Here is a 113112-nt window from a genome sequence, read left to right on the forward strand (position 1 = left end):
CACAACCCCAAGGGGTCGATGTCAGTATCGTTCGATCCAAGCTTGCGCTTGGCTGTGAAGTCCAGTGGACTTCACTCATATGTGGAACCCCGTAGGATTCCTTCTCCGGATCTGGAGCCGCTCTCGGGGAGAGAGAAGCCGCCCGGTTCGTCCTGTCGGACGATCCTGCTCTCGCACTTGCTTCACCTGTCATGCATCCCGCCTCCGTGGAGGCTCAGAAACAATACTCGCGAGCCTCTCGCCTGTCAACCCCCTCCAGTGGACTCCGGCCCAAGCCTCCTGACCTCCAGCCTCAGCGCCGTCTCTCAACACCTGGCGTGGAGTATCTGCGTGGCCTCATTGCAGAAAGAATGTCCTGCTGCTGATCCCGAGCGGACGGTCGCTATACTTGATCATTGGCACATGCCCGCGCTCCCGCTCAACGGAACCGCGCGGAAGGGAGGCACGCCCATGCAGGAACTACTCGAAAAACTGGCGTCGCTCCGGGAGTACCTTTGACATTCCCGGCAAAACGCGCCGCCTGAACGAACTCGATCGCGAACTCAGCGACCCGGAGCTGTGGAACAACGCCAGCCGTGCCCGGCAGGTCACGCAGGAAGCTGGCACGGTGCGCCGTATCGTGGATGGCTACCGGACGCTGGACTCGGATGCCCAGGGCCTGAACGAAATGCTGGCCATGGCCGATGCCGACGAACGCGAAATGTTGGCCGAGGAACAGGAGAGCATCCAGAAACGGGTCGATGACCTGTACCGGGAAACCCTGTTCACCATGAAGCACGCCGACACGGCCGCCATCGTGCGCGTTAAGAGCGGCGCGGGTGGCACCGAGTCTCAGGACTGGGCAGGCATGCTCTCGCGGATGTTCATGCGCTGGGCCGAACGCCGGGGGTTCAAGGTCGAACTGGTCGACCAGCAGGACGGCGAGCAGGCCGGGGTACTCAGTTCGGAATTCATCATCCGGGGCGAGAAGGCCTACGGCATGATGGCGCCCGAGCACGGCGTGCACCGGCTGGTGCGGGTCTCACCCTTCGACTCCAACAACCGCCGCCACACGTCGTTCGCCTCGGTGGACGTGGTGGCCGAGGTGCCGGAGGAGGAGATCAACATCCACATCCCGGACAGCGACCTGCGCCGGGACGTGTTCCGCTCGCAGGGCGCGGGCGGCCAGGGAGTGAACACCACCGACTCCGCCGTGCGCTTGACCCACATCCCCACCGGGATCGCGGTGGCCTCGCAGGTGACCCGCTCGCAGATCAAGAACCACGACATCGCCCTGCAGATCCTCAAGCAGCGGCTGTACGACATCGAGATCAAGAAACGCGAGGCCGAGGAGGCCAAGGCGCGGGGCGAGCAGAAGAAGATCGAGTGGGGCTCACAGATCCGCTCGTATGTACTCGACAAGCAGTACATCAAGGATCACCGCACCGGACTGATGAAGCACAACCCGGACGATGTCCTCGATGGCGATCTCGACGACCTGATGTGGGCCGGACTGGAATGGATGGCCGGAAAACGCGTCGCTGAGGAAAGCGGGGACGAGGAGTAACAGGAAGACTTCCCGCTCGGCTGTCTGTCTGTATGGGCTGAAAGAGCGGTGAAAGAGCCTATGCGCTCCACTCCCCACTATCCAGATGCAGATCTCACGGCTTGACCCATGAGAAGGCACATCCAGTCCGCCCCCGGAGGCATAGAGTTGTATATGGCGTTCCTTCCTGTCAGTCCATCATGAGCAGCGACCGCGACCGCGTCATTCCCGGCTTTGCCATGCACCGCGTCCTGGGGCGGGGCAACACTTCGGCCGTGCACCTCGCGATTGACCCGGAAGGCCGCAAGGTCGCCCTGAAGATCCCGCACGAGGAGACCCTGCGCGTGCAGGATGCAGCGGAACGCTTCGCGAACGAAGTGCGCCTGACCCTCAAGTTCAAGCACCCGCGCCTGGTGCGCGGATGGGCGGGCACGCCCCACGGGCAGCTGGCGTTCCTGTCGCTGGAGTACTACCCACAGGGCTCGCTCAGCGATCACCTGGATCAGTTGCTGGTGCGGCGGCTGGAGCTGGATCACGCGCTGCGGATCCTGGCGGACGTGGCGTCTGCCCTTGCCTACCTTCACAAGCAGGGCGCGGTGCATCAGGACGTGAAGACCCACAACGTGTACCTGGACGACCAAGGCCGCGCCGCGCTGGGCGACATGGGCAGCACGTACTTCGTGGCACAGGGAGGCAAGGTCAGCGGCAGTCCGTACTACATGGCCCCGGAGATCTACCACGGCGAGAGCAGCAGCAGTGCCAGCGACGTGTACAGTCTCGGCATCCTGATGTACGAGTTGCTGGGTGGCGACCGGCCCTTCAACGGCAGCAGCTACGAGGAACTGATGGTCTCCCACCTGACGCGCTTTCCGGCGTCCCTGAGCCACATCAACCCGGGCGTGGCGCGCAACGTCTCGAAGATGGCGGAACTGGCCCTGGCCAAACGCCCAAACGACCGGCCCACCGCCGAGGCCATCCGCCGGGAGATCCTGCTGTCGATGGGAGAACTGCCCAGCGAGGAGCGCGGCGATGACGAGGTCAAAAAGGCCATCGCCGAACCGGTCAAGAATGTAGGCCGTCACGGCCTGACTCCCCAGCGCCCGGTGCCCCGACCCGTGGAACCCGTCGCCTCTGCGCCCGGTGTGGAAAAAGTGGAGGAGAAGCGCGGCTGGAATCCGTTCAAGCGCCGGAAATAGCGCTTCGATCCATCCCACCCTGGTGCACGGGAGAAACTTCCTCCCTGCACCTTCACATTCTTCCCTCGCACCGGCAGATGGCTTCAGCTCACGATCTTGACCATCTGCAGGATCGCGCCGAGGTGATACGCCACATGCGCGACCGCGCCGGCCAGACCGCCCGTCACGTCGCCATCCACTGGGGCTGCCCGTCGGCTCTGGGCAAAGGCCACTACTCCCTCGTACGCGGCCTGCACGCGCGTTCGCAGGGCGCCCCACTCGTCGGGTGTGACCTGCGGAGGCAGAAAGCTGCCCTTCCAGTCGAAGGGGCCCCGGTCACCGTCGCGTTCCCAGCGGACGATGACCTCCATGTGGAACGCGGCGTGCCGCGCTTGACCGGCGATGCTGGTGCCGTTCACATCGTGGCTGGCCTGCACGGCGTCGATGCTGTCCAGCGTGGCGAGGAGACCGTGGTTGCCGCTGCCGTCCGCCTTCGTGCCGTCCAGGAAGGCAGTCCCCTGGCCGGGCGTGCCACCTTCCACCGCTTCTTTCAGGATGTCGAGAATGCCATCAATCGGATGCTGAGGTTCCTGGGCAGGGGATTCCTGGGTCATGCCACAGCGTATCCAGGACTGCGAGCAAAGGGATGCGCCGCGTGGCTCTGGTCAGCGCCCGTCCAGTCTGGTATGGTTGTCAATTGCGCTGCGTCGGCGAGGACGAGCCTTGCACCGGACGCCCGCATTGGAGGTGAATCATGAACACATACGACCTGAATTTGATCCTCAACCCGAACCTGAGCGCCGAGCAGGTGCAGATCGAGAAGGACTTCATCGAGAGCACCATGAAGAACGCCGGGGCCGAACTGAGCAACCTCGATGACCTGGGCAACCGCCGCCTGGCCTACCAGGTGGGCAAGGATCGCGAGGGCTACTACCTGATGTACACCATCAAGGCCGGTGGCAACCCCGAGAAGGACATCGCGTCGACGCTACGCCTGCGCGATCACGTGCGCCGCGTCCTGGTGGTGAAAGACCGCCCGGAGTGGAAGACCAAGAAGGCCTGAGCATCCCAGGAGCACTACGCTCTTGACAGAATGCCCAGGGCTTGTTACAGTTCGGTCAACCTGCAAAGGCCGCACCGCCAGCAACGTTAAAGCCCCCAGTACGGGAATCCCACCGGAAACCCAGCCAGCCACAAAGGAGCAACCAGTATGGCCAGAGGCATGAACCACGTCTACCTGATCGGCGCCCTCGCCCGTGACCCCGAACTGCGGTACACCCCCAGCGGCACCGCCGTATTCGAGGCCACCGTCGCCGGAGAAGACCACATCATCGGCACGGACGGACGCGAGCGCAAACTCCCCTGGTACCACCGGGTCAGCATTCTCGGGAAGCCCGCCGAATGGCAGGCCGAACGTAACCTCAAGGGCGGCGACGCCGTGATGGTGGAAGGCAACCTGGAGTATTCCCAGTGGGAAGCGCCGGAAGGCGGCAAACGCAGCATGGTGCGCGTGAAGGCCCTGCGCATGGAACAGCTCGGCTACCAGCCGGAGCTCGTTCAGGACGCCGGAGGCGGCGTTCGCATGGGCAGCGGCATGAACGAAGTCATGATGATCGGCAACGTCACCCGTGACCCCGACCTGAGGTACACCCCCGCCGGCGACGCCGTGCTCGGACTCGGCCTGGCCGTGAACGAGACCTGGACGGATCGACAGGGGCAGAAACAGGAAAAGACCCACTGGATCGACGTGACGCTGTGGCGTGAGCTGGCCGAGAGCCTGAAGGATCTGAAAAAAGGCGACCCCGTCGTCGTTCAGGGCCGACTGGTGAACGAGGCTTGGACGGACAAGGACGGCAACAAGCGCAACAGCACCAAAGTAGAAGCGACGAGGGTCGAAGCCCTGTCCCGAGGCGCCGCCACCGGCCAAGCCGGTTACGCTGCCTCCCCCGCGACGCCTCGCACGCAGACCGCGAGCAGCGCCGCGCGCCCCCAGGCCAACCGGGCACCCGCCACGGCCAGTCGGGGAGCGACCACGGGGAACCGTTCGGGCGGCTTGGATATTGATCAAGGTCTCGACGACTTCCCACCCGAGGAAGAAGACCTGCCCTTCTGACCCCAGGCTTCTGGGACAGACCGCTGCAGGCATGAGGAACACACATGACGCAACGCGACAACAGCGACCGCAAGCCGCGCGGCAAGGGCCCCAAACGCCCCCGCAAGCCCAAGGTTGATCCGTTCTCCATCGGGGAACTGGAAATCACCGATTACAAAGACGTGAAAATGCTCCGCCGCTTTGTCAGCGACACGGGCAAGATCCTTCCCCGCCGCCGCACCGGCCTCTCGGCCAAGCACCAGCGCCGCATCGCGCAGACGATCAAGATCGCGCGCCAGCTGGCCCTGCTGCCCTACACCGAGAAACTGGTTCGGAAGTAAGGAGCGGACATGCAGATCATCCTTCTGGAACCCAGCAAGCTCGGTAAGACCGGCGACGTCGTGGAAGTCAAGAACGGGTACGCCCGCAACTGGCTGATCCCGCAGGGCATCGCCGCGCCCGCCACCAGCAGCAACATGAAGAGCCTCGAAGCGCGCATCCGCTCGCGCCAGAAGATCCTGGCCGCCGAGAAGAAGACCGCCGAGGACCTCGCCAGCCGCCTGAACGGCGTCGCCGTGGAACTGTCCGTGCGCGCCGGCGAAGGCAAAATCTATGGAGCCGTCACCCACCAGGACGTGGCGAACTCCCTGGACAAGCTCGGCTTCGACGTGGACAAGCGCAAGATCGACATGCCGAAGACCGTCAAGGAAATCGGCGAGTACGACATCGCGTACCGCGCCCACCCCGAAGTCACCATTCCCATGAAGCTCGTCGTTCACGCCAGCAAGTAAACGCGAGAACGCACTGAACAGCCCCCGCCCGAGTGGTGGGGGCTGTTCCTATCCATGCAGGAACTGCGGCAGTTCGCTTCCAGACCTCCGGTGAACTACCCCAGGGTCTTGTACGTCCGCTTCCTGCGCGCATTGACCCGCGTAGCCATCCTGAACGCCCTTTCACACCTTTGGGGCTACACTGCCCTTGGACGTTTCATTCCTTGTGACGTTCATCTCAACCACTTACTGGAGTCGGGGCCGCTCGCGGGCGCGTCCCATTTGAACCGAAAAAGGAGGCAGCATGACGACCATCTGGGTCATTGTGGCGCTCCTGGTCGGGCTGGTCGGGGGATTCCTGGGAGGGCAGTCACGCGGTCTGGGTCAACGGGCCGAGTTGGACGACCGCCTGCAACGGGAAGCCCGTGGGGAAGCGGAACGCATTCGGGCAGGGGCGGAAGCGGAGGCGCGACAGCTACGGGAACAGGCCGACCAGGCCAGACAGGACGCCGCACGGCGGATTCAGGAAGCAGGAGACCGCGAGGCGCAGCTCACGGCCCTGGGGCCACAACTGGACGCGCAACGCGAGCAACTCACCACCCTGCGGGCTCAGGTGGAGACCGAGCGGGCGCAGGCCAAGCAGGACATGGCCCGTGACCGCGAGGCGCTGGCCGGGGACCGTCAGGAAACCCGGCGCGAACGCGACGAGCTCAAACGGGAGATCGAGCGCCTGAACCGCCGCGCCGAGCAGCTGGACGCCCGCGGGGAGAAACTCGACACGCTGGAGGAGCGCCTGGAAGAGCGCGGCCGCACACTGGCCGAGCACGAGGCGGAGCTGGACGGGCGGGGCAAGCAGATCGACCTGAAGCTCTACGAGGTCGCGAACCTCTCGCCGGAGGCGGCACGGGACGAGATCATGTCCAGGCTGGACGCGGAACTGGAAGAGGAAAAGGCCATCCGTGTGAAGGCCATGCACGAGCGGGCGACGGCCGAGGCGCGGCGCACGGCCCGGCACGTGATCGCGCAGGCCATCCAGCGCAGCGCCTCGGAGACGAGCGCCGCGCTGAGCGTGTCCGTGGTGCCCATTCCGAACGACGCCATGAAGGGTCGCCTGATCGGGCGTGAGGGCCGCAACATCCGCGCCTTCGAGGCTCTGACGGGCGTGGATCTGATCATTGACGACACGCCGGAAGCCGTGATCCTCAGTTCCTTCAACCCGGTGCGGCGCGAGGTGGCCAAGCACGTGCTGGACGCCCTGGTCGCGGACGGCCGCATTCACCCCACGCGCATCGAGGAGATGGTGCACAAGGCGCAGGACGAGATGAAGACCTTCATCCACGCGCAGGGGGAGGAGGCCGGGATCGAGGCGGGTGTGGTGGGCATCAAACCGGGACTGGTGCAGTTGCTGGGCCGCATGTACTTCCGCACCAGTTACGGGCAGAACGTCCTGAAGCACTCGATCCAGGTGGCACACCTGACCGGCATCATGGCCGACGAGCTGGGCCTGGACGCCGGCATGGCCCGCCGCGCCGGGCTGATGCACGACGTGGGCAAGAGCATCGATCGCGAGATCGACGGCACGCACGTCGAGATCGGGATCAACCTCGCCAAACGCTTCGGCGAGCCGCACGAGGTCATCGACGCCATCGCGCACCACCACGATCCGGAGAACGGCGAGACACTCTACTCTGTCCTGGTGGCCGCCGCCGATGCCATCAGTGCGGCCCGGCCCGGCGCGCGGCGCGAGGAGCTGGAATCCTACGTGCGCCGCCTGGAGCAACTGGAGCAGATCGCTGTGTCGTTCCCCGGCGTGCAGCAGGCCTACGCCATCCAGGCGGGCCGTGAGGTGCGCGTGATCGTGCAGCCGGACAAGGTCACGGACGCGCAGGCCACGCTGCTCGCCCGGGAGATCGCCGGGCGGGTCGAGCAGGACATGGAGTACCCGGGGCAGGTGCAGGTCACGGTCGTGCGGGAAAGCCGCGCGGTCGAGGTCGCCCGCTAGGTCGAGCGCCTGGGTGGGGCGGCCACGGGCGACCGGGCCGCTCCCTTTTTATGCATACATCCTCGGTATGCCCCGCCATCGGGGCTCTCCAGCACACCGATTTCCGCAGGCCGTGGATCGGCTTGACGGCCGGTGCATACCGCGCTATAGTTCTTCCATCACCGCCGAGAAGGCGGTTTTTTTATTGGATGGCGTCGGAGATCCAGGTCAGGGCCTCGTGGGCAACTCCCAGATCCGCCCACGCTGGCCGACCCGGCAGGGCCACCCGCGCGAGTCGTTGTACGTCGGCCCGCACCTGTGCCAGAAGCAGCGGATCGGCGGTGCGCAGCAGGTGCGGACCGTACCTCATGGCTGCGCTGCTGGGCAGACCGTCGTACGCTGGGTCGATCCCTCCTTGGCGCTCGAAGCGCAGCACTGGGTAGGTCCAGAAGCCGGGGGCCAGGCACTCGGCGCGCAGGTGAAAGCCCTGGCCCAGGGCCCACTCGCGCAGCAGATGGGGAGCGTCGTTCGGCTGGAGAATCAGGGCGGGCGGCAGGGTCTCCCCTGCCCTGTCCAGGATGCCCAGCATGGTGCGGGCGCCCAGACCAGTCAGGCTGACGCTGTCGACCTCACCGGGACGCAGGGGGGCCAGCCCGTTCCCGGCGCGCACCTCGATCCGGTCTTCCAGCCCAGCACGGATCACGGCCTGCCGGGCGACCTCCAGCGGGCCGGCGCTAAGCTCCACGATGATCGCCTGCCGCACGTGACCGCGCCGGACGAGTTCGATGGGCAGGGCAGCGTGGTCGCTGCCGATATCGGCATGGACAGGCGCGCGGATCAGGGTGCAGGCGGCCTCCAGCCGGTCGTCAAGGACGGGCATCGTCACCGGGCACGTCGCTGTGCGCTCCATCCCGCGACGTGCCCTGGCGGCTGAGGATCACGGAGTACGTGCCCACGGCGATGATCACCGCCGAGATGGCCGCGCCGTACACCAGGATGTCCGACCCGGCCTTCCACTCCAGCGCCACGCTGAAGAAATTCACGGCCAGGGCCACGATCACGATGCCGATCAGCTTCTGTTTCAGGTCGTCGAAGGAGTCGATGTGCAGCCACGCGGGCACATTCTGGAGACGGCCCACGAACAGAGCTTGCAGGCCGAAGGAGATGATCAGCAGGGCCATGCCGACCAGCAGGGTGTCGGCCTGCTCGACCGCCGCGATGATCAGGGTCTTGGTGGTGTGCGGGTCGCCCAGGTGGCCGAGCGCCTGGCGGATCGTCTCGTAGGCCTGCACGATGGCCGCGATGAACAGGGCGAGGCTGAACGCGAAGGAACTCAGGACGCCGAGTTCCACGATCAGGCGCGTAAACCCGAACGCTCCGGCGAGTGTGACCGAGCGGGTGCGGCCCAGGTGGGTCTTGGGGTCGGGATCGCGGGCCATGCCGGTCAGGATAGCGGGCGGTCAGTCCAGGGGAACCAGATCGTCACCCACACGGATCACGCCACCCCGGATCACGCGGGCGGTCAGGCCGCCGTGCCCGCGCACGGCGTTGTAGCCCCCCTCGCCGAATTCCTCCTCCATGCGCGAGCAGGGGTGACATTCGCCGGTACCTTCCAGCACAACCTCACCGATTTGGAAGCGGCGATCCTTGAGGGCCAGCAGCGGCAGGCCGCTCACGACGATGTTGCGTCGCAACTGGCCGGGCTGCACGGCGTCCACTCCGGCCAGGGTGGCAATCACGGGCAGGTGTTCGGCCTGGATCAGCGTCACCTGCCGTTTGCCCCGGCCTCCCGGCATGGGGGGAGCGTGCACCTCGGGCTCTGTCTCGCCCGGCGTTCCGGTCAGGGCCGTTAGACGTCCAGGGGCCGTCTTGCCGTGGTCGCCGATCAGGCCGACCAGTGGGTGCACCTGAACCTCCTCAACGCTCTGCACGGGAGCGCGACGGGCACTCCGGAGGCCGATCCACTCGACCCGGCCGGGGCGTGGGAGCGTGGCGCGGAGTTCCTGCATGGTCTTCACGCGCGCATGCTAGCGACTCAGCCGAGGTTCAGGCCCACGTCGAAGGTGGCGTGCAGGCCGCTGGCGACCGTCCCCGTGGTGGTTAGGAGCATCTGGCTGCCGCCGTTCTTATAGATCTGATCCGTGGCGTTGAGCGTGTCCCGCTTGCCCTTCGACTTGTAGGGCGCCGTGGCGTGCACCTGATCGATCAGGGTCTCGGGGAAGAACAGCTGGGAGGCGAAGTCCGACGTGACTTTGCCGCTGCCGTCCAGCGTGCGCAGGCGGTAATGGATGTGGACGGCCCGGCCCGCGTACCAGCCGGGGAAGATGGTGCTGAAGCTGACCTTGCCCCCGGCATCGGTGCGCTGGTATCCGCGCAGGAAATTCTGGCCCTTGGTGGAGTAGCCGGGATCGGTCGCGTCGGAGTACACGCCGAGCGCGTCGCAGTGCCAGATGTCCACCATGACGTCCGCGCGAGGCTGGCAGCCGCTGGTCGAGACGCGCGAGACCACGAAGTCCAGCGTGAGGGGCACCCCAGCCTTCACCGCGCCGGTCTTGCCGTCCGCGCGGATGTCACGCCGGTTCAGTTTCTCGTCGACCCAGTACGGTCCCTGCGTCTGCTCGGGACGCACCACACAGCCGGGCAGGCCGGTCACGCCGGTCGTACCGGCACTGGTGCCCATGGGGTTCATCGGGCCCGCCCCGCCGGGGCCGCCGCCCCCGGCCAGCGCCGCACCCCCCGCCAGGAGGGTGCCGATTCCGAAGAGTTTCAGGGCGCGGCGGCGGGAGTAGATGCTGCCGATCTGGGCGTCGTCGTCATCCGGAGGGAGCTGGGCGGGGAGGGTGTTCATGATCCAGAAATAGCATCCGGATGTTCAAAACCCGAGTAGAGCGCTGGGCGTGTCCGGGGAGCCGCTGCTACGCTGCCCCCATGAGCGATCCCGCTGCCGGGGGCGGCCCGCAGGTGCTGTGCGTGGAGGACAATCCGGGCATGGCGGAGTTGCTGCGCGAGTACCTGGACGCGCACGGCCTGCGCGTCACGGGCGTCCGAGACGGACACAGGGGCCTGCATGCCGCGCTGCACCACAAACCCGACCTGGTGCTGCTGGACGTCATGCTGCCCGGTCTGGGCGGCCTGGAGGTGCTCCGGCGGCTGCGGCTGGAGTCCGACGTGCCGGTGCTGATGCTGACCGCCCGCGACGGCGAGGCCGACAAGGTGCTGGCCCTGGAACTCGGCGCGGACGATTACCTGACCAAGCCCTTCTCGATGGCGGAACTGCTCGCGCGCGTGCGCGCCCTGCTGCGGCGCGCGAACCCAGGGACGCCTCGCGGGCCGCTGCGCGGCGGTGACCTGACCCTCGATCCGCACACGCGGGACGTGACGGTGCACGGTGAGGCGGTGAAGCTCACGCGGGTGGAATTCGAGCTGCTGCACGTGCTGATGCTCAATCCGCGCCGGGTGTTCACGCGCTCCGAGCTGCTGGGGCAGGTGCAGGAGGACGCCGGCGGCAGTGAACGCACCATCGACGTACACGTACGGAACCTGCGCGCGAAACTGGAACGCGATCCGACCAGTCCGCAGCTGATCGAGACGGTGTACGGCGTTGGCTACCGCCTCGGTCACCCACCATGAGCGGCCGGGTCATGCCGGGGTCGCCCACGGGCCTTCCCCGCCCGCTCCGTCGGCCCCTGACCCTGCGCACGCGGCTGGTGCTGGCCTTCGCGCTGGTGAGCGTACCGGCGCTGCTGCTGCTGGCCGCCCTGACGTACGCCTACGCCCGCAGCGCCTACCTGAACCTGAAAGAGGATCAGGTGGTCGACGAGGTCATGAACAACGTGCAGAGCCACTACCGGCTGACCGGCCGCCTGGCGGGCCTGCACCCGCAGGAGACGCCGCTCGGCCCACCGGGAGCGGCTGCCACAGCCGGGCCCCCGCCACCGTACTTGGTGCTGGACACGCAGCGGCGCGTGCTGGTCGGCGTGCCCGGCTATCCCGCCGGGGCCGTCCTGAGCGGAACCGTGCTTCCCATCCAGGTCGATACACGAACCATCGCCTACCTGTACGCCACCGGCACACCCCCCACCCTGGACGCGCAGAGCCGCGCCCTGCTGGCCCGCAGCGGCTGGCTGCTGCTGCTGCTCGTGGTCGCGGTGGCCCTGCTGGCGGTGCTGAGCGGGATGATCCTGGCCCGGGCCTTCCTGGCTCCCCTGCGTACCCTCCAGGGCGGCGTTCACCGCCTGACGCTCGGGCAGGCCCCCCGCCTGAACGGCCCACTGCCGGAGGGCGAGTGGGGTGAACTGTTCGGCGCGTTCAACACCATGACGGCCGAACTGGAGCGCCGCCGCATCGCCGACAGGCAGTTCGGGGCGGACATCGCGCACGAGCTGGGCACGCCCCTGGCGGTGTTGCGCGGTACGGTGGAGGCCATGCAGGACGGCACGCTGCCGGTCTCTGCAGAGCGCCTGGGACGACTCCAGACCCAGCTCTCGCACCTGCTGCACCTGAGCGGCGACCTCCGGCTGCTGTGGCTCGCCGATGCCGGCGACCTGACCCTGCAACGCAGGGAGGTGCACGTCCCCACCCTGCTGGCCGACGTGCAGGAGGCCTTCCGCAGCGTGGCGGCCGAGCACGGCATTTCCCTGGACGTGGTCGAGGGCGGCCCCCAGGCGGCCGTCCTCGACCCGGTACGGATCACACAGATCCTGCACAACCTCGTGCAGAACGCGCTGAACCACACGCCCGCAGGCGGGCAGGTGACCTTAACCGCCGACCAACCCACGCCGGGCACACTGCGCCTCACGGTGCGGGATACCGGGCGCGGCATGGCGCCGGAGCAACTGCCACGCGTGTTCGACCGCCTGTACCGCGCCGACGACTCCCGCGCTGCGCCTGGGAGCGGCCTGGGCCTGAGTATCGCTCGCAGCCTGACCGAGGCGCACGGCGGCACCCTGACCCTGAGCAGCGCGCCCGGATTGGGCACCGAAGCCGTCCTCACCCTGCCCCTCACCCCAACCGGAGGCCCCACATGACCCTGACCGCCGAACTGGCCCGGGACGTGACGTACTGCATCGAGGCCACCGAGCACCTCGATGTCCTGCACGTCACCTTCGCGCCGGAGGCCGCCGTGCGCGCCCTGCTCGACTCCGGCCTCGACGACCTGAGCTTCGACGACCAGGCGGCTGCCCTCGCCCAGCACCTCGATGCGGCGGAGGCCACGCGGCTGAACCTCCGTGATCCGGCCATCGACATCAGCGGCCGGTACGGCGACGCGCTGGACGAGGTACACCCCCGCCCGGACAACGCCGAGGAGATGTACCAGCGCCTCGACCGCGAGTACGTGACCACGCCCGGATGACATGAAACACTGGGCGAAATGTCGCCTCAGACCACGGATCCGGACACGGTACTGGCCGTCGAACAGCAGCGCACCGAGCAGGAACAGGAACGCACCGAACGCCAGCGCGAGAAGGAGAAGACCGGCCGCCTCAGGGCGTTCTTGGACGTCGTGCCGATCCTGGCAACCATGGTCACGGTGTTGATCGCACTGTTCAGCGCCCTGCAATCCCAGGCGCAGTACCGGGACACGCAGGCCGCCAACCGCTTCCAGAGCGCCGTAGAAATGCTCGCCGGAACAGACCTGACCACCCGCGTGGGCGGGATCGCCCTGCTGGGGCAGGTGGCGCAGAGCAGCGCCGAGCGGCGCGAGGTGGCCGTCCGCCTCCTCGCGGCCTACATGCGGGTGAATAGCCCGGTCACGCAGGCAGGGCGCAAGCTGGCCGTGAGCGAGGAACCGGCGGCCGAGGAGGCCCGCGCCGTGTTTGCCGCGCTGGCGTACCGGGAGGATCTGACGGGCATCGACATGGGCCGCATCAGCGCCCGGAATCTGATGTTCAGCCAGACGGACTTCCGGGGCCTGATCTTCTCGCGCAGCGACCTGAGCGGCAGCCTGTTCGAGGGCTCGAACTTCACGAACGACTCGTTCCGGGGTGCGACCCTGAAAAGCGTGACGTTCCGGGGTGCAAACCTCACGGGGGCGGACTTCCAGACGGCAGACGTGACCGGCTCGACCTTCCACAACGCCAACCTCAGCAGCGCAGATCTGAGGACGGCGACCGGCCTGACCTCCGCGGGACTGGCAGGCGCAACCACCAACGAGAAGACGAAGCTGCCCAGCGGTATCACGGTACCGGCGGCGGACACCAGTACGGTGCCCACGCCGCCCTGAGCAGCGTGCTAGCCTGGGGGTATGAGGCGCCTGACCCGACGTGCATATCCCCGCTGCCGCTGAGGTGGACGGGTGAACTGTTGAGGAAATGAACGCCTGAAATCCAACCCCGAGCGGCGCACCTGCGAGTAGCAAGTGCGCCCTTTTTTTGTGGAGTGACCATGACCCCAGTGAGCAACGATATTCGACGGAACCTGCCCATCGACGAGCAGATTGAGATCCTGAAACGCGGGGTGGTCGATCTCGTCAGCGAGGACGACCTGCGCCGCAAACTGTCCAAAGGCCAGCCCCTGCGCGTGAAGCTGGGCGCCGACCCCACCCGCCCAGACCTCCACTTGGGCCACGCGGTGATCCTGCGCAAGATGCGGCAGTTCCAGGATCTGGGCCACAAGGTCATCATGCTGATCGGTGATTTCACCGCCATGATCGGCGACCCCAGCGGAAAGTCCAAGACCCGCCCGCCCCTGACGCTGGAGCAGACGCGCGCGAACGCGCAGAGCTACCTGGAGCAGTGCCGGCTGGTCCTGCGCGAGGAGCCCGAGGTGCTGGAGGTGCGCTTCAACGGCGAGTGGCTGGAACCGATGGGCTACGCCGACGTGATCCGCCTCGCCAGCCGCTACACGGTCGCCCGGATCATGGAACGCGACGATTTCAGGAAGCGCTTCGAGGGCGGCGTGCCCATCGCCGTGCACGAACTGCTCTACCCGCTCACGCAGGGCTACGACTCGGTGGCGCTGGAAGCGGATGTGGAACTGGGCGGCACCGATCAGCTGTTCAACAATCTGGTCGGCCGCGCCCTGCAACGCGACTACGGGCAGGAATCGCAGGTGGTCATGACCCTGCCGCTACTGGTCGGCCTGGACGGCACCGAGAAGATGTCCAAGAGTCTGGACAACTACATCGGCCTGACCGACGCGCCGCACGCGATGTTCGCGGGCCTGATGAAGGTACCGGATCCGCTGCTGGACAACTACTTCACGCTGCTGACCGACCTGCCGCGCGCCCGCATCGAGGAACTGCTGGCAGGGCATCCGGTCGCTGCGCACCGCGAGCTGGCCCGCGAGGTCGTGGCGTGGTTCCACCCGGACGCCGATCTGGATGCCGCCGAGGAACGCTTCCGCTCGGTGGCGAAGGGCGGCATCCCGGAGAACATTCCCACCGCCATCGTGCCTGCGGCGGAACTGGGCGAGGGGGGGCAGATCAGCATGGCAAAGCTGGTCGTACTGGCCGGGCTGGAGCCCAGCAACGGCGCAGCCCGCAAGCTGATCCAGAACCGGGGCCTGAAGCTGGGCGGCGAGGTCTACACGGACGCCCAGGGCACCCTGACGCGGGATGACCTGAGCCGTGAGGGCGGCGTGGTTCTTCAGAAGGGCAAGGACAAATTCGCGCGGCTGACCCTGGGGGCCTGATCTTCAGAAAGCCTTTAAGTACCGTCGGGACGTCATGACATCACGAGACCGGCAACGAAGTTATGCACAGGGGCCTGTGGATAACTCGGCATGCCTTGTAGACAGTCCAGGACAGCATTCATGCCAGATAGGCCTCCAGGGTTATCCACAGGCTGGGTGTGGATAATTCACGTGCCTGTGGATAAAAAGACTGACGTTCACTTGACAGTGCCGCCACATCGTCGTCAGGTGCGCTGAAACAACCAGACAAGAAGGGGAAGCCACGCGCTTCCCCTTCTTGTCTGGTTTCGCTGGTCAGCGACGACCGGTCAGATCATTTTCGCGCAGCCGCTCCACGCGCAACATGTTCGTGGTACCGCGCACGCCGAAGGGCACACCTGCCGTGATCACGTAGCGGTCGCCCACATCTGCAAAGCCGGACTTCCGCAGTTCCTCGTTGGCAATGCGCACCATATCGTCCGTGTCGCGCGGATCCTCGCTGAGCATGGGGTGGATCCCCCAGGACAGCGCCAGCTGGTTGCGGGTGACCTCGTTGGGCGTCAGGGCCAGCACAGCCATCGAGGGCCGGTACTTGGCAATGCGGGTGGCCGCGCCGCCGGTGCTGGTGAAGGTCACGATGGCCGGCGCTTCCAGCTTCTCGCCGATCGAGCAGGCTGCGAAGGCAATCGAGTCCTGCGCGAGTTCCGTGTCGATCACCATCTGTTGCTGCATCAGCTGGTAGTGCTCGCTGGCCTCGGCCTCGCGGGCGATCCGATCCATCATGGCGACCGACTCGACCGGGTACAGGCCCGCCGCCGACTCGGCCGACAGCATCACGGCGTCCGTGCCGTCGTAGATGGCGTTCGCCACGTCGGAGGCCTCCGCGCGGGTGGGGCGCGGCAGATTGATCATGCTCTCTAGCATCTGCGTGGCCGTGATCACGGGTTTGCCCTGCTCGCGGCACATGCGGATGATGCGCTTCTGGATGGTCGGCACCTGCTCGGCGCGCATCTCGACGCCCAGGTCACCGCGCGCCACCATGATGCCGTCCACTTCCTTGAGGATGTCCTCGAAGCGGTCTACAGCCTGCGGTTTCTCGATCTTGGCCATCAGCTTGGCGCGGCTGCCGAAGCGCGACAGGTAATGCCGGGCCAGGAGCAGGTCATCGCGTGAGCGCACGAAGCTCAGCGCCACCCAGTCCACGCCCAGTTCCGCGCCGAACTCCATGTCCTGCACGTCCTTGTCGGACAGCGCGGGCACGCTCAGGTCGGCCTCGGGCACGTTGATGCCCTTGTTGTTCTTCAGCACCCCGCCGACGACCACGCGGGTGGTGACCTCGTTGCCGCGCACGCCCTCGACGGTCAGGGCCATGTTGCCGTCGTCGAGCAGCAGTGCCATGCCCGGATGGACGTCGGCCGCCAGTCCCTTGTAGGTGGAGCTGACACGCTCGGCATTGCCCTCAACGTCGTCCATGGTGATGATGAACTTGTCGCCGGGCGCGAGGGTCACGCTGCCCTCCGCAAAGCGGCCCACGCGGATCTTGGGGCCCTGGAGATCCTGCAGGATGCCGATCACGGTGCCACGCTGCGCGGCGAGTTCACGCACCATGGTGTAGGTCTGGCGGTGGTCTTCGGGGTTGCCGTGGCTGAAGTTCATGCGCACGACGTTCAGGCCAGCGTCCAGCATTCTGCCCAGCACTTCCGGGCTGCGGCTGGCGGGGCCGATGGTGGCGACAATCTTGGTGGCGCGGTCAAAGTGTTTCATGGTTGGGGACTCCGTGGGGGGTGGAAGCAATTCCAAGAGGAGGTGAGCTCCGGGTTTCAGGCTGTGGACACAGTAGAGGTGCCCACAGCCTATCGCTCAGAGCCCACTGTCCTTCAGCGCAGCGCCTTGCGGCCGGGATACACGGCGCGGTCGCCCAGCGCGTGCTCGATGCGCAGCAGCTGGTTGTACTTGGCGATGCGGTCGGAGCGGCTGGCACTGCCGGTCTTGATCTGTCCGGCATTCGTGGCGACCGCAAGATCCGCGATGAAGGCGTCCTCGGACTCCCCGCTGCGGTGGCTGATGATCGTGCCGTAGTGGTGGCGCTTGGCGAGTTCGATGGCGTCCATGCTCTCGGTCAGAGACCCGATCTGGTTGACCTTCACCAGAATGGCATTCCCGACCTTGGAGTCGATGCCGCGCTGAAGCCGCTCGGGGTTCGTGACGAACAGGTCGTCGCCAACGAGTTGCACCTTATCGCCGATCTTGGCGGTCAGGGCGGCCCAGCCGTCCCAGTCGTCCTCGGCCAGACCATCCTCGATGCTCACGATGGGGTACCGGCTGGCCCAGTCCGCCCAGAAGTCCACCATCTCGGCGGTGCTCAGCACCCGGCCCTCGCTTTCCAGGTGGTACTTGCCATCTTTGAACAGCTCGGTCACGGCTGGGTCGAGGGCGATGGCGATGTCCTTGCCGGGCTCGTAGCCGGCCTTCTCGATCGCCTCCAGCAGGACGCTCAGCGCCTCCTCGTTGCTCTTCAGATCCGGCGCGAACCCGCCCTCGTCGCCGACGTTGGTGTTGTAGCCCTTGCCGGACAGCACCTTCTTGAGGGTGTGGAAGACCTCCGCACCGTAGCGCAGCGCCTCGCGGAAGGTGGGCGCGCCGACCGGCATGACCATGAATTCCTGGAAGTCCACGGAGTTGTCGGCGTGTGCGCCGCCGTTGATGACGTTCATCATCGGCACGGGCAGGGTCTTGGCGTTGCTGCCGCCCAGGTAGCGGTACAGCGGCATGCCCAGCTCGTCGGCCGCAGCCCGGGCGGTCGCCAGGCTCACGGCCAGGATCGCGTTGCCGCCCAGCTTGCCCTTGTTCGGCGTACCGTCGGTGTCCATCAACGCCGCGTCGATTCCCGACTGGTTGCTGGCGTCCAGACCGACGATGGCCTTGCCGAGCACGTCGTTCACGTTCGCCACGGCCTTCTGCACGCCCTTACCCAGGTACCGGCCCTTGTCGCCGTCACGGAGTTCCAGCGCCTCGTGCGTGCCGGTACTGGCCCCCGACGGCACGATCGCGCGGCCCATCGCGCCGCTGTTGAGGTGGACTTCCGCCTCCACGGTCGGATTTCCGCGCGAATCCAGCACTTCACGAGCGATCACTTTGTCGATGTTCATGGTGTTCCTCCGGGTGTCAACCCTGCGCCCTCGAATCCTGCCGGGTGGGGCGAGTGGGTGTATCCCTGACACTATAAGCGCCGAACGTCAGCCCACGATCCAGGCCGTCTAAGTCAGGTGAGCGTGGCCTAAATTCCGGCTGAATCGAAAGTTATCCCCATTTTTTATCCACAGGCACGAAAACTGTGGATAACTTTCAGGGGCTGCCATTGGGGTCATCGCGCGAAGTCGAGCGCCGAGGTGCTGCTTGAACCTGTCACTGCTCCGAGCCACCGGCCCATGCAGGCGCTGGCTGGCCCCTCAGACGCGCAGCGTGACCATCACAGCCATGTAGCCACCCCCGCCACTGGCGCGGAAGATGGCGGGGCTCGTGGAGCCCGAGAAGAGGAGCTCGGCTTCCCCTTCGATCGGCCCCAGAGCATCCAGCACGTGTCGGGCATTGAAAGCGAGGCTCATGGCCGGTTCCAGGCCGCCCTGCGTGACGTCCAGCGTGTCCTGCGCGCGCCCGTAATCGCCCTCGGCCGCCAGACGCAGCTTGCCCTCAGACACCAGGAACTCGACCCGGTTGTTCGCGTTCTTGTCGGCCAGCACGGCCACGCGGTTCACAGCCTCCTTCAGGGCGGTGGCCGGCAGCGTGACCTGGAGCTTAATGTCCTTGGGGATCACGCGCTCGTAATCGGGGAAATCCCCATCAAGGAGTTTGAGATTCATGCGCACACGGTCCGTCGTGACGCTGAGCAGGCCATCGCCGTAGGTGAAGCGCGCCTCGCCATCCTTGAGCACCCGGATCAACTCATCGACCGAGCGCGCTGGAATGATCAGGCTGCGGCCATCTCCGTTGGCCGGGAAATCCCGGATGGCGACCCGGTAACCGTCCGAAGCCACGACCCGTGCTCCTTCCGGCCGGTGTTCGAGCTTGATGCCTCGGAACACCGCCTGGAACGCCTCGTTGCTGGCGGCGTAGCGCACGCTGGAGAACGCTTTCGCGAGTTCCTCGGCGTCCAGGCTTACGTCCGCATGCTCGGGGAAGGTCAGGGGTGGGTAGGCGTCAATGTCGCCCGTCTGGAGCTTGAAGTCCGAGCCACCGGAGCGCACGGCCAGTTCGTTGCCGGTGATTTCCAGTTCGACGAGTTCGCCGCCCAGGTTGCGCACGATCTGCGAGAACAGGTGGGCGGGCACGACGAAGTTCTGCGGCGCCTGCACCTCGGCGGGCACGAAGCACGACAGGTCGATTTCCAGGTTTGTGCCGCTGACGGTCAGTCCGGCCTCGCTCGCCTCGACCTTCAGGGACGTGAGCAGGGGGTTGGAACTGCGGCTGGGGATCACGCGTTCCAGCAGACCGAGTCCTTCGCTCAGGGTTTTCTTGGTGACGTTCGCTTTCATGCCTCGCCTCTCTGGTTGGATTCCCTATCTTTTATCTGTTCTATTAACTAAAAAAAGATAGTAGTAGTAGTAATAGGGCCTGTGGAAACTGTGGAAAAGTGGTCTGAAGCCGCACTCAGTGCAGGTTTGTCCTGTGGATGAAATTGTGGATAAGTCGGGAAAAGCTGTGGAAAAGCTGTGGACAAAAGAGGGGGTTATCCACAGGGCTTCGGGCAGGCGGAGTTGTCCACACAGTTATCCACAGAAAAAACGGAGTTATCCACAGCTTATCCACAGGGTTATCCACAGCTTGTGAAACTGTGCACACCATTTTGGAACGGGTTTTGGAACTTATTCTGAACTGAGAAGAATCCAGCATAGTCATTATGCGTCCAGACCCTCATCTTCGAGGCCCTGCATCTTGCGCCGGAGGATATTCACGGACGTGGTCATCTCGACATCCTTGCCCAGCATCTCCGTGACCTTGCTGATGGCGTGCATGACGGTCGAGTGATCCCGACCAAAAAACTGTCCGATCTCCGGCAGAGAATGGTCGGTCAGCTCGCGGATCAGGTACTGCGCGACCTGCCTGGGCACCACGACCTCGCGCACCCGGCCGCTTCCCCGAATCACATCCGGCGGCATGTTGTAGTGCGAGGCGACCTGACGCAGCACATCGATCATCTCGACCTTCACTTCCTGTGGTGCGAAGACGTTCGAGAGAGCCTTGGCGGCCACAGCGCGAGAGAACGGAACGTTGTTCAGGCTGGCAAAGGCCACCACGCGCATCAGCGCGCCCTCCAGCTCACGGATGTTCGCCGTGACCTGCCGCGCGATCAGCTCCAGCACATCCTGCGGAATGTCGATACGGTTGTGCTCGGCGTTCATCTTCAGGATGGCCACGCGCGTCTCGAATTCCGGCGACTGGATATCCGTGATCAGGCCCCACTCAAAGCGGCTTCTGAGGCGGGATTCCAGGGTCTGGATGTCCTTCGGCGGCCGGTCAGAACTCAGGATGATCTGTTTGTGGTTCTCGTAGAGCGCATTGAAAGTGTGGAAGAACTCTTCCTGCGTGCGCTCCTTGCCCGCCAGGAACTGGATATCGTCGACCAGCAGCAGATCCACCGAGCGGTAACGGTTGCGAAACTGCGTCATCTTGTCGTCGCGGATCGCGTTGATCAGGTCGTTGGTAAACGACTCGGTCGAGACGTACTCGATGCGTTTCTCTGGGAAGCGCTCGGCCATGTAGTGCCCGACCGCGTGCATCAGGTGGGTCTTGCCCAGGCCCACGTCCCCGTAGATGAACAGCGGGTTGTACGCCTTGCCAGGCGACTCCGCGACCGCCAGGGCCGCCGCGTGCGCGAGGTTGTTGTTGGGGCCGACCACAAAGTTCTCGAAGGTGTACTTCGGGTTCAGGCTCTTGCGGTTGTCCACCGGGGGCGCCGCCTGCGACCGTTCTGACTGCATCCGGCCAGGTGGTGGCGGTGGCGGATCGCTGGGCAGCAGCATGGCTTCCTGCTGTGCGGGCAGCACCTGAAAACTTACCTGCGGATGCTCAGCTCCGAGGCTCCGCAGGGCGTCCTCCAGCAGTTCGAGGTAGTGCTTGCGGAACCACTCCTGTGCGAAGGAATTCCGCACGCCCAGCACCAGCGAGCCTTCCTGCACTCCCAGGTTCTTCACCGGTGCGAACCAGGTGTGGTATTCGACTTCTGAAATGTTCCTGCGGACGTACCCCAGCACGTCCGCCCAGATTTCGCCCTGCGAGATAGCGTGCACCTCCCTTCCAGCATGCTGACCTGAGTCTTTGCGCGGTCAGCATACCACCCCTCTCCTCTCTCTCCAGGAGAGAAAAGGAGCGTGAGAAAGCGCTCTCCTACTCTCTTCGGACAGAGGCCAACGCCTCGGCCTCGCGCTCCGGCGTCAGGGCGTAAGAGAGGCCGGCATCTGCACTCCAGGCGCGCGTATCGCGGGCGGTCGCCGCCGGATCGGTCAGGGTCAGACCGGCGGCCACGGCCCGGGCATTGTCCACATCCATCAGGCCACCCTGCGCGTCGTGCTCCGGGATGAACAGCGGCAGCTCGGAAAAGCCGAGATTGTGTGTCTTCAGATCGTGTGTCCTGACCCATACAGGAGACGTCACACCCAGCACGGCCACGAACGCCGCCCAGCTCAGGCGCGGCCCGGCCAGGTTGAAGATCCCGCCGATGCCCTCCTCCACGACCTTCACCGTGAAGCGCGCCAGATCGCGAGCATCGATGACCTGCACGTGATCCGACCCGTCACCAGGGGCCAGCACGGTGCCTCCACGCGCGGCCCGGTCGACCCAGTACGGGTAACGGGCCGTGTGGTCGTAGGGCCCCGCCACGATCTGCGGGCGCAGGATGGTCGCCCGATCCCCGAACACTTTTTGCACGATCTGCTCGCAGGTGACCTTCAGCGGCCCGTAGGTCTCGCCCGTGACCTCCGTGACGTCCTCGGCGGCGGCAGGTGACAGCGGATCGTCCTCGCGCACCGGATGGCGTTCGGGGTGGGCATACACGCTGGCGGTGCTGATGAAGACGTACCGGTCGACGTGATCCCGGAGCCGTTCGGCGCTGGCCCGTACGGCCTGTGGAAGGTACCCGCTCACGTCCACGCAGGCGTCCCACGAGCGGCTGGCGAGGGCTTCCAGGCCAGTCGCCTGAGCGCGGTCGCCACGCAGCCGCTCCACGGTGGCGGGCAGGTCGTCCCTCGACTGGCCGCGCGTCAGGATGCTGACCGTGTGCCCAGCCGCCAGGAACGCTTCCACGATGTGCCGGCCCACGAACTGGGTGCCTCCCAGGATCAGGATGTTCATGCCCGTATTCTGCGCCCATGCCTCAGATCCCGTCTCAGCCTGGAATCCTGCACACCTGGCGTGCCCGGTGAAAGTCCGCTTCACCGACGGCCGTATCCGCGTCCGGATCGATGATCTGGAACTCGCCGCCCTCGGTCAGGGCCATGTGCTACGGGTGCAGGTGCCGTGGTCGGGCGGAGGGTGGAGCCTCACACTCGACCCACTTCTGGATCGGGTCATCGGGGATGAAGGACGGCTTCGTGTGGGCGTGAAGGACGTGCTTGAAGTCCTGGACGCCCCGGAACGTGAGGGCGTGACCATCAGCGGGCCGCCGAAGATCAGCGTGGAGAAGGACTACGGGCCGCAGCACGCCTGAGCACGCCCCGGTGCTAGGTCAGCGCCGCGCCCAGCGGCCTCCGGTCTCCTCGGCCAGCCCCTGCAACTGGAGCATCAGCAGGGCCGTCTGGAGGGCTGGCAGGGCCAGCCCGGTTGCCAGTTGCAGGTCGTCCAGCGTCCGGGGCGTGGTCAGGGCGGCGTAAACCCTCGCCTGTTCCGGTGGCAGTTCCGGTAGGAGCTGAACCGGCGCTGTGCCCCAGTGGAATTCGTCCAGAATGTCCTGCGCGGACTCGGTGAGCACCGCTCCCTCACGGATCAGGCGGTGCGGCCCGGCCGCTCTGGGATCGCCAGCCCGTCCGGGCACCGCAAACACGGTGCGCCCGCACTCCAGGGCGTGGGTGGCCGTGATCATCGAGCCCGACTTGAGTTCGCCCTCGACCACCAGCGAACCGGCCGAGAGCGCGGCGATGAGCCGGTTCCGTGTGGGGAAATGATGCTGCGCGGGCGGTGTGCCCAGCGGGTACTCGCTGATCACGGTCATGCGCCGCGCCAGGGGGACGTTCTCGCTGGGGTAGATGTGGTTCACGCCGCTGCCCAGCACGCCCACGGTCACGCCGCCCGCTTCCACGGCGGCCGTATGTGCGGCCGTGTCGATGCCACGGGCCAGCCCGCTCACGATGACCACGTCGGCGCGAGCGAGGTCGGCGGCGAGATGCCGGGTCAGGGTGAGCGCATGGGGGCTGGCCGCGCGGGTGCCCACGATGCCGAGGGCGCGCGGCACCGTCGGAAATTCCGGCAGTGGCCCCAGCGCCCACAGCACCGGCGGGGGGTCGCCCAGCGCCTCCAGCGCGTCCGGGTAGCCGTCCAGCCCCCGGCCCAGCAGGGTCACGCCCGCCTCCTGAACCTCCTTCAGCTCGGTCTGCGCCTGCTCGGCAGCCTTCACCGATCCGATGGCCGCCACACTCTTCACGTCCAGCCCGGGTACCTCGCGGAGTTCCCCCAGCGTGGCCTGCAGCGCCTGTCGGGCCGACCCGAAGTGCGCCCGCAGGGACTCTATTCGGCGCGGCCCAAGTTGCGGCGTGAAGCGCAGCGTCAGCAGGGCCAGCAGTTCGTCGGCGGTCTCAGCGGACACCTGGGCGGGAACGGTCACCCGGTCAGGATAGGGGGATGGACGGGCTCAGAAGGCCTCATCCTCGTCGGTCAGGGCCGCGTTCGGGAGGGTCAGGACGAACTGCGCGCCGCCCTGGGGGTGATTTGCGCCCCGGAGGCTGCCGCCGTGCATGGCCGCGATCTGCCGGCTGACGCTCAGTCCCAGGCCCGAGGAGCCGGAGCCGCTCACGAAGGGATCGAAGATGCGCTCGCCCAGTTCGGTCGGCAGGCCAGGGCCGGAGTCCCGCACGGTGAAGGTCAGGGACTCCGGCGTGTCCTTCAGGTCGAGCGTCACGGTGCCCTCCGGCCCGGCGGCGCGGCGGGCGTTCGCCAGCAGGTTGCGCAGCGCCTGTGTCAGCCGGTCCGGGTCGCACAGGATGCCCACTGTCCAGTTCCCGCTGAAGGTGGTGCCCGGCACCAGCCGGTCCAGGCGGTCGCGGAGCGTCGTGGCCGGAATATAGTGCCACGCCAGCTTGATCTCCAGTTGCCCACGCGCAAGCTGCATCAGATCCTGCGTGGTGAAGGTCAGCTCGTCGGCGACCAGCGCGGCCCGCATGACCTCAGCATCCCCGGTGCGTTCTCCGGCCCGCGCCAGGCTGGCCCTCAACACCGTGAGCGGCGCGCCCAGCTCATGCACGATCTGGCCGAGCAGCTGCTTCTCACGGGCCTGCCCGGCCTCGATTCTCACCAGCAGGCGGTTCAGGGCACTCAGTAGGCGGTGCACCTCGTCCTCGCGAACGGGCAGCGGCAGGGTCTCCAGGCTGTGGGTCGGGTCGATCCGGTCGGCGAGCGTGGCCGCCCGCTCCAGGCCGCTCAGCGACCGCTGCCCCACCCACCACCCCACCAGCAGCAGCAGCAGCGGCGTGAACACCAGCGCCACCAGCAGCGCGCTCAGGGCGCTCTCGCGGGCCGCGATCAGGTCGTCCTCCGGCAGGCCCACCCACAGGGTTCCGAAGTCCCCGGCCTGCCGTTTCACGGCGCGCACGGTCGTGTCCTGGATGTTCACGCGGCTCTGTTCACCAAACGGGAACGGCGAGCGGTCGAACTCCCGCAGGATCGGGCTGGCGTAGATCACGGTGCCGTCCTTGACCAGCATGGTGTACGAGGTCGGGCCGCCCGCCGTCTTGCCTAAGCCCTGCCCGGTGCCAGTGAAGGCTTCAGCCAGCGTGTCCGCGCGTTCGTTCAGGCGGGCATTGAACTGCTGATCCATGCGCGAGAGCAGCAGCGCCACCACGCTCGCGCTGACCAGCATGATCATCAGCAGCGCCAGCGCGGAGTAGGTCAGGGCCAGCCGGAAGCGCAGCGAGTGCCGCCACGCGCCCGCCGCCGAGGGCAGGCCAGCCGCCCGAACCGCGCCCCCTGCTCCCGGCCGAACCTCAAGGGGCCGGGCGGGGGGCAGGGGGCGCGGCTGCGGCGTCATGGACTAGCGCTGAACCGCTGACAAGGACACGTCAGGCCTGGAGCACATACCCGACGTTGCGGATGGTGCGGATCCGCAGGTCGCTGTTCGCCGTTTCCAGCTTCTTGCGCAGCTGTGAGATGCGCACCTCGACCGAGTTGCTGTTCGGCGTTTCCCAGCCGTACAGGTGCGATTCGATGTCCGCGCGTGAGAATACCCGCTCGGGCGTGCGCATCATGAGTTCCAGGATGCGGGCCTCGTGCTCGGTAAGGTTCACGGTCTTGTCGTCCACGGTGAGCAGCAGGCTGCTGGTCGAGAGGCTGGTGTTGCCCAGGTTCACGCCCGTGCCGGCCGCCGTGCGCCGCAGCAGCGCCGTGATGCGCGCGTCGAGTTCCGGCATGGCGAAGGGCTTGGTGAGGTAATCGTCGGCGCCGGCGTTCAGGCCCTGCACGCGTTCCTGCACGCCGCTGCGGGCAGAGAGCACCAGCACCGGCGTGCTGGAGTACTGCCGCAGCGCCTGCACGAGGTCCAGGCCGTCGCCGTCCGGGAGGTTCAGGTCGAGCAGGATCAGCTGCGCGGTGTGCGTGCCCAGCCAGCCCTGCGCATCTTTGAGCGTGGCCGCGTGGTGCACCAGGTAATCGGCCGACAGGTATTCCTTCAGCAGGGGCCCCAGGTGGGGATCGTCTTCTACAACCAGGATCTGGGCCAGCATGGACGTCTCCTTCTGTCGAGTGGTGGGGAGGTGGCCGAAGCCGGCCTATTTCTGCCGGGCCGGAGCCTGGGTGGGGGTGGGCGTGCCCGAGGTCTTCAGTCCGGGCAGGCTCAGCGACTCACCGGCGGGCTGCAGATTCAACTTGAGCCTGTACAACGTAAGGAATTTGGCGAGGGTCATGGCGGCGTTCGCGCCGGGTTGCACGCTCAGCTGCCCACCTTCCAGCACGCCGTCGTAGCGGGTCTTCAGGGTCGGGTAGGTGCCCTTGGCCTTCTCGTCGTCGCTCAACGCGAACAGGATCACGACCGGTCCCTGGTAATCCTCGACCAGCTGCGCAGTGAACATCCCGCCAGTGCTCTCGCCGTCGCCCAGTTTGGTCTGCAGTTCCCGATCCCACACGCTCATCTTGAGCGCCTGGGCCGGGGTGGCCAGGGCGCTCAGAGCGAGGATCAGAAGGGCGGGGCGGATCATCATGGCAGTGTACCTGCTTCACTCGCGAGGAGCGTGTCCGGGGAGCGGCCGGGAGCGCACGTGAGCCCCATCCGGGTCACGCACCGATCACGCTAACGTGTCAAGCTGACGCGCCCGTGACCGGGGGCAGGGTGGCCCTTAGGTGCCCTTCACCTCTCCCCTCCCCTGCCGACCCGTTTACAGCGCCTCGAGCATCAGCCGATCCGGTTCCTCCAGCAGCCGGATCACTTCCTTGCAGAAGCGCGCGGCCTCCGCGCCGTCCACCAGGCGGTGATCGAAGGACAGCGACAGGTACATCATGTCCGCCGCGACGATCTCGCCCGCCGCGTTCACGATGGGCCGCTTCTGGATGGAGTGGATGCCCAGGATCGCGGCGTCCGGCACGTTGATGATCGGGAAGGAGAACAGCGCTCCGATCGATCCGATGTTCGTGACGCTGAAGGTGCTGCCCGCCAGTTCCTCGGCCTGGAGTTTCCCGGCCTGCGCGCGGGCGGCCAGATCCGTGACCTCGCGCGCCAGATCGAAGAGGCTCTTGTGGTTCACGTCCCGCAGCACCGGCACCGTGAGGCCAGCGTCGGTGGCGACGGCCATGCCGATGTTGAAGTAGCGTTTCATGACGATCTCGCCCGTGGCCTCGTCGAAGGACGAATTCAGGCTCGGGTACTTGCGCAGCGCCACGGCCACCGCCCGGAAGATGAACGGCAGGTACGACAGTTTCACGCCGGCCGCCGTCGCCTCGTGCTTCACGCGGGCGCGGAAGGCCACGAGCTTCGAGAGGTTCACCTCGTCCACCGTCAGGGTTCGCACGGTGTACAGGTGACTGGCCTGCATCTGCGTGCTGATCGCGCGGCGCATGCCACGGAGCGGCACGCGGTCTTCCAGATGCTCGTACCCCTTCGGCGTGCGGTACTGGACGGGCGGTACCGGGAGGCCGCCACCACTTCTGGGCGCGGCCGGGGCGGGAGCAGCTGGAGCAGCATTTGGTGGGATGGCCGCTGCCGGAGCGGATGGAGCCGTCGCCGCAGGCTGGGAGTGACTTCCTGCTCCGTGCGCTTCGACGTCCTGCACGCGAATCCGGCCGTTCGGGCCGCTGCCCTGCACCTGGGCCAGATCGATCCCCCGTTCGCGGGCGAGTTGCCGCGCGGCGGGGACGGCCAGTACCCGGCCATCCGTGCGGGCCGTGACGGGCTCGCGTTCCAGCACCCCGGTTCCGGCCGTGAGGCTGCCGGCTGCGCCGCTGCCGCTGCGACTGCCGAGGCCCTGCACCTTCACCGTCTCGTCGGATGTGAAAGCGCGGAACAGGCTGCTGGAATCGTCGTCGGCCTTCGCGGCTGAGTGCCCGGCCTCCACGATGCTGCCGCCCGCATCGGCCACCGCTTCCCGCTCCTCCTGCGCCTGCACGGGCAGGGTGGCCGGCGTGGCGTTCCCGGCACTGTCCTGGATGGCCTGCATGGCTCCCGGAGCACTGGCCGTTCCGCCGCTTTCGTCGATCAGGGCGATGGCTGCGTGGACGGCGACCACGTCGCCCTCGTTCGCCAGGCGGCGGCTCAGGATGCCCGCCACGGGACTCGGGAGTTCCACCGTGACCTTGTCGGTCATGACCTCGCACAGGGGTTGTTCCAGGGCCACCGCATCACCCTCGGCGACCAGCCACTTGAGGATCTCGCCCTCGACCACACTTTCTGCCAGTTCTGGCAACAGCACTTCTTTCACGTCAGTTCCCCCGTTGTTTGATGGCCTCGATGGTCGGCATGTTCAGCGCAGCACGGTGGCGCGCAGCAAGCCGTACACCAGCAGCACGGCTCCTAGGCCCTGAATCCAGCGTTCTCCACGGGCGTACAGCAGCGCGGCACCCCCCAGCAGCGCGAACATCGCGCCGACCAGTACACTCCGCCACGGTTCCTGGAGCCGATCCGCACCGGCGTACAGGGCGAAGCCGATGGCCAGCCCCACCGGCCCCAAGACCATGCGGGCCAGGTCGAGTTTCAGGGGCGATTTCTCCCCGGCCCGACCTTTGCCGACCGGTGGGCGCATCAGTAGTTCAGCGCCTTCACGCAGGCGGCCAGGATGCGGTTCGGGCCGGGCAGGTACACCTTGTCCTGCACGTACGGGTACGGCGTGTCGAAGCCCGCCACCTGCCCCACCGGGGCGCGCAGCGTGTCGAAGGCCTGCTCCTGGATCACGTAGGCGACCTCACCCATGAAGTTGCTGGTGCGCGGGGCTTCGCTGACCAGCACGGCCCGGCCCGTCTTCTGCACGGAGCGCACCACCGTGCCCTGATCCCACGGCAGCAGCGAGCGCAGGTCGATGACCTCGGCGCTCACCCCCTCGGCGGCCAGGGCGGCGGCGGCGCGTTCTACATCCGGCATGACGCCCCCGTACCCGATTAGACTCAGATCCGTGCCTTCACGGCGCACGGCGGCCTCCCCGATCCGGACGGTGTAATCGTGGTCGGGAACCTCGCCCTTTGCCGCCCGGTAGAGGCGCTTTGGTTCGAAGAAGATCACGGGATCGTCGCCCCGGATGGCGGCCTTCAGCAGGCCCTTGGCGTCGTAGGGGGTGCTGGGCATCACGACCTTCAGGCCCGGTGTGTGGGTGTAGTAGCTTTCCGGGCTCTGGCTGTGGTGGTGCCCGCCCTTGACCCCGCCCCCGCTGGGCGTGCGGATCACCAGGGGGCAGGTGAACTGCCCGCCGCTGCGGTAGCGCAGTTTGGCCGCCTGGCTGATGATCTGGTCGAAGCCCGGCCCCATGTAATCCGCGAACTGGATTTCCGCGACAGGACGCAGCCCCCGCGCGGCCATCCCGACCGCCGCGCCCACGATGCTCGCCTCCGAGAGTGGCGTGTCGAAGACCCGCTCCTTCCCGAAACGCGCCTGCAAACCGGCGGTGGCCATGAACACGCCCCCCCGCGCGCCGACATCCTCGCCGAACAGCACGACCCGCCGGTCGCGTTCGAGTTCCTCGGCGAGGGCCTCGGTCACCGCCTGGATCAGGTTGATGGTGCGGGTCTCCCCGTTCCCAGTCTCGGCCGTGTCCCGTTTCTCCTGCGTGGCCGTCATGCGCGGACGCCTTCCTGTTCGGCCCGCAGCGCGGCGGCCTGCTCCCGCAGGTGCGAGGGCAGATCGGCGTACACGTCCTCGAACATGATCCGCCAGTCCGGCTGCCCACTGGCTTCCGCGCGGATGACGTCCTGATCGACCTCTCGGTGGGTCTGAGTGATGATCTCCGAGCGTTCCTCGGTGCTGACCGGGTGACCCAGGTGTTCCAGCAGCTTCTCGACCCGCAGGATCGGATCGCGCGCCAGCCAGAGGTTCACCTCGTCCCGCGTGCGGTACTGCTTCTCGGCGTCCGCGTCCGCGTTGCTATGCGATCCCACGCGGTACGTCAGGCATTCCACCAGGGCGGGGCCGTCTCCGGCACGTACCCCGGCGGCGGCGTGTGCACACACTTCCATGACAGCCACGATGTCGTTGCCATCCACATAGTAGCCGGGCATGCCGTAGGCCCTGGCCTTCACATGGATGGTCTCGCTGGCCGTCTGCTGCTGCACGCCCGTGCTGATGGCCCACTGGTTGTTCTCGCAGACGAACAGGCAGGGAGCCTTCGCCGTGCCGGCCATGTTCATGCCTGCGTGCCAGTCGCCTTCACTGGTGGCTCCGTCCCCGAAGGTGCAGACCGTGATCTCGTCGCTGCCCAGATACTTCTGCGCCATGGCGCTCCCGGCAGCGGGCGGCACCTGCGAGGCGATGCTCGAGCTGATCGACACGAATTTCAGCGCCGCCGAGGCGAAATGGTGCGGCATCTGGCGGCCCCGACAGGAATCGGAATTGGTTCCCAGGCACTGGCTGAGCAGGTCGAACATGGGCATGCCCATGGACAGCGCCAGCGTGTGGTCGCGGTAGTAGGGCCACACCCAGTCGTGTCCCGCCTGAAGCGAGCGGGCCAGACCGACCTGGGTGGCCTCCATGCCGCTCGACTGGGCGTAGAACGTCGTCCGGCCCTGCCTGAGCAGCGTGATGAGCTTGCGGTCGAATTCGCGGGCGCGCAGCATATCGTGGTGCAGGCCACGCAGGAGGTCAGGGGTGAACCGTTCCGGGAGCGCCTGAACGGGTTGACCGTCCTCGGCGATGTACTGGATGGGTTCAGGGGTATGTGGGTGAATCATGGGCGGAAGCCTCCTCGCTCGGATACCGCGCCGGTCGTCCAGCGGCGGTTCACGACGATCTGTCTAGAAAACACTTGTTAGGCATTCTAGCGGCACTGCGCGCCGGAACTTCACTGTTGGTGTGTCCTGCATGAACGGACAAAGCCGTGATAAAGCCTGTCTGAGACGCGTTTCACTGCTTTGTGAATACACGGTGGTTCGAATCTGTATTGTCGGTCATTCTTTAGGGCCGACCGCATCACCGTTCCACCTGCATCATCCGGCTACACTGCTCGGTTGAGATGAGCGACTGGGACGTGGTGGTGATTGGAGGTGGGCACGCTGGAATCGAGGCGGCCTGGGCCTCGGCGAAGCTGTGCCGGACGGCCCTGTTGATCGGCAACCCTGCGACGATCGGCCGGATGCCCTGCAACCCGGCCGTGGGAGGACCGGGCAAGAGCCAGCTCGTATTTGAACTTCAGGCGCTCGGAGGTCTGATGGGCCGACTGGCCGACGCCACTGCCATTCATACCCGAGTCCTGAATGCCAGCAAGGGCCCGGCAGTCCAGTCGCTGCGGGTTCAAAACGAGCGCGACGCCTACGCTGAATACGCCCAGGACGTCATTCTTGGTCATCCGTCCCTAGTGATCCTCCGTGGCGAGGCGGCCGATCTGGAGTCGGACGGCCAGGGTGGTTGGGGCATCGTGACCTCGGACGGCCGCCATTTCACGGCCCGCAGCGTGGTCATCGCAGCCGGAACCTTCATGCGTGGCGTCACGTGGTATGGCCGTCACTCCAGACCTGAAGGTCGTCAGGGAGAGCCGCCTGCCCGCTACCTCTCCTCTCCTCTGTCCCGCGCGGGGCATGTCCTCAAGCGGTACAAGACCGGTACGCCGCCCCGCGTCCGCGCCGATTCGGTGGACTTCAATGCGCTCCTAGAGATTCCCCCCGATCCGGTACCGCAGGGCTTCACCGGTCGGCCCGGTTCCAGAGCGTCCGAGTCCCCGACGTGGCAGACGCATACGACGCCCCGAACCCATGCGCTGATCCAAGCCAATCTGCACGAGTCCCCCATGTACGCAGGCGACATCCAGGGCCGTGGCCCCCGCTACTGCCCGAGTATCGAGGACAAGGTCGTGCGGTTCGCCCACCACGACCGGCACCTCCTGTTCGTCGAGCCGGACGGCATTCAGACCAGCGAGGTGTACCTCCAGGGGTTCAGCTCCTCCCTGCCGCCACACCTGCAGGATCAGCTGGTGCGCACCCTGCCTGGCTTCGAAGAGGCTGTGATCCAGCGGTATGCCTACGCCGTCGAGTACGACGTGGTGGATTCCACGGAATTGACCCTTCAGCTGGAGTCTCGGGTGATGCCCGGCGTGTTTACGGCCGGGCAGATCAATGGCACCAGCGGCTACGAGGAGGCGGCCGCTCAGGGACTCGTGGCCGGACTGTCTGCCGCCCGGAGATATATGGGGCTGGAGTCCTACGCCTTCGAGCGGGATTCTGGATACCTGGGCGTCATGCTCGATGACTTGGTGTTCAAGGGCAGCGATGAGCCGTACCGGATGATGACCAGCCGCGTGGAACATCGCCTGCTATGCCGCCAGGACAACGCCGATGAGCGGTTGAGCGCTGTTGGGCATCGGCTTGGGCTTGTTGACGCGGCCGAGCATCAGGCGGTTCGGGAGAAGTACCAGCGTATCGCGGCAGCCAGAAGCGATCTCGCGCAGCAGCGGTTCAACGGCCAGACCGGTGAGGCGTGGCTGCGTCGTCCGGAGTTCTCGCTGGCAGACGTCGAGGCCCTTGGGGTCAAGCTGTCAACCCTGTCTCAGGTCGAGCGTGAGGCGGTCGAAATCCGTGTGAAATACGAGGGGTATATCCGCCGGGCGGAATCCCAGCTGGCCTCCGAACAGCGGGCCCACGAGGTGGCGTTGACTGGCCTTGAATACCAAAGTATTGCTGGCCTGTCCCTTGAGGCCCGCGAGAAGCTTGCCCGTCATCGGCCTCCGACACTTGCCCAGGCGTCACGGATTCCCGGAGTTCGGCACGCGGATGTCAGCGCCCTGTTGGTGCATCTGAAACGCAACACTGTTTCACGGGAAACTTGACGGTGAAACAAGATTAGCTGGGATTGACGGTCAGGGTGTTTCACGGGAAACTTGACGGTGAAACAGGGAGGTCGAATGGAGGCATTTGAGCAAGGATTGGTGTTGGGCGTCCTGATCGGCGAAGGCCATTTTGGAGGCGACGGGAAACAACCTCAGGTCACGGTGCGCATGCACACCCGCCATGAAACGCTCTTCAACACACTGGTCAGACTCGTTCCCGGCTCGAAGCTGTATGGCCCCTACCAGCACGGGGGCCGATCGTATTTTCAATGGATGGTTCGGGGCGCCCTCCTGAAAGACACCCTTGTGCCGATGCTCGACGCTCTCCCGCTCCAGCACATCGACATCCACGTCTATGAGCGCTACCTCGACATGAAAGCCAGGTATCGGCTGTGACGCCTGAAGCAGAGCAGCTTCTACTCGACGGTCTCGACGCATTCGGACTCCAGCCAGACCCGACCGCCGTCCAGCGCTTCCGACACTTGCTGACCCTGTTGCAAGATGGCAACGCTCTGGTGAACCTGACTGCCCTGAAGTCTGAACACGACATCGTGCTCAAACACTTCGTGGATTCAGCCAGCTGTCTGCTCGGAGGCCATCTGGCCGGTGACCAGCAGGTCATCGATATTGGAACCGGAGCGGGCTTTCCATCGCTTCCACTCGCCATCTTGAATCCGGCCTTGCGGATGACTCCACTGGATTCGATTCGGAAAAAGATCGACTTCGTCCGGGCCACGGCAGAAGCGCTGGAGATGAACCATGTTCATCCACTGGTTGGACGCGCTGAAACGCTGGGCCAAACGCCAGAGCACCGGGGCCGCTACGACCGCGTAGTGATTCGCGCGGTCGCCGCCTTGCCGGTGGTGATGGAACTGTCGCTCCCGCTGTTGCGCCCAGGCGGCCTGCTGGTTGCCCAGAAGGGAGCCATCGGCGCGGAGGAAATGGCCGCCGGGGAGCGCGCTGCTGCGGAACTGGGCGGACAGGTCGCCTCGGTAGAAGCATTCGAATTGCCTGTCCTGCACGACAGGCGAAGCCTGGTGATCGTGGAGAAGACGCGGCCCACGCCAGCCAGATACCCCAGGCGAGAGGGTGTACCCGCCCAGCAGCCGCTATTCTGGAAGGCGAAGTGACGGTGACTCCTTGAAAGCACTCGGAATCGTGAACCAGAAAGGTGGCGTCGGCAAAACGACGACAGCAGTGAATCTCGCCGCCTACCTGGCCGCCGGTGGCCGCAAGGTCTTGCTCCTCGATATGGATCCTCAGGGCAACGCGACCAGCGGTCTGGGACTGCGCGGCGCGGAGCAGGGGCTGTATGAGGCCTTGGGAGATCCGTCGAAAGCTGCGGAGTACACGCGCTCTACGGCGCAGCCTGGACTGGACGTGCTGCCGTCTACGCCTGACCTGGCCGGGGCAGGGGTCGAGCTGGCCGACGATCCGGACGCGCTTGGGCGCCTGCTGGCCAGCATCCGGGGCTATGACCTGGTGATCATCGATGCGCCGCCCAGCCTGGGTCCACTCACTGTGAATGTCCTGGCGGCGGCGCATGCCCTGCTGATCCCTTTGCAGGCGGAATATTACGCATTGGAAGGGCTGGCCGGACTGATGGAGACGGTGGAGCGTGTGCAGGGCGGGCTGAACCCGCGCTTGAAAGTGCTGGGCGTGGTTCTGACCATGTTCGACGGTCGCACCAACCTCTCGCAGGAAGTGGAGACCATGGTTCGGCAGCATTTCGGCGAACTGGTGTTCTGGTCCGTGGTGCCCCGAAACGTCCGGCTGTCGGAGGCGCCCAGTTACGCCAAGCCGATCAACGCCTTCGCGCCGCTGTCGAGTGGTGCCGCCTCCTACAAGCGGCTGGCCGAGGAGGTGCTGCAGCGTGTCGAAAAAATCTAGTCTCGGCCGCGGGCTCGATGCGCTGCTCGCGCGGCCCTCGGCGGATGTGCCCAGCGGGCCGCAGGTGCAGACGCTGAAGATCGACCGGATCGTCCAGGCCACCTATCAGCCCCGGCAGGTCTTCCAGCCCGAAGCTCTGGCCGAACTCGCGCAGAGCATCCGCGAGAAGGGCGTGCTGCAGCCGCTGCTGGTGCGCCCGCGCGGCGACGCTTTCGAGATCGTGGCCGGCGAGCGCCGATGGCGGGCGAGTCAGCTGGCCGGACTGACGGAACTTCCCGTGATTATCCGGGATCTGGCCGACCGGGACGCCCTGGAAATCGCGATCGTTGAGAACCTGCAGCGCGAGGATCTGGGTCCGCTGGAAGAAGCCCGGGCGTATCAGGCCCTGCTGGAGCACGGCCTGAACCAGGAAGGCGTGGCCCAGGCCGTCGGGAAGGGCCGCAGTACCGTCGCCAACGCCCTGCGACTCCTGGCCTTGCCTGCTCCAGCACTCAGTGCCTTGGAGGCCGGTGACATCAGCGCTGGCCACGCCCGCGCCATCCTCGCGCAGCCGGAAGCTGACCGCGTGTGGGCACTGGAACAGATCCGCTCGCGGAGCCTGAACGTCCGGGAGGCCGAGGGCCTCAAGCGTGAGGCCAGGGTGTCTCAGCCGGTCAAGGTGAATCCCCCCCGGGCCTTCCGGCAGGTGGAACTGGATCTGAGCCGCCGCACGGGCACCCGCGTGAAGATCACCGGCGCCGACAAGGGCCGGATCGAACTCAATTACGCGAGCCGTGAGGAACTCGACCGGATTCTGGAATTGCTCGGCTACAACGCCGAATAACGGTACTGGCTGCAACAGGGGAGGGGGGACGCGGTGCACGTCTCCCCTCCAGCCTGTCTTGGGTCAGCGGCGGGTGCCGACGAGGTAGATGTTCGGCCAGGGCCGGTAGGAGGAACGCAGGACATCCTGTTTGAAGGCCTTGCCCCCGCGGACGAAGGAGCGGGTGACCTCGATGACTGCTCCCGGCGCGGCCCAGTCCACCTGTTTGCGCTGCCCGGCGGCCAGCGTGGCATCCGGAATCAGGCGGTCGGCCGGCGAGGGGGTCGACTTCAGCGTGTTCGGTCTGCCGAGTTCGACGGTGAAATCACGTGCCCTGCCGAACACGCTGACACTCAGGCGCGCTTCGTCGTCGTCCCAGTCGGTCTGGAACCACAGCGCGCCGCCCGTGTCATTGCGGAACTTCAGGTCGAGGCTCGGCTGGTAGATGGTGGCGTCCAGCCCCTGAGGATCGTAGTAGTGCACCTGATACGAGTGGTTCTGACGTTGCAGGATCGGCAGGCCCGCGCCGTAGAGCGCCCGGAACACGGTCGTGCTGACCTGGCAGATGCCGCCGCCCACGCCGTCGGCCGTGCGCTCACCGGCAATGACCAGCCCGGTCACGAAGCCCGTCCGAAGCTCCACCGGGCCCACCAGCTCGTTGAAGGAGAGGGTCGTGCGGTCGACCAGGCGATCCCTAAAGTGGCTGGCCCCCACGTGGATATTCGTCATGCGGGCCGGGCTGCTCCCGTAGTAGTTCGTCTCGCCCGTGTTCAGCAGGGTGGTAATGCCGCGTTGTTGGAAGAACTGGAGCGTGCGGGAGGGAATCGTCTGTCCACTGACCACCACGGCGGCCTTTACGCCTTGAGGGGCTTTGAGAGTGTCCAGCACATTCTGCTGGGTGCGGGCCAGGTCGACGTTCAGGCCATTGCGCTGGACGACGGCCCAGCCGTTCCAGAGTTCCTCGAAGCGGGCATCCTGAGCGGCGGTGGGCAGGGAGGCCATAAAGGCCTTCAGATCCGCGTCCAGACTCGCGGTGATGGTGCCCCGTGCGCGGAGCTGGGCCGCCCGTGCGCCGGGAATCGTGAGGGTGCGCGAGAACGGCACGGTCGTGACCTTGCCATCCACCAGGGCCGGCCAACTGCTGTCCACCGTGATGAGCAGGGGTGCGCTGCTCACGACGGGGGCCACCTGCACCTGCGGGAGCGGCACGGCTGGGGTGACCTGCGGGGGCACGGTCGGTTCCAGCGGGGGAGAGGGCGGGGTGGCCGGAACCTCCACCGGCGGCAGTTCCGGCATCACCGGTGCTGGTACGGGCGTGGGCGCCACGAACGGGGGTTCATCCACCGGAGGCGCTGGAGTCGGTTCGGGCACCGGAGTCGGGGTATTGGCCGGGGGCAGGGCCGGAATGACCGGCGTCTGATCCTGCGCCTGCACCGACGGCAGCGCCAGGGCCAGGCTGAGGGCCAGCAGCAGACGGAACTTCATGTCCCGGAGTATTTCACGGGCCTGCCCGAGCCCGGTGAGCGCCTTCCGTAGGACGGGAAGGCCGTGGGCCGTCTCAGTGGGACGGCTCTGCCACGGTCAGGTCGCGGGCGATCTGGGTCACGGCGAGGTCGGCGTGGAAGCGGCCGTTCTCGATGAACACCTGGTTGGTCTTGCCCGCGAAGCCCGCACTGCCCACCACATACAGCCCCGGCACGCTGCTCTCGTAGTGCTCGCTGAGCACCAGGCAGGCGTCGGGCTGGGCCGCGAGGTTCAGGTCGGCCAGGAACGACAGGTCGGGTCGGTACCCGGTCAGGGCGAAGGTGAAGTGCGTGGGCAACTCGAAGGTCGAGCCGTCCTCGCGCTGCACCTGCACGCTGTCCTGGTCGATGCCGACCACGCGTGAGCTGAAGTGCGCGCTGATGCTGCCCTCCTTGATGCGGTTCTCCAGATCCGGGCGCACCCAGTACTTGATGGTGCTCTTCAGTTCCGGTGCCCGCACGACCATCGTGACCCTGGCTCCGCCCCGCCACAGGTCGAGCGCCGCATCGGCCGCCGAGTTCCCCGCGCCGATCACCGTGACGTCCAGGCCCATGAAGGGATGCGCCTCGGTGTAGTAGTGGCTGACGTTCTCGCCGTCCTCGCCGGGAATGCCCAGGGGCAGCGGATGGTCGTAGTAGCCGGTCGCGACGATCACCCGCCGGGCCTCGACCACGTCGGGCGTGCCGTCGCGCGCCTCGATGGCCACGGTGAATCCGGCGGGCGCCGCATGCACCCGCGTGACCTGGGTGTACTGCTCGACGTTCAGTGCCTCGCGCTGCGTGACCAGCCGGTAGTACATCAGCGCGTCCCGCCGGTCCGGCTTGTCATGCCCGGTCACCATGGGATGGTTGCCGATCTCCAGTTCCGGCGCGGTCGTGAAGAAGGTCATGTACGTCGGGTACTCGAAGATGGCATTGACGACGCAGCCCTTCTCCAGCACCACATAACTCAGGCCGGCGCGCTTGCAGGCGATGGCGGCGGCCAGCCCTACGGGGCCGGCTCCGACGATGGCGACATCCACGAGACTCATGCCCGGCATTCTGTCAAAGGCCCGGCGGCCGGACTGCATGGGCGGCACGGTGAGCCTATAGATGGCAGGTGGCCACACCAGCGCCACTTCCCGGTGTGCCGGTGCGCGTCAGGATCACGTCCACCTCGGCGTGCCCGGCGGGCATCATGTCGCTGACGGCGGTGTGCTGGGCCACGACCTGTACCCGCAGCGGCCCGAAGATGCGTTCCGAATTCAGGTCGGCACTCCCTCCCGCCCGCACCTTCTCCTCGACCCAGGCGCGCACCCCACTCAGGCTATCCGTCCCCGTGCCGAAACACCCGGACGCGAGCGTGGCCCCCATCCGCCCGAACAGTTTCGCCACGGCCGCCGCATTCTGCGTGAGGCCCGTGTCGGTGCCCACGTAGGACAGATGGGCGCCGGTCACCGCCGCTGGGCCACTGAGGAGCAGGAACCACTCGCCGCCGTAGCTGCCGGGCTGGAGCTGCACGCCCCGGCTGCCGCGCGGCACCTGCGCTTCCGGCAGCGGGGTGGCGCTGCGGAACACCCCGTCGCCGTAGAGGCGGGGCAGGAGATCCACGCTGACCGCACCCGCCTGGGTGAGCAGCAGCAAGGGCAGCAGGGCGCGGGGCATGGTTCAGGGTAGCGTGCTCAGGTTCAGCAGCCGCCCGGTGAGGTGCGCGGCATCCTCGGCACTCACGGTCACGCGGGTCACGTCGGCACTGTCCTGCACGTCGCGTTGCAATTCGGCGGGCGTGGCCGTGGGGAATTTCTGCCGCCACAGGGCCAGCGCCCCCGCCACCTGCGGCGCGGCGAAGGACGTGCCCCGGTTGAAGTCGCGCACCTGCCCATAGGCGTCCACAGCTGAGACCAGACTGCCCGGCGCGAGGATGTCCACGTAGGCTCCCCGGTTGGAGTACGACGCGACCTCCAGGCTTCGGCTGTCGGCGGGTTTCCGCACCGCACCGACGGCGATCAGGCCGCCGAGATCCAGCGCGGCCGGGTAGCTGCGCGGCTCGTACAGGCTGCCGCGTACGTAGTCCGTCCACTGGTTGCCCGCCGAGGCGACCACCGTGACCCCCAAGTCGATGGCCTGCTGGAGCACCACGCGCATCACGTCCTGCTCGAAGCCGCCCGTGTCGCCGCCGATGCTCAGGTTCAGGATCAGGCGCTTGAAGTCCCCGCCGAGGTTCGCCTCACCGTAGGCCAGCGCCCAGCACACGCCCCGGAGCACGTCGCTGGTGCGGCACTGGCCGTGGGTGTCGCACACCTTCACGGGCAGCACCTCGGCGTCCGGGGCGATCCCGTGCGTGCTCCCGGCCGCCAGGCTGGCGACCATGCTGCCGTGGCCCTGCGCCGCACCCGCCGTGATCAGCGTGCCGTCCTCGTCGCGGGTGTCGCCCACGAAATCGTCGGCGCTGCCGCTGGCCTCACCGGCCGCCGTGAAGGTGTGGCCGGGCAGCAGCCGGGAGCCCCATTCCTCGGTGCTTTGCAGGCCGATGCCGGTATCGAGCACGGCGATCACCGCCCCCTTGCCGGTCCAGCCACGGGCACGGGCGACCGGCGCGGCCACCTCGTCGGCCGCGTTCATGGGGGCGTACGTGGCCCCGATGCCCCAGCTGCCCACCGGATTGACCGCCAGCACGACCCCGGCGTTCGCGGCGGCCCGGCGGTCCAGTTCGCTCAGCGTGCCCTCGAAGTCCTTGCCGGTGTAGGTGCCGACCAGCATGAAGCCGCCGCACACGCCAGGGCCGTTCAGGGGAAACAGCGTGACCTTGACCGGGAGACCGGCCGTGAACGCGCTGACCTGATCCTTGGTCGCTCCGGGCGCCGAGAGCAGCACGAACGTGTCCGGCTGGGCGCCCTCGGTGGACGAGCGGCCCAGGACGTTCAGCGTGCCGCGGCCCACATCCCGCTTGTCGGTGATCTCCAGGGGCTGTGGGCCGCCCCAGCCGCCGCTGGTGGCGCGGCCATCAGCGCTCAGGGTCGGGGCCGGGATGGTGAAGGTGACGCTCTGGCCCTGCACCGTGCTGGGCAGCGCCGTTCCCGCCACCTTCACCTGCGGCTGCTGGGGTGACCAGTCCAGCGCCACCGTCACGCTCTTGCCCAGGGTCGCGTACTGCGTGGCAAGCGGGTGCGTGACCGGGGTCGGCGAGGGGCCCGTGCCGGTGCAGGCCGCGAGCAGGGAGCCCAGGGTCATCCATCCAAGCCAGTGTTTCATTGTCGACCTCCAGCCACAGCGTTTGATCCAGGATGTACGCGCTGATCGGCATGTGTGCAGGCTGTCAGCGTACCCCTGAACGACCCATGAACGATTCCAGGCTGGCCTTGGCCTCGACGGCCATGGCATGAAAGCCGCCGCGCTCGAGCAGGTCGATGGCCTGGTTCCACGCAGGAATATCGCCGTCGAGTTCCGCCAGGTTGGCGAGCAGCATGGCGATGTGCGAGGCGTCGGCGGTCTGTCGGGCGACCTCCAGCCCGGCGCGGTAGGCCCGCCGGGCCTGGTCGGGCTGCGTGAAGTGGCTCAGGATCCCCAGGCCATTCCAGCCCAGCACCAGGGCCGTCAAATTCCCGACTTCCTGGCCTAGCCGGATCGCCTCCCGGAAGGCGGCGGCGGCCTGTTCGGTGGCTCCGCTGCGCAGGAAGCCCTGGGCCATGTTGGTCATGACCATGGCCCGCGCCGAGGGTTGCTGTTCGGTGGCGGCCAGCACCTCCCGGAAGGCGTCGTCGACACCCTCGCCCAGGATCACGCGGGCCACCGCGCGGTTGTTGATGGCCCACACCCAGCGGGAGGTCTGCCCGGCGGCCTGCCACAGCGTTTCCGCGCGGCTGAACACGTCCAGCGCTTCTCGCGCGTTCCCCCGACGCAGCGCGATCTCGCCCAGGGTGGTCAGCGCCTCGGCCTCGGCCCCCAGGGAACCGGTCAGCGCGTCGCGGGCCGCCTGCTCGGCCCCGGCGGGATCACCCAGCTTGTAGCGCAGCCGGGATTCCAGGGCGCGCGTTTCCGGACTCTGCGGCAGGGTCAGCAGGACGTCCAGAGCCTGCCGGAACAGGCTGCCGCGCTCCAGCGCCTGCGCCCGCAGCAGCGTGATCTGGGCGGACGCCGGACTGTGGGCCAGCAGTTCCACGGCCCGGCCCGGAAAGCCGCGCCGCAGCAGTTCCTCGCCCCAGTGGGCATGGGCGGCGCGCAGACCGTCCAGATCGCTGTCCTCCCACAGGTGGCGGGCCGCCTGGTAGTGCGGCAGGGCCAGGGCGGGCGGCAGGTGCCGGGCCAGGGCAATGTGAATCTGGGCGGCCTGCTCCGGATCGCTGTCCAGGGTGTGCCGGGCCAGTTCCAGGCCGCGCACCAGCCCGGATTGATCGATCAGTCCGGCCCGCCGCAGGTGTTCGTGCGCTTCCACCAGGGCCGGGGCGGGCAGGTTCAGGGCCGCGCGGATCAGGCCCAGTTCCATGCCCGGCTGCAGCGTGAGGACCGCGTAGAGGAGCCGTTCGGTGGCGCCGAGGCGGCCCAGCCGGGCGTCCAGGGCGTCGTCCAGCGGTTCGCCGCGTAGGAAGGCTCCCACCAGGGTGGGCAGGCCCCCGGTGGCCTCGAAGGCGCCGGGCGTGCTCCGCAGCTCTGCGGCGCTCAGGGCGCCCAGTTCCAGGCTCAGATCCACCGGCAGGGGCGGCTCGCCGGTGCCCGCCAGGATCACGGGGAAGTCCGGGCGCAGGGCGTGCAGGCGCTCCAGCAGCGTCCGGCTCTCGGGATCCACGGCGGCCCAGTCGTCGATCAGCACCCGGCCCGGCTGGGCGCCCAGGCGCCTGAGCAGGACGGCCTCGCTGGCTTCCAGATCGCCCAGCAGCGGTTCCAGCGTGGCGTAGGGCAGACCGGCGCGTGCCGGCAGGACATGCCCGCCGGCCGAGGCTACCTCGCGCAGCAGGGCCGTCTTTCCCTGGCCCGCGCCGCCGCGCACCCACGCCCACTGGCCGGGTTCCAGAGCGCGTAGCCGCTCCAGTTCCCGTTCCCGCCCCACGAAGGGAGGTCGCAGCCGTCCACGGGCCTGGGGCACCGGGGCCTCCAGCGTGAGGCCCAGGTCGCGGGCTTCCCGCTCGATGGCCCCGCATAGTGGATGCTCGGCGGCCCTCAGCAGGGCGTAGAAGCGTGGCAGATCCTCGGGTTCGGGGGGTGGGGCTCCCGGCAGGCGGTAGGCCGTCTCGGCTCCCTGCGCCGCCCGCTCGAACTGGGCCTCGCGGGCCTCGGCCTCGGCGTGCCACAGCAGCGCCGCCCGCAGCTCGCGGGCCAGGGTCTCGCGGGTGTCCAGCACCCAGTCCTCCAGCTCGGTTCCCGAATCGTCCAGGTCGACGCTGTCGGCGAACGGCCCGCCGTACAGCTTCAGGGCCTCGTCCAGGTTCCCGGCCCGCAGGTGGTCGCGCAGTTCCCCGGCGTCGCTGGGTACGGCCGCCCACACGCGGCGTTCGTCGGCATCGCCGGCGTGCAGGCGGCGCAGGTGCGTGATGGCCACCGCGAGGTTGTTCATGGCGTTCGGGGCGTCCGGCCAGAACAGCTGCGCCATGAAGCGCCGGGTGCGCGGTCCTTCCAGACTCAGGTAGGCCAGCAGCAGCAGCGGCTTCTCGCGGCGGAACTTCAGTTCCTCCAGCCGCAGGTGACCCAGACTGACCAGCCGCATGGGTGCAGCCTAGCGTCCCTGGCTCCTGCCATGATCACGGCCTGCGAAAACGTTCATGGGTCGTTCAGGCCTTCGTTCCTATCGTCCTGGCAAGCACCGGGCCACGCACCAATTGCGGCCGGCCGCTCAAGGAGACACCACCATGCCGAACACCAGGATGCTTGCCGGAACGATCACGACCCTGAGCCTCATGCTGGCCCTCGCCGGCTGCAGTGGGGGCAGCTCCACGCCCGCACCCGGCCCGCTGGCCGCGCCCCAGCACGTGCAGGTCATTCCCCAGGACGGCCAGGCGACCATCGTGTGGGACGCCCCGGACGACGCGAAGGTCACGGGCTTCAACGTCTACCAGGGAGACCAGAAACTGAACGATGTGCCCATCAGCGCGCAGGGCCTGAAAGGGGGCGGCCTCAAGGTGTCCGGCCTGCACGCCCAGGCCCAGGCGGGCCACCTGCTGAGCTACGTCGCGCAGAACCTCCAGAACGGCACGCGCTACGACTTCCGCGTGGTATCCGTCGGAGCAGGTGGCGAGAGTAGCGCCTCCAGCGGCAGCGCCGGCGGCAGCCCCCTGGTCTGCGACCGCTACAAGGTGGACAGTCGCATCTATGGTTCCGGGCCGTACGAACTGCACCGCGCGAAACTGACGCGGGCCGGCACGGGCCTTCCGGGTGCCGAGATTCACGTGCTGGGCGGCGGCACCGACCACATCATGACGTACAACGCGGGCCTGAGCGAATACTTCGACACGGCCAGCGGCACCACCTTCGCGTGGACACCGGGCAGCCGCGCCGACCTGCTGACCCGCGTGGGCGATTGCCTCGTGCTCGCCACCGACCGTGTGCCCGCCCGCCCCACCCTGAGCGCGCCCGCCGGAGCCACCTCCGATCCGACCACGCCGGTGAACCTCACGTGGACGCTCACGGGCAGCGACCCGGCCGTGCAGAACGTGCACCTGTCATGGGTGGACGGCGGCGGCACCATCCACACGCACATGTTCCCGAACCTGCCCGGCAGTGCCCGCAGCTTCAGCATCCCAGCCGGCACCCTGCCCGGCGGCGTGCCTGTAAAGGTCTGGGTGCGAACCAGCAACCCTGGCGCGGCCACCCTGTTCGGCAGCTACACGCCGGACTCCAGCGTGTCCTTCGAGAACACCAGCCCGCTGCTGACCCTGCCGGCCGGAACCGGCGCGGCCCCCCAGCCCGCCGTGAGCTGGGGCGACCCGCACCTGATCACCCTGGACCACACGGCTGTGGAATTCCAGGCGGTGGGCGAGTTCGATCTGGCGCAGTCCACCACCGACACCTTCCGCGTGCAGGCCCGGCAGCGGCCCTGGGGAGGCAGCGGCGTGGTCAGCGTGAACACGGCCATCGCCACCCGCATGAACGGCCAGAAGGCCGGCGTGTACCTGAGCGGCAGCGGGGCGGTGCTGCGGCTGGGCAACGCGGGTACCGTCACGCCTGTGCCAGCCGGTGGCCTCGACCTGGGGGGCGGGTACCGCGTGACCCAGAGCGGCGCGGAGTTCACCTTCGAGTCTCCCGGCGGGGAGCGGCTGATCGTCACGGGCGGCGGCGGGTACCTCAATGCCCGCCTGACCCTGCCCGTCAGCCGTCACGGGGCCATACGTGGCCTGTGGGGCAACTTCGACGGCGTGGGCACCAACGACGTATTCCTGCGATCGGGCACGCCCCTGAGCAGCCCCATTCCCTTCGCGGATTTCTACGGCCCCTACGCGACCTCCTGGCGGGTTCCCAGCGCCGCCGAATCCCTGTTCGTGTACGACAGCGGCCAGAGCTTCGGTGGCTTCGACGACCCGGCCTTCCCGTCCGCCCACCCGATCCCCAGCGCCGACGAACGCGCCGCCGCCGAGGCGACCTGCCACGCGGCGGGCGTGACCGACCCGATCCTGCTGGCCGGGTGCGTCACCGACGTGAGCCAGACGCACGACGCCGGGTTCGCCAGCGCCGCCGCGAACGTGCCCGCCCCGCTGGGCAGCGTGACCATCATCCCGCCCGCCCGCGCCGACCTGATCGTGACCGGCTTCACGGCCACGCTGGCCGACACCTGCCGCCCGTACTCCACCTTCGTGACCGGCAAGGTCACCGTGAAGAACGTCGGCAGCGCGCCCAGCGCCGCCCGCAGCGACGTGGGGCTGGTGCAGGTCGTGGACGCCCGCGACGAGGCCCTGACCGGCGGCTACCGGGGCAACGGCGTGGGCCTGGGCAGCGTGGCTCCCGGGGCCAGCGCCACCGTCGAGATCCCCGTGTACTACCCCATCGGCGCGCCCGAGGACACCACCGGCACCCGCACGTACTTCGCCCGCGTGAACTTCGGCCACTACATCGACGAGTCGAACACCGCGAACAACCGCTCGGCCGGGAACGTGGACGTGACCATTCCTGCCGGGCACTGCCACAACAGCGTCGGCCTGATCTATAAGGGCGACACCAGCGCGGCCACCGCCTACCGCGACCACCTGAAGACCCGGGGCCTGAACGTCGCCCTGGTGGACGCCGCCAGCCTGACCCCCAGCTCGCCCAGAACGCTCGCGGGCTTCGACCTGCTGGCCATCGATCCGCTGACCGGCGATCTGAACACCTGGACAGGCGGTGCGGACGCCGAGGCAGCCATCGCGGCCAGCGGCAAGCCCATCCTGGGCCTGGGTGGCGGCGGGTACGCGCTGCTGGGCACGCTGCACCGCACCCTGGGCTGGGGGAACGGCGCGCATGAGTCCAGCCAGGACAGCATCAAGGCCAGCAGTCCGCTGCACCCGGCCCTGAGCACGCCCTTCACCGTGGCCTTCACGGGAGGGCTGGCCAAGGTCGCCAACGCTGGAGCTCCGGTGGTCGAATACCACACCAGCGTGACCGGCATCGAACGCGTCGCCCTGAGTCCCGCGACCGACCAGTACGCGCCGCTGGCCGTCGAGGCCAAGACGAACAGCGCCATGTGGGGCTTCTACGGTGTTCCGAACTACACCGACGCCGGCTGGAACGCCGTGGCGAACCTCGCGTGGTACCTGCTGCCCTGAGGTGAAGTCTGCCGGATGGGAGCCTGGGGTCACCCGGGCTCCCATCTCCATTTGCCGTTCCCCCTGCCGTGACAGCCTGCGCGGCCTACACTCAGGTGCGATGAGCACCCGCAAAGAATCCGACACCATGGGCACCCTGGACGTGGACGCCACCCGTTACTGGGGCGCGCAGACGGAACGCAGCATCCACAACTTCCCGATCGGCCGGGACACCTTCGTATGGGGCCGGCCGGTCATCCGCGCGCTGGGCATCCTGAAGAAGGGCGCGGCGCAGGCGAACGCGGAACTGGGCGAACTGCCGAGCGACGTGGCCGCCCTGATCGTGCAGGCGGCCGACGAGGTGATCGCCGGGAAGCTCGACGACCACTTCCCGCTGGTGGTGTTCCAGACCGGGAGCGGCACCCAGAGCAACATGAACGCCAACGAGGTCATCTCCAACCGGGCCATCGAGATCGCGGGCGGCGTGATGGGCAGCAAGGCGCCCGTACACCCGAACGACCACGTGAACCGGGGACAGAGCAGCAACGATACCTTCCCGACCGCCATGCACATCGCCGTGGTGCTGGAACTGAACGAACGGCTGTACGGCAGCGTGGGCACACTGCGGGACACGCTGCACGCCAAGGCCGGGCAGTACGCCGGGCTGGTGAAGGTGGGCCGCACGCACCTCCAGGACGCCACGCCGATCACGCTGGGCCAGGAGATCGGCGGCTGGGTCGCGCAGCTCGACTACGCGCTGGCCGAGGTGAAGCACGCCGGAGAGGGCCTGCTGGACCTCGCCATCGGCGGCACGGCGGTCGGCACCGGCCTGAACGCCCACCCGAAATTCGGTGACCTGGCCGGGCAGAAGTACGGCGAAGAGACCGGCTACCACTTCCGCAGTGCCGAGAACAAGTTCGCCGCCCTGAGCGCCCACGACGCCCTGGTGCAGACCAGCGCCGCCCTGCGGACGCTTGCGGGCGCACTGATGAAGATGGCCAACGACGTGCGCTGGCTCGCGTCGGGTCCCCGCAACGGCATCGGCGAGATCACCATTCCCGAGAACGAGCCCGGCAGCAGCATCATGCCCGGCAAGGTCAACCCCACCCAGAGCGAGGCCATGACCATGGTCGCCACCCGTGTGTTCGGGAACGACGCCACCGTCGCCTTCGCGGGCAGCCAGGGGAACTTCCAGCTGAACGTCTTCAAGCCCGTCATGGTGCACGCCGTGCTGGAATCGATCCGCCTGATCTCGGACGCCTGCGTGGCCTTCAACGACAACTGCGCGGTTGGGATCGAAGCGAACGTTGAGAAGATCGAACACAACCTGTCCATCAACCTGATGCAGGTCACGGCGCTGAACAAGCACATCGGCTACGACAAGGCCGCCGCCATTGCCAAGAAAGCCCACAAGGACGGCAGCAGCCTGAAGGAAGCCGCGTTGAGCCTGGGCTACGTGACCGACGCCGAATTCGACGAGTGGGTTGTGCCGCTCGACATGACCCACAACTGAAGCGGGGGAGGGGAGAGGCCATCCGTGCTCCAGTCTGCGTGGGCACGGGGCGGTTCCTGTAGGAAACCCCGGTGAGGACACCATGACCAGCCGGGAAAGTGTGCACCGAACCGTCATCCTCCGCGCGACCCCGGCCAGGGTGTGGACGGCACTCATCCAGCCGGAGCAGATGGCCCGCTGGATGGCCGACTTCCCTTTGAGCATTGCCGTGACCTGGGAGGTCGGCGCTGCTCTGCATATGACCGGTGACCTGCACGGCCTGCCGTTCGAGAACCGGGGCACGGTGCTGGAGGTCGTGCCGCTCCGACGGCTGCGTTTCACGTACTGGAGCACCCTGACCGGCCGCCCGTACACGGAGGCGGACATTCCCGTGGTGCAGTTCACCCTCTCTCCTGAAGGTGGCGGGACGCGGCTGGAACTGACGCACGGCCACGTGCCAGCCGGGCCGGAGCACCAGCACCTGCCCTTCTACTGGAACGCCGCGCTGCTCAAACTGGGCGACCTGCTGGCCGCACCCGCTGGATAGGTTTGACGGATGGTGTATACCGCGCTATAGTTTCAGACATCACCGCCCACTGAGGCGGGTTTTTCGTTTTCTGGCAACGCGGTTTAGGGCTCGGAGAACCAATGTAGCCATTGCCTGCATCTCGATCCACAGTTCGCTCCATCTCCTTACCCCACGGTCACCTCAATCTAGGGTCTGTGCGGCTGGAGATTTGGCAGCGTGCACCTGTCGGTTCGTGCTCAGCGGGCATACTTGCACGCATGACGTCACCCCTGAATGTCATTCTCGGTGCAGGAAGTCAGGCCTGGGATGGTTGGCTCCCCACGCAACGGGAACAACTCGACCTCACCAACCGCGTAACCTTCGAACACTATTTCGGTGACCGCCGCGCCGATGCGTTCTTGTGCGAACATGTTTGGGAACACCTGACCCTTGAGCAGGGGCGAGCGGCCGCCCAGCTGTGCTTTGACTTCCTTAAGCCACGTGGATTCCTCCGCTGCGCGGTTCCCGACGCGAATTTCCCGGACGAGACGTATCAACGGATCGTGCGGATCGGCGGACCGGGGCCAGCCGATCACCCGGCCGCCGATCATAAGATCGTGTATGACGTTCACCTTTTCAGGGACGTATTTGAGAAGGTGGGCTTCGACGTGAACCTGCTGGAATACTGCGATGAGCAGGGGCGCTTCCATTATCACGAATGGGATGTGACGACGGGGCCGATCTACCGGTCTCTGATGCTTGACCACCGCAACCGTGACGGGAAGGTAGGAAGTGTTTCGATCATCGTAAACGCCATGAAACCCGAGTAAGCGTCGTTTGGTTGGCTGTGCGACACCGGCTGTTCAGTCGCGTAGATCCTGGAGCGGCATGAGGTTGTGAGCAAGAACGACCAGGACAACGCGAAGCCGTAGTGAGATCAATGTTTTGGTCTGCACAGACCGAATCTGAGAGACGACCAATTGAGAAAACAGAGTCTCAATGCGTTTGCGTAACTTTGCGTGGCGGTTCTCTCGCCATCCGGTGTCATATCGTGGTTTTTCTTGGGTGGTGACGGCCAGCGTGCACTATCCCTTATCGCCAACACTCCTCGGCCCGCCAAACTCAGGCCAAAGGGTGTTGAGTTAGTACGTGACAGTCGTGTCATGGAGGTTGGCTGGTCAAATCACGTACTGCAGGAGTTGGCCCGTCGGTGAGACCCATGCGTGGAGTTTGAAGCCGAGAAAGGCACCCTGTTTACCGAAACCCCATCTCGCTCCAGGCAACGCGCAGCGTTTCCCTCGTTTTGGGCGACACACCGGGAGCGGCATCAAGTCTACGACGACTTCTGTACACATCACAGGTGGGCTGACGATGGCCGGTCGGCCTGGTTCGGGTGAGGCAAGTCTGTCTCCTTGTTGAGGGCCTCCGGCGGTGCACAACCGTTCGACTATTTTGGCGATGAGCAGCAAGTGAGGGGGCTTGGTCTGGGCCAATGAAATGCTGTGTAGGAGGCGCTTAATGCTATCCTGAGTGTCAAGGAATATTCACTTCCTGATTATGCTATTGGCGTAATCTATGCTAAGATATATGCATGAAGAACGCTCCGCTGACCCTCGAATTCGGCACCGTCCGGCTGCCCATCAGCGCCGACGGTCTGCTGCACGCCCCCACGGCCCTGACCCAGCTCGGCGTCGCCGACCATGACTGGCATGGGCTGGCGCAGGAGCACGACCTGGGGATCGCCCAGCGCGATTTTGGCGCGGGCAACGAACCCACCCTCAGCGTCCCCGACTTCGCGCGGCTGGCGTTCACGCTGCACACCCCACAGGCGAAGCGCTGGCGAAAGCGCGCCCAGGAACTGCTGGTGCGTGCCATGCAGGGCGACGTCCGGCTGGCCGCCCAGGTGGCCGAGCGCAACCCCGATCCCGAGGCCCGCCGCTGGCTGACCTCCCGGCTGGAAAGTACCCACGCCCGCCGGGAACTGATGAGCACCGTGGCCCGGCACGGCGGTGCAGGCAACGTGTATGGCCAGCTGGGAAGCATCAGCAACCGCTCGGTGCTCGGCACGGACAGCGCCACCATCCGCCGCGAACGGGGCGTGAAAGCCACCCGCGACGGCCTGAGCAGCACGGAACTGCTGCGCCTGGCGTATCTGGACACGGCCACCAACCGCGCCATCCAGGAGAAGGGCGCGCAGGGCAACGATGCCATCCTGAAACTCCACCAGTTCGTCGCGCGGCGGGAGCGGCTCGGCTGGGAAACGCCGCTGCCTACCCAGGCTGGTTAGGCGGCGCCTCGACCCTCTGGCGGCAGAGGCTTGAACCTCTGCCGCTTTCCCACACCGGGCCTCACGCCGGGCCGCTAGAATCCGGCGCGTGTCGCTCCTGTCCCGATCCGTCCTGAAGGAGGTTCTCCGCTGGTATGCGGGCGGCATCGCGCTGTTCATGATCCTGCAGATGACGGACGCCCTGAGCAGCACCGTGTCGCAGCTCATCACGTACCATCCGCCCTTCAGCAAGGCCGCATTCGCCTTCCTCAGCATCCTGCCCAGCTTCCTGAACAAGACGCTGGTGATGGCGGTCGCCTTCGCGATCCTGCTGACCTTCTCGCGCATGCAGCAGGACAGCGAACTCAAGGCCGTCAGCGCGGGCGGTATCCAGCCCCTGAAGCTGGTGTGGCCGCTCACGCTGCCCTTCGTGGTGGTGGCGGCGATTGCCTTCTTCAACGCGGACCGGCTGGTACCGGCCGGCCTGGACATCTGGCAGAACAAAGCGTGGTACGACATCTACAACACGCCGCCGCCAGCGCCGGATCAGGACAAGTACACCTACGCCCCACCCGGCGCGCTGTACTACGCGGGCCGAGTGACCCCGGACGGCACCACGCCGGTCGCGCAGCTCCAGGGCGTGATGGTGCAGCGCGGCGATGAAACCATCACGGCCAGCAGCGGCATCTGGGATACGGCCACCCACACCTGGACGCTTCAGGGTGCGTGGATCGTTCGGCCCGGCCAGAACCCGGTGCAGCAGACCGCGCCGCTGGTGCTCCCACAGGGCGACACGCTGGATCCACCGATCCGGGACTCCAAGCAGCTGGTCACGTCCGAGTTGCGCCGCGCGCTGGCCACGCAGCGGCTGGACGCCACGCAGCGCCGCGAGTACACCTTCCAGCTCGCCACGCGCTACGCCGATCCCCTGACGGCCATCGTGTTCGCGCTGGCGGCCGGCGTGCTGGGCCTGCTGCTGCGCAACCGTGCAGCGGCCTTCGCCAGCGTGGTCGTGTTCATCGCGCTGTTCTACGTGCTGTGGTCGACCGTGCCGGGCCTCGCGCGGGCCGGGGCCATGAACCCCACGCTGGCCGCGTGGCTGCCGAACCTGGTGTTCCTGCTGATCGGCGGGGCGCTCGCGTGGCGGCTGCGGTGAGTGCCGACCGCGCCGAAGGACGCCCGTGAAACGCTTCGAGCGGTACGTGCTCGACGAGATCCTGCCGCTGCTGTTCGGAGCGCTGGCCGTGGTGATCCTGCTGCTGCTGCTGACCCTGCTGCAGAGCGTGATCGCGCCGCTGCTCGCCAAGGGCGCCAATCCCCTGCTGGTGGCCCGCGCGGTCGCCCTGAACATCCCCGAGGCGACCGCGACCGCCCTGCCCATTGCGCTGATGTTCGCCACGCTGCTGGGCCTGTCGCGCCTGTCGGCCGACTCGGAGATCAAGGGGGCGCTGGCCAGCGGCATTCCTGCCACGCGGCTGTTCCGTCCGGTACTGGGGCTCGGGCTGGCCGTGACCGTCCTGGCCTTTGCGCTGGGCGAGGGCGTCGTGCCGCGCGCCAGGATCGAGGACCGGAAGGTCAAGCAGCAGATCGTGTTTGACAACCCCCGCGTGATCGGCCTGGACGGCCAGGGGCCGGGGGGGCAGAACGTGGTGCTGCGCGACGCCCTGAACCGCGCCATCTCGGTCGGGCGCATCCTGCCGGGCGGGGAACTGCGTGACCTGCGGATCGTGGCCATGCAGCCCGGCCTGCCGCCCCGCGAGGTCATCACCGCCCGCAGCGGCCGCCTGAAACCCGGCAGCAACGTGCTGGAACTCCAGGGCGGGCAGCGCATCACCTACCAGGACGGCCGCCCGCTGACCATCCTGAGTTTCGACCGGGGCACCCTGCCCGTGCAGGACGTGCAGGCGGATCTGGACACCAGTGGCGGCGCGGTGCGGGCCATCGACACGCCGTTGCCGGAACTGCTGACCCGCACCCATGCGTACCGCATGCAGGGCGTGCAGGCTCCCGCCGATTTCACGGCCCTCCACCTGAAGTTCGCGCTGCCGCTGGCCGCCCTAGCCCTGGCCTTCTTCGCGGCGGCGCTGGCGGTATTCAGCTTCCGTACCGGCCGCAACCTGGGCCTGGTCTGGGCACTGCTTCTGAGCTTCGCGTACTACGCGACCGGCAGCGTGTTCCGCGTGATGGGCGAGAAGGGCGCGCTGGCCGCCGTGCCTGCCGCCTACGCCGCCGACGTGATTGCTGTAGTGGCCGGCGTGGGCCTGCTGTGGCTGGCCCGGCGCCGGTAAGGCGGCCCTACAACACTTCAGTCCTGCGCCTGTCCAGGAGCATGACGGTGCTGAATGTTTAACAAATGCTTAATGTGAATCGTCAGCTGGATTGCGATCGATTTCAGACCTCGTCCTACCGTGACGTATGACGACTGACTCCAGATCATCCAGCCGGAACAGTCCCCGCCGCCGCGCCCCGCGCACCCTGTTGGTGGTGGCCGGTGTGGCCGCCGGCGTCGCCGCCCGCCGTGCCCTGCGCTCGCCGCCCAGCGCCGCCGACAGGAAGGCCGCCACGGTGGATCTCCTGAACGTCCTGTTGCCCACCCGGCGCAGTTTCGACGTGCGCTTCTGGGACGGCACGGTGCTGCCCGCGCCGCAGCAGCCCGCACACGCGACCGTGGTGCTGAACCACGAGTACTCGCTCAGCCGCATGCTGCACTTTCCACTGGACGTGTCGGTGGGCGAGGCGTACCTGCGCGGCGACTTCGACATCGAGGGCGATGTGGCCACCGTGGCCGCCCTGGGCGACGATCTGGAACTCACGCCGACCACGCTGGTGAGGGTGCTGGCGCTGCTGCCCGCCCTGCGCCGGGCCAGTGCCGACGCCCCCGAAGCGGTGGGGATCACCGCGAAACTCGAGGGCCCCACACACTCCAGGGCGCGCGACCAGCAGGCGATCCAATACCACTATGACGTCTCCAACGACTTCTACAAGCTGTGGCTGGACTCGCGGATGGTGTACTCCTGCGCGTATTTCCCGACCGGCACCGAGACGCTGGATCAGGCGCAGGAGGCGAAGCTGGAGTACATCTGCCGCAAGCTGCGCCTGAAGCCCGGCGAGCGCCTGCTGGACATCGGCTGCGGCTGGGGCGGGCTGGCCATCTACGCCGCGCAGCACTACGGCGTGCGGGTGCTCGGCGTGACGCTCTCCGAGGCGCAGCTGCACGAGGGCCGGCAGCGCGTGAAGGACGCGGGCCTGGAGCACCTCGTCACGCTGGAACTGCGCGATTACCGCGACGTGCTCACCGGCAGCGAGGGAGAGTTCGACAAGATCTCGTCCATCGGCATGGCCGAACACGTCGGCACGAAGAACCTGCCCACGTACTTCCGCACCGCCTACGCCGCCCTGAAGCCCGGCGGCCTGATGATGAACCACGCCATCGGCAGCCCCCCGCAGCCAAAGAAACTGCCGCAGTGGGTCGAGGGCGGCAACTTCGCCGGCAAGTACGTCTTCCCGGACGGGGAACTCCAGCCCATCTGGGAGACCCTGAAGTTCGCCACCGAGGCGGGCTTCGAGGCCAGGGACGTGGAGAACCTCCGCGAGCACTACGCCCGAACCCTGCGCCACTGGGCCGACAATCTCGAAAGCCACGCCGCCGAGGCCCGCGCCGCGCTGGGCGAGCAGCGGTTCCGGCTGTGGCGGCTGTACCTGAACGCCTGTGTGCCCGCCTTCCAGCGCGGCAACCTGCACCTGTACCAGAGCCTGCTTGCCAAACCCGACGAGGAGCGCTGCGCCCACGTCCCCCTCAGCCGGGCCGACCTATACCGCTGAGACCTGTCACCCTTTCAGGCATCCCGACCCGCACACAGACCCCACAAGAGGAGATGGTTTGACAGAACAGAGTGTCAAATATACGCTAAAACCAGAATGACACATATCCGGGCGGCCTTCACTTTCAGCGGCAGAATCTCGGCCCAGCGTGTCAAGGACAGCGCCTACGCCGTTTCCAGCGTGGCCGGTGTCACCGTATCTCAGGTTCACGCGGGCGTGGCCGACGGCTGGGTGATCCTCGCAGCCACGCTGGACGCCGCCACGGCCGAGCAGGCCCACGGCTGGCTGCTCTTCACCCTGACCGAACTGGAACGCGACGATTACGCCGAGCTGTTCCGCGTGGAGATCAACGGCGAGCCGCGGCGGCTTGAGGCATAGGGTTCGGTGTGGCCCTTCCGAGGGCCGGTCAGGGTGCTCTTCAAGCGGGCTGACCTGTACCGCTGACGGGCGGTGTGGCCTGGATGGCCGTCAGGGCAATCGTATACACGATGTCGTCCACCAGGGCGCCGCGTGAGAGGTCGTTCACGGGCTTGCGCAGGCCCTGGAGCATCGGCCCCACAGCGACCACCCCGGCGGCGCGCTGCACGGCCTTGTAGGTGGTGTTCCCGGTGTTCAGGTCGGGGAAGATGAACACCGTGGCGCGGCCCGCGACCGGACTGTCCGGGGCCTTCGACCGGCCAACCGAGAGCACGGCGGCGGCGTCGTACTGGAGGGGACCGTCCACGGTGATGTCCGGGCGGCGCTGCTTGACGAGCCCCGTGGCGGCCTTGACCTTCTCGACGTCCTCACCGCTGCCGGACTCGCCGGTTGAGTAGCTGAGCATGGCGACCCGGGGCGTGATTCCGAAGGCGCGGGCGCTGTCGGCCGACTGGATGGCGATGTCTGCCAGCTCCTCGGCGTTCGGATTGGGGTTGATGGCGGCGTCGCCGTACACCAGCACCTGTTCGGGCATCAGCATGAAGAACACGCTGCTGACCAGCGACGCGCCGGGCGCGGTCTTGATCAGCTGGAGCGCGGGCCGCACGGTGTTCGCGGTGGTGTGCACGGCGCCCGAGACGAGGCCGTCCACCTCGCCCAGCGCGAGCATCATGGTGCCCAGCACCACGCTGTCCTCCAGTTGCGCGAGGGCCTGCGGGGCGGTCAGGCCCTTGGCCTTGCGCAGGTCGACCATCGGGGCCACATAGCGTTCCCGCACGGTATCCGGGTCGATGATCTCCAGACCGTCCGGCACGCTCAGGCCCTGGCCCTGCGCGACCTGCGCCACGCGTTCGGGTCGGGCCAGCAGCACGCAGCAGGCAATGCCCTTCTCGGTGCAGCGGATCGCAGCCTGCACGGTGCGCGGCTCGTCTCCTTCGGGAAGCACAATGCGCTTGGCGGCGGCGCGGGCCTTGAGGATCAGTTCGTGCCGGAAGGCGCTGGGCGGCAGGCGGCGTTCGGCGTCCGGGCGGGCGCGCAGGCGGGGCGTGAGCGGCAGTGTGTCCAGCCGATCCGCGATGAAGTCCAGCATGCGGTTCATGCGCTCCGGATCGTCGTGCGGCACTCGTGGGCTCAGGCGGGACAGGGCCGACGCCGTGTTGTACGAGTTCGTGTTCACCCGCATGACCGGCAGGCTGCTGGGCACGCCGGGGCTGCCCAGCGCGGCGGCACACAGCAGCTCGATACTGTCCTCGGGGACGCTGCCGGACGTGAACATCAGGCCCGCGAGCGGCACGCCGCTGAGGTGGCTCAGCGCGGCGGCCATGACCACGTCCTCGCGGTCGCCAGGGGTGACGACCAGCGCGCCCGGCCCGAGCAGGTGCGCCATTTTCGGCACGCTGCGCGCCGTCACGACCGTGCTCGCCACGCGCCGTACGGCGGCCTCGCCCTCGTTGAGAAGGTCAGCCCCGAGGGCGCGTGCCACGTCCAGCGTGCGCGGCGACTGCAACTCCGGCGAGAGCGCCACCACGCCCAGCAGCGGCAGCTCTCCCCGCGCGACCAGCGGGCTGCGCGTTCTGAGTTCGGCGAGCAGCGCGCCGTAGTCGAGGCCCGGCGGCGCGAAGTTCAGGACGTACCCCGCCAGGCCGCTGCCGTCGCTGCGGCGGTGCAAGTTCGCGGCGATCTCCAGCTCGTCCACCAGTTCCGCCGGACTGACGCCCGCCAGCGAGGAGACGAGCACCGAGTCCGCGCCCAGGTTGCGGGCCAGCGCGGCATTCAGCGGCGCGGCGTAGGAGTTGCGTTCCGTCAGGGCCAGTCCCTCGACGACCAGCACGTCCACGCCATCTCCGGCGGCCCGCTGCGACAGGGCGATGACCTCCTCCATCAGGTCTTCCTGCCCGCCGTGGCTGAGCAGCTCCTCGGCGCGGGTCAGGGAAATGGGCTCCGGGGGCTGAAGGTGCGCGACCGTGCGCGCGAAGTGGACGGAATCGTCCGCGACGGTCTCGTAGGTCTGCGCGATGGGTTTCAGGAACGCGACCTTGAGGCCCTGGCGTTCCAGGGCGCGGCCCAGCCCCAGCGCGGTGCTGCTCAGGCCCACGCCGTTGCGGGTCGGGGCGATCAGGAGGGTCTGCATACGGACTCCTTGGTCAGGGATCGGGGAACGCTCATGCGCCCAGCGTGCGGGCGGTCTCGCGGGCGATCATCAGTTCCTCGTTGGTGTTCACGACCAGCGTGGTCAGGCGGCCCGGCGCGCTGATCGTGCCGGACACGCCACGCACCGCCCGGGCGTTCGCGCTATCGTCCACGCCGGCTCCCAGAATGCCCAGCCGGGCCAGGGTCGCGGCCCGCACGGCCACTGCGTTTTCCCCGATCCCGCCCGTGAAGACCAGCCCGTCCACGTGCCCGAGGGCGACCGCCATGCCCGCCACGGCCTTCGCCAGCCGGTACACGAACACGTCCAGCGCCAGCCGCGCTCCCGCGTGCCCGCGCCCGGCGGCGGCCTCCAGCTCGCGCAGGTCGTTGCTGAGCTGGCTGACGCCCAGCAGGCCGCTCTCGCGGTTCAGGGCCGCCGTCACCTGATCCAGGTTCAGGCCCGCCTGCCGGGCAATGAAATCGTGCAGGCCCGGATCGACGTCGCCGCTGCGGGTGCCCATGACCAGCCCCTCCAGCGGCGTGAGGCCCATGCTGGTGTCCACGCTGCGCCCGCCCTGCACCGCGCACACGCTGCAGCCGTTGCCCAGATGCGCCGTGACCAGATTCAGCTCGGCCAGCGGGCGATCCAGCATCCGCGCGGCCTCCTGCGCCACGTACGCATGCGACGTGCCGTGAAAGCCGTAGCGCCGCACCCCATGCTGCCGGTACCACGCGTCCGGCACGGCGTAGCGGTACGCGACCTCCGGCATGGTCTGGTGGAAGGCCGTGTCGAACACCGCCACCTGCGCCGCATCCGGAAAGGCCGTGCGGGCGGCCTCGATCCCCGCGATGTTCGCCGGGTTGTGCAGCGGGGCCAGCGCCGAACACGCCCGGATGGCGTCCAGCACGACGTCCGTGATGAGTGCCGGGGCGCTGAAGGTCTCGCCGCCGTGCACGACCCGGTGCCCGACTGCGCTCACATCGCTGCGCAGGCCCAGGGCGTCCAGCTCGCGGAGCAGCGCCGCGAATGCCTCCGGGTAACTGCCACCCGCCAGCGCCACAGCGCGCGGCTCGCCACCCACGTCGAGCCGCAGGGCCGCGCCCCCCTGGCCCAGCCGTTCCGCGAGGGCCGTGAGGGCCACCGCGCCAGAGTCCGGGTTCAGCAGCGCCACCTTCACGCTGCTGCTCCCACAGTTCAGAACCAGCGTCCACATGCCCGCATTGTTTCAGGTCGGCGTGCCCGACATTCAGCGCCGCCGCGTGATGCGCCGCTCCCCGCCCTCGCCGTCCACATGCTCCAGGTGCAGGATCGGCGCGTCCGGCCAGTCCGCGTACAACGTCTCGCCCCACTCGATCACGCTCAGGCGGCTGCCCTCGACCAGGGCGTCCAGATCCATCTCGTACAGTTCCGCCGCGTCCCGTACGCGGTAGGCGTCCACATGCAGCACGTTCCCGGCCGGGGTGGGGTAGACGTGCATCAGCGCGTAGGTGGGGCTCGTGACCGTGTCCGTGAAGCCCAGCGCGGCGACCAGACCCTGGGTCAGGGTGGTCTTTCCGGCTCCCAGCTCACCATCCAGGAACAGCAGCGCGCCCGGCGGCAGGGCGGTGGCCAGCGCCGCGCCCAGCGCCCGCTGCGCGTCCTCACCCGCCAGCACCCGCACCTCGTTCACGGCCAGCGGAAACCCGTCCATGCGGCCAGTATGCCTGTTGGGATCGCCTCCGAGGAACGGCCGGTCTCAGGTCACGCGCCGTCCAGCCACGCGCCCGTGCGCTCGTCAAGCGCCTCCCAGTCCTCGGCGCGGCCCAGCCGCCAGCCGTCGTCGCTGCGCCGCGCAGACCACACGCTCATGGCATCGGCCATGTCCAGGCGCCTCAGGCCGAGCGTTTCCGCATGTGCCAGCAGCGCCGCCACCCCGGCCGCGCCAGGATCGGTCATTCCACTGCTGATCTGGCCTCCCCGCACCAGCCACGCATCCTCCGGAAGGGCCGGTGGCGTGGCCGTTTCGGGGGCCGCCGTGGATCGTGCCGGAGGCTCACCGAACTGGCCCAGGCCCGCTAGCAGATCACCGATCGATGCCGGAGCCTGCGGCTGTTCTCCAGGCGCACTGACCACCGGGGCGCTCGGGGGCACGGCGGTGGCCAGCGGGTCGGGCGCGTCTCCACCGTCCAGATTGAAGACGTCCAGCAGACCGCTCAGGGCATCCTGACCGAAGGTCGCCGTGACCTCCTGCGCCGCGCGGAACTCCGCCTGCGCCTCGGCCAGCAGCGCCTCGGCCTCGACCAGGGTCTGCCCGTAGCGGGCGCGCGCAGCGGCGCTCATGGTGCCCAGCCGCCGCTGCGCCCGCAGGCTGTCGGCCAGGCGGCCCAGCCGCTGGGTGGTCTCGCCCGCCAGGTGCCGCACGGACGCGTACTCATCGATGACCGTATCCGCGCGCACGTCGAAGGCGTCGCGTTCCAGCGCGGCCGCGCCCATGTGCCGTTCCAGCAGAGTCCACAGCGGGCCCAGATCCACATCCTCGCCCTGGGCGAAGCGGGCTTTGGCCTGCGCGATCAGCGGATCGAGTTCGACAAGCGAGGCCGGCAGCGCCCGCGCCGACCGTTCCAGATCCAGCAATTCCTGTTGCGTCGCGAGCCGGGCACCGTCCAAGTGGCCGCCGCCCAGCGTGTCCCGCGTGTCCCGCAGTTCCCGCAGGGAATCGGTGGCCAGGTTGCCCAACGCCAGGGTCTGCCGGGCCGCGTCCAGCAGGACGCGCACGCCCATGGCCAGTTCGCCGTCCACGGTGTGTGGGGCCAGCTGCTGTTCCAGCTCCGCGAATTCGGCGCGCTGCTCGGCCAGCACCTCGTCGCGCGCGCCCAGCAACTGCGCGCGCCACGCGTCCACGTCGGTCGTCGAGACGTGGCCCGACTGCTGCGCCTCCTGCCACTGCCGCTGCTGGGCCTGCAGCTCCGGGCGGGCGCTCAGCAGCGCCGCAAAGTCCCGTTCCAGCCCCGCGAGCTGCTGGGCGGCGTGCTCCTGTTCCAGCGCCAGCACCCGCGCTTGAACCTCCGGATCGAGCTCTGGCGGCGGGGCTCCCGTGCCGACCGTCTGAACCACCGACGATTCCAGCAGTTTACGCAGCGAGAAGGTCAGGTTCCGGGCGCGTTCCACCTCGGCCGGCAGGAGCGTGGCCTGCGACTGCGCCTCGTCGATCTGCCCGATCAGGGTCTCCAGACGCCGCACCTCACGGCTGCCCATGCCCTGCACCCGCGCGAAGGCAGCGCGCATCTCCGCAAGGTCCTGGGCCTGCGCCACGAGGCTCTCCTGCAGGCGGCGCTCCAGCTGAACGATCAGATCCTGGCCTTCCTGTACCAGCGCATTGACCTCGCGGCCCTGCTGTTCCTCCTGACGCGCGATGGCCAGCAGGCTGCGCAGGCGCTGCGTCTCGGGCCAGTCGAAGTACAGCGAGAATTTCCGCGCGCCGTCCTCCAGGCTTTGCAGGGAACTCACGGTCGCCACGGACGAATTCCGCTCCTGCGTGGTCTTCATCAGCTCGTTCAGCACTTCCGACACGCGCTTTTTCGCCAGAGGTGCCGGCACCGTCAGCTGCAGCCGCTTGAACACCTCCTTCTTGAGGATGTCCTCCAGGGCGGGGGCGTCGAGGTCAGCGGGGGTCAGGCCGCGCGCCTCGGCGGCATCCTGCAGGATGCGTTCGAGGGCGCGCGGTGAGACCAGATCCCCCAGCATCTGCAGGGGCAGCCGGCTCAGGCCGGGTGGGCCGGACATCACAGGTCCTCATCCCATTCCAGCCCGCTCTGCGTGGGGGTGCGGGATCCGGCCGGGCTGCCCATCAGCCCGAACTGCTGGCACAGCCCGCGGAACCCGAAGGACATCAGGCCGATAGCGACGGCACAGAACAGTGCCCAGAGCGGCAGTCCGTACGCGCCCTGCGACAGCGTGACGTTCACCGCGCCGCTCAATGCCCCCACGCCGGTCACGTCGCCCAGCGCGCCCAGCAGGCCGAACAGGCCCTCCAGGAACACCGGCAGCAGCAACAGGCCCATGCCGATCATCACGGCCCGCCAGTACGTGTTCCGTGCGCCGAACGCCAGGTTCAGCAGGTACAGCGGCACGGCGGCCAGCGCGGCCAGCAGCAGGAATACCAGCACCCGCATCCAGCCGCTGAACGACCGCGCCACGCCGGCCGACACCGAGTCCAGCGTGCTGGTCTCCCGACCAGCCGCCGCCGCTTCCAGGTTCGCCGTCTGCGCGATCAGGGCCTGCACGTCCGACACGCGCAGCGCCGAGCGGGACTGCGCGGCGGTCAGGTTGAATACCAGATCCGTGTAGCCTCGCGCGGTTCGCAGGGAGGCGGGCACTGCGGACAGCGCCTGCGTCGCCAGGGCCAGGTCAGCCCGGGCTGCCGTGTTGTCCCCGTGGCCGGCCGCCGCGAGGGCCCGGCCCAGCGCGGCGTACAGCGGCGCGGCGTCCACGGACTGCGTCACGGCCGTCTGGGGCGTGCTGCCCGCCGTGCTGCGCGCGCCACTGACCACGGCCGGTGTCCGCACCACCACAGCGGGCGTCGGCGTGGTGCCAGGTGTGACGCGCTGCGTCCCGGTGCGCGCCGCGAGGGCCTGGGGTTCCGGTCTCAGGGTCTTGACCAGCACCGCCGTGCCCTGCCGCAGCACGGTCAGAGATGCGGCCAGATCCGTCGTCTTCCCGGACGTGAGCTGCCGCAGCGCATCGCCGAACTGGGAGACCTGCAGGCCGCTGCTCCCGGCCGTGTCCTGCAGCACCGTGAACCAGCTGGTGGCCCGCGCCAGACTGACGTAGGACGCCGTCGTCCGCTCGGCCCGCGTGTCATTCAGGGACATCATCACGCGCGAGGCTGCCGCCCGCTGGAGTCGCCACGCGACCCGTTCCGGGTGACCCGCCTTGTTCTCCTGCATGACCGCCTTCGTGCCCTCCGGACTCAGCCCGAATTCTCGCGTGAGCAGCTGCAACTGCGCCGTGCCGTTTGCGGGGCCGGTGACCAGCTGCGCGAGCGTCTGGTCGTACAGGGCCTTGCGCATCAGGCCGCGCGCCAGCATGACCTGGGCCTCCAGTTCCGCCGGAGTTCGGCCCAGCGCCGCCCGCGAGCTCGACATGGCGTCGTCCAGCCCCGCCGCCAGCTGCCGATTGCGCAGCGTGGGCTTGAGTTGTGTGAGCGCCGTGCCCGCCGCGTCCAGCCGGGTCAGGGACGCCTGGGCCGACTGGGTGCGCACCCGTACCGCCTCATCCAGATTGCTGGCCAGTTGCTTGTATGCGCCCAGATCCTGTGCCCCGGCGGTGCCCACCAGCAGCGCGGCAACCAGCACGGGCACCCGAGTCCAACCCTGACGATTCCAGTTCATGCTGCCGCCTTCAACTGCTGGAGTTCCACGAGTAACCGTCCCACATTCGATTGAGAATTCACGATGACCGCCACGCAGTACGCGCCCAACGGACGCACGCACACCGTCCGGCCCCCCAGTTCTGCCGACAGGAGCCGCAGCGTTCGCTGCTGGAACAGCAAAGCACTCGCCGCCACCACCGCGCCCAGCCCCGGCGCCTCGCGGATGGCCCGGACGCGCAGCACCTCACCGTTCGCGCGGCACACCATCACGCCCTGCACGCCGCTGAGCCGCCCCAGCGCCTGAAGCAGGTCTTCCTGCCCCAGCGGTGAGTCCAGATCGTACGACTGTCCCGTCGAGGTCAGCGCGGAGTCCGGATCGTCGAACTCGAAATCGTCCACATCCAGGTCAAGCTGATCCCAACTGGTCGCCGTCGCGTCCGAATGCTCCTCCCACGATGCCGACGGCCCCGGCTGCGTGAACAGCGTCGGGGCCTTCACGTCCGTCGCCTCCAGCTGTCGGGACAACCCCAGCAGCTCCTGCCGCGCCCGGCCCTGCGGCAGAACCGTCGACAGCCGGGCCAGTAGCGGCCCGGACAGCACCCGCTGCATATCCGATCCCGTCACCGTATCGGGCGACAACCGCAGATCCCGCAGCGCCGTGCGCAGCATGCTCTCGGCCGCCCGATCCGAGACGAGTTTCCCGAGGGCGCGCACAATCATGGTGTAAACGGCGTTGGTCATGGCTAACCTCTGGCGAGTATAGAAAGCCCATGCTTACACTTTCCTCTCATCCTCACCGGGCCTGGGCTGAATGCTGCAGCTTATCCAACCCCGTCGCCCACCCCGCCACCGCCCTTTACCGTTCGCGCTCGCACGGCCCCTGATATACTCCCGGCTGCCCGCGCCTTCCGGAGCGGAATCCACCTGCACTCGTAGCTCAGCTGGATAGAGCGGCCCCCTCCTAAGGGGCAGGTCTCGCGTTCGAATCGCGACGGGTGCACCATGGTCAGCACGAGAAAACCCCCACTGGACTGGTGGGGGTTTGTGCGGTCTGGCGTAGTAATGGCGTAATGGCTTCAATTCAGCAGTGGCAGGCGTGAGGAACACCGCCGAAACCAAGCCGCTTAGAGTCCAGCCCGCTGGGCGAGCTACGACGCCCTGACGATCCTGTAACCGCTGCCTGACTTCACTGGCAGCGGCTCCGGCAGAACCGCCCCCACCTTTCGGGCGGCGTATTCCACGGTGGCGGCCTCCTGAAGATCCGGCAGGTCGTGGGGGTCGAGTTCGACGTCGATGCCACGGAACGCGACGGGATCCGGGTGGGCCTCGCGCACCGGCACGACCACGATCCCGCGCGAGTCGTCGAAGACCGCGCCGATGATCCGGTAGTCGGGGAACTGGTCTTGCAGCGTGGCTTTCAGGGAAGCGAAATTCATCCGGCAACCATAGGCAGGTTCAGATGAGTTCACTGTGACCATAAAGTGTTACCGGCCGCGTGCTCCACTCCACGCCGAGCGGCCGAGCCCGCCGGAACAGGGTGCCCGACATGGGAGGGTGATTACGCTGGTTCCGGAAGGCGAACCGGCGTGGTGGGAACCGGGAGCCGGGCGGCCGTCAGTTCGCGGAGCACCAGCACGCGGCGCAGGAAGGTCGCGGCGTCCACCGTCTTGCGGATGGGCGCTGGCCCCAGCACGCGCAGGCCCAGCGGGGTGCGGCGCAGGCGGCCCAGCGTCTGGCGCAGGTTGCCACGCCACTGGGTACCGCGTGGCGTGGGGGCCAGGTTCAGCAGCAGGGTCTGGATGACGTCCGGGGAGATCAGGTCGTCCAGCGGACTGGGCGTGGCCTGCACACTGTCCCAGATGTCGTCACGCTGCGCGATGAGTTCCAGCTTCCAATCTGCGACGTAGCCCAGGGAACGGGCCAGGGGCACCTGCATCAGCTGCGGGTCGAGGCGGCGCAGGGCGCGCCTGAACAGGGCCTTGCGGGCCAGGAGGGGCAGGGGCAGACCGAGCGTGAAGTCCAGCAGGGCGCCGTCCAGGTAGGGCGTGTGCACCTGTGCGGTGTGCCCGGCGAAGCGGTCACGCCAGGGCAGCAGGGAGTGCGCGACGTTCACGTCGAGCATCAGGGCCATTTCCAGCTCGTACCCGTCGAACGTCTGACCGGGAGCGGCGCCCGAGTGGGCGAGGACGCCGTCCAGGGTGGCGTGCCACTGGCTTTCCAGGGCACCGAAGGTGTCGCTGCTCAGCGACCCGCGCAGCCAGCCCAGCAGCTCGTAGGATGGCGGCACCTTCTGCCGCAGCAGCTGATCCGCCCGGCCGCCCAGGGGGTGGGAGTTGAAGTCGAAGGCATGGTCCCCCACGAACACGTCCGAGGGATTCAGGGCCGCGAACTCGGCCCAGGCGTCCGCCTCGTCGCACAGCGGGGCCGCGCCGCCGCTCCAGCTCACGTTCTGCTGCACGTTGTCCAGCACGCGGCCCCGGTAGGCGGTCAGGGCCGTGTGCTGCGCGCCGTACTGGGCGGCGAGCCGCTGCGCGATGGGCGCATCGCTGCCGGGGGTCAGGGTGCTCAGCGTGTACGACACAGTGCGGACAGCTCGACCTGGAGCGCTCATGAGACTGAGGAGCGCGCGGGAATCGTAGCCACCACTCAGCGACAGGTAGGGACGGTCGCCACTGGCGGCCAGGCGGCGGGTCACGGCGGCGCGCAGCAGGTGCACGAATTCCGCCTCCAGATCGGCCTCGCTGCGGCCCGCGTCCGGAGTGAAGGTGAGCGGCCAGTAATCGTGGGCACGGAAGGTGTCCACGGCCAGTTCGTGTACGCAGGCACGGCGCAGGCTGGTGACGCCCTCGTGCAGGGTCAGGCCGCCGATCAGGTTGCCCTTGATCAGCATGCTGCTCACGCCCGCCAGGCTGAGGGGCCGCTTTCGCAGTGGTGCCCAGTCGGCTCGGGTCGAGAGTGCGGCGTGAAGGCCGTCGTGGGCAGCGTACAGGGCCCGTGATCCCACCCGGTCCGTGATGGCCAGGATACGTCCCGCCCGGCCATCCAGCAGCAGGGCCGCGTAGTTGCCTTCCAGATGACGCGGGAAGTCCGGCCCATGGCGTTCGTAGGCGTCCAGCAGGGCGTCCGGCCCGGCACCGTACACGCAGCCCTTGATGACGGCCCGCAGTTCCGAGCCGGGCCGCGTGACGACCGTGGCGTCCCCGGCCTCCAGGGAGACCAGCCACGCGCCGCAGCGCACGCCGCCCTGGGCGGCCGCATGTGGCGCGTCGACGCGGGTGAAGGTGGCGGTGAAGTCCTGTGCCATGGTCAGCGGCTCCTAAGCGTCACGAGGGGTTCCGGCCGGAATGATCCGGTAGTCGATGGGCTTGAAGGTGCCGCCATTGCTGCCCTCGGCGGAACACGCGGTCAGGCCGACGATCAGGTTCATCTCGGCGCGCAGTTCCAGCCGCTGCCCGGCCGTGGAGATTGGGGGCGCGATGTTCACCCGGCCGCGCTCGTCCACGAGGACATTCATGAAGATGTTCAGCGTGGTGGGAATCCGGTCCGGCTGGATGCCGTAGGGTGCCAGAGCCTGCACCAGATTGGAAAAGCAGCTGGGATGGCCGTCGGCCGTGCCGGGCGGGTACAGGATCTCGAAGGTCTCGGTAGAGCAGGGCGTGAGCAGGAAATCGTGGCGACCCACGTCGTCGCGCTCCAGCGTGAACATCGGCCGGCTGCGGTTGGAATACAGGACGTGCCCGGTACTCAGGTAGATGGTCTCGTTGTAATCGAAGGTGCGGCCGGACGACAGCCACTCGTCCGGCTGGTCGGCGGCGAAGGCCATCAGGTCCGAGACCTGCTCTCCATACGCGTCGATCACGACCAGCACGTCTCCCCGGCTGAGGGTGAACCCGGCGCCACTCTGCGGCGGGATGCGGTGGGTTGGGATGTCCAGGGTCATCGGCTGCCCTCCTTGTCTCCGTGTCCGAACGGGCAGCGGGCGGGGGGCAGTTCCGGAAAGGGAGCCACCCAGTCCGGCTCGACGGGCCGTCCGGAGTACTGCCGCGCTTCGGACGCCTCGCCATAATTCGCCAGGTTGGGATTCAGGCTGCCCTGCAACAGCAGTTCGCGGCGCCGGATGGCGTGTTGCAGGGGCATGAACCGTCCGGTTTCACGCAGGTGCCGGAATTGCCGGTGGGCGTTGAAGACCAGGGCGGGATACGCGAAGCTGCGGGCCACGCGGCTGCTGTGCGGGTGCAGGCCGATGACGAAGAAACCGCGTCCGTTGAAGGAAAACCCGAAGTTCGGATCGGTGGGGTCTGCCTTGACCTCGGCGCTGTATGGGTGGGGATCGAGCGCGTGCAGGGCGCGCAGCTGCGCCCACAGCTGGGTCTCGAAGCTCAGCTCGTCGGGCGGGGGAGAACCCCGGAACACGGCGATCATGGACGTGAAGCCGCTGGTCATGGCGTCCTGGTCGGCGCAGAACTGCGCGAGGTCGCGGGCCAGATCGAGCGAGGCGGGCTTGCTGCCCAGGGCGCCATAACAGGCCAGGGCGTAGGCGCTGGTGTTCACGGTGGCACGGGCCGCCAGGCAGGAGAAGTCCGGCGCCAGGATCTTGCGGTGCAGCGTGGCCTGCACACGGCGGGCGAAGGGCGTGACTGGATGTCGGCCCGCTTGCAGGGTGCCACCGCGTACCAGGTGGTACGAACTGGCCTGACGGGATGTGATGGCTTGCGACTCTGTCATTGCACACTCCGGCGGACGGGGGACGTCGGGCACGTGCCTGCTCCGACGCCGTCTCAACTCTCCAGCGTTTCTAAGAAAAACCTTAGTGGGAAAGTTCATATTCGGGAACCCGCTGATGGGGTGGTCAGTTGCGGGTCTGTGCAGTACAGAGTGGAAAAATAGTCGTCCAGAATGGAAGAAATGCCATCCGGTGCTTTCATGCCCCCGTTGGCGGGGACTGGTGGGGGCATCGAATCCATGAGAAAGGTAAAGCTGCGGCGGTCTGTGATTTCCGACACTGGCGCGCCGTGTCGAACCTGCGGGTAGCTCTGTTTCCGGACACGTTGCCGCTCGCGCCGGGGAGCGATTCGACGTCCAGATCACGCCGAGGAGTCCAGCAAAAGCCCTGCGCCAGGCAGGGCTTTTGCTTTCCTGGACGGTTACCAGGGTCGGGGACTGCCGCAGTAGTAGCCGGGACCGTTGATGAAGCGTTGTGACGATCTCTGGTTCGCATCGGCCTGCGCGGCCTGCCGCACGGAGGTGCTCACCCAGTCCTTGGCGTCGTCGACCACATCGCACAGGAATTCGACCTGCACCTGGTTGGGCGAGTGGAAGCGGCTGGCGGTGCCGTTGTTCTGGTACATCGCGCCGAAGGCGTAGGCGCCGACGCCGTGGAAGTAGAAGTAGTCGCAGAAGTTCGCCACGGTGCAGTTGCCCTGCGCGGCGCGGTGGCCGCCGTAGGTGCCGTTGCTGTAGTGGTACTTCTTCATCCAGGCGTGCCACCCCTCGTGCATGAAGTCACCGGCGCGGCTGCCCGGGTTGGCGTTCGCGGAGGCGGGGTTGTACAGCAGGCAGGAGGTCTGCACGCGGCCGCTGTTGGGGTCATACGAGCCGAAGATGGTCGTGTCGTCGGTGGGCGCGTGGTAGATGGACTGGTGGAAGTTGCTGGAGGCCGCCTCCGCCGTCTGGCGGTAGTCGGTGGTGCCGTGGAACTGGTGGGCGAGGTTGTCGGTCAGGCCGTAGGTAACGAGGTACGCGGCGTTCCAGAGTTTCGGGTACTCCAGGTTCACGTTGCAGGCATCGTTCCAGCCGCGTCCGGCCCAGTCGCTGCCGCGTGCGTCGTACGCGCGGTATTGCCACAGGTAGTAGGCCTGCCAGCAGCCGTGCGTGTTCCACAGGCTGCGGTCGGCGGTGCTGGCTCCAGATTGCACACACACGGCCAGCGAACTGGTGAACATAGAGAACATCAGGGCGATCAGGTAACCGAGGATTTTCAGGCTGCGGACGGCGATCATCGGGCGCTCCTTGTGTGGGGTGGGTGGGGCGATCCATTGCTGGACGGACGCTGGTTCGGGGCTGTGCGGGCCTCAGCCATGGGAAGGCTCAGTAGCCCGGAGGCGAACCGGGATCGGCCCTGTCCGGCTGATCCTTGCCGACGTCCTCCCCGGCTGGGGGATCTGGCGCGGCGAGTTCCGGGTGGAGATGCAGGAAGGCGGTCAGTTTCGCGTTGAAGGATTCGCCGGACTCCCCGATATCCCGGATGGGCCGATCTACGAAGGCCTGTTCGCCCTTCTGCACGTAGCGTTGCAGCAGCTGGCGGTTGTCCGGGTTGTTGTAGAGGTACGCGGTGATCGCGGCGGCCCGCACGATCCGTGAGGGGTGCTGCGCCACCAGGGTGAGTACCGCCTGGGTGCCGGATTCGCTGCCCATGTACGCGAGGCCCTCGGCTGCCTTGGCCTGCAGGGTGCCCAGCGCGGTCTGCTCGGGGTTCTCGCCCTCGAAGCCGGGTTCGGTGCTGGCGGCGGGGAAGGGCAGGTTCACGAAGCGGATCAGACCCTGTTCCCCCACCGGATTGCGGAGTTCCCCGAGCACCGACAGGGCGACCAGGGCGCGGCTGTGATCCGTCTTCTGGGCGCTGAACACGGCGTCGACCAGGGCCTGGGCCACGGCGTCGTTCGCGCGGGCCGCCTCGATGGCCGCCCGGCCCTCCTCGCGCTGCGAGAGGCGGGAGTCGGCGGCCCAGTCGATGAACTTCGCCACGGCCGCCGTCGCCTCTCCGGCCGTGACATCCAGGGCGGGTACCGCGACCACCGGGCGGTTCACCACGCTGGGTGATTTCTCCGCGTTCTGCTGTGTGGCTGGCCCCGTCGAGGCCGGCTGACTGGGAGACGAGCACGCGAGCAGGCTGACGGACAGCGCCAGCGCCGCGCAGGCCAGGCGGAGAGGACGGGCATGAAGGTGGGCTCTGGTCATGGTCAGCTCCTGAGGACTCCGGGGGCGACCCCACGCGGACGGCGCAGGGGCAGAGCGGGCCGCCACCCTGCGCGCAGGGCAGTGGCGTGCGGGCACGGCACGACGCGGGTAACGCCGCGTGCGGGTCGTGCGGGTGGCGGTTCGGCCCGGTGTCCGGCGTGTCGTCACGGCCGGAAACCACGGGCGGTCGTGCGGGCAATACGCGGCTCACCCCCCCGGGTGGCCGGTCAGTGCAGTCCGGTGCTGCCGTCCGTGTGGAGGCGCCGTGACTGCGGTCTTGGGGGGAGCATGCGCCGGGGGCCATGATCGGGCCATGATCGTTTCCGGGTGTGGGTCGCGCGGGGCAGAGCCGAACCACAGAAGAACCCCCTCTCCGGTGCCGGAGAGGGGGCGGGGCGCAGGGTCTGGTTACAGGACGCTCTTGACGACCTTCGTGACGTTCTCGACAGTGAAGCCGAACTTCTCGAACAGCACCTTCGCGGGCGCGGACGCCCCGAAGCTTTCCATGCCGATCACGGGGCCACCCTGCGTCCACTCGTACCACGGCCCCTTGCTGGCGGCCTCGATGGCGACGCGTTTCACGCCGGGCGTGAGGATGGAGTCGCGGTAGGCCTGATCCTGCGTGCGGAAGACCTCCATGCATGGCATGGAGACCACGCGGGTTCCCACGCCCTCGGCGTTCAGGGCCTTGGCGGCCTCGATGGCGAGGCTGACCTCGGAGCCCGACGCGATCAGGATGATCTGGGCGTTCCCGCCCTCGGCATCCTGCACGACATAGGCGCCCTTTTTCACGCCGGCGTGGTTGCGGGGCAGGATCGGCAGGTCCTGGCGCGACAGGGCCAGCGCGGTGGGGCCCTTGTCGTACTCCAGGGCCATGGCCCACGCGGCGGCCGTCTCGTTCGCGTCGGCGGGCCGGATCACGTGCGCGCCCGGCACCGCACGCAGCATGGCGAGCTGGTCGATGGGCTGGTGCGTGGGGCCGTCCTCGCCCAGCCCAATCGAGTCGTGCGTGAGGACGTACGTGACCGGCTGCATCTGGATGGCGCTCAGGCGGAAGGCGGGCTTGAGGTAATCCGCGAACACCAGGAAGGTGCCGACCAGGGGACGCAGGCCGCCGTAGAGGCTCAGGCCGTTGCCGGCGGCGGCCATGCCGAACTCGCGCACGCCGAAGTACACGTTGCGCCCACCGTAGGTGTCGTGGTTCAGCACGCCGCCGTCCGTGATGGTCGTTTTGGTGCTGCCGGACAGGTCGGCGCTGCCGCCCATCAGGCCGGGAATCGCCCTGGCGAGGGCGTTGATGACCTCGCCGCTGGCGTTGCGGGTCGCCATGGCCTTGCCGCCGACCTCGTAGCTGGGGAGCACCTCACCCAGGTTGGCGGGCAGGTCGCGGGCGAGCAGCGCGTCCACTTCCTTGCCGAGCTCTGGGTGCGCGGCGCGGTAGCCGTCCATCAGGGTGTTCCAGTCGGCTTCCAGCTTTGCACCGCGTTCGGTGGCGTCCATGTGGGCAGCGACATCGTCGGGCACCGTGAAGGCCGGGTAGTCCCAGCCCAGGGCCTTCTTGGTCTCGGCCACGGCCGCCTCGCCCAGCGCCTCGCCGTGGGCCTTGCTGGTGCCGGCCTTGGGGCTGGCGTAGCCGATCACGGTGCGCACCTGGATCAGCGTGGGCTGCGAGGTGTTGTTCTTCGCGACGGTCAGCGCCTGGCGGATCTCAGCCAAGTTGTTGCCGTCCTCGACGCGCAGCACCTCCCAGCCGTAGGCGCGGTAGCGTTCGGCGGTGTCCTCCGACTCGGCCTTGTCGGTGGCGGTGTCGAGCTGCACCTGGTTGTCGTCGTGCAGCCAGATCAGCTTGCCGAGCTTGAGGTGCCCGGCCAGCGCGGCGGATTCGTGGTTCACGCCCTCCTGCAGGTCACCGTCGCCCAGGATCGAGTACACGTGGTTGTCGAAGATCTTGAAGCCCTCTTTGTTGTAGCGGGCGGCCAGGTGCGCCTCGGCCATGGCCATGCCGACCGACATGGCCGCGCCCTGCCCGAGGGGGCCGGTGGTGGCGTCCAGGCCGGGCGTGTGGAAGAACTCCGGGTGGCCGGGCGTCTTGCTGCCCCACTGCCGGAAGTTCTTCAGTTCCGAGAGGGGCATGTCGTAGCCGGTCAGGTGTAGTAGGGAGTAGATCAGCATGCTGGCGTGTCCGGCCGACAGCACGAAACGGTCGCGTCCGGCCCACTGCGGATGCTTCGGGTTGAAGCGCAGGAACTCCTGCCAGACGACGTAGGCCATGGGAGCGGCGCCCAGCGGTGCGCCGGGGTGACCGCTGTTGGCGGCCTGAACCCCGTCGATGGACAGCGTGCGGATGGTGTTGACACTCAGCTGCGGCACGTCGGTTGACATGCCGGTATCCTACCCTGATTCAGATTGGTGTACAGGGTACACTTATAGACCGGAATCTTGACCGTTGTGCTCCTGCCTGGCTCCCAGCACCTCATCCAGTGCGGTTCTGAGCCGGTCGCCCTCGATGCCGGCGGCCAGCAGGTCGTGGGTATGCTGCCGCCAGCGCTCCAGGGCTTCGCGGTGATGCAGACCGCCGGCCCACGCGGCGGCCGCGACCGTAGTGCCCGCCCCGGCGCGGTTCTCGGTGACACCCTCGTGGCGCAGGGCCGTGTAGGCCTTCGCCACGGTGTTCACCGCGAGGTTCAGCTCGGCGGCCAGGGCGCGCACCGTCGGCAGCGGATCGCCGGGCCGCAGCAGGCCGCGCTCGATGGCGTGAACCAGCCCTCCCCGTACCTGGGCGTACAGCGGCACGGCGCTGGACGGGTCGAGGCCGGATTTCAGGGTGTCCAGCAGTTCGTCGGCTCGGGTCATGGTGCGTCTGACCATGGACGCTGGGCCGGGCCCTGTCAAGGCGACCGCGCCCGCCCGGCACGGGCGCGCCCCCACCGTGATGGGGCGGGGGCGCGGGGTGGGTCTGGCTTGGGGCTTCTCAGTCCCTCCGGTTCGAACTGCGAACACACCACGGCGCTCTCGTTCCGGTGACAGCATAATACGCCCGGTGCGTAATCATGTCAACCCCATCTGTGAATGCCGCCTGAGTACGAATAGTGAGCGGGATCAAAATTCAGCGTCGAGCAGAGCTAAGCCTGCTTCCAGCAGAGCGTATATACAGCGGCTCCGCCATCATGCCTACCCGCCCGATTCGCCTTGCGCTGCGCCGTCCTGCACCATGACTCCATGACCACTCCCTTTCAGCATCCCGAGGACACGCCGTTGACGCTACGCCCCTTCCAGAACGCCGACGCGGAAGCCGTCGCCGCGCTCGTCACGGCCGGAATGCGCGGCCACTGGACGTACCGACCGGAGCAGTTCTGCGAGAGTACGGATCCGCAGTACCGCCGTCTGGTCGCGCTGCACGGCGACCACATCGTCGCCACCGCCCACCTGTTCCCCTTCGGGCCCGCCACCCCGGACGCCCTGCGCCTTGACCTGGCGGGCGACGGCGTGGCCTTCACGCCGCTGTACCTGGCGCTGCTGGCCGGGCTTCCGGCTGGGTTCACGCGCATGCTTGGCGTGACCCGCGAGGACTTTCCCGAGACCATGGGGTTCTTCCACGCGGCGGGCTTCCGCAACGCCTGGCAGTCGTGGGGCGCCCACCTGGATCTGGCGGCCTTCGACCCGGCACCGTTCCAGCCGCTGGAGGAACGCCTGTTCCTGAGTGGGTATGAAACGCAGCAGCTGGACGACGAAGCGCCGGGCAGCGACTGGGACGTCCTGCACCAGCTGCACCAGTTGGGCCTGCGTGACGCCCCGCGCAATCCCACCACGACGCCGGAGCCTCTGACCCGCGACGGCCTGCGGGAGACCATCCGGCGCGGAGAGGCGGCCTTCGTGACCCGCTGGCGTGGCCAGATCATCGCCAGCACCCGCCTGAGCGTGGAGGGGACGGAGGTCGAGAGCGAGCAGACCGTCACGCATCCGGAGCACCGAGCGCACGGCGTGGCCACGGCCCTCAAGGCACACGCCCTCGGCTGGGCCCGGGCGGCGGGCTACACGCACGCCGGCACCGGGGGCACCGTGCTGAACCTGCCCATGCTGCGCGTCAACGCCCGGCTCGGGTACCACCCCAGCCCCCTGTGGATCACCTGGGAACGCCTGGCCTGACCCCGCCGGTGCGGAGGCCCACCCCCCTGTCTCCCCCCGGTGTGCCCGGCCAGGGTGCCCACATCGACGGCCCTGGCCGGGTTCTCAGGCCCTATCCTGAGAGGCATGTCGGTGGAGGCTCCACCCGAGCAGCCCCTCGATCGCACCCGGCGCAGGAGCTACATCCTGATCTGCCTGGGCGCTCTCCTAACCTTCGCCTCGCTCGCCCTGATGACCCACGGCGCGCCCTCTGAACCGTACGCCATCGGCGCGGGGATCACGCTGGCCCTGCTGGTGGCCGCCCTGATGCCCCGGCTCACCGCCTCCCGGATGGACGCGTTGTTCGGCTGGTGCTCCGACCTCGGGGCCATCCTGTGCATCTGGGTCGTGGCGCACAACGCCGGGCCGTTCAGCGCGCAGAGCCTGCTGATCCTGAGTATCTTCCTGGTCGTCTGGTTCGGGGTGCTGACCAGTCGGGCCGCCATCGTCCGGGCAGTGCTGCTGGTCGCTGCGGTCGCCCTGATCGGAGCGCTGAGACACCCGGCTGAGCCCACGCCCGTCGCGTGCTTCGCGTTCCTGGCCCTGCTGATCGGGCAGATGACCTCCAGCGGCCGGATCATCCGCGAGGAACTCAGCGAGAAGGCCCACTACGCGAACCTCGCCATGACCGACATGCTCACCGGACTCCTGAACCGCCGGGCCCTGCACGGCGCCTTGAACGCCCATTACGCTGGCCCCCGCAGCCGCCGGGGTGGAGTGGGCGTGCTGCTGCTCGACCTCGACCACTTCAAGAGCATCAACGACAACTACGGGCATGACGTGGGCGACAGCGTGCTCCAGCATGTCGCGGCGGTCCTGCGCGCCTGCGCCGGCCCGGAGGATCAAGTGGCCCGCTGGGGCGGCGAGGAATTCCTGATGCTGACGGTCGCGGCGGATCGCGCCGACCTCGAAGAGCGGGCCACGCAGATCATCCGCACGCTGCGCGCCATCCACAGCGGCCTGCCGCCCGTGACCGTCAGCGTGGGGATCGCGCACACCAGCGAGGCGCCGGACGTGGACAGCCTGCTGCGCCTTGCGGACCGCCGCCTGTACCGCGCCAAGCGCGGTGGCCGCGACCGTCTGAACAAGGACACCCTGGTTCACCTGCCGGATCAGCTGTTCTGACGACTGGGAACGGGGCGGTCAGCGTTTCGGCTGGGGTGGCGCGTAGCGCGTCACTCCCCCCGCCTGTTCGAACGCGGCCTTCAACTCGGGCAGGGGCGTGGCGGGAACGCTGTGCGGATCGCCGGGCAGCGTGTGGGCATACACCTCCAGCGCGTCCGGGTAGCCGTCGCCATCGGCGTCCTGATCGGCCCGGAGCACGGCGTACAGCAGCTCCGGGAATTTCGCCCTGCCTCCGGCCTGCGCGTCGGCCAGGAACGCCGTCCGGATGCTCTCGCCGAAGGGATTCCACGGGGCTCCACCCTCGTCCTTCACGTGGCAGAAGGTGCAGGCCATGACGCGCCGGTCGTATTCCCACAGCGGGTTGCCCTGGTCGTAATGCAGCTGCGGGATCGCCTGCAACCGGAACCGGGGCATGGCCAGCGCGGCAGGCAGGAACAGGATGACCAGCGCGGCCAGCACGCCCGGCAGCGCGCGGGTACACCGCTCACGGCGCGCTCCGGCTGACCTCATGCCGGGCAACCTCGGTTCCGGCTGGACGGTGCCTTCCGGGCTCACGCCACCCACGCTGGCCCCGTGAACTCCCCGTTCAGGATGCCGCGCGCGTCGAGCTTCAGCCACTTCGTCAGGGCCTCGGCGTACACGCCCCGGAAGTCCTGCCGGTACTTGATGTCGCCCTCCGACAGGTCTTCCAGATCCGGGCTGCTGCCGTGCACGCCGCCCTTGACGCCCTGCCCCAGCGCGAACATCACGCTCCCCTTGCCGTGGTCGGTGCCCGCCGAATCGTTTTCCGCCACCCGGCGACCGAACTCGGAGAAACCCATCACGATCACGTCATCGGCCAGTCCCTGCTTCTCCAGATCGGCGTGGAAGGCAGCCAGCCCGCCCGCCAGGGTGGCCAGCAGGTCGTCCTGCTCCCCCCGCTGCCCGGCATGCGTGTCGAAACTGCCCAGCGACAGGTACAGCACCCGCTGTCCCACGCCCGCCGCGATCAGCCGCGCGGTGTCGCGCAGCTGGGCCGCGAAGGGCGTGTCTGGATACGCCGCGCCCGCCCTGTACTTCTGAACATTGCGCTGCACGCGCGCCGTGTTGGTCATCATCTGCCGCGTGGCGCGCACCAGGTACTCGGCCTCACCGCTGCGGGGCACGCCCAGCAGCTGGTGGAAGGCGTCGTCCAGGCCGCCCGGCAACTTGAGCTGGAAACTGTCCACGCTGGCAATACTGGGCAGGCTGAAGTCCCGCGCGATCAGGGCCTGCGGCGTGGCGGTGCCGATGTTGCTGGCACAGAAGGGATCGCCGATGGTGTCCGCGATCCGCCCTATCCAGCCCTCCGCCTGCGCCTGCGCGGGATCTGCCGTGTGCCAGATGGCCATGCTGGCAAAATGGCTGCGGTTCGGGTTCGGGTAACCCACGTTCTCAATCCACGCGAACGTCCCGGCGTCCCACAGCGGCATCAGCGGCTTCAGCGAGGGGTGCATGCCCAGGTCGCCGCTCAGGGTCAGCACGTCCTTTTTCGGAATGGCGATGTTCGGCCGCGCGGCGTAGTACGCGCCGTTCGAGTACGGAATCAGCGTGTTCAGCCCGTCGTTCCCGCCCGTGAGCTGGATGACCACCAGGGTCTTGCTGCCGCCCGCCTGCGTGGCGGCGCGGGCCAGGAAGCCGGGCATGCCGCTGGTCGCGGCGACGGCCAGAGCGGACAGTTTCAGGAAATCGCGTCGGTTCGTCATGGATGACCTCGGAAGGAAGCAGGAGGAACAGCCAGTGCTGTCCCCGTTCAGGCGAGCTGGAATTCAGGGCTGATCAGCGACAGGTACGTGCGCTGGCGCGGGTTCAGGCCACTCAGGGCACCGGCTACGGCGGGGCGTTCGCTGCCCAGCAGCGCGAGGTCGCCGGGAGCCCGGATCAGGTCGGGAGCGGTCTTGCCGAGGGTCAGGGCGGCGGCCAGCTGGATTCGCAACAGCAGGGTGGAGTCGTTGATCCACTCGCGGCCCCCGTCCCAGCCCTTCACAGATGGCGGGTGCAGCAGCTGCTGGCCCATACGCTGCGCGGCCTGACTGAGGTTCACCACGGCCTTCGGCTCCAGTTCCGGTTGCCCCAGGATCCGCACGGCCGCCACCGCGTACTCGACCGGGGAGCGCACGATCCGGCTCCGGCTGGCGTAGAAGACCTGGCTGGAGAGCAGCTCGGCCAGTACCGCGCCCACGTTGCCCCCGGTGCGCTGCCAGGTCTGGGCACTGCCCTGCACGGCAGCCTCGTCGGGCACGTCGCTCACGAAGGCGCGGTGCAGTTTGCGCGACACGAACACGGCCGTCTGCGGGTGCGAGGCGGCCATCCGGACGATGTCCTCGGGAGTGAAGTTCCCCGACTGACCCAGGTAGGTCTTGCGGCCGTCGTCGTGCTGGCGCGGGGTGGCGACGAATGCCTGCGGCTCCAGATAGTGCTTGTTGCCGCGTCCGCCTGTGAAGGTCCAGCCGCTCAGAGCGCGGGCACCCTCGTGCACGTCCTGCTCGGTGTAGTGCCCGATCCCGGTCGTGAACAGTTCCAGCAGCTCGCGGCTGAAGTTCTCGTTGGGTTTGCCCTTCCTGTTCTGGTCGTTGTCCAGGTAACGCAGCATGGCCGGGGTCTGGGCGACCGCCAGCGCGAACTGCGGAAAGCTGGCCGTCGCCGCGTGCGCGCGCAGCACCGTCAGGTAGCCGGTCAGCGCCGAGAGGTTCTTGACCTTGTCGGTGCCGATCACGAAGTGGTTGCTCCAGGTCAGGGCGAGCTTCTCGCGCAATGGGTGCGGGCCGTAGATCAGCTCGTACAGCCACGCGGCGCGGTTCAGCTGCTCCGCCGCACCGAAGGTCGCCCCGGTTCGCGGATCGAAGGGGTTGGAGGGTGCCAGCGACTGGTCGAAGGCCAGCGCCTCGCGGGCCACCTCTGCCGCCGGGCGGCCGGTGAGTGCCCGGATGCGGGCCTCGGTCGCGCCGAAGGCGGTGCGGCGCAGGAAATGGGCGGCGTCCTCGGCCGAGAGGCTGGTCTGGTAGGGGGTCAGGGTCATGGATCTCCTCGGGGCGGCGCGGCCCTTACTGCTTGGAGCCTTCGGGGCTCGCAAAAGTTCCCAGCCCCGCCGGATCGATCCCGCTGATCCCCGCGAGGGCCGCCTCCAGCGCGCCCTGCGGCAGGTTCCCGACCAGCCACACGAAACCCGCGCCCACCCGCCGGGACGCCACGCCCGGCGCGGCCTTCACGTTGCGGGGCGCGGTGACCAGCGCCAGCACGTTCACGCCGTCCGTCAGGGAGATGGTCAGGCCGCCGTCGGCCCGGGCCGTCACGCCGGAAGGCTCGAAGCCTGCCGGGAGCACCAGACCGGGCAGGGCCTGCGCCACGGCTGCATGCAGGGCCGCCGGTTGCGTGACCACAGCCGCCTCCACCCGGATCGGTTTCGGATTCACCTTCACGAACTCCGCCCGCCGGGCCAGCTCGCCGGTCGCGGTGCGTTCCTCGTAGGCGAGCGGGATGTTCCACACCTGGTCCACCCACAGCGACCAGCGGGCGCGCGTGCCCACCCTGGGCAGCAGGTCGAAGCGCACCGTGGGCCGCCCGGCCACCGCGCCGCCGTCTGCCCGCGATACCGAGAAATTCCGCGTGATCAGGGCCGGCGTGAAGGCCACCAGCGGCAGGCGGCGGGCGGTGCGGGTGGGCACCGCGCGGGGCGGGAACAGCACGGTGATGGTGACCTCGCCGCGCGCCTCCAGGGTGCGCGCCTGGCGCAGCGCGGCGAGCAGGTCGTCCATGTCGGTCGCGCCCGCCCAAGTGCTTGTCGAGGGAATCAGCAGCGCCGTCAGCAGCAGTCCGGCGCGCTTCACCAGCCGTCTCCGGCTGCCGACTGGTACGCGTCGTAGGCGGCGCTGGCGGGCAGCGGGGTGTCCGGATGGGTGACCAGCAGGCCGGTCACGACGGCCGCCGAGGCCAGCAGCGCCGATACCCACCCCGCCCGGAGCTGTCTCCGGTGAGTCTGCCGCTGCCGGTGTCCGGCCAGGAAGCGCGCGGCAGCGCCCTCGTCGGCGGGCGTCAGGGCGCGGGCCTGCGCGAACAGGTCATCGAGTTCGTGGTCATGCATGGTCTGGCCTCGGTGCCGCAACGGGAGAGAAGAGGAGGCTCATGGGCGCACGCCCGCGCGGATCAGCAGGTCGCGCAGCGCCGCGCGGCCCCGGTTGATGCGGCTCTTGACGGTGCCCAGCTCCACCCCGGTCAGCGCCGCGATCTCGGCGTACTCTAGGCCGGAGATCTCGCGCAGCGTCACCGCCTCCCGCTGGTCCGGCGGCAGGGTGCCCAGCGCGTGGGTCAGCCGGGCGCGCAGGTCGTGCTGCTCGCCGGCGCGCACCGGGCTGTGCGGCGCGGCGGGTTCCAGGGCCTGGTCGAAGGGAATGGTGGGCCGGGTGGCCAGCGCCCTGTAACAGGCGTTGAGGGTCACGCGGTGCAGCCAGGTCGAGAGCTGCGCCTCGCCCCGGAACGCCTTCAGGCCGCGGTGGAGTGCGATGAAGACCTCCTGCACCACGTCGTCCGCCGCGCCAGGGCCGACGGTCAGCGCCGCCAGCCGGTGGATCGCCGGAGCGTGCCGCGTCACGAGCGCCTCAAAGGCCCGCTCGTCCCGCACGGCGAGGCGGACGAGCTGGTCGTCGGGAAGGGTGGCAAGTGGGTCATTCAAGGTCACCTCATTCCTTAGAGACCGTTCGCCGCCGGAAAGTTCCCTGACCTCAGGAGCGGGGGGTGGCGCGGGCGTGCACCTCGACCTTCGCGGCCAGCGTCCGGTAGAACTCCGGGCGTTGCAGGTACGCCAGGTGCCCGGCCTGTACGTTCCCGCCCAGCGGGAAGGCAGTGTCGTGCGCGCCCGGCACCACGTCGGACGCGGGGAAGCTGAGCAGGTCACTTTCGCTCCAGACGTTCCAGAAGTAGCCCAGGTGCGGCCCGTCGGCGGGAAAGGGCGTGTCCTGCGGCGCTCCGCCGACCGTCAGGCCCAGTTCCACGAACGGCCCCACCTGACTGCCCACCGCGCACCACACGTCCACCCGCACGTCCCGCAGCTCCGGCGCGGCGGGCAGGAAGGCGCTGAGCACGTCGTAGAGCAGCACCCCGCCCAGGCTGTGCGTGAGCACCACCAGCGGTTCGGCGCTGTGCTGGCGGGACGCGTGCGCGCGGGCCAGCGCTTCCATGATCCGCTGCGGAATGGGGCCGGGCGCGTCCGGCGTGCCGCGCCGGTCGAGGTACACCAGCAGGTCCCCCAGGAAGATCGGCACGAACGACGTGATGGGTCGGCGGACCGTCAATAGCGCCCGCGAGAGGTTGCGTTGCCGCTGCACCACCAGCGGCGCGGGCAGGTGAGGCCGCCGGGTGGGCGTCAGGGCCGGCAGGCGGGACAGGGCGGCGGCCTCCAGGAACGGCCACGCCTGGCCCAGGGGCAGGCCGCGCGCGACCTCGGTCAGATTCACGTCCCGCGCCACGCTCCACGCCGCGCGGATCACGGCCGGCCACGTTCCCGCAGGCGTGCGGGCCAGCAGGCGCGATTCCAGCATTTCCCCGAGCGCGTCCCCGCAGGGCAGCCCTCCGTCCGATGTCCCGGGCGGCGGCGGCAGGGCGGGCGCGTGGTGGGCGCCCAGATCCCCCCAGTACACCGGCTGGATGTCCACGTCATCCGGAGCGTCCGGGCGCAGCACCGGCGCGACCGTGCCCTGCAGGCTGGCGTGGATGGCGGGCCAGCGCAGGCCCTGCGTGACCCGCCGCACGGAGGCCCACTCCGGATCGTGCTCCTCGCGCACCGCGACTCCATGAATGAACAGCACCGGCATAGCTCAGACTACCTGCCCGCACCCGCTAGACTGCGTGCATGACGGCCCGCACCCTGTCCCGCTCGGCGGAGGACTACCTCAAGCACCTGTACGGGCTGGGGCAGACGGGCAAGGTCAGCACCCAGGCGCTCGCCACGGCGCTGGAGGTCGCGCCGGCCAGCGTGACCGGCATGCTCCGCAAACTGGCCGAGCAGGGCCTGGTGTCGCACGCGCCGTACCAGGGCGCGCAGCTGACCGCCGAGGGCGAACGCGTGGCCCTGGAGGTGCTGCGCCACCACCGCCTGCTGGAACTGTTCCTGCACCGCGCCCTGGGCGTGCCGCTGGACGAGGTGCACGAGGAAGCCGAGCGGCTCGAGCACGCCCTGAGCGAGCGGCTGGAAGCGCGCATCGCCGCGTGGCTGGGCGATCCCACGCACGACCCACACGGCGACCCGATTCCCACCCTGGACGGCGAACTGCCCGCGCGGTCCGAACGGCGGCTCTCGCAGCTCGCCCCCGGTGACCGTGGCGTGGTGGCCCGCGTGCCCGACGGAGATGCCGGACAGCTTCGCGCCCTGGTCGAGGCGGGCCTCACGCCCGGCGCGGACGTGCTGGTGCAGGCGGTGGATGCCGCGCTCGGAACCCTGACCGCCGGACTGACCGGGCGCTCCCTGACGTTGTCCCTCGGGGTGGCCGCGCAAGTGCACGTGCACGCCCCATCTCGCCACAGTTCATGAGCCGATCCATTCTGGATGCCCGTCGACAGCAGCAGAAACGCACCCGCGCCCTGCGCTGGTGCCTCGTTCTTCTGATCGTGGTCGTGGGGCTGGCTCTGGCGCTGTATATCTCCAGGGCACCATCGTCATCGGGTGGTTCGTCGTCCGGTTCACGCCCGCACCCGGCGCCGGCCGCAATGGTCAGCGGCCCGGCCCGCGTGCTGGACGGCGACACCCTGGACATTCACGGCACCCGCGTGCGCCTGTACGGCATCGATGCGCCCGAACACGACCAGACGTGTCGGCGGGCCGGGAAGACTTACTCCTGCGGGCAGGAGGCGGCCACCGCGCTGCGCGGACTGCTGGGCCAGCGCACGGTGGTCTGCCAGCGGCGCGACACCGACCGGTACGGCCGCACCGTCGCCGTGTGCCGCGTGAATGGCACCGACGTGAACGGCTGGATGGTGTCGCAGGGCCACGCCCTGGCCTACCGCCAGTACAGCACCGACTACGTGCCGCAGGAGACGGCCGCCCGCGCCGCGAAACGCGGCCTGCACGCCGGCACCTACGTGAATCCGGCGGACTTCCGGAACGGAGAGACCACCCCGGCTCCGGTCGGTGCTTCGGCGCGGCGCACTCCGTACGCCTCCTGTGCGCAGGCCCGCGCCGCCGGCCGCACCCCGATCCTGCGCGGTGAGGGCGGCTACAACGCCAAACTTGACGGGGACGGCGACGGGAAGATGTGCGAATGACGGTGGGTCGGCGTGACCCGCGGTGCTCCTGTAAGGTCAGGTCTCGGCCGGAATCGGATCAGCGGCGTGGGAAGGGCCTTCAGGCCACCGGATCACGGGACCCACGTCCAGCCCTGCCCCTCGCTCAGCCGCAGCACGCGGCGCAGGTGATCGAGGTGGGCGGTGCTCCACTCGGCCTTGTCCTCGACCTCTGCCTGAAGGCCGTCCACGTAGCCCAGCGCCCGGAACAGTTCTCCGCAGACCAGGGCGTCCGCGTACAGGGATCGCAGGTCGTCCAGGGGCGCCAGGTCGGCCCATTCCTGCAGGTAGACGTCGCGCGCGGCGGCTAGGGCCTCCGGCGGCGGATCGACCTGCCAGGGGAAGAAATACGCCGGGTTCACGTCCAGGAAGGGATGCGTGGCGCACACGTCGGACCAGTCGAGCAGCGTGAAGCCGCCGTTCCGTGTGGTCACGTTCCCGCCGTGCAGATCGCCGTGCCCCAGCGTGCGCGGGAGCGGATCCTCGCTCAGGCGGGTCAGGGTGGCGTCCAGGTGCGGCTGCAGGGCACGCAGCCGCAGCGTCTCGTCGGGGGTGAAGCCGCCCTCCTGGCCGGTCAGCAGCACCTTCTCGGAGAGCAGGCGGTTCAGCCAGGATCGGACGTACTCCGGCCCCCGGGTGCGCAGGGATAGCGTGGACAGCAGGGGCGAGCTGGCCCGCTGGAGCCGCGCCACCTGGGTCATCAGGGCGTTCAGGTCGGGCGCCTCGCTGACTTCCCTTCCGGCGTCGTCCAGCAGCAGGAAGCCGCGCGCCGTGTCGGCGGCCAGCACGGGCGGCGCGGCTCCCGGAAGGTCGCGGGCCAGCACGGGCGTGACCTCGACCTCCCGCCTGAAGAAGGCGGGCACGGCCTTGAAGTACACGGGGCCGCTGCCGGTGGGCACGCGCCACAGGGCGCTGATCTGCCAGTGCTTCAGCACGACCGGCTCGTCCGTGCGTGGCCGATCCTGCGCCGCAAGTTCCGCGTCCACCCAGGCGAGCGCGTCGGCGAACCAGCCCGGCTGCATCCACGGCACGCTCCGGAGCGGTGCGCGGGCGGTCTGAAGCCAGGGCTGCGCGTGCTGCGGCAGTTCGGCGCCGGGTTGCCAGTCTGGCACTGTGCCTGGCCACGCGTCGAGGTGCCACACGCTCTCGGTCTGCCGCACGCCGCCCTCCTCGCCCAGGGTCTTGAAGTGCAGGCGGCGCAGTGGCCAGCCGGCCAGGCCAGCGCCCACGGCGACCTCGGTGACGTTCGCGCCGAAATACGTGGTGTGGTCTGTGGTCAGGGTGTGCAGCGCCGCCTGTGCCCTGCGCGTAAACAGCAGGTGCAGCGTCGTCTCGCGGAGCGGCGTGCTCATGCCCCCAGGGTGAAGGTGCGGGCGCTCGGGCGCATCGGCACAATGGCTGGGGTTGGCCGTCCCGAGTCACTCTCTTTCGGGAAGTAAGGCCGCGCACGTCCTATAGTGCCGACATGGCGAATGTCGTGATGAACCGCCCGGTGGGCGAACCGTGGCCGAAAGCCACGCCGGAGATCGAGGCGCTGGTGCGCGAGATGATCGGCCGCGTGGCGGACAAGTGGACGCTGCTGATCCTGGAGGTGCTGGAGGAGCACGGCACGCTGCGCTTCACGCAGGTGGGCGAGCGGGTGGGCGACATCAGCCAGAAGATGCTCACCAAGACCCTGCGGCAGATGGAGTTCGACGGCCTGCTGACCCGTACGGTGTACCCGGTGATCCCGCCCAAGGTCGAGTACGCCCTGACGCCGCTGGGCCTGAGCCTCAGCGAGGCGTTCTGCCCGGTATGGGAGTGGGCACAGCGGCACCACGCGCAGGTGATGGCCGCCCGTGAGACCTTCGGGTCGGCGCCGGGCGCGGAGTGACACCGTGAGCGACCGTGAACTGAATTTCGCGCAGGAACTCCTGGGAGGCCGCTCCTGGCGCGACGTGCCCGACGCCGAGGTTCTGGCGGGAGCGGAGCGGCTGCTCGGCGGCTGGATGGCCGGTGAGACGCGCATGGAACGCCCGAAACTGTACGACCACTACGCGCTGCTGCTGCTGGCGCTGACCCGGCAGGTACGCGCCCTGGAAACGCGCGTGGCGGAACTCGAAGCGTCGGCCCCAGGCACCCGTTCATGATCCGCATCAAGGTCTGCGGCACCACGTCGGTGCACGACGCCGTGCTGGCCGCCGAGGCGGGGGCGGACGCCCTGGGCTTCATCTTCGCGCCCGTCAGCAAACGCCTCGTGACACCGCTGGTGGCGCGCGAGGCGGGCCTGAGCGTCGGGCCGGCGGTGGCGCGGGTGGGCGTCTTCATGAACCAGGGCCTGGACGACGTACTCCGCACGGCCGAGGCGGCGCGCGTCTCCGCCGTGCAGATGCACGGCCCGCTGTCCAGGCTTTACGTGGAGGGGGTTGCCACGTATTATCCCGTTCTGCGCGTCGTGCGCCCCGCCGATCTGGCGGCGGAGGCCGACGTGTGGACGGGCGTGCCCGGCGTCACCCTGATGCTGGACGCGCCCGAACCCGGCGGCGGCGTGCCGCTCGACTGGGCCGCGCTGCGCCCGCACTTTCCACCCGGCACATGGCTGGCCGGGGGCCTGGGGCCGGCGAACGTGGGGGCCGCCATCCGCGAGCTGAGGCCGGCGGTGGTGGACGCCGTGAGTCGCCTGGAACGCTCACCCGGCGTGAAGGATGAAGCTGCCGTGCGCGCCTTTGTGCAGGCCGTCCGGACGGCCGATCGGAACCCCGAACCCGAGAGTTATCCACAGTGAAACGCGGGCCTGTGGATAACTCCGGAAGCTGTGGAACGCTACCAGTCAAGGGCACTGGATGCCGTGCAGGACGGCATCCAGTGCCCGTCGGAAGGGGTGGCTTCGCCCGGTTCTCCACAGCTTATCCACAGGCATTGTGGATAAGCCTGTGGATAACTTCAGCCCCGAAAGGTGCCCTCGGTTAAAATTCTGCGTTCTCCACGATCTCCATCCCGAACCACCCTGCGATGACCGTGCCACCCTCCACCACCGTGTCGGGCGACCCGAGTTCCACGCCCGAACCGCAGAAGGGTACGCGCGCCACGGTATGCCCCTTGACCCGCAGATCTTCCAGGTTCCCATGATCGGAACTCAGTACCACCCGCGCGCCCGCCTCCAGCAGGCCGGTCAGCAGCGCGTCCACCCGGCGCAGGTAGGCCCGCCCGGCGGCCAGCACCTCCGGCCGCAGCGGAGCGGCGCCCTCATGGCCCAGCAGGTCACTGAACCACAGGTCGAGGGTGATGAGGTCGTACGCTGGCGCTGCACCTGCCAGGGCTGTCCCGAGCCGCGTCACGTCATCCAGCGGCTGGACGGGCTCCCACGGCGTGCGGAAATTCAGGCCCAGCGTGGCCCCCACCCCCGGCACGCCCGGTGGATTCAGCTCCGCGCCCGCCGCCTGGAACGAGAAGGGAAAGCAGCCCACGCGGTTGCGGCGCGGCCCCGCGGCCTGCGCCTCGAAGTACGCGGGCACATAGTGGTTCGCCAGCGCGATGCGCGCGCCCGCCTGGGCCAGCTGCACAGGCAGCGACCGCTCCCGCAGCAGCTTCTGGAGCGTGGGGCCGGGGTGCGGCCCGTAATGCTCGCCCATCAGGGCCACGGCGTCCGTGCCGGTCAGCCAGCAGGCCTGGCCGGTACCGGACTGCGGCAGGCCCGGCACATCCAGCGTCGCGTCCAGCGCCCGCCCGGCATCCACCAGGGGCCGCAGCGTGGGCAGGTGCTGCTCCCACACACTGCCCGGCGGGGCATCCAGCGGGTGGCCGACGCCGTCCAGCGCCAGCCACACGATGCCACTCACACGCGCCGCTCCACCGGCGCAGCATAGCCCGCGGTTCCGGAACGCTCAGTGGCCCGTGTCGCTCCCAGGCAGCCACGCGAACACGTCAACTGGCGTGCCGTCGGGGTCGGTCACCGTCAGGTACCGCTGGCCCCACGGCGCATCGAAGGGTTCTGGTACGGCGTACCCGGCGGCGCGCAGGCGGGCGGCCACGTCATCGACCCCGGCAGGCGACGGGGCCTGCACGCCCGCCCCGATCCGGCCCGTCCCGCTGGGCGGCGTCCATTCGGGGCTCAGGTCACGCAGCAGCGCCTCGCTGTCCCACGCGATCCGCAGGCCGTCCACCTCGATCTCCACGTGGCCTTCGACCGGGATGTCCTGCGGAATGGGCAGGCCCAGCAGCCGGTAGAACGCCAGCGCCCGCTCCATGTCCGAGACGGTGAACCCGATGTAATTGAGCTTCATGGTCATGCGGCACTCTCCTGGTGCGGGATCAGGGCGCTGCGGCTGCGCAGGTAGATGGCCCAGTGGCCCTGCTGGTCGCCGTAGCGGTCGGCGAGCGTCCACAGCTCCTGCGGGGTCAGGTCACCGTACACCGGCCGGGCCGCGCGCCGCAGTTCCTGCAGGAAGGCGCTGTCCGGCGCGGCCACCCGCAGGCGTTCCACGCGCCCCAGGCCGCGCAGCAGGATGAACAGCGCGCTCCACTCCCCGATGCCGTGGATGCCCAGCAGCCAGTTCCTCACCTCGTCGTACGGCGCGGCGACCAGATCGGCGGTTCGGACACCCTGAAAGGCCTGCGTGACGGCGTGCAGGGCGCGGGACTTGCGCTCGTTCGGCACCAGGGCATGGACGTCCGATTCGCTCAGGTCAGCCAGGTCGGCGGGTTCCGGAAAGGCCGGGTGATCCTCCCACGCGCCGCCGTGCGCGACGGCCAGCGCGAGCTTCATGTGCCGCGCCTGCGCCAGCGGTTGCCGCTGCGTGAGGATCGCCCAGCACGCCACCTCGAAGGGTGTCAGGAAGCGCGGCTGGTGAAAGCCATGCAGTTCCTTCAGCACAGGCCGGAACGCCTCATCTCTGTCGGCCAGCGCGGAGAAGGGCGCCAGGTCGACGTCCGTCGCCAGGAAGAACGCGATCCGATCCCGCAGTGCTCGCACCTGTGCTCCGTCCAGCGGGCGTTCCGGGTGGAGGGTCAGGTTCAGCCCTTCCGTGTTCCGCCGCACCACGAACCCCACCGTCTGCCCATCCAGGCGCGTCGCCTTCCGCAGCTCGCCGCCCGTGCCCTGTTCGCCCTGCATGGGCGGGAAGCCGGTCAGGAAGGTCAGTGTCTTCTGGAAGTCGAAAGGCGGCGTGACCGGCAGCACCACTGACACCGCCCTGCTCATACCGGTTCCTGCCAGAAGCCGAGCTGGTGCCCGTCCGGCGACTGCACCGTGAACGTCCGCCCGAAGGGCATGTCATGGAGCGGCTCGCTGACCGTCGCGCCGCGCGCCACCACCTGATCATGGAACGCCTGGAGGTCCGGCACCGTGAAGTACACGGTCACGCCGGTGCCCAGCGGCGGCGTCAGTCCCCCGGTGCTCCGCAGGGCCAGCCCGGCGCCGCCCGCCTGCACGAAGGCCGTCGCGCCCGGACGGGTTTCAGTCGCCTCGAAGTCCAGCACGTCCGTGAAGAAGGCCAGGGCGGCGGCGTAATCGGCGGTATGCAGTGTCACGAACGACAGGTTTGTCTTCATGCCCCCATGGTGCCGGTCACTAGTGACAGCCCTATGTCAGGAGTGCGCTCGGGAAGGCTCCAGCATTCCCCGCGCCTCCGCCCGCACCGCTTCCACCAGTGCCGGGGGTTCCAGTACCCGCACGCCTGCGCCCCACGACAGCACCCAGCCCAGAATGTCGCGGATATCGCGCACCCTCAGCGTCAGCTCCAGCCCCCGCGGCGTGGGCCGTGCCGCCGTCTGGTAGAAGCTCGGCCGTTCGCGCAGGGGACGCTCCAGCCCCGCGTCGAACCGCAGGCGAACCGTCACGTTCCGGCCTTCCCGCTGGGGTTCGGGGCCGGTGTGCCAGCCGGGATCACGCTCGAAGGTGTCGGGTCGAACGTGCAGGTCATCCATGCGGCTCAGCCGGAAGGTCCGCCGATCCGCGCGCGCCGGGTCGAAGGCCCCCAGCAGCCACGCGCCGTACAGGAAGACCAGCGACAGCGGATACACGCGCCGGCGTTCCGGAGGGGCACTCGGTTTGAAGTACGTGAACTCCACCACCCGGCCCGCCAGCACCGCGCCCCGCAACACCCACAGCGCCTCCGCGTCCCCATCGTCCTGGACGGGCAGCACCCGTAGGTTCGCGCGCAGGGCCGCGACCTCCTCTCGCCGGCCCTCCGGCAGGGCCGCCGTGAGTTTCTTCAGGGCGGAGTCCGCCGCGCCCGCGTACTCCGTATCGAAGGCGGCGCGCATGGCGTCCGCGCCCAGCGAGAGCATCACGGCCTCGGGCACGCTCAGGTGCAGGGGCGGCAGGAAGTAGCCCGGCATCAGCGCGTAGCCCCGGCCCGGCACACTCAGCACCGGCACGCCCGCCTCGTTCAGCGCCAGCACGTCGCGGTACACGGTGCGCTCACTGATGCCGAACTGCCGCGCCAGGGCGGCCGCGGTCGCCCACTCGCGGCCCTGGAGTTCCAGCACCACGGCCAGCAGGCGATCCGTGCGGTTCATGCGCCTAGCGGGTGTTCCTCGGGTCGAACACGTCCCGCAGGCCGTCCCCGAGCAGGTTGAAGGCCAGCACGGTCAGCAGGATGGCGATGGCAGGTGTGCTCGACGCCCACGGGGCCGGCCCGATGTAGTTGCGCGTCTCGCTGACCATCGCGCCCCACTCGGGCGTGGGAGGCTGCGCGCCGAAGCCGATGAAGCCCAGTCCGGCGGCGGTCAGGATGGCGCTGCCCACGTCGAAACTGCCCTGCACCAGCAGTGGGGCCAGGGCATTGGGCAGCAGGTGCCGCAGCGCGATCCGGGACTGGCTGCTGCCCAGGGCGCGGGCGGCCTCCACGAACTCGCGCTCGCGCAGGGCCAGCACCTGCGCGCGGATGAGTCTCGCGTAGGTGGGCCACGACACCAGCGCCACGGCGATCATTACGTTCGTCAGGCTGGGTCCCAGCGCCGCCGAGATGGCCATGGCCAGGATCAGGCTGGGGAAGGCCAGGAAGATGTCCGTGACGCGCATCAGGGCCTCGTCGGTCCAGCCGCCGCGCAGGCCTGCGAGGAGACCGACCGCAGACCCGATCAGCAGCGAGGCGAGCATGACGCTCACGCCCAGGCCCAGCGAGATGCGCGCTCCGTTCAGGACGCGGGCCAGCACGTCCCGCCCGAGCTGATCCGTGCCCAGGGCGTGCGTGCCCGACGGTGCCTGGAGGCGGGCGCCGAGGTTCTGCGCGCTGGGATCGCCAGTCAGCGCGGGGCCGATCAGGGCCGCGACCACCAGCAGCACCAGCAGTACCAGCCCGATCATCGCGCCCGGATTGCGCCGGAAGCGCCGCCAGTTCGCGTTCCCGGCCGCGGCCGGCAGGGGAGAGGTCGCGGCCGTCACGAGAAGCTGATCCTCGGGTCGAAGAACGCGTACAGCAAATCGACCAGCAGGTTCACGACCGAATACGCCAGCCCCGCGATCAGCGTGACGCCCATGACCGCCGGGAAATCCAGGCTGATGGCCGAGGTCGTGGCGTACCCGCCGATGCCCGGCCACGAGAAGATCGTCTCGGTCAGCACCGCGCCTGTGAGCAGCGACCCGAACAGGCTGCCCAGCACCGTCAGGATCGGCAGCGAGGCGTTGCGCATGGCGTGCTGCCCGATCACCCGCGCCCTGGTCAGGCCCTTGGCCCGCGCCGTGCGGATGTAATCCTGGGACAGCACCTCCAGTAGGGCGCTGCGGGTCATGCGGGTCAGCAGCGCCGCCGAGTACATGCCCAGCACCAGCCCCGGCAGGATCAGGTGCCGCAGCGCGTCCACGAACACCTCCCGGTCACCCACCAACAGCGAATCGATGGTCACCAGCCCGGTCTTCACCGGCGGCGGCAGCGAGTACGCGTCCAGCCGGCCCGGTCCCGGCAACCAGCCCAGCTTCTCGTGGAACACGTTCAGCGCCAGGATCGCCAGCCAGTACACGGGCGTCGCCCCGCCCAGCAGCGCGAAGGTCCGCGCCACCAGATCCGGCCAGCGGCCCTGCGTGAGCGCCGCCACCACGCCCAGCGGCAGGCCGATTACCAGGGCGAAGACCACCGCGCCCAGCGTGAGCTCCAGCGTGGCCGGGAAGAACTGCCGCAGATCCGACGTGATCGGGTTCTGCGTCCGCAGCGACGCCCCCATGTCCCCCTGCGCCAGCCGGGCCATGTAAATGCCGTACTGCACCGCCAGCGGCCGGTCCAGCCCGTTCCGAACCCGGAAGGCCTGGAGCTGTTCTTCACGAGCATTGTTGCCCAGCGCCGCCGCCGCCGGGTCGGCCGGCAGGGCGTGCGAGATCACGAACGCGGCCAGCGTCACGCCCCACAGCACAAAGACCATCAGCGCCACGCGCCGCACGATGTAAACGAGCAAAGGGGCTCCTTATGGGTGGGTGGAGCTGCGCCAATCCCTCCGCCACGAACGCGACGGAGGAATCGACGCCACCCGGCCCGCGTTATTTCTTGCTGATCTTCTCGAACTGCACGTCACCGTTGGCGTTCTGGTTGAAGCCGCTGACGTTCGACTGGATCACGATGGGCCGGCTGGGCTGGTACAGGATCGAGAAGGGGCCTTCCTTGACCATCAGCGCGGTGAGCTGCTTGTAGATGTTCAGGCGTTTGGCCGCGTCGGTCTCGATGGCGGCGCTCTGCGCGAGCTTGCTGGCATCGGCGTTATGCCAGCCGTTGCGCCACGCCAGGGACTTGGCGTTGTAGTCCGCCAGGGGCGTGCCGTTGCCGTCCGCGTCGGGGTAGTCGGGGCTCCAGGAGACCTGCACCAGCGGGGCTTTCTGCGCGCGGTACGCGGTGAGCAGTTCACTGTTCACCATCTGCTTGATGTTCGCCTTGATGCCCACCTTCGCCAGGTCGGCCTGCACCTTCGCGGCCAGGTCGGCGCAGGGCACGCCGCCCGCGCAGGAGCCGGTGCTGACGAAGAAGTCCACGCTGAAGCCGTCGCCCTTGCCGGCGGCCTTCAGCAGCGCCTTGGCCTTCTCCGGATCGTAGGGGTAGTAGATCTTGGGATCGCTGCCCGCCAGACCGATCGGAATGATCGTCTGGGTCTTGCGGCCAAGGCCCTGCAACAGCCCCGAGATGATGCCGTCCTGGTCGATGGCATAGCGCACGGCCTCACGCACGCGGGCGTCCTCGAACGGCATGCCCTTGGCGGAGTTCATGCCCAGGTACGCCAGCATGAACGAATCGGCCTTCTGCGACTTGAGCTTCTTCGCGGCCACCACGTCCCTGAAGGCGTCCGGGGTGTAGTTCATGGCCACGTCGATCTCGCCGCTGTTCATGGCGGACTGCTGCGCACTGGATTCCAGCATGTAGCGCAGGATCACGCGCTTGATGTTCACCGAGCGGCGGAAGGCGTTGGGGTTCACGTCCAGCGCCACCTGTGCGCTGCGATCCCAGCGGTTGAGCATGAACGGCCCGCTGCCCGCCGAGTGGTCCTTGAGCCACGCGCTGCCGAAGTCCCCATTGGTCTCGTGCGCCTTGGCCTCGGTCGAGTCGATCACGCCGCCGATGTTGAAGGTCAGCAGCGCCAGCACGATGTTCGGGTTCGCGGTCTTCGGGATGTCCATCACGACCGTCTTGGCGTCAGGAGCGCTCACGCTGCCGACCTTCAGGTTCGCGACGTCCGTGTAGAGGAAGCTGGACGGGGTTTTCAGGTTGATGACGCGGTTCACCGAGTACACCACGTCCGCTGCCGTGACCGGCCGCCCGCTGCTGAACTTCGCGTCGCGCAGCTTGAAGGTGAGGCGTGAGCCCGTGCTGGTAGGCGCGACCGTCCAGCTCGACGCCAGCCGGGGCTTGAGGGTCGAGAGGTTGTTGCCCTCGTAGGCCACCAGTGTGTCGTACAGGTTGCCGGTCACCAGCGACCCGCTGAACTCGTACGACACGCCAGGATCCAGGGTGATCAGGTCGCTGAAATCCCCGCCGATCACCAGCGTGCTCTGCCGGGAGGATTGCGCGCCTGCCGTAGACAGCAGGGCAAGGGACAGGGTGGCGGTCAGGACAGCTTTCACGGAATGACGCATACGGAACCCCCGGTGCTCGGAACTTGGTCTTCAGGAACGCTCGGCTTCATAGTCTTCAGGCTCAGCTCACGGACACAGGCATTCTGTCATCTTCTGGTGACGTGTCCAGGCCAAGCCACAGTGGCAGGAACCACCGGGTACGCTGACCCCAGATGTCAGCCGACGTGACGGAGCCATGATGACCCTCCCGCTCCTGCCCATAGGTACCAGCGTCGTCACTCGCCATGAGGTGGATGGGCGGCCGGTGGGCAGCGTCGCCACCATCGTTCGTGTGCCCAACGACCCCCAGCAGGCCTACCACGTGCGCTTTCTCGACGGCAGCGAGGCCCGCCTGCCACGGCCGGCCCTGAGCCTCCGCCGCCACGAGAAGAACCGCCTACCAGACGTAGAACGGGACTTCACGCCGTTCATCCAGTACCGCTGCGTGGCCGGGAGCCGCGCTTTCGGGCTCGACACGGACGCGTCGGACACCGATCTGCGTGGCTTCTACCTGCCGCCCGCCCGTGACGACTGGAGCCTGGGCGGCGTGCCCGAGCAACTCGAGTTCGGGGAGGAAGTGTACTGGGAGGCCCGCAAGTTCGTGCTGCTGGCCTTGAAAGCCAACCCGAACATCCTGGAGGTGTTGCACAGTCCACAGGTCATCACCGCCATGCCCATTGCCCTGGAACTGCTGGACATCCGCGCCGCCTTCCTGAGCCGGCTGGTGTATCAGACCTACGCCGGGTACGTGGCCGGGCAGTTCAAACGAATTGAGGCCGACCTACGTCAGCATGGGCAGGTGCGCTGGAAGCACGCCATGCACCTGCTGCGGCTCCTGATGAGCGGCACGCAGCTCCTCCGAACCGGCGAGATGCTGGTAAATGTCGGCCCACACCGCGACCGACTGCTGGCCATCAAGCGCGGCGAGTTGACCTGGGAGCAGGTCGAGACATGGCAGCTGGATCTGCACCGCGAGTTCGAGCAGGCGTATGCGGACACTCCCCTGCCCGAACGCCCGGACTACGACGCCGCCGAAGCGTGGCTGCTGCGGGCACGCCGGGCGGCGCTGGAGTGGTAACTGGCCGATCCATGCCAGCGAGAGTCCAGTCTGGATGCGCGCCAATGCAGGCTGTGGAACGTGTGGGCAGATGTCGAGGATCTGTCCATTTGTTTTCCAGACAGTGAATCATGGACGCTGTGACTGTTTATCCTCCCCAACTCTCCGAAGCCGTCCAAGAACACCCGTTCCCGCTGGTCTTCGCCACGGTGAGCGGCGCGCACCTGTACGGCTTTCCCAGCCCCGACAGCGACTGGGATCTGCGCGGCGTGCACGTGCTGCCGCTGCGGGAGGTGCTGGGCCTGGACGAGGTGCCCGAAACCTACGCGCTGGAGCGGGACGACGGGGTGGTGGAACTCGATCTGGTCACGCACGACGTCTGCAAGTTCGCGCGGCTGCTGCTGACCCGCAACGGGTACGTGCTGGAGCAACTGCTCTCGCCGTTGGTGGTGCACACCTCGCCCGCGCACGCGGAACTTCTGAGCCTTGCGCCGGGCGTGCTGACGCGCTGGCACGCGCACCATTACCTGGGCTTCACGGCGAATCAGTGGACGCTGCTGGAGAGGGAAGACGTGCCCCGTGTAAAACCGCTGCTGTACGCCTTCCGCACCGTGCTGACCGGCCTCCACCTGATGCGGACTGGGGAGATCGAGGCGAACTTGGAAGTGCTGAACGCCGAGGTTCGGTTGCCGTTCCTATCGGAGCTGATCGCCCTGAAGCGCGCCGGGCGTGAGGCAGAACCCCTGCCCGACCCGCTTGACACGTACCGCGCCGAACATGAACGGCTGGTGCGGGAACTGGGAGCCGCAAAAGAAATGACCCACCTCCCGAACGCCGTGCCGGATACCGTGCGCCACGCTGTGAGCGACTGGGTGGTGCGGGTGCGCCTGGAGGCCGAGCGTCAGGGTTGAACGTCGAAGGTCTGCACTTTCGTGACCAGCGGCTTTCCGTCTCTCCCGCTGGCGGTGATGCTCAGGGTGTGCGTGCCGGGGCTCAGGCCGGCGGGCAGTGTGAAGCGGTAGGGGAGCGTGGTGTCGACCGGCACGGGCTGGCCGTCGAGGGTCAGGGTGAGCTTCGTGGGCACCTCGAAGGTCTTGAGCCACAGCGCGCCCTGTAGAGCTTCCCGCAGTTGCAGCCGCGTCGGGAAGGGCTGCGGCACGTGCACCGGGTCGGTGGCGGCAAAGGTTCTGCGGAAGGTGTCCACGCCCAGCAGGTCGCGGAAGGCCGCTTCCTTGGCGGGCACGCCGGGCAGGTGGTAGTCGTTGCGGCGGGCGGGCACGCGGGGCTGCACGAAGGCGCTCGACTGCATGTCGATGTTCAGCCAGTTGATGTTTTTCACGCGGGGGTACCGGAGCGCCGCGCCCCAGTACATCTCGCGCAGTTTCTGGGTGGCGAAGTCGCTGTAGTCCACGCCGGGGGCCGCGCCGCTGCGGTGCGCGGAGGCGTACTCGCTGACCTGGATGGGGTGCGCGCAGGCGTACTTGCGGTAGATGGGATCCAGAACGTCCAGCGGATTCACGCGCAGGCCCGGCTGGGCGCGGTCGCCGTTCTGGAAGGGCACGGAGTACAGGCTCAGGCCCACCCAGTCCACGGCGTCGTCGCCGGGAAAGTACGAGTCGAGCACCTCCAGCCGCGAGGGCATCACCATCCAGACCATCGCCACGTTCGGGGCGACGCGGGCCATGACGTCGTGCACCAGCCGGAATTTCGCGCGGTACAGCGCCGGGTCGCGGCTCCACTCGTTGACGGGATCGTTGAATTCCCCGGCGAAGCGCAGGAAGATCGGCACGCCCGAGGCGGCGGCGGCCCGCGCGAAGGGCAGGAGGGTCGCTTCCGTGATTTGCCGCAGGGGCAGGCCCGGCTCCAGGGCTACGTGCATGGCTCCCCCGCTGGCCTTCACCGCCTGCGCGAAGCGGGTGGGAAAGGCCTCGCCCTGACCGGGAGCGCGCAGCGTGAAATACCGGAAGTACACGGCCAGCCCGGCGTTCAGCGGGGCGGGCAGGCGCAGCGTGCTGTCCGGGCCGACGCCCTGCTCATCCACGTAGGTGCCCAGGTACAGGCCAGTGGCGGGTTCGAATTTTGCCAACGTTCGCTGGCACGCGGGGGCTGGGGCGGGCGTGCTCGCGTTCAGCACGTACAACGCGGCGTCCTGTCGGTAGGGAGCGGCCAGGGTGTCCAGCGCACGGGCCGTGACCGTGTCGCCCCTGGAGCGGTAGCCCTGGATGGCCCGGTCGTAGGCCTGCGTGGCGCCCTGGAAGTCGTTCAGGCGCACGAGGACGTCGGCCATGGCCCGCCAGTTGGCGGCGCTGGGGTTCTGCGCGGCGGCCCGCCCGAACGCAGCGGCGGCGGCCTGGAGATGCCCGGCCCGCAGCTCCTGCTGTCCCTGCGCGTACCACCCGTCGGCCGTGTGGGGCAGGGCGACCGCTAGGGGCGTCGAGCAGAGGGTCAGGATGCCCGTCAGGATGGCGGCCTTCATCGGGGGCATGCTACCGGGCAGAACCGGAAACACCATGAGGGCGTCGCCCTGCCCCGCCCGGTGTGCGAGCATCGGGCCGGATGCCCGATCCCGCCCCGCCCCGCATCGACCTGCCCAGTCCGTCGCTGGTGGTGCTGGTCGGCGCGTCGTCCTCTGGCAAGAGCACTTTCGCGGCGCGGCACTTCAGGCCCGACGAGGTGCTCGGCAGCGACGCCATGCGGGCCTGGCTCAGCGGTGACGAGACAGATCAGTCAGTGACCGGGGAGGCCTTCGGGAGCCTGCACCGTGCGGCCTCGGCCCGGCTCACGCAGGGGCGCCTGACGGTCATCGACGCCACGTCCGTGCGGCCCCGTGACCGTCTGGCGCTGGTGCAGCTGGCCCGCGCGCACGACCTGCCGGCGGTGGCGGTCGTCTTCGACCTGCCCAGATCCGTGCTGGAGGCCCGGCATGCGGCGCGCCCGGATCGCCCGTTCGGGTCGGACGTGATTCTGCGGCAGCTTTCGGATCTGCGCCGCACGCAAGGCGGCCTGACCCAGGAGGGCTTCCGCCACGTCTGGACGCTGCGCTCGGAGGCTGAAGTGAACGCGGCGCAGGTCACGCCCGTGCCCCTGCGCGTGGATCGCCGCGACCTCTCCGGCCCCTTCGACGTGATCGGCGATGTGCACGGCTGCCTGTCGGAACTGCGCGCGTTGCTGCTGCGGCTCGGGTACTGCCTGGACGGTGGGCAGGTCAGCCCACCGTCGGGCCGCACGGCCGTGTTCCTGGGCGACCTGGTAGACCGGGGCCCCGACAGCGCCGGGGTGCTGCGGCTGGTCATGGGCATGGTGAGCGCGGGCACGGCGCTGTGCCTGCCCGGCAACCACGAGGAGAAAGTCGCCCGCGCGCTCGACGGCAAGGCGGTGAAACTGGTACATGGCCTGGACGCGACCCTGGCGCAGATCGAGGCAGGCGGCAGCGCATTCCGGCGTGAGGTGCGCGCGTTCATTGGGAGTCTGCCCAGCCACCTCGTGCTGGACGGCGGGCGGCTGGTCGTGGCGCACGCGGGCCTGCCGGAGCCCTATCACGGCCGCACCTCCGGGCGGGTACGGAGCTTCGCCCTGTTCGGCGATGTGGACGGCACCCGCGACGAACTGGGCTTCCCCGTGCGGCGCGACTGGGCCGCCGGGTACGCCGGAGCCGCGCTGGTCGTGTACGGGCACACGCCGCATACCGCCCCCCGCTGGGTGGGGAACACCGTGAACATCGACACCGGCTGCGCCTTCGGCGGAGCGCTCACGGCCCTGCGCTATCCGGAACGGGAGACGCTCAGCCTGCCCGCGCAGGCCGTGTACGCGGTACTGGCCCGCCCGCTGCCCCCGCCCTGAGGTTCACCACCAGCCCTTGCGCTTGAAGTACAGCGCGAGCAGGCCCCCCACCAGCAGGAAACTGCCCCAGGCGAAGGCGTAGCCGTACGGCCACGCGAGTTCGGGCATGTGATGGAAGTTCATGCCCCACACGCCCGCCAGGAAGGTCAGCGGCAGGAACACCACGCTCACGGCCGTCAGGGTTCGCATCACCTCGTTCATCCGCTGGCTCTGCAGGTTCAGGTGCAGGTCGAGCAGGCTGGTCAGGAAGTCCCGCAGGCTGTCGAGCCGCCCGGCGGCCCGTGTGAACGAGTCCTGCGCGTCGCGGTAGCGCACGAGATCCTGCGGTGAGCAGTCCGCGTGCCGGCCGAGGAGCGCCGTCGCCTCGCGCGCGTCCGTGGCGAGCCGCCGCGCATGCGCCAGCAGATGCTTGAGTTCGAACACGGCCGCCACCGGGTTCTCGCGGGCGTTCAGGAACACGCGCTCCTCCAGGGCGTCCAGTTTGCCCTCCAGGCCGTCCGCCAGGGCGAAGAAGGTGTCGGCCGTGTGATCCAGCAGTTCGTACGTGACCTCGTGCGGGGTGTTCACGGCCTCGCGGCCCACCAGCGGCCACACGGCGTCCAGGGCGCGGGTGCTGGCGCTGCTCAGCGTGAGGACCGCGTCCTGGAACACGAATACGCTGACCCGTTCCGTGAACTCGTCCGGCGTTTCCGGGTGCACGAAGGACCGGAGCGTGATGAACTCGTGCTCCGGGTACTGCTCGGCGCGGCTCCAGTGCCCGTGCTCCAGCGCGTCCTCCAGCGCCAGGCGGTTGAGGGGAAAGGCGACGCGCAGGGCCGCGAGGTCGTCCGCGTCGGGGTCGCGGGCGTCCACCCACACGCCACGGGTCTCGCCGGCCCAGTCCAGCGCCTCCCCGTTCGACAGGTGCTTGGCATGGATCATGTGTGCATCGTAGGGCGTGGGCCCGTGGCCTATCCTGGGAATCGTGAACGCGTGGGGGTGGGTCATGCTGGGCGGGGCGCTGGGTGCGGCCGCCCGCTACGGCGTCCAGGTCGCGCTGGCCCCGCTGGTGGTTCGGGCAGGCTTTCCGGTGGCGGTGCTGCTGATCAACGTGCTGGGCTCCTTCCTGCTGGGCCTGACCGTCGCGCTGGTCGGGCGGGGCATGTGGCCCGACGCGGCGCGGCTGGCCTTCGGGACGGGCTTCCTGGGGGCCTTCACGACGTTCAGCACCTTCAGTGTGGAACTCGACGGTCTGCTGCTGGGAGGCCGGGCGGGCGCGGCCGGGACGTATGCGCTGCTCAGCGTGGGGCTGGGGGTGCTGGCCGCCCTCGTGGGCCGCACGCTGGGAGCCCGCCTGTGATGGACGCCCGCCCGTGACCCGCCGCCGCAAGAAAGCCGAGGTCACGCGCCCGCCCGAGCAGTTCCTGGAACTGTCGGAGGTGCTGGAGTACGTCGGCGCGGTCATCGCGCGGGGAGTACCGGGGGCTGTGTGGGTGCGTGCCGAGATCGCCTCGCTGACGGATCGGCGTCACCTGTACCTCGACCTCGTGCAACTGGGCGAGGACGGCGAGATCGCCAAATGCCGCGCGACCGTCTGGGCCCGGGAGCGCTACGAGCTGGAGGGCAAATTCCGCCGTGCCACGGGCGGCGCGCTGGAGGCCGGGCTCAAGGTGCTGCTGTTCTGCACGCCGGAGTTCCACCCGCAGTACGGCTTCTCGCTGCACATCCTGGACATCGCGCCGGAATTCACGCTGGGAGACGCGGTGGCCCGCCTGGGCATCATGCGCGAGGCGCTGGTCCGTGAGGGCGTGTACGGCCTGAACCGCCTGCTGCCCGCACCCGACGATTACGCGCGCGTGGCCGTGATCTCCCCGGAAGGCGCCGCCGGCCTGGGCGACTTCCGGCGCGAGACCGACGCGCTGGAGGCTGCAGGGGTGATCGACTTCGAGTACCTGGAGGCCACCTTCCAGGGCCGGGAGGCGTCGGGCAGCCTGATCCGCGCCATTGCCCAGGCCCGAGACCTGCACGCCCACGCGCCGCTCGACGCGCTGGTCGTCCTCCGGGGGGGAGGCGCCGTCACGGACCTCGCGTGGCTCAACGACCTGGACGTGGCCCGCGCCCTGGCCACCTTTCCCGCCCCGGTCATCACCGGCCTGGGCCACGCGCGCGACGACACCCTGCCGGACGAGGTCGCGCACACCCGCATGGACACGCCCAGCAAGGCCGCCGCCCTGATCGTGCAGACGGTGGCGGCGGCCGCCGCGCAGGCCACGCAGGACGTCCGCACCATCCGCGCCTCCGGCGCCCAGGCCTATGTGGAGGCGCAGTCGCGCACCCAGTGGGCCCGCGACCGTCTCCGTGACGCCGCCGCCCGGCTGGTCGAGCGGCAGCGTGCAGACGTGGACGCGCTGATGCGTCAGGCGCTGGGGCTCACGCCGGAACGTACCCTCGCGCGCGGCTACGCCCTGGTGCGGGGCGCCGGCGGGCAACCGGTCACCCGCGCCGCGCAGGTCACAGCCGGACAGGCCCTGACGCTGGATTTCCAGGACGGAACGGTGAACGTCCGCCAGGAGGGGTGACCTCCGCCCGGCCCCCTCACGGGCAGGCCAGCGGCTACCCGCGTGTCAGCGTGCAGGTACCACTGTCCCCGGCCACGGCGCGCACGCCGGCTAGGCCCGCCGACCAGTCCACCCGGTCGGCCAGGGTCAGCATGGCGTCCGGTGGGCCCTGCACCAGCAGACCGTCCGCGCTGCGCCAGCCGGGCCCGGCTGGGGCCACGACGCACGCCACCACCCGCGCGTCCGGACGGGCGCCCAGCGCCTCCGAGGCGTCCACCAGGGCCACCAGCTCCTGCGTCAGATCCGTGAGGAGCGCGGCCGTTCCCGCCACCCTGCCGTCCGCCGCGTACTGCCAGCGACCGTCATACTGGCTCGCCTCGCCCCGCAGCGTGAACGTCTGCGAGATGGCCTCGCCGGTCGCTGTGGTGCCACGTATCACGAACACCTCTCCGTCCGCAAAGGGTGGCTGGGGCGGCGTGTACGCGCACGCGGCCAGCACGCCCGCCAGCAGCAGGAACCGCGTTCTCACTCGTCGCCGGTCGCCACGGGCCGTGCGTCATGACTGATCCAGTCGCTCCACGACCCGGCGTACAGGCGGTTGTCCGGCCCCAGGGGCACTCCGGCCAGTTCACGGGCCAGCAGGTTCGGGGTGGCACTCACGCCGCTGCCGCAGTACGTGACCGTGGGGGCGTTCCCGGCATCCAGCCGGGCGGCCTGCTCGTTCGCCGGACGCCACTGCCCTCCGGCGTCCAGCGCCCCAGCCCACTCGCGGTTCACGGCTCCCGGAATGTGCCCGGCCTTGGCGTCGATCGGCTCCACCTCGCCCCGGTAGCGGGCGGGGGCGCGCGAGTCGATCAGCAGCGTGCCGGGCGGCAGGGCCTGCACGTCGGCGGCGGTGGCGACCATCTCCGTCTGCACGTCCGGCGTGAAGGTCGCGGGCACAGGCCCAGGCTCGTCGGCACTGCTCTGGCCCCCGGCGGCCACCCACGCGGGATACCCGCCGTCGAGCACACTGACCTGCGCGTGCCCCAGCCAGCGCAGCAGCCACCACGCCCGCGCCGCGTAGAAGCCCTGGCCGGTGCTGGGATCGTCGTAACACACGACCACGCTGTCGTTGCCGATGCCCACACTGCCCAGCCACGCGGCCAGCGTGCCCGGATCGGGCAGCGGATGCCGCCCGCCTGCACCGCTCTCCTGCAACGGGCCGCTCAGATCGGTTTCAAGATCGGCATACACGGCGCCCGGAATGTGACCGCCCAGGTACGCAATGCGCCCGACCAGGGGATCGCTCAGGGCATATCGGCAGTCCAGCACACGTACAGTCGGATCGTTCACGTGCTCAAGGAGCCACGCGGCGCTCGTCAGGGGAGAGGACGGCTTCGTCATGTCCGGCAGGCTACACCCGACGCCGTACAGGACGTAGGCCGACAGAGCAGAACACGGGCCAAAACGAAAAATCCGCCCTTCGCGGACGGTGATAAGGAAAATATAGCGTGATATGCACGACCTGTCAACCTGATGCGGTGGCAGCGAAAACCGCCGTGTGGGTGGGACTTGTACAACCGATTCACGGTGGCAATGTGCATACGGTCTGCCCCACAGACGCCTTCGTCTCGCCAGGCAATAAAAAAGCCGCCTCATCGGCGGTGTTGAACTGAAGATAGCGCGGTATGCAGCCCCTGTCAACTTCATCCGGAGCATCCGAAAAACGACGTGCTGGCCGTCAACGGCTTGTGCATTCATAGCCGTGCCCTGCATACCAGCCCAGCGACTGTGCCCTCGACCGCCCATGACTGTCGCCGATCCTGTACACTCGAACGTCTATGCCTGCGACCTCAGCGTGAGGGCAGGTTTCGGCGGTTCCCCCTGACGCCGGGGTGAGCCGACACCGCAAGGAGCGTCTGACATGCATAAAGTAGCCATTGTGGGCCGACCGAACGTCGGCAAGTCCAGCCTGTTCAACCGCCTCGTAGGCCGCCGGGAAGCGGTCGTCGCCGATTTCCCCGGCGTGACCCGCGACGCCAAGGAAGGGCTGATGCTGCACCAGAACCACCGGATCGTCCTGATCGACACGGGCGGGCTGTGGAGTGGGGACGAGTGGGAGCAGGCCATCCGCGAGAAGGCCGAGTGGGCCATGGAGGGCGCGCAGGCCGTGATGTTCGTCGTCGATCCGCGCGAGGGCCTCTCGGCCGCCGATTACGAGGTCGCCGAATGGCTGCGCCGCCTGGGCAAGCCGGTGATCATCGTGGCCAACAAGATCGACTCGCCCAAGCACGACGTGTACATGGCCGAGCTGTGGGGCCTGGGGTTCGGCGACCCCGTGCCCGTCAGCGCGGAGCACGCGCGCGGCCTGGACGAGCTGCTCGACCGCGTCATGGAGCACCTCCCCGAGGACGACGAGGACGTGCCGGAAATCGCGCCGATCCGCATTTCGCTGATCGGGCGGCCGAATGTGGGCAAGTCCAGCCTGCTGAACGCCATCACGCAGAGCGACCGGGCCATCGTGGCGGATCAGCCGGGCACCACCCGCGACTCGCTGGACGTGGAGTGGGACTACGGCGGGCAGCGTTTCGTGCTGGTCGATACCGCCGGCATCCGCAAGAAGCCCGACACGGCCATCGAGGACTACGCCATCCAGCGCTCGCAGGCCGCGATTGGCCGCAGCGACCTGATCTGGCTGGTCGTGAACGCCACCGAACTCGGCGACCACGAACTGAAACTCGCGAACCTCGCCTACGACAGCGGCAAACCCGTGATCGTCGTGGTGAACAAGTGGGATCTGGTGCCCGACGAAGACCTGAAGAGCACCGAGAAAGATCTGAAGCAGAAGCTGCACCACATCAGCTACGCGCCGCGCGTGTACACCAGCGCCATCAACGACTACGGCATTCATGAGATGCTAGCCGAGGCCATGAAACTGCACACCAAGTGGCAGAGCCGGATTCCCACGGCGGAACTCAACCGCTGGCTGGAAGTGTGGCAGATGCGCCAGAGCGTGCCGAACTTCCACGGCAAGAAACTCAAGATGTACTTCATGACGCAGGTCGAGACGTCACCGCCCACCTTCGCCATCTTCTGCAACCGCGCGGACTTCGTGACCCGCGCCTACGAGGGCTTCCTCCAGAACCGCATCCGCGAGGATCTGGATCTGGCGGGCATTCCCGTGCGGCTCAAGTGGAAGGAAAAGGGGCCGTACAAGCGCGGCCAGAAGGGTGAGGACGCCGAAGCCTGAACCTGCATGGAAACCGTCGTCCAGTCTGCCGGCTTCGGGACTGGACGACGGTTTCGTAATTCGGTTGCGTTACGGCTGGTAGGTCTTGAGCACGCCGCCCCAGCCGGGCAGGCTCTGAGCACGGTAGAAGACCAGGCTGATCGGCAGATTCGAGCCGCTGGCCGGCACGAAGTCGATGTTCAGGTGGTCGGCGTTCGCGCGCCACATCAGGGTGGGGGCGCTGGCGTTCAGGGCGGTGCCCACGCGCGGGAGCTTGATGGCCTGCACGATCGGCCCGTCCGTGATGTTCATGGCGCCCCGGTACAGGCCGCCGCGCGGGCTCAGGGCCACTGCGCTGCCGGCCGCCCCGTCCACCTGCAGGTCGTACAGCACGCCGTAGTTTCCGCTGAGCTTCACGGGCTGTCCGGTCAGGGCGTCGGTGCCGGTCAGGGCCGGGTCGAGCTGCCCGTCTCCGATGGTGATGCGGGTCGGGAGGGCGCCCAGCGTGACGCGCAGGTGCCGCACGGCATCCGGGAAGGTGCCGCGAACATGCCGGCCATCGGGCTTCAGGTAGGGAAGCTGCTGGGCGACTTGTGCGGTCGGCGGCAGGGTGTCCTCCAGCATCAGCACCGTCAGTTCCACGCGGCCGTTCGCCGTCAGGTCCTGCATCACGTTCACGCCGCTCCCGGCGTTCAGGGTGGGGCTGGCGTACACGGCCGCCGTCTGGCCGGGCGCGAGGGTCAGGGTCGTTCCACCAGTCGACGCGAAGTACTCCATCAGCGTGACCTGCCCCAGGGTGCCCTCGATGCGCGTGGGCGCGGTCTCGCCCACACGGTTCGTGAGGATGTCCACCGGGCGGTCGTCGAGGTTGCGGGCCAGCACGTACAGCCGCGCCGGGCGACCCAGGCCGTTGAGGTGGTACGCCAGCAGCCGCGCCCGGCCGGTGACGGTGTCCTGGTACAGCACGCCGCTCTGCGTGGGCACTTCCGGGCTGTCGCTGAAGATCAGGGGCGCGGTATCCCCCGTGACCGGCGTGGGCAGCGCCGACGGATACGTGAGCACCTGCGCGTCCGGGAAGGCGTCGCCGGGCAGCGCGTACTTCAGGGCGTAGGTTAGGGGCGTGTCGATGGGATCGCCCTGCACCGTGATGGTGCGCGTGAAGGGCGCGCTCTGCAGCCCCCGGCTGTTCGTGACCGTCAGGCCCACCGTGTACGTGCCCGGCTGGAAGTACACGTCCTGCCGCCCGGTCCATTTGCGGGCGGTGAGGTCGGCGCCGTCCGGATCGAAGGCGTACTCGGTGTACACGATTCGCTCGCCGGGCGCGTACACGTTCTTGTCGGTGGAAAAGCGCGCCTGCGGGCTCAGGGGATTCCCGCCGTCCCGCAGCGAGGTCAGGGTCAGGGTGCGCCCGGAGTCGTCGGCGGCGACCAGGTTGGCGTTCAGGGTGTCGGCCAGGGTGCGGGCGCTGACGTACAGCACGCCGCCCAGCGTAGTCACCGTTCCGTCCGGCTGGGCCACGCCGCCCAGGGTGGCCGCGCCGCTGCGGGTGTCCACGACCAGGCGGCCGAGTTGCACGGCGCCCGGCTGGCCGCTGTCGGCCCTGCCGATCGGACGGCCCAGCAGCACGCCCGTTTCCCGCAGGGGCAGCATGGCGCGTCCGGCGACCAGGCGGGGGGGGGTCGTCCACTGGCTGGTGTCACCGTTCACGTACACGGGAAGCTGATCCACCGTGAAGGTCAGCTGCACGGAACCGGCCGTCATTTGCGCCGCCTGCGCGCCTCCTGTGTTCGTGAGGGCGGCCGTGATCAGCAGCGCGCTTGCCGCTGGCAACGCAGTGCCGCCCAGAGCAGGCGGCATCAGCAGGGACAGCGCGGTCAGGAGGGACGGACTTCGGCGCCGATGCGCGTGGAGCGTGGTGTGGCGGGCGGGGAAGAGCATGCAGCCGAGTATGACGGCCTAACCTGACAGGTTTCTGCCCGAAATGTCCCGTCCACCCGCTTCACCCCACTGCGGGAACGAACCGTGAAGGGCCGTCTGCGGAATGCCGGGTCGCCGAAGGCCCCCGTGTGGGGGCATCCGTCGCAGTTGGGAGGGCGCGCGCAGGCATACACTGGAGCATGACTGAGTGTGGGGACGTCCCCTCGTGAAACGTCCGCTGTGGATCTGGGGACTGCTGGCCGGAGCGGCGCTGCTGCTGGTGTTGGCCCTGAGCCTGCCGCGGAACGCGGGCAACGGCCTGAACCTCACGGACTTCACGACCGCCCTGCACCGAGGCGAAGTGGCCGACGCCCGCGTGACCTACCAGAACGGCATCCTGGCCCTGAGCGGCAAGCTCAAGGACGGCCAGGACTACGAGACGCGCACGTTATCGAGCGATCCTGTTGTGAAACTCGACGCGCTGCAGGCGGCAGGTGTGAACGTGTCCTACCTGCCGCCCGCCCGGCTGAGCCTGCTGAGCGTGCTGAGCATCCTGCTGACCCTGGCCCTGATCGTGGGGCTGGTCATTCTGCTGCTCCGCAGCCGCCAGGGCGGCGGCACGGACGCGGCCGGCACGTTCGGGAAGTCGAAGGCGGCGGTGATCGCAGAAGGGCAGATCAAGCTCACCTTCCAGGACGTCGCCGGCTGTGACGAGGCCAAGGCCGACCTGCAGGAAGTCGTCGACTTCCTGCGCCAGCCCGACCGCTACCACGCCCTCGGTGCCCGCATTCCCCACGGTGTCCTCCTCGTCGGCCCCCCCGGGAGTGGCAAGACCCTCCTCGCCAAGGCCGTCGCCGGTGAAGCCAAAGTTCCCTACTTCTCCATCTCCGGCTCCGACTTCGTCGAGATGTTCGTCGGCGTCGGCGCCGCCCGCGTGCGCGACCTGTTCGAGCAGGCGCGCAAAAGCGCGCCCTGCATCGTCTTCATCGACGAGATCGACGCCGTCGGCCGCAAGCGTGGCATCTCCCTCCAGGGTGGCAACGACGAACGCGAACAGACCCTCAACCAGTTGCTGGTTGAGATGGACGGCTTCGGGTCGGGACAGGAGGTCATCATCCTGGCGGCCACCAACCGACCCGACGTGCTGGACGCCGCATTGCTGCGTCCGGGGAGATTTGACCGGCAGGTGGTGGTGGACGCCCCCGACGTGCGGGGGCGGGAGATGATCCTGCGCATCCACGCCCGCAAGAAGCCGCTGGATGCCAGCGTGGATCTGGGTGTGATCGCCCGGCGGACGGCCGGGATGGTGGGAGCGGATCTGGAGAACCTGCTGAACGAAGCGGCGCTGCTGGCGGCGCGCAGTGGACGCAGCCGGATCACGGGGCGGGATGTGGACGAGGCCAGAGACCGGGTGTTGATGGGGCCGGAACGCCGCAGTCTGGTGGTCCGGGAAGCCGACCGCAAGGTCACCGCCTATCACGAGGTCGGCCACGCCCTCGCCGCTCAACTGCTGCCGCACGCGGACAAGGCGCACAAGCTGACCATCGTGCCGCGGGGCCGAAGCCTGGGCTCGGCGCTGTACACGCCTGAAGACCGTATGCACCACACCCGCAGCGCCCTGCTCGACCTGATCTGCGTGGCTCTTGCCGGGCACGCGGCCGAACAGGTCGCCACCGGGCAGGTCACGACCGGAGCCGCCAACGACTTCCAGAAGGCCACCAACATCGCCCGGCGCATGATCACCGAGTGGGGGATGAGCGAGGTCGGGCAGCTCGCGTTGGCGCAGGACAACGGCAATTACCTCGGGTACGGCGCGCAGCAGGGCAACTACAGCGACCACACAGCTGCGCAGATCGACGTGGAACTGGGCCGCATCCTGAATGGGCAGTACGAGCGGGCCGTGACCCTGCTGGCCGAACACGCGCACATCCTGCACCGCCTGACGGACGACCTGATCGCCCGTGAATCCCTCAGCGGCGAGGAATTGCAACTCGTCCTGGCCGGTGGCACCCTGCCCCCGCTGGAGAGCGCGGCGCGGGGAAGCGACGATGGCGGCGCGCCCAGCGGCAGCCTGACGCCCGACCCCGCCTGAGCGACGACGGATATCGGGCCTGACATCCACGGGGAATCCCGCGCTGTCAGGCCCGATGTGGATTGCTCAGCGGCTGGCGGTCACGGGCAGCGGCACGTCGCAGGAGCCGTCCTCGCAACCTTCGGCCACCGGGAGGTCCAGGCGCACCAGGGGGGCAGGATGCGTCTCGGCCCAGACCTGATCCAGGGCGCCGCGCAGCACCTCGGGGCTCTGCGCGCCGCTCACGCCGTACTTGCCGCCCAGCACGAAGAAGGGCACGCCGCTGATCCCCAGCGCGTGGGCCTGCGCCTCGTCCTGCCGGACGGCGTTCGCGTGCACGCCCGTTTCCAGCGCCGTGCGAACCTCGGCGGCATCCAGCCCAACCTCCTGTGCGAGGCGCACCAGCGTGTCGATCTGGCCCACGTGCTCACGCTCGGTCATGTAGGCGCGCAGCAGGCGTTCCTTCATGGGGCCCTGGAGCCCGTGCCCGGCGGCGTGGTGGAGCAGCTGGTGCGCCAGGAAGGTGTTCGTGCGGTGCGCGCCGTTCAGGTCGTAGGTCAGGCCATCGGCGTCGGCCGTGGCGGTCATGGAATCGATCATACCCTGCGCCTCGGGAACGCTGCGACCGTACTTGCTGGCCAGCAGCTGCGCCATGCTCTGCGGGGTGTCCAGCGGCGCACCGGGATCGAGTTCGAAGGAGTGCCACACGACCTCTACCTGCGCGGCCTGTGGGAAGTCCGCGAGGGCCGTTTCCAGACGGCGTTTGCCGATGTAGCACCATGGGCACGCGATGTCCGACCAGATGTCGACGCGCAACTTATCCGGAGCAGAGGCAGTGAAAGCGGTCATGCATCCATTCTAAACCACTTTAAAAAACGAAGTTAGGGAGCGTACGCCATCCTCCCCACCCAGCCACCACCGGGCGTCAGCGCTGGCGGTCGCCCTGATCGCAGGCCACGCCGTTGCGGTTGGAATCCAGACCCGTGCGGTACCCGATCTGCCCAATCTTCAGCGGCGCCTTGCCCTGCGCGCGCATGACCGCGCAACTCGCGTAGAACACCCCGGACACTGGCGCGCTGCTCGTGAAGGCACGCAGCACCGACCGCGATACGTACCCTCCACGACCCTGGTAGGACGTCCGGCACCACTGGCCCACGCAGGCCACCGTGAGCAGCGTACCGCCGGGGACTACACGCAGCACCGGCGCGTCCGTTGTCGGCCCCCGGCGCAGGTTCGCCCCCGTATTCGTGTAAGCCGTCGCAGCGTCCGCCATGCCCGTTCCCAGCCCCAGCAACGTGAGGCCCAGCAGTCCAGTCTTCATGAGTTGTCTCATGACGCCAGCGTGACACGCCCACCATGACCCGCCATGAGCCTCCTCTGAGAATTCCATGCGAACCGGTGGGTAAGGGCGAGAGGCAGCCGGCCGTAGAAGACCTACATCTCGGGGTGGGTAGAGTGTGCGATTCATCGTGTGGACGTCACTTGCACAACCGCACCGACTGCCGCAGAGACAATCTGAAATGCGCTGTTGTCCAGGCAAATGGTGGCCTGGAACTCACTTGTGGTTTCCTCTGCACCTTCTCGCCCGTACCATGAGCAGCATATGAAAAACTTTGCCTTGGGCCTGACGCTGCTCGCCTCCCTGACGCTCGCCTCGTGCGCGCCCAAGTACTCGTCTGCTGCGCAGAAACCCGTCGCGGACATGAGCTGCACCGAGATCAAGGACGAACTCGCCAAGCTCGCCAAGGTTCGCGAAGAAGCGACCAGCAAGAGCGGCGTGAGCAAAGAGAACGTCCTGTTCGTGCTGTTCTTCTGGCCCGGCGCGGTCGTGAACGAGATGGATAACCGCGACGTGATCACTAAGGTCGATGCCCGCACCGCCGACCTGACCAAGGCCCAGAGCGCCAAGAACTGCCCCACCAACTGACCCGAACGGAGCAGGCACCGCTTCCCGAATGACGTGTCCAGGGAAGCGGTGCCTGCTCCGCATTGCGATTTCCCTGTCAGTGATGCCCGCTGCCGTCGTGGCTGCCGCGTCCACCGCCGCTACCGCCACCATGATCATCTCCGGCATCATGGCTGCCGCCCGCATCATGCGCCGCACCATCGTCCACCCCGTGACCGCCCGACGCGCCGTGATCATCCCCGGCATCGTGGTTCGCGCCGTCATCCGCTCCATCCCTGGCCCGGCTGTCCCGCGCCTGGGTGTCCTGCCCCTGCACCGCCGACTCCAGCGTCAGCACGTGCCCGTTCACGCTGACGCCCAGGCGTTCAGCCTCCGGTTCCCGCGCCGTGATCGGCCCCGCCAGCGTGAAGGTCTGCACGGTCGTCACGCCGTTTACGGTCGTGCTCACCCGCACCGTCCGCGCTGCACTCAGGCTGCCGGTCACGTTCAGGTGCCCGCTCAGCGCCCCGGTCGCTACGACCTGCCCTGAAGCGTCCAGCACCTCGACTGTTCGCACTGCCGCTGCTGCCCATGCCAGGCCCAGGCTGAGGGCCACCGTCAGGAGAACTTTTTTCACACCCCCATTGCACTCTGTGCATGCTCCTGGCGCCACGGGCGAAGGTCGGACACCCGCAGGGGAGAAGGTCGGGTGTGATGCCCAAGGAGAACACGCAGTTGCGCCTCCCGGACGAGGGGTTCAGTTCTACAGTGTGAGCATCCCATGAAACAACTGTTCCGAACTTTCGTCTCCTTGGCATTCACGGCTGGACTCGTGGCGTGTGGTGGAGGCACCCCGCCTCCCATCGTCGATCCGCCCCCCAGCACCCTACCCGGCAGCGGCACCGCTCCTGAAGCGGAGTACCTGAGCGGACAGCTGACCGGGTGGCCGTACACGTCGACCTTCGTCGCGTCGCGCTTCGTCTACAGCGCCACGTACTCCGACATGACCCCAGCGCTCATTCCCGGCAGCGGCACCCTCCACTCGAAGCTGCCCACTATTCCCCTGACCAGGAGCATGCTGGACGGCTGCACCCTGTCCAGCGGCTTTCAGGGCGGCGCGGCCACGTACGACCTCGCGGCCTTCCAGGTGTTCTCCACGCAGGGCGACCTGCTGGGCCGCATCTTCGAGGACGCCGCGCCCGCCAACACCGGCTTCCTGCACATCTACGCGACCAGCGCCGGGACCCTCAAGGGCACCGCGTCCTGCACCGCCCGTGGGGAGACGCTGGATCTCGATGCCAGCATGCAGCAGGGCTGGAACGTCCTCCAGGGCACCGTGGACGCCGCCACGCAGACCGTCCGGATCGTGAATGTCCCCGCCGGCGCGACCGTCACCCTGCACTTCACGAAAAATGACGATCACGTGCTGGTCGTGCCCGTGACCTCCACGCCGTTGACCCTGAAACGGGGCGCGTCTGTCGCCGTGCCGGTGCACATCTTCCAGGATGGCGGCATCAGTGGCCGCATCCACCTGAGCACGAACGCGGGCGGACTGGAGGTCACCCCCGCTGACATCGACCTGCCGGACACGGTCGGCAAGCAGGCCGTGACGGACGCCAGCCGCGTGGGCGCGCACCTGTCCAGCGCCGCGCTGCATGCCCAGAAGGTGGACACCACCCTGACCCTCACCGCGACCGACACGGCCGCTGCCTTCGACGGTGACCTGAACATCCAGGCCACCAGAAATGGTGTGGATGTTGGCGGCGGCACACTCGGCCACCTCGTGCTGACTATTCCGCAACTGGCGTTCGACGTCTACACCGTCGTCGCCCCGCAGACCATGACGACCACGTGGCCCGTTCAGCTGTACACGCAGGCCTACCGTGGCGATGTCAAGGTAAGCGTCACCGACCTCCCCGCCAATCTGTCCGTGACGCCCCAGACCTTGAGTCTCACGCCAAACCAGTCCATGACCGTCACCTTCAGCCTCAAGCCCGGCACGACCGTTCCGGTCGGGAATTACGCGGTCACTGTGAAGGGCGAGCAGCTCGCCGACGGGTACGTGATCACCAAACGCGCCGTGCTGGCCATCATGCCGCCCGCCATCCGCATGGTCGAGGGCACCGGTGTCATGGCGGCCGACGCCAGTGGAAACCTGTGGTACTCGGTCGGCCAGGGCATGGTGCGCCAGCACCCGGACGGCACGTATGACGCGTTCAGCCGTACCGGGTTCGAGTGCAGCGGCCTGACCGCCGGTGACGATGGCGGGATCTGGGATGAGAGTTCCCCCCAGGTGCGCTTCGACGCCCTGACCGGCACGGCCACGGTCAAGACAGACCCTCGTGGATTCTCCGGCTGCCGTGGCGATGATATGTACTTCGACAGTAAAGGCCGTGGCTGGGTGTGGTACTTCAACATTCAGCGCCTGGAGTACGCCACGAACACCTACAGCAACGTTCCCGGCGGGGACAATGACCGGCTGCTGGACGTGGACGGCACGCACGTGTGGGGGTACACGCAGGCGGGCGGCACCACGCAACTGGTCAGCATCAACGCCGACACCCTGGCCCGGCAGACCCTCACGCTGCCCGGCATCAACACGTACCTTCCGGCCTTCGGACGGAGCGGCAAGCTGTGGCTGCCCAAAAGCGTGCCCTACCGTCTGGCCGTCTACGATCCCGCCACCGCCAAGGTCACGTCGTACGACGTGGTCATCGACGGCGTGACCGTCAAGGAGTTCGAGGTGGTCGGCGTGGACGCCACCGGCCGCCACTGGCTGGAAATTGCCCACGTGGACGGCGACCTGTACTACAAGGAGTGGGTGCTGTACAACCCACTGACCGCCCAGGTCGTCAAGCGCGTGCCCGCCATCTTCCTGAGCGGCAGTGGCACCCTTCGCAGCGTGTCGTCCGACGGTACCCTGTGGGTTCGCACGGCCGACCAGCCGGGCTACGTTCCCTACGCCTACGTCTTCAAACCCTGAACGCCCACCCACCGCACGTGCCCAGCCTGAAGTGAGGCTGGGCATTTTCCTGTACACCCCAGCCCCACCCCGGCAAAAGCCGAAGCGGAGGCTGACTCAGGTTGAATCCGATGTTTAGCCTTCCAGCAACCATCACTCATCCCTGCGCCCAACCCCCCGCCCGCCCCTGCTTCCCCCAGCCCCAGCGCCACGCCGCGGCCTACGCCCCGGCTGCCCCCGTGACCAGCGCCACCCTGTCTGCCAGCGGTCTGTCCATGCTGCCCCCCTGAACTGCCAGTTGCGAGAGCCTGATGCTGCCGCGCCGACAGGGAATCGGCAATACGCCAGAGTGCGGAGGAGCAGGATGAGTCGTGGACGACACCCGCTCAAGGCAGGAGTGTTTCGTTGGCTCCGCCTGGTATCAGTCCGCGACCCACTCCTGCAAACTCGTCACGCCCAGCGCTGCTCCTTTGGCGGCGGCGATAGCCTTGGCCGTCCACTCGGCGGCTTCGCGGGTGCTGACGATCGGCACGCCACGTTCCAGCGCAGTGCGCAGCAGGCGGCTGCCCGTCACGTCGATCAGCAGGTCAGGGAGTTTGTCGCCGTCCTGGGTGCGGATGACGGTCAGGCCAGTGCCTTCCAGGCTGGCGGCCACGTCGTCCAGGCCGTCACCGAGCAGCAGGGCGGTGCCGCTGGTGGGCACGTTGCTTTTCGCGCCGATCTGCGCGCGGTAGAACGCGCGGTACGGGTCGGTGTCGATGCCCATGCTCTCGCCGGTGCTCTTCATCTCGGGGCCGAGGGTAGGGATCACGCCCGCGAATTTCAGGAACGGCAGGTGCACTTCCTTCACGGAGTACATCTGCGGCGTGGGCGTCTCGAACACGCCGATCTGGTCGAGGGTGTGCCCCACGGCAATCCGCGCGGCGCTCTTGGCGAGCGGGTGGTTCACGGCCTTGGACACGAACGGAACGGTGCGGCTGGCGCGCGGGTTGGCTTCCAGGATGTACGCGACGTCGTCCTTGACGGCCCACTGGACGTTCATCAGGCCACGCACGCCGAGTTCCAGCGCGAGGCGTTCCGTGTCGGCTTTCACGCGGGCCAGCAGGTCAGCGCTCAGGTTCACGGGCGGGAGGATGCACGCGCTGTCGCCGCTGTGGATGCCGGCGGCCTCGATGTGCTCCATGATGCCCATGACGACGGCACGGTGGCCGTCGCAGAGGGTGTCCACGTCGAGTTCCAGCGCGCCTTCCAGGAACTGGTCGAGGAGGATGCTGGGCTGTCCCTCGACGGCGGCGTACACCTCGGACAGGTACGTGGTCAGTTCGTCCATGCTGCGCACCGTGCGCATGGCGCGGCCCCCGAGGACGTAGCTGGGCCGGGCCATCAGCGGAAAGCCGAGTTCTGTGGCGAGCGCGGCGGCCTGATCCGGCGTCTGCGCGACCTTGCCCCTGGGTTGCGGCAGGCCCAGGCGTTCGCACAGGGCGTTGAAGGAGGCGCGGTCTTCGGCCTCGTCGATGGCGTCCACGCTGGTACCGATAATGGGCGCTCCGGCTTCCGCGAGGCGGCGGGCGAGTTTCAGCGGCGTCTGCCCGCCGAGCTGCACGATCACGCCGACCGGCTTCTCGTGCTCGACGATGTTCATGACGTCCTCGAAGGTCAGCGGCTCGAAGTACAGGCGGTCGGCGGTGTCGTAGTCGGTGCTGACCGTCTCGGGGTTCGAGTTGACCATGATGGTCTCGTACCCCGCTTCTTGCAGCGCCCACACGGCGTGCACGGTGGCGTAGTCGAACTCCACGCCCTGCCCGATCCGGTTGGGGCCGCTCCCCAGGATCACGACCTTGGGTTTCTCGGTAGCGGTGACTTCGTCCTCCCACTCGTAGGTGGAGTAGTGGTACGGCGTGTGCGCCTCGAACTCGGCGGCGCAGGTGTCCACCGTCTTGTACACCGGAAGCGCCTTGGCCGCCTTGCGGATGTCGCGCACCTGCAACTCGCTCAGCCCGACGATCTCGCCAATCCGTGCGTCAGAAAAGCCCAGGCGTTTGACCTCGCGCCACAGTTCGTACTTCCACTCGGCAATCGGGCCGAGGTCGAGGAGTTCCTTCTCCGCGTCCGTGATCTCCTTGAGCTGCCCCAGGAACCACGGGTCGATCTTCGTGGCGTCGAACAGCGCCCCCACGCTCTCGCCCCGGCGCAGAAGCTCCAGCACAGCCTCCAGCCGGCGGGGATTGCCGTACAGCAGGCCGCGCAGCTCGTCCATGCTCATGGCCGCGAACGCGCCGCGCACGTCGGACTCCACCGAGCGCATGGCCTTCTGCAGGGATTCCTTGAACGTCCGGCCGATCGCCATGACCTCGCCCACCGAGCGCATCTGCGTGCCCAGCGCGTCGCTGCTGCCGGGGAACT

At 68.3% G+C, this 113112-nt stretch carries 105 protein-coding genes, 1 tRNA gene and 1 pseudogene (1 of these 107 only partly in view); 44 read left to right on the top strand and 63 right to left on the bottom strand.

Going from position 1 to position 113112, the window contains the following annotated elements; genetic code table 11:
• Positions 1-450: 450 nt before the first annotated feature.
• Positions 451-1546 (top strand): peptide chain release factor 2 gene (gene prfB / locus E7T09_RS16815; protein WP_136390543.1). Its coding sequence is split into 2 segments (ribosomal slippage): positions 451-495 and positions 497-1546, totalling 1095 coding nucleotides; the frame shifts between segments, so codons are not numbered across the junction.
• A 179-nt stretch (positions 1547-1725) separates the two neighbouring features.
• Positions 1726-2721 (top strand): serine/threonine-protein kinase, encoded by a 996-nt coding sequence (locus E7T09_RS16820; protein ID WP_136390358.1) that lies wholly within the window; start codon positions 1726-1728, stop codon positions 2719-2721.
• Positions 2722-2804: 83 nt separating this feature from the next.
• Here E7T09_RS16820 and E7T09_RS16825 read toward each other — a convergent pair whose 3' ends face one another.
• Positions 2805-3314 (bottom strand): DinB family protein, encoded by a 510-nt coding sequence (locus E7T09_RS16825; protein WP_136390359.1) that lies wholly within the window; start codon positions 3312-3314, stop codon positions 2805-2807.
• A gap of 140 nt (positions 3315-3454) precedes the next feature.
• Between E7T09_RS16825 and rpsF the strand changes: the two genes are divergently transcribed.
• The 5 genes from rpsF (at position 3455) to rny (ending at position 7564) form a co-directional block, all read left to right on the top strand.
• Positions 3455-3763, top strand: a complete 309-nt coding sequence (rpsF, locus tag E7T09_RS16830) for a 30S ribosomal protein S6 (RefSeq protein WP_136390360.1) — start codon at positions 3455-3457, stop codon at positions 3761-3763.
• A gap of 147 nt (positions 3764-3910) precedes the next feature.
• Entirely contained in the window at positions 3911-4813 is a 903-nt protein-coding gene (locus E7T09_RS16835) for a single-stranded DNA-binding protein (protein ID WP_136390361.1), read from the top strand.
• Between the two features lie 44 nt (positions 4814-4857).
• Positions 4858-5133, top strand: coding sequence for a 30S ribosomal protein S18 (gene rpsR / locus E7T09_RS16840; RefSeq protein WP_136390362.1), 276 nt, complete (start codon positions 4858-4860; stop codon positions 5131-5133).
• A 9-nt stretch (positions 5134-5142) separates the two neighbouring features.
• A complete protein-coding gene (rplI, locus tag E7T09_RS16845) occupies positions 5143-5583 on the top strand; it encodes a 50S ribosomal protein L9 (RefSeq protein WP_136390363.1) in 441 nt (146 codons plus the stop codon).
• 283 nt (positions 5584-5866) lie between these two features.
• Complete coding sequence (rny, locus tag E7T09_RS16850; protein ID WP_136390364.1) at positions 5867-7564, top strand: ribonuclease Y; 1698 nt, start codon at positions 5867-5869, stop codon at positions 7562-7564.
• 181 nt (positions 7565-7745) lie between these two features.
• On the opposite strand, the gene E7T09_RS16855 is transcribed toward rny, so the two are convergent.
• From E7T09_RS16855 to E7T09_RS16870, 4 genes are read right to left on the bottom strand one after another with little or no spacing between them, the layout of a single operon-like run.
• Positions 7746-8423 carry a tRNA (adenine(22)-N(1))-methyltransferase TrmK gene (locus E7T09_RS16855; protein ID WP_240741851.1) on the bottom strand — a complete coding sequence of 226 codons (678 nt, stop codon included), beginning with the start codon at positions 8421-8423 and terminating at the stop codon, positions 7746-7748.
• On the bottom strand, positions 8410-8982 hold the full coding sequence (locus E7T09_RS16860; protein WP_136390366.1) for a YqhA family protein: 573 nt from the start codon (positions 8980-8982) through the stop codon (positions 8410-8412). The genes E7T09_RS16855 and E7T09_RS16860 overlap by 14 nt, the downstream gene beginning before the upstream one ends.
• Before the next feature lie 21 nt (positions 8983-9003).
• Positions 9004-9561, bottom strand: a complete 558-nt coding sequence (locus E7T09_RS16865; protein ID WP_168734908.1) for an MOSC domain-containing protein — start codon at positions 9559-9561, stop codon at positions 9004-9006.
• 17 nt (positions 9562-9578) lie between these two features.
• Positions 9579-10391 carry an intradiol ring-cleavage dioxygenase gene (locus tag E7T09_RS16870; RefSeq protein ID WP_136390367.1) on the bottom strand — a complete coding sequence of 271 codons (813 nt, stop codon included), beginning with the start codon at positions 10389-10391 and terminating at the stop codon, positions 9579-9581.
• Between the two features lie 80 nt (positions 10392-10471).
• On the opposite strand from E7T09_RS16870, the gene E7T09_RS16875 reads away from it, so the two are divergent.
• The 5 genes from E7T09_RS16875 to tyrS all read left to right on the top strand — a co-directional run bounded on the left by E7T09_RS16875 (position 10472) and on the right by tyrS (position 15175).
• Positions 10472-11173, top strand: coding sequence for a response regulator transcription factor (locus E7T09_RS16875; RefSeq protein ID WP_136390368.1), 702 nt, complete (start codon positions 10472-10474; stop codon positions 11171-11173).
• Positions 11170-12570, top strand: a complete 1401-nt coding sequence (locus E7T09_RS16880; protein WP_136390369.1) for a HAMP domain-containing sensor histidine kinase — start codon at positions 11170-11172, stop codon at positions 12568-12570. Before E7T09_RS16875 ends, E7T09_RS16880 begins: the two co-directional genes overlap by 4 nt.
• Positions 12567-12896 carry a hypothetical protein gene (locus E7T09_RS16885; protein ID WP_136390370.1) on the top strand — a complete coding sequence of 110 codons (330 nt, stop codon included), beginning with the start codon at positions 12567-12569 and terminating at the stop codon, positions 12894-12896. The genes E7T09_RS16880 and E7T09_RS16885 overlap by 4 nt, the downstream gene beginning before the upstream one ends.
• Positions 12897-12914: 18 nt before the next feature.
• The gene (locus tag E7T09_RS16890; protein ID WP_136390371.1) at positions 12915-13766 is read left to right on the top strand and encodes a pentapeptide repeat-containing protein; all 852 of its coding nucleotides are present in this window, start codon (positions 12915-12917) and stop codon (positions 13764-13766) included.
• 161 nt (positions 13767-13927) lie between these two features.
• Complete coding sequence (gene tyrS, locus E7T09_RS16895) at positions 13928-15175, top strand: tyrosine--tRNA ligase (protein ID WP_136390372.1); 1248 nt, start codon at positions 13928-13930, stop codon at positions 15173-15175.
• Positions 15176-15469: 294 nt separating this feature from the next.
• On the opposite strand, the gene pyk is transcribed toward tyrS, so the two are convergent.
• From pyk to E7T09_RS16920, 5 genes are all read right to left on the bottom strand, one after another.
• Positions 15470-16918, bottom strand: coding sequence for a pyruvate kinase (pyk, locus tag E7T09_RS16900; RefSeq protein WP_136390373.1), 1449 nt, complete (start codon positions 16916-16918; stop codon positions 15470-15472).
• 113 nt (positions 16919-17031) lie between these two features.
• Entirely contained in the window at positions 17032-18303 is a 1272-nt protein-coding gene (gene eno, locus E7T09_RS16905; RefSeq protein ID WP_136390374.1) for a phosphopyruvate hydratase, read from the bottom strand.
• 300 nt (positions 18304-18603) lie between these two features.
• Complete coding sequence (gene dnaN / locus E7T09_RS16910; protein ID WP_136390375.1) at positions 18604-19686, bottom strand: DNA polymerase III subunit beta; 1083 nt, start codon at positions 19684-19686, stop codon at positions 18604-18606.
• A gap of 363 nt (positions 19687-20049) precedes the next feature.
• Positions 20050-21405 (bottom strand): chromosomal replication initiator protein DnaA, encoded by a 1356-nt coding sequence (dnaA, locus tag E7T09_RS16915; RefSeq protein ID WP_370294062.1) that lies wholly within the window; start codon positions 21403-21405, stop codon positions 20050-20052.
• A gap of 133 nt (positions 21406-21538) precedes the next feature.
• Positions 21539-22501, bottom strand: a complete 963-nt coding sequence (locus E7T09_RS16920) for an NAD-dependent epimerase/dehydratase family protein (RefSeq protein ID WP_136390376.1) — start codon at positions 22499-22501, stop codon at positions 21539-21541.
• 67 nt (positions 22502-22568) lie between these two features.
• Between E7T09_RS16920 and E7T09_RS16925 the strand changes: the two genes are divergently transcribed.
• Positions 22569-22856, top strand: a complete 288-nt coding sequence (locus tag E7T09_RS16925; RefSeq protein ID WP_136390377.1) for a hypothetical protein — start codon at positions 22569-22571, stop codon at positions 22854-22856.
• 18 nt (positions 22857-22874) lie between these two features.
• Here E7T09_RS16925 and dprA read toward each other — a convergent pair whose 3' ends face one another.
• From dprA to E7T09_RS16965, 8 genes are all read right to left on the bottom strand, one after another.
• Entirely contained in the window at positions 22875-23966 is a 1092-nt protein-coding gene (gene dprA, locus E7T09_RS16930) for a DNA-processing protein DprA (protein ID WP_136390378.1), read from the bottom strand.
• 27 nt (positions 23967-23993) lie between these two features.
• Complete coding sequence (locus E7T09_RS16935) at positions 23994-25385, bottom strand: sensor histidine kinase KdpD (RefSeq protein ID WP_136390379.1); 1392 nt, start codon at positions 25383-25385, stop codon at positions 23994-23996.
• A gap of 31 nt (positions 25386-25416) precedes the next feature.
• Positions 25417-26076 (bottom strand): response regulator transcription factor, encoded by a 660-nt coding sequence (locus E7T09_RS16940; protein WP_136390380.1) that lies wholly within the window; start codon positions 26074-26076, stop codon positions 25417-25419.
• Between the two features lie 45 nt (positions 26077-26121).
• Complete coding sequence (locus tag E7T09_RS16945; RefSeq protein ID WP_136390381.1) at positions 26122-26547, bottom strand: hypothetical protein; 426 nt, start codon at positions 26545-26547, stop codon at positions 26122-26124.
• Between the two features lie 177 nt (positions 26548-26724).
• Complete coding sequence (locus tag E7T09_RS16950) at positions 26725-28260, bottom strand: dihydrolipoamide acetyltransferase family protein (RefSeq protein ID WP_136390382.1); 1536 nt, start codon at positions 28258-28260, stop codon at positions 26725-26727.
• A gap of 42 nt (positions 28261-28302) precedes the next feature.
• Complete coding sequence (locus tag E7T09_RS16955) at positions 28303-28581, bottom strand: hypothetical protein (protein ID WP_240741852.1); 279 nt, start codon at positions 28579-28581, stop codon at positions 28303-28305.
• Positions 28581-29606 (bottom strand): alpha-ketoacid dehydrogenase subunit beta, encoded by a 1026-nt coding sequence (locus tag E7T09_RS16960; RefSeq protein WP_136390383.1) that lies wholly within the window; start codon positions 29604-29606, stop codon positions 28581-28583. The genes E7T09_RS16955 and E7T09_RS16960 overlap by 1 nt, the downstream gene beginning before the upstream one ends.
• Positions 29603-30712, bottom strand: coding sequence for a thiamine pyrophosphate-dependent dehydrogenase E1 component subunit alpha (locus tag E7T09_RS16965; RefSeq protein WP_136390384.1), 1110 nt, complete (start codon positions 30710-30712; stop codon positions 29603-29605). Before E7T09_RS16965 ends, E7T09_RS16960 begins: the two co-directional genes overlap by 4 nt.
• A 281-nt stretch (positions 30713-30993) precedes the next feature.
• Here E7T09_RS16965 and mnmG point away from each other — a divergent pair, with 281 nt between their 5' ends.
• The 5 genes from mnmG to parB all read left to right on the top strand — a co-directional run bounded on the left by mnmG (position 30994) and on the right by parB (position 35512).
• Positions 30994-32799: a tRNA uridine-5-carboxymethylaminomethyl(34) synthesis enzyme MnmG gene (gene mnmG / locus E7T09_RS16970; protein WP_136390385.1), complete on the top strand. Its 1806-nt coding sequence runs from the start codon at positions 30994-30996 to the stop codon at positions 32797-32799.
• Between the two features lie 75 nt (positions 32800-32874).
• The gene (locus E7T09_RS16975; protein WP_136390386.1) at positions 32875-33195 is read left to right on the top strand and encodes a hypothetical protein; all 321 of its coding nucleotides are present in this window, start codon (positions 32875-32877) and stop codon (positions 33193-33195) included.
• Entirely contained in the window at positions 33192-33929 is a 738-nt protein-coding gene (gene rsmG, locus E7T09_RS16980) for a 16S rRNA (guanine(527)-N(7))-methyltransferase RsmG (RefSeq protein WP_136390387.1), read from the top strand. Before E7T09_RS16975 ends, rsmG begins: the two co-directional genes overlap by 4 nt.
• 10 nt (positions 33930-33939) lie before the next feature.
• On the top strand, positions 33940-34689 hold the full coding sequence (locus tag E7T09_RS16985) for a ParA family protein (RefSeq protein ID WP_136390388.1): 750 nt from the start codon (positions 33940-33942) through the stop codon (positions 34687-34689).
• Positions 34673-35512 carry a ParB/RepB/Spo0J family partition protein ParB gene (gene parB, locus E7T09_RS16990; RefSeq protein ID WP_136390389.1) on the top strand — a complete coding sequence of 280 codons (840 nt, stop codon included), beginning with the start codon at positions 34673-34675 and terminating at the stop codon, positions 35510-35512. The genes E7T09_RS16985 and parB overlap by 17 nt, the downstream gene beginning before the upstream one ends.
• A 63-nt stretch (positions 35513-35575) precedes the next feature.
• Here the strand turns inward: parB and E7T09_RS16995 are convergent, their stop codons facing one another.
• From E7T09_RS16995 to E7T09_RS17015, 5 genes are all read right to left on the bottom strand, one after another.
• Complete coding sequence (locus tag E7T09_RS16995) at positions 35576-36976, bottom strand: VanW family protein (RefSeq protein WP_136390390.1); 1401 nt, start codon at positions 36974-36976, stop codon at positions 35576-35578.
• Between the two features lie 73 nt (positions 36977-37049).
• On the bottom strand, positions 37050-38045 hold the full coding sequence (locus E7T09_RS17000) for a YpdA family putative bacillithiol disulfide reductase (protein ID WP_136390391.1): 996 nt from the start codon (positions 38043-38045) through the stop codon (positions 37050-37052).
• Positions 38046-38100: 55 nt separating this feature from the next.
• Positions 38101-38658, bottom strand: a complete 558-nt coding sequence (locus E7T09_RS17005; protein WP_136390392.1) for a hypothetical protein — start codon at positions 38656-38658, stop codon at positions 38101-38103.
• Between the two features lie 3 nt (positions 38659-38661).
• A complete protein-coding gene (locus tag E7T09_RS17010; protein ID WP_168734909.1) occupies positions 38662-40245 on the bottom strand; it encodes a S8 family serine peptidase in 1584 nt (527 codons plus the stop codon).
• A 64-nt stretch (positions 40246-40309) separates the two neighbouring features.
• Positions 40310-42691 (bottom strand): ATP-binding protein, encoded by a 2382-nt coding sequence (locus E7T09_RS17015; protein WP_136390394.1) that lies wholly within the window; start codon positions 42689-42691, stop codon positions 40310-40312.
• Positions 42692-42833: 142 nt separating this feature from the next.
• Here E7T09_RS17015 and E7T09_RS17020 point away from each other — a divergent pair, with 142 nt between their 5' ends.
• The 4 genes from E7T09_RS17020 to E7T09_RS17035 all read left to right on the top strand — a co-directional run bounded on the left by E7T09_RS17020 (position 42834) and on the right by E7T09_RS17035 (position 48525).
• The gene (locus E7T09_RS17020; protein ID WP_168734910.1) at positions 42834-45716 is read left to right on the top strand and encodes a VWD domain-containing protein; all 2883 of its coding nucleotides are present in this window, start codon (positions 42834-42836) and stop codon (positions 45714-45716) included.
• A gap of 100 nt (positions 45717-45816) precedes the next feature.
• Positions 45817-47208, top strand: coding sequence for a class II fumarate hydratase (gene fumC / locus E7T09_RS17025; protein ID WP_136390396.1), 1392 nt, complete (start codon positions 45817-45819; stop codon positions 47206-47208).
• Positions 47209-47290: 82 nt separating this feature from the next.
• Complete coding sequence (locus tag E7T09_RS17030; protein WP_136390397.1) at positions 47291-47734, top strand: SRPBCC domain-containing protein; 444 nt, start codon at positions 47291-47293, stop codon at positions 47732-47734.
• Between the two features lie 239 nt (positions 47735-47973).
• The gene (locus tag E7T09_RS17035; RefSeq protein ID WP_136390398.1) at positions 47974-48525 is read left to right on the top strand and encodes a hypothetical protein; all 552 of its coding nucleotides are present in this window, start codon (positions 47974-47976) and stop codon (positions 48523-48525) included.
• A gap of 33 nt (positions 48526-48558) precedes the next feature.
• Here the strand turns inward: E7T09_RS17035 and E7T09_RS17040 are convergent.
• Positions 48559-49071, bottom strand: a pseudogene (locus E7T09_RS17040) (transposase); the annotation flags it as partial.
• A gap of 215 nt (positions 49072-49286) precedes the next feature.
• Here E7T09_RS17040 and ddrC point away from each other — a divergent pair.
• The 5 genes from ddrC to E7T09_RS17065 all read left to right on the top strand — a co-directional run bounded on the left by ddrC (position 49287) and on the right by E7T09_RS17065 (position 54161).
• Complete coding sequence (ddrC, locus tag E7T09_RS17045; protein WP_136390399.1) at positions 49287-49982, top strand: DNA damage response protein DdrC; 696 nt, start codon at positions 49287-49289, stop codon at positions 49980-49982.
• Between the two features lie 88 nt (positions 49983-50070).
• Positions 50071-51117 carry an LptF/LptG family permease gene (locus tag E7T09_RS17050; RefSeq protein ID WP_255578448.1) on the top strand — a complete coding sequence of 349 codons (1047 nt, stop codon included), beginning with the start codon at positions 50071-50073 and terminating at the stop codon, positions 51115-51117.
• Positions 51118-51142: 25 nt separating this feature from the next.
• A complete protein-coding gene (locus tag E7T09_RS17055; RefSeq protein WP_136390401.1) occupies positions 51143-52249 on the top strand; it encodes an LptF/LptG family permease in 1107 nt (368 codons plus the stop codon).
• 127 nt (positions 52250-52376) lie between these two features.
• Positions 52377-53783: a cyclopropane-fatty-acyl-phospholipid synthase family protein gene (locus E7T09_RS17060; RefSeq protein WP_136390402.1), complete on the top strand. Its 1407-nt coding sequence runs from the start codon at positions 52377-52379 to the stop codon at positions 53781-53783.
• 96 nt (positions 53784-53879) lie between these two features.
• A complete protein-coding gene (locus tag E7T09_RS17065) occupies positions 53880-54161 on the top strand; it encodes a hypothetical protein (protein WP_136390403.1) in 282 nt (93 codons plus the stop codon).
• Between the two features lie 40 nt (positions 54162-54201).
• On the opposite strand, the gene pta is transcribed toward E7T09_RS17065, so the two are convergent.
• The 6 genes from pta to E7T09_RS17095 are packed head-to-tail and all read right to left on the bottom strand — an operon-like array spanning position 54202 to position 62422.
• Complete coding sequence (gene pta, locus E7T09_RS17070) at positions 54202-56331, bottom strand: phosphate acetyltransferase (RefSeq protein WP_136390404.1); 2130 nt, start codon at positions 56329-56331, stop codon at positions 54202-54204.
• A gap of 31 nt (positions 56332-56362) precedes the next feature.
• Positions 56363-57544, bottom strand: a complete 1182-nt coding sequence (locus tag E7T09_RS17075; protein ID WP_136390405.1) for an acetate kinase — start codon at positions 57542-57544, stop codon at positions 56363-56365.
• A 33-nt stretch (positions 57545-57577) separates the two neighbouring features.
• Positions 57578-58021: a tRNA (adenosine(37)-N6)-threonylcarbamoyltransferase complex ATPase subunit type 1 TsaE gene (tsaE, locus tag E7T09_RS17080; protein WP_136390406.1), complete on the bottom strand. Its 444-nt coding sequence runs from the start codon at positions 58019-58021 to the stop codon at positions 57578-57580.
• Between the two features lie 50 nt (positions 58022-58071).
• Positions 58072-60093 (bottom strand): hypothetical protein, encoded by a 2022-nt coding sequence (locus tag E7T09_RS21995; RefSeq protein ID WP_168734911.1) that lies wholly within the window; start codon positions 60091-60093, stop codon positions 58072-58074.
• Entirely contained in the window at positions 60093-61700 is a 1608-nt protein-coding gene (locus E7T09_RS17090; RefSeq protein WP_136390407.1) for a hypothetical protein, read from the bottom strand. The genes E7T09_RS21995 and E7T09_RS17090 overlap by 1 nt, the downstream gene beginning before the upstream one ends.
• Positions 61697-62422 carry a roadblock/LC7 domain-containing protein gene (locus E7T09_RS17095; RefSeq protein ID WP_136390408.1) on the bottom strand — a complete coding sequence of 242 codons (726 nt, stop codon included), beginning with the start codon at positions 62420-62422 and terminating at the stop codon, positions 61697-61699. The genes E7T09_RS17090 and E7T09_RS17095 overlap by 4 nt, the downstream gene beginning before the upstream one ends.
• A gap of 185 nt (positions 62423-62607) precedes the next feature.
• Between E7T09_RS17095 and E7T09_RS17100 the strand changes: the two genes are divergently transcribed.
• Positions 62608-62684: transfer RNA gene (locus E7T09_RS17100), tRNA-Arg, on the top strand.
• 145 nt (positions 62685-62829) lie between these two features.
• Here the strand turns inward: E7T09_RS17100 and E7T09_RS17105 are convergent.
• The 8 genes from E7T09_RS17105 to E7T09_RS17140 all read right to left on the bottom strand — a co-directional run bounded on the left by E7T09_RS17105 (position 62830) and on the right by E7T09_RS17140 (position 71491).
• A complete protein-coding gene (locus E7T09_RS17105) occupies positions 62830-63117 on the bottom strand; it encodes a hypothetical protein (RefSeq protein WP_136390409.1) in 288 nt (95 codons plus the stop codon).
• A 122-nt stretch (positions 63118-63239) separates the two neighbouring features.
• Positions 63240-64985 (bottom strand): asparagine synthase-related protein, encoded by a 1746-nt coding sequence (locus tag E7T09_RS17110; protein ID WP_136390410.1) that lies wholly within the window; start codon positions 64983-64985, stop codon positions 63240-63242.
• Between the two features lie 12 nt (positions 64986-64997).
• Positions 64998-65621, bottom strand: coding sequence for a DUF1989 domain-containing protein (locus E7T09_RS17115; protein ID WP_136390411.1), 624 nt, complete (start codon positions 65619-65621; stop codon positions 64998-65000).
• On the bottom strand, positions 65618-66406 hold the full coding sequence (gene gntA / locus E7T09_RS17120) for a guanitoxin biosynthesis heme-dependent pre-guanitoxin N-hydroxylase GntA (RefSeq protein WP_136390412.1): 789 nt from the start codon (positions 66404-66406) through the stop codon (positions 65618-65620). The genes E7T09_RS17115 and gntA overlap by 4 nt, the downstream gene beginning before the upstream one ends.
• Positions 66407-66825: 419 nt before the next feature.
• The gene (locus E7T09_RS17125; protein WP_136390413.1) at positions 66826-67680 is read right to left on the bottom strand and encodes a hypothetical protein; all 855 of its coding nucleotides are present in this window, start codon (positions 67678-67680) and stop codon (positions 66826-66828) included.
• An 88-nt stretch (positions 67681-67768) separates the two neighbouring features.
• Complete coding sequence (locus E7T09_RS17130; RefSeq protein ID WP_136390414.1) at positions 67769-68638, bottom strand: hypothetical protein; 870 nt, start codon at positions 68636-68638, stop codon at positions 67769-67771.
• A gap of 408 nt (positions 68639-69046) precedes the next feature.
• Entirely contained in the window at positions 69047-71020 is a 1974-nt protein-coding gene (gene tkt / locus E7T09_RS17135) for a transketolase (protein WP_136390415.1), read from the bottom strand.
• Positions 71021-71062: 42 nt separating this feature from the next.
• A complete protein-coding gene (locus E7T09_RS17140) occupies positions 71063-71491 on the bottom strand; it encodes a GntR family transcriptional regulator (RefSeq protein ID WP_136390416.1) in 429 nt (142 codons plus the stop codon).
• A 366-nt stretch (positions 71492-71857) separates the two neighbouring features.
• Between E7T09_RS17140 and E7T09_RS17145 the strand changes: the two genes are divergently transcribed.
• Together E7T09_RS17145 and E7T09_RS17150 are read left to right on the top strand one after the other, a co-directional pair.
• The gene (locus E7T09_RS17145) at positions 71858-72784 is read left to right on the top strand and encodes a GNAT family N-acetyltransferase (RefSeq protein ID WP_136390417.1); all 927 of its coding nucleotides are present in this window, start codon (positions 71858-71860) and stop codon (positions 72782-72784) included.
• Positions 72785-72889: 105 nt separating this feature from the next.
• Positions 72890-73927 (top strand): diguanylate cyclase, encoded by a 1038-nt coding sequence (locus tag E7T09_RS17150; RefSeq protein WP_136390418.1) that lies wholly within the window; start codon positions 72890-72892, stop codon positions 73925-73927.
• Positions 73928-73945: 18 nt separating this feature from the next.
• Here E7T09_RS17150 and E7T09_RS17155 read toward each other — a convergent pair whose 3' ends face one another.
• From E7T09_RS17155 to E7T09_RS22000, 7 genes are read right to left on the bottom strand one after another with little or no spacing between them, the layout of a single operon-like run.
• Positions 73946-74437 carry a hypothetical protein gene (locus E7T09_RS17155; RefSeq protein ID WP_240741853.1) on the bottom strand — a complete coding sequence of 164 codons (492 nt, stop codon included), beginning with the start codon at positions 74435-74437 and terminating at the stop codon, positions 73946-73948.
• A gap of 41 nt (positions 74438-74478) precedes the next feature.
• Entirely contained in the window at positions 74479-75651 is a 1173-nt protein-coding gene (locus tag E7T09_RS17160) for a DUF1501 domain-containing protein (RefSeq protein ID WP_136390419.1), read from the bottom strand.
• 47 nt (positions 75652-75698) lie between these two features.
• Positions 75699-76964 carry a DUF1800 family protein gene (locus E7T09_RS17165; RefSeq protein ID WP_136390420.1) on the bottom strand — a complete coding sequence of 422 codons (1266 nt, stop codon included), beginning with the start codon at positions 76962-76964 and terminating at the stop codon, positions 75699-75701.
• Positions 76965-76989: 25 nt separating this feature from the next.
• Positions 76990-77772 carry a transcriptional regulator gene (locus tag E7T09_RS17170; RefSeq protein WP_240741854.1) on the bottom strand — a complete coding sequence of 261 codons (783 nt, stop codon included), beginning with the start codon at positions 77770-77772 and terminating at the stop codon, positions 76990-76992.
• Positions 77769-78026 (bottom strand): hypothetical protein, encoded by a 258-nt coding sequence (locus E7T09_RS17175; RefSeq protein WP_136390421.1) that lies wholly within the window; start codon positions 78024-78026, stop codon positions 77769-77771. The genes E7T09_RS17170 and E7T09_RS17175 overlap by 4 nt, the downstream gene beginning before the upstream one ends.
• A 39-nt stretch (positions 78027-78065) precedes the next feature.
• A complete protein-coding gene (locus tag E7T09_RS17180) occupies positions 78066-78620 on the bottom strand; it encodes an RNA polymerase sigma factor (protein WP_370294042.1) in 555 nt (184 codons plus the stop codon).
• Positions 78621-78663: 43 nt separating this feature from the next.
• The gene (locus tag E7T09_RS22000) at positions 78664-79752 is read right to left on the bottom strand and encodes a hypothetical protein (RefSeq protein ID WP_168734912.1); all 1089 of its coding nucleotides are present in this window, start codon (positions 79750-79752) and stop codon (positions 78664-78666) included.
• 38 nt (positions 79753-79790) lie between these two features.
• Here E7T09_RS22000 and E7T09_RS17190 point away from each other — a divergent pair, with 38 nt between their 5' ends.
• Positions 79791-80468 (top strand): metal-dependent transcriptional regulator, encoded by a 678-nt coding sequence (locus tag E7T09_RS17190; protein ID WP_136390422.1) that lies wholly within the window; start codon positions 79791-79793, stop codon positions 80466-80468.
• Positions 80465-81199 carry a thermonuclease family protein gene (locus E7T09_RS22305; RefSeq protein ID WP_240741856.1) on the top strand — a complete coding sequence of 245 codons (735 nt, stop codon included), beginning with the start codon at positions 80465-80467 and terminating at the stop codon, positions 81197-81199. Before E7T09_RS17190 ends, E7T09_RS22305 begins: the two co-directional genes overlap by 4 nt.
• Before the next feature lie 92 nt (positions 81200-81291).
• Here E7T09_RS22305 and E7T09_RS17200 read toward each other — a convergent pair whose 3' ends face one another.
• Positions 81292-82569 carry a phosphotransferase gene (locus tag E7T09_RS17200; RefSeq protein WP_136390423.1) on the bottom strand — a complete coding sequence of 426 codons (1278 nt, stop codon included), beginning with the start codon at positions 82567-82569 and terminating at the stop codon, positions 81292-81294.
• Between the two features lie 113 nt (positions 82570-82682).
• Between E7T09_RS17200 and E7T09_RS17205 the strand changes: the two genes are divergently transcribed.
• From E7T09_RS17205 to E7T09_RS17215, 3 genes are read left to right on the top strand one after another with little or no spacing between them, the layout of a single operon-like run.
• Positions 82683-83090, top strand: coding sequence for a helix-turn-helix domain-containing protein (locus tag E7T09_RS17205; RefSeq protein ID WP_240741857.1), 408 nt, complete (start codon positions 82683-82685; stop codon positions 83088-83090).
• A 4-nt stretch (positions 83091-83094) separates the two neighbouring features.
• Positions 83095-83346 carry a hypothetical protein gene (locus E7T09_RS17210; protein ID WP_136390424.1) on the top strand — a complete coding sequence of 84 codons (252 nt, stop codon included), beginning with the start codon at positions 83095-83097 and terminating at the stop codon, positions 83344-83346.
• Positions 83343-83981, top strand: coding sequence for a phosphoribosylanthranilate isomerase (locus E7T09_RS17215; protein WP_136390425.1), 639 nt, complete (start codon positions 83343-83345; stop codon positions 83979-83981). Before E7T09_RS17210 ends, E7T09_RS17215 begins: the two co-directional genes overlap by 4 nt.
• A 181-nt stretch (positions 83982-84162) precedes the next feature.
• On the opposite strand, the gene E7T09_RS17220 is transcribed toward E7T09_RS17215, so the two are convergent.
• From E7T09_RS17220 to E7T09_RS17255, 8 genes are all read right to left on the bottom strand, one after another.
• Entirely contained in the window at positions 84163-85035 is an 873-nt protein-coding gene (locus E7T09_RS17220) for a metalloenzyme domain protein (protein ID WP_136390426.1), read from the bottom strand.
• A 45-nt stretch (positions 85036-85080) separates the two neighbouring features.
• Positions 85081-85485: a VOC family protein gene (locus tag E7T09_RS17225; protein ID WP_136390427.1), complete on the bottom strand. Its 405-nt coding sequence runs from the start codon at positions 85483-85485 to the stop codon at positions 85081-85083.
• Positions 85482-86396 carry a DNA-3-methyladenine glycosylase gene (locus E7T09_RS17230; protein ID WP_136390428.1) on the bottom strand — a complete coding sequence of 305 codons (915 nt, stop codon included), beginning with the start codon at positions 86394-86396 and terminating at the stop codon, positions 85482-85484. The genes E7T09_RS17225 and E7T09_RS17230 overlap by 4 nt, the downstream gene beginning before the upstream one ends.
• The gene (locus E7T09_RS17235) at positions 86393-86746 is read right to left on the bottom strand and encodes a VOC family protein (protein ID WP_136390429.1); all 354 of its coding nucleotides are present in this window, start codon (positions 86744-86746) and stop codon (positions 86393-86395) included. The genes E7T09_RS17230 and E7T09_RS17235 overlap by 4 nt, the downstream gene beginning before the upstream one ends.
• A 36-nt stretch (positions 86747-86782) precedes the next feature.
• Positions 86783-87715 (bottom strand): YafY family protein, encoded by a 933-nt coding sequence (locus E7T09_RS17240; protein ID WP_136390430.1) that lies wholly within the window; start codon positions 87713-87715, stop codon positions 86783-86785.
• Positions 87716-87719: 4 nt separating this feature from the next.
• Positions 87720-88583, bottom strand: coding sequence for a nickel transporter permease (gene nikC, locus E7T09_RS17245; RefSeq protein ID WP_136390431.1), 864 nt, complete (start codon positions 88581-88583; stop codon positions 87720-87722).
• Positions 88580-89587 (bottom strand): ABC transporter permease, encoded by a 1008-nt coding sequence (locus E7T09_RS17250; RefSeq protein WP_136390432.1) that lies wholly within the window; start codon positions 89585-89587, stop codon positions 88580-88582. Before E7T09_RS17250 ends, nikC begins: the two co-directional genes overlap by 4 nt.
• An 82-nt stretch (positions 89588-89669) precedes the next feature.
• Positions 89670-91238 carry an ABC transporter substrate-binding protein gene (locus E7T09_RS17255; protein WP_240741858.1) on the bottom strand — a complete coding sequence of 523 codons (1569 nt, stop codon included), beginning with the start codon at positions 91236-91238 and terminating at the stop codon, positions 89670-89672.
• Positions 91239-91428: 190 nt separating this feature from the next.
• On the opposite strand from E7T09_RS17255, the gene E7T09_RS17260 reads away from it, so the two are divergent.
• Positions 91429-92307, top strand: a complete 879-nt coding sequence (locus E7T09_RS17260) for a DNA polymerase beta superfamily protein (RefSeq protein WP_240741859.1) — start codon at positions 91429-91431, stop codon at positions 92305-92307.
• A gap of 119 nt (positions 92308-92426) precedes the next feature.
• A complete protein-coding gene (locus E7T09_RS17265; RefSeq protein ID WP_240741860.1) occupies positions 92427-93197 on the top strand; it encodes a DNA polymerase beta superfamily protein in 771 nt (256 codons plus the stop codon).
• Here E7T09_RS17265 and E7T09_RS17270 read toward each other — a convergent pair.
• Positions 93188-94762 carry a hypothetical protein gene (locus E7T09_RS17270; protein ID WP_136390436.1) on the bottom strand — a complete coding sequence of 525 codons (1575 nt, stop codon included), beginning with the start codon at positions 94760-94762 and terminating at the stop codon, positions 93188-93190. The two genes, E7T09_RS17265 and E7T09_RS17270, sit on opposite strands and share 10 nt — an antisense overlap.
• Before the next feature lie 80 nt (positions 94763-94842).
• Here E7T09_RS17270 and E7T09_RS17275 point away from each other — a divergent pair, with 80 nt between their 5' ends.
• Positions 94843-96126 carry an AAA family ATPase gene (locus E7T09_RS17275; protein WP_136390437.1) on the top strand — a complete coding sequence of 428 codons (1284 nt, stop codon included), beginning with the start codon at positions 94843-94845 and terminating at the stop codon, positions 96124-96126.
• Between the two features lie 3 nt (positions 96127-96129).
• Here E7T09_RS17275 and E7T09_RS17280 read toward each other — a convergent pair whose 3' ends face one another.
• Positions 96130-97047 (bottom strand): magnesium transporter CorA family protein, encoded by a 918-nt coding sequence (locus E7T09_RS17280; RefSeq protein ID WP_136390438.1) that lies wholly within the window; start codon positions 97045-97047, stop codon positions 96130-96132.
• A gap of 64 nt (positions 97048-97111) precedes the next feature.
• Between E7T09_RS17280 and E7T09_RS17285 the strand changes: the two genes are divergently transcribed.
• Together E7T09_RS17285 and xseA are read left to right on the top strand one after the other, a co-directional pair.
• Positions 97112-97465, top strand: a complete 354-nt coding sequence (locus tag E7T09_RS17285; protein WP_136390554.1) for a CrcB family protein — start codon at positions 97112-97114, stop codon at positions 97463-97465.
• 13 nt (positions 97466-97478) lie between these two features.
• Complete coding sequence (gene xseA, locus E7T09_RS17290) at positions 97479-98684, top strand: exodeoxyribonuclease VII large subunit (RefSeq protein WP_240741861.1); 1206 nt, start codon at positions 97479-97481, stop codon at positions 98682-98684.
• Between the two features lie 34 nt (positions 98685-98718).
• Here the strand turns inward: xseA and E7T09_RS17295 are convergent, their stop codons facing one another.
• Both E7T09_RS17295 and E7T09_RS17300 read right to left on the bottom strand, forming a co-directional pair.
• Positions 98719-99192 (bottom strand): hypothetical protein, encoded by a 474-nt coding sequence (locus E7T09_RS17295; protein WP_136390440.1) that lies wholly within the window; start codon positions 99190-99192, stop codon positions 98719-98721.
• Entirely contained in the window at positions 99189-100049 is an 861-nt protein-coding gene (locus E7T09_RS17300) for a sulfurtransferase (protein WP_136390441.1), read from the bottom strand. The genes E7T09_RS17295 and E7T09_RS17300 overlap by 4 nt, the downstream gene beginning before the upstream one ends.
• A gap of 520 nt (positions 100050-100569) precedes the next feature.
• Here E7T09_RS17300 and der point away from each other — a divergent pair.
• Entirely contained in the window at positions 100570-101895 is a 1326-nt protein-coding gene (der, locus tag E7T09_RS17305) for a ribosome biogenesis GTPase Der (RefSeq protein ID WP_136390442.1), read from the top strand.
• 69 nt (positions 101896-101964) lie between these two features.
• On the opposite strand, the gene E7T09_RS17310 is transcribed toward der, so the two are convergent.
• The gene (locus E7T09_RS17310) at positions 101965-103812 is read right to left on the bottom strand and encodes a copper amine oxidase N-terminal domain-containing protein (RefSeq protein WP_370294046.1); all 1848 of its coding nucleotides are present in this window, start codon (positions 103810-103812) and stop codon (positions 101965-101967) included.
• A gap of 205 nt (positions 103813-104017) precedes the next feature.
• Between E7T09_RS17310 and ftsH the strand changes: the two genes are divergently transcribed.
• On the top strand, positions 104018-105883 hold the full coding sequence (ftsH, locus tag E7T09_RS17315; protein ID WP_168734913.1) for an ATP-dependent zinc metalloprotease FtsH: 1866 nt from the start codon (positions 104018-104020) through the stop codon (positions 105881-105883).
• 66 nt (positions 105884-105949) lie between these two features.
• Here ftsH and E7T09_RS17320 read toward each other — a convergent pair whose 3' ends face one another.
• Both E7T09_RS17320 and E7T09_RS17325 read right to left on the bottom strand, forming a co-directional pair.
• Positions 105950-106711 (bottom strand): DsbA family oxidoreductase, encoded by a 762-nt coding sequence (locus tag E7T09_RS17320; protein WP_136390443.1) that lies wholly within the window; start codon positions 106709-106711, stop codon positions 105950-105952.
• A gap of 76 nt (positions 106712-106787) precedes the next feature.
• The gene (locus E7T09_RS17325) at positions 106788-107195 is read right to left on the bottom strand and encodes an excalibur calcium-binding domain-containing protein (RefSeq protein WP_136390444.1); all 408 of its coding nucleotides are present in this window, start codon (positions 107193-107195) and stop codon (positions 106788-106790) included.
• 270 nt (positions 107196-107465) lie between these two features.
• On the opposite strand from E7T09_RS17325, the gene E7T09_RS17330 reads away from it, so the two are divergent.
• Positions 107466-107789 carry a hypothetical protein gene (locus E7T09_RS17330; protein WP_136390445.1) on the top strand — a complete coding sequence of 108 codons (324 nt, stop codon included), beginning with the start codon at positions 107466-107468 and terminating at the stop codon, positions 107787-107789.
• A gap of 76 nt (positions 107790-107865) precedes the next feature.
• Here E7T09_RS17330 and E7T09_RS17335 read toward each other — a convergent pair whose 3' ends face one another.
• Positions 107866-108384: a hypothetical protein gene (locus E7T09_RS17335; protein WP_136390446.1), complete on the bottom strand. Its 519-nt coding sequence runs from the start codon at positions 108382-108384 to the stop codon at positions 107866-107868.
• Positions 108385-108528: 144 nt separating this feature from the next.
• Here E7T09_RS17335 and E7T09_RS17340 point away from each other — a divergent pair, with 144 nt between their 5' ends.
• Positions 108529-110730, top strand: coding sequence for a hypothetical protein (locus E7T09_RS17340; protein WP_136390447.1), 2202 nt, complete (start codon positions 108529-108531; stop codon positions 110728-110730).
• Positions 110731-111130: 400 nt separating this feature from the next.
• On the opposite strand, the gene carB is transcribed toward E7T09_RS17340, so the two are convergent.
• Positions 111131-113112: the 3' portion of a carbamoyl-phosphate synthase large subunit gene (gene carB, locus E7T09_RS17350; protein WP_136390448.1), read on the bottom strand. 1093 nt of this gene lie beyond the right edge of the window; only the last 1982 of its 3075 coding nucleotides appear in the window; its start codon lies beyond the right edge, outside the window — the gene reads right to left on this strand; its stop codon occupies positions 111131-111133.

Origin of the sequence: Deinococcus sp. KSM4-11 (genome assembly GCF_004801415.1) — a bacterium.
GTDB lineage: Bacteria > Deinococcota > Deinococci > Deinococcales > Deinococcaceae > Deinococcus.

Excerpts from the sequence above, each read along its gene's own strand:
- dnaN (WP_136390375.1), bottom strand. The coding sequence starts at position 19,686 with ATGAAAGCGAACGTCACCAAGAAAACCCTGAGCGAAGGACTCGGTCTG.
- E7T09_RS17215 (WP_136390425.1), top strand. The coding sequence starts at position 83,343 with ATGATCCGCATCAAGGTCTGCGGCACCACGTCGGTGCACGACGCCGTG.
- E7T09_RS17145 (WP_136390417.1), top strand. The coding sequence starts at position 71,858 with ATGACCACTCCCTTTCAGCATCCCGAGGACACGCCGTTGACGCTACGC.
- gntA (WP_136390412.1), bottom strand. The coding sequence starts at position 66,406 with ATGACAGAGTCGCAAGCCATCACATCCCGTCAGGCCAGTTCGTACCAC.
- E7T09_RS17175 (WP_136390421.1), bottom strand. The coding sequence starts at position 78,026 with ATGCATGACCACGAACTCGATGACCTGTTCGCGCAGGCCCGCGCCCTG.
- E7T09_RS16885 (WP_136390370.1), top strand. The coding sequence starts at position 12,567 with ATGACCCTGACCGCCGAACTGGCCCGGGACGTGACGTACTGCATCGAG.
- ddrC (WP_136390399.1), top strand. The coding sequence starts at position 49,287 with ATGAAGAACGCTCCGCTGACCCTCGAATTCGGCACCGTCCGGCTGCCC.
- E7T09_RS22305 (WP_240741856.1), top strand. The coding sequence starts at position 80,465 with ATGAGCCGATCCATTCTGGATGCCCGTCGACAGCAGCAGAAACGCACC.
- E7T09_RS17005 (WP_136390392.1), bottom strand. The coding sequence starts at position 38,658 with ATGCCCCGCGCCCTGCTGCCCTTGCTGCTGCTCACCCAGGCGGGTGCG.
- E7T09_RS16955 (WP_240741852.1), bottom strand. The coding sequence starts at position 28,581 with ATGCGCCCACCGGTCGGCAAAGGTCGGGCCGGGGAGAAATCGCCCCTG.
- tsaE (WP_136390406.1), bottom strand. The coding sequence starts at position 58,021 with ATGGACGGGTTTCCGCTGGCCGTGAACGAGGTGCGGGTGCTGGCGGGT.
- E7T09_RS17075 (WP_136390405.1), bottom strand. The coding sequence starts at position 57,544 with ATGTGGACGCTGGTTCTGAACTGTGGGAGCAGCAGCGTGAAGGTGGCG.
- rplI (WP_136390363.1), top strand. The coding sequence starts at position 5,143 with ATGCAGATCATCCTTCTGGAACCCAGCAAGCTCGGTAAGACCGGCGAC.
- E7T09_RS16875 (WP_136390368.1), top strand. The coding sequence starts at position 10,472 with ATGAGCGATCCCGCTGCCGGGGGCGGCCCGCAGGTGCTGTGCGTGGAG.
- E7T09_RS16855 (WP_240741851.1), bottom strand. The coding sequence starts at position 8,423 with ATGCCCGTCCTTGACGACCGGCTGGAGGCCGCCTGCACCCTGATCCGC.
- E7T09_RS17015 (WP_136390394.1), bottom strand. The coding sequence starts at position 42,691 with ATGCGGCTGGTCAGTCTGGGTCACCTGCGGCTGGAGGAACTGAAGTTC.
- pyk (WP_136390373.1), bottom strand. The coding sequence starts at position 16,918 with ATGAAACACTTTGACCGCGCCACCAAGATTGTCGCCACCATCGGCCCC.
- E7T09_RS17275 (WP_136390437.1), top strand. The coding sequence starts at position 94,843 with ATGCCCGATCCCGCCCCGCCCCGCATCGACCTGCCCAGTCCGTCGCTG.
- E7T09_RS17240 (WP_136390430.1), bottom strand. The coding sequence starts at position 87,715 with ATGAACCGCACGGATCGCCTGCTGGCCGTGGTGCTGGAACTCCAGGGC.
- E7T09_RS17280 (WP_136390438.1), bottom strand. The coding sequence starts at position 97,047 with ATGATCCATGCCAAGCACCTGTCGAACGGGGAGGCGCTGGACTGGGCC.
- E7T09_RS17200 (WP_136390423.1), bottom strand. The coding sequence starts at position 82,569 with ATGAGCACGCCGCTCCGCGAGACGACGCTGCACCTGCTGTTTACGCGC.
- E7T09_RS17115 (WP_136390411.1), bottom strand. The coding sequence starts at position 65,621 with ATGACCCTGGACATCCCAACCCACCGCATCCCGCCGCAGAGTGGCGCC.
- E7T09_RS17105 (WP_136390409.1), bottom strand. The coding sequence starts at position 63,117 with ATGAATTTCGCTTCCCTGAAAGCCACGCTGCAAGACCAGTTCCCCGAC.
- der (WP_136390442.1), top strand. The coding sequence starts at position 100,570 with ATGCATAAAGTAGCCATTGTGGGCCGACCGAACGTCGGCAAGTCCAGC.
- E7T09_RS16880 (WP_136390369.1), top strand. The coding sequence starts at position 11,170 with ATGAGCGGCCGGGTCATGCCGGGGTCGCCCACGGGCCTTCCCCGCCCG.
- pta (WP_136390404.1), bottom strand. The coding sequence starts at position 56,331 with ATGCAGACCCTCCTGATCGCCCCGACCCGCAACGGCGTGGGCCTGAGC.
- E7T09_RS17160 (WP_136390419.1), bottom strand. The coding sequence starts at position 75,651 with ATGACGAACCGACGCGATTTCCTGAAACTGTCCGCTCTGGCCGTCGCC.
- E7T09_RS16935 (WP_136390379.1), bottom strand. The coding sequence starts at position 25,385 with ATGACGCCGCAGCCGCGCCCCCTGCCCCCCGCCCGGCCCCTTGAGGTT.
- E7T09_RS16960 (WP_136390383.1), bottom strand. The coding sequence starts at position 29,606 with ATGACGGCCACGCAGGAGAAACGGGACACGGCCGAGACTGGGAACGGG.
- E7T09_RS16995 (WP_136390390.1), bottom strand. The coding sequence starts at position 36,976 with ATGAAGTTCCGTCTGCTGCTGGCCCTCAGCCTGGCCCTGGCGCTGCCG.
- E7T09_RS16940 (WP_136390380.1), bottom strand. The coding sequence starts at position 26,076 with ATGCTGGCCCAGATCCTGGTTGTAGAAGACGATCCCCACCTGGGGCCC.
- E7T09_RS16870 (WP_136390367.1), bottom strand. The coding sequence starts at position 10,391 with ATGAACACCCTCCCCGCCCAGCTCCCTCCGGATGACGACGACGCCCAG.
- E7T09_RS17030 (WP_136390397.1), top strand. The coding sequence starts at position 47,291 with ATGACCAGCCGGGAAAGTGTGCACCGAACCGTCATCCTCCGCGCGACC.
- E7T09_RS17090 (WP_136390407.1), bottom strand. The coding sequence starts at position 61,700 with ATGAACTGGAATCGTCAGGGTTGGACTCGGGTGCCCGTGCTGGTTGCC.
- E7T09_RS17330 (WP_136390445.1), top strand. The coding sequence starts at position 107,466 with ATGAAAAACTTTGCCTTGGGCCTGACGCTGCTCGCCTCCCTGACGCTC.
- rpsR (WP_136390362.1), top strand. The coding sequence starts at position 4,858 with ATGACGCAACGCGACAACAGCGACCGCAAGCCGCGCGGCAAGGGCCCC.
- E7T09_RS17235 (WP_136390429.1), bottom strand. The coding sequence starts at position 86,746 with ATGAAGACAAACCTGTCGTTCGTGACACTGCATACCGCCGATTACGCC.
- E7T09_RS16945 (WP_136390381.1), bottom strand. The coding sequence starts at position 26,547 with ATGATCCGCCCCGCCCTTCTGATCCTCGCTCTGAGCGCCCTGGCCACC.
- E7T09_RS17225 (WP_136390427.1), bottom strand. The coding sequence starts at position 85,485 with ATGACCATGAAGCTCAATTACATCGGGTTCACCGTCTCGGACATGGAG.
- E7T09_RS17000 (WP_136390391.1), bottom strand. The coding sequence starts at position 38,045 with ATGAGTCTCGTGGATGTCGCCATCGTCGGAGCCGGCCCCGTAGGGCTG.
- E7T09_RS17190 (WP_136390422.1), top strand. The coding sequence starts at position 79,791 with ATGACGGCCCGCACCCTGTCCCGCTCGGCGGAGGACTACCTCAAGCAC.
- E7T09_RS17020 (WP_168734910.1), top strand. The coding sequence starts at position 42,834 with ATGCCGAACACCAGGATGCTTGCCGGAACGATCACGACCCTGAGCCTC.
- eno (WP_136390374.1), bottom strand. The coding sequence starts at position 18,303 with ATGAACATCGACAAAGTGATCGCTCGTGAAGTGCTGGATTCGCGCGGA.
- mnmG (WP_136390385.1), top strand. The coding sequence starts at position 30,994 with ATGAGCGACTGGGACGTGGTGGTGATTGGAGGTGGGCACGCTGGAATC.
- E7T09_RS17340 (WP_136390447.1), top strand. The coding sequence starts at position 108,529 with ATGAAACAACTGTTCCGAACTTTCGTCTCCTTGGCATTCACGGCTGGA.
- E7T09_RS17035 (WP_136390398.1), top strand. The coding sequence starts at position 47,974 with ATGACGTCACCCCTGAATGTCATTCTCGGTGCAGGAAGTCAGGCCTGG.
- fumC (WP_136390396.1), top strand. The coding sequence starts at position 45,817 with ATGAGCACCCGCAAAGAATCCGACACCATGGGCACCCTGGACGTGGAC.
- E7T09_RS17150 (WP_136390418.1), top strand. The coding sequence starts at position 72,890 with ATGTCGGTGGAGGCTCCACCCGAGCAGCCCCTCGATCGCACCCGGCGC.
- E7T09_RS16820 (WP_136390358.1), top strand. The coding sequence starts at position 1,726 with ATGAGCAGCGACCGCGACCGCGTCATTCCCGGCTTTGCCATGCACCGC.
- E7T09_RS17300 (WP_136390441.1), bottom strand. The coding sequence starts at position 100,049 with ATGACGAAGCCGTCCTCTCCCCTGACGAGCGCCGCGTGGCTCCTTGAG.
- E7T09_RS17310 (WP_370294046.1), bottom strand. The coding sequence starts at position 103,812 with ATGCTCTTCCCCGCCCGCCACACCACGCTCCACGCGCATCGGCGCCGA.
- E7T09_RS16860 (WP_136390366.1), bottom strand. The coding sequence starts at position 8,982 with ATGGCCCGCGATCCCGACCCCAAGACCCACCTGGGCCGCACCCGCTCG.
- E7T09_RS17060 (WP_136390402.1), top strand. The coding sequence starts at position 52,377 with ATGACGACTGACTCCAGATCATCCAGCCGGAACAGTCCCCGCCGCCGC.
- E7T09_RS17165 (WP_136390420.1), bottom strand. The coding sequence starts at position 76,964 with ATGACCCTGACCCCCTACCAGACCAGCCTCTCGGCCGAGGACGCCGCC.
- E7T09_RS17110 (WP_136390410.1), bottom strand. The coding sequence starts at position 64,985 with ATGGCACAGGACTTCACCGCCACCTTCACCCGCGTCGACGCGCCACAT.
- E7T09_RS17130 (WP_136390414.1), bottom strand. The coding sequence starts at position 68,638 with ATGACCAGAGCCCACCTTCATGCCCGTCCTCTCCGCCTGGCCTGCGCG.
- E7T09_RS22000 (WP_168734912.1), bottom strand. The coding sequence starts at position 79,752 with ATGCCGGTGCTGTTCATTCATGGAGTCGCGGTGCGCGAGGAGCACGAT.
- E7T09_RS17065 (WP_136390403.1), top strand. The coding sequence starts at position 53,880 with ATGACACATATCCGGGCGGCCTTCACTTTCAGCGGCAGAATCTCGGCC.
- E7T09_RS16890 (WP_136390371.1), top strand. The coding sequence starts at position 12,915 with ATGTCGCCTCAGACCACGGATCCGGACACGGTACTGGCCGTCGAACAG.
- tyrS (WP_136390372.1), top strand. The coding sequence starts at position 13,928 with ATGACCCCAGTGAGCAACGATATTCGACGGAACCTGCCCATCGACGAG.
- E7T09_RS17260 (WP_240741859.1), top strand. The coding sequence starts at position 91,429 with ATGACCCTCCCGCTCCTGCCCATAGGTACCAGCGTCGTCACTCGCCAT.
- E7T09_RS16825 (WP_136390359.1), bottom strand. The coding sequence starts at position 3,314 with ATGACCCAGGAATCCCCTGCCCAGGAACCTCAGCATCCGATTGATGGC.
- E7T09_RS17325 (WP_136390444.1), bottom strand. The coding sequence starts at position 107,195 with ATGAGACAACTCATGAAGACTGGACTGCTGGGCCTCACGTTGCTGGGG.
- E7T09_RS16975 (WP_136390386.1), top strand. The coding sequence starts at position 32,875 with ATGGAGGCATTTGAGCAAGGATTGGTGTTGGGCGTCCTGATCGGCGAA.
- E7T09_RS17155 (WP_240741853.1), bottom strand. The coding sequence starts at position 74,437 with ATGAGGTCAGCCGGAGCGCGCCGTGAGCGGTGTACCCGCGCGCTGCCG.
- E7T09_RS17140 (WP_136390416.1), bottom strand. The coding sequence starts at position 71,491 with ATGACCCGAGCCGACGAACTGCTGGACACCCTGAAATCCGGCCTCGAC.
- E7T09_RS17320 (WP_136390443.1), bottom strand. The coding sequence starts at position 106,711 with ATGACCGCTTTCACTGCCTCTGCTCCGGATAAGTTGCGCGTCGACATC.
- E7T09_RS17285 (WP_136390554.1), top strand. The coding sequence starts at position 97,112 with ATGCTGGGCGGGGCGCTGGGTGCGGCCGCCCGCTACGGCGTCCAGGTC.
- E7T09_RS17270 (WP_136390436.1), bottom strand. The coding sequence starts at position 94,762 with ATGAAGGCCGCCATCCTGACGGGCATCCTGACCCTCTGCTCGACGCCC.
- tkt (WP_136390415.1), bottom strand. The coding sequence starts at position 71,020 with ATGTCAACCGACGTGCCGCAGCTGAGTGTCAACACCATCCGCACGCTG.
- E7T09_RS17010 (WP_168734909.1), bottom strand. The coding sequence starts at position 40,245 with ATGAAACACTGGCTTGGATGGATGACCCTGGGCTCCCTGCTCGCGGCC.
- E7T09_RS16835 (WP_136390361.1), top strand. The coding sequence starts at position 3,911 with ATGGCCAGAGGCATGAACCACGTCTACCTGATCGGCGCCCTCGCCCGT.
- E7T09_RS17230 (WP_136390428.1), bottom strand. The coding sequence starts at position 86,396 with ATGAGCAGGGCGGTGTCAGTGGTGCTGCCGGTCACGCCGCCTTTCGAC.
- E7T09_RS16920 (WP_136390376.1), bottom strand. The coding sequence starts at position 22,501 with ATGAACATCCTGATCCTGGGAGGCACCCAGTTCGTGGGCCGGCACATC.
- rpsF (WP_136390360.1), top strand. The coding sequence starts at position 3,455 with ATGAACACATACGACCTGAATTTGATCCTCAACCCGAACCTGAGCGCC.
- rny (WP_136390364.1), top strand. The coding sequence starts at position 5,867 with ATGACGACCATCTGGGTCATTGTGGCGCTCCTGGTCGGGCTGGTCGGG.
- E7T09_RS21995 (WP_168734911.1), bottom strand. The coding sequence starts at position 60,093 with ATGTCCGGCCCACCCGGCCTGAGCCGGCTGCCCCTGCAGATGCTGGGG.
- E7T09_RS17095 (WP_136390408.1), bottom strand. The coding sequence starts at position 62,422 with ATGACCAACGCCGTTTACACCATGATTGTGCGCGCCCTCGGGAAACTC.
- E7T09_RS17205 (WP_240741857.1), top strand. The coding sequence starts at position 82,683 with ATGGCGAATGTCGTGATGAACCGCCCGGTGGGCGAACCGTGGCCGAAA.
- E7T09_RS17125 (WP_136390413.1), bottom strand. The coding sequence starts at position 67,680 with ATGATCGCCGTCCGCAGCCTGAAAATCCTCGGTTACCTGATCGCCCTG.
- E7T09_RS16965 (WP_136390384.1), bottom strand. The coding sequence starts at position 30,712 with ATGATTCACCCACATACCCCTGAACCCATCCAGTACATCGCCGAGGAC.